The sequence below is a fragment of the Streptomyces sp. NPDC001137 genome, from assembly GCF_040298885.1.
In the GTDB taxonomy this organism is placed as follows: Bacteria; Actinomycetota; Actinomycetes; order Streptomycetales; family Streptomycetaceae; genus Streptomyces.
The window spans coordinates 115,002-230,344 of record NZ_JBEPBA010000006.1 but is presented as its reverse complement, the minus strand read 5'-3'; the positions used below and the strand labels follow the sequence as shown (position 1 = coordinate 230,344).

General features: G+C 70.9%; 101 protein-coding genes (2 of these 101 cut by a window edge). 57 read left to right on the top strand and 44 right to left on the bottom strand.

Annotated features, from left to right (window positions below; translation table 11 throughout):
• The 3 genes from ABT254_RS14455 to ABT254_RS14445 all read left to right on the top strand — a co-directional run.
• Positions 1-621 carry the 3' end of an ABC-F family ATP-binding cassette domain-containing protein gene (locus ABT254_RS14455; RefSeq protein WP_351468590.1) on the top strand. 993 nt of this gene lie to the left of the window's left edge, so only the last 621 of its 1,614 coding nucleotides appear in the window; its start codon lies beyond the left edge, outside the window; it ends in the stop codon at positions 619-621.
• A 137-nt stretch (positions 622-758) separates the two neighbouring features.
• The gene (ddaH, locus tag ABT254_RS14450) at positions 759-1,535 is read left to right on the top strand and encodes a dimethylargininase (protein WP_351468587.1); all 777 of its coding nucleotides are present in this window, start codon (positions 759-761) and stop codon (positions 1,533-1,535) included.
• A 217-nt stretch (positions 1,536-1,752) separates the two neighbouring features.
• Positions 1,753-2,727, top strand: a complete 975-nt coding sequence (locus tag ABT254_RS14445) for an acyl-ACP desaturase (protein WP_351468585.1) — start codon at positions 1,753-1,755, stop codon at positions 2,725-2,727.
• A 69-nt stretch (positions 2,728-2,796) separates the two neighbouring features.
• On the opposite strand, the gene ABT254_RS14440 is transcribed toward ABT254_RS14445, so the two are convergent.
• Positions 2,797-3,042: a WhiB family transcriptional regulator gene (locus ABT254_RS14440; protein WP_351468583.1), complete on the bottom strand. Its 246-nt coding sequence runs from the start codon at positions 3,040-3,042 to the stop codon at positions 2,797-2,799.
• 213 nt (positions 3,043-3,255) lie between these two features.
• Here ABT254_RS14440 and ABT254_RS14435 point away from each other — a divergent pair, with 213 nt between their 5' ends.
• A complete protein-coding gene (locus ABT254_RS14435; protein WP_351468581.1) occupies positions 3,256-4,041 on the top strand; it encodes a VOC family protein in 786 nt (261 codons plus the stop codon).
• A 21-nt stretch (positions 4,042-4,062) separates the two neighbouring features.
• On the opposite strand, the gene ABT254_RS14430 is transcribed toward ABT254_RS14435, so the two are convergent.
• Positions 4,063-4,740 carry an ANTAR domain-containing protein gene (locus ABT254_RS14430; RefSeq protein ID WP_351468579.1) on the bottom strand — a complete coding sequence of 226 codons (678 nt, stop codon included), beginning with the start codon at positions 4,738-4,740 and terminating at the stop codon, positions 4,063-4,065.
• Positions 4,741-4,871: 131 nt separating this feature from the next.
• Here ABT254_RS14430 and ABT254_RS14425 point away from each other — a divergent pair, with 131 nt between their 5' ends.
• Positions 4,872-5,222 (top strand): helix-turn-helix transcriptional regulator, encoded by a 351-nt coding sequence (locus tag ABT254_RS14425; RefSeq protein ID WP_351468576.1) that lies wholly within the window; start codon positions 4,872-4,874, stop codon positions 5,220-5,222.
• 63 nt (positions 5,223-5,285) lie between these two features.
• On the opposite strand, the gene ABT254_RS14420 is transcribed toward ABT254_RS14425, so the two are convergent.
• On the bottom strand, positions 5,286-6,323 hold the full coding sequence (locus ABT254_RS14420) for a LacI family DNA-binding transcriptional regulator (RefSeq protein ID WP_351468573.1): 1,038 nt from the start codon (positions 6,321-6,323) through the stop codon (positions 5,286-5,288).
• A gap of 127 nt (positions 6,324-6,450) precedes the next feature.
• Complete coding sequence (gene ligD / locus ABT254_RS14415) at positions 6,451-7,479, bottom strand: non-homologous end-joining DNA ligase (RefSeq protein WP_351468571.1); 1,029 nt, start codon at positions 7,477-7,479, stop codon at positions 6,451-6,453.
• A gap of 74 nt (positions 7,480-7,553) precedes the next feature.
• On the opposite strand from ligD, the gene ABT254_RS14410 reads away from it, so the two are divergent.
• Positions 7,554-8,624: an ATP-dependent DNA ligase gene (locus ABT254_RS14410; protein WP_351468569.1), complete on the top strand. Its 1,071-nt coding sequence runs from the start codon at positions 7,554-7,556 to the stop codon at positions 8,622-8,624.
• A 95-nt stretch (positions 8,625-8,719) separates the two neighbouring features.
• On the opposite strand, the gene ABT254_RS14405 is transcribed toward ABT254_RS14410, so the two are convergent.
• Entirely contained in the window at positions 8,720-9,910 is a 1,191-nt protein-coding gene (locus ABT254_RS14405; RefSeq protein WP_351468566.1) for a zinc-dependent alcohol dehydrogenase, read from the bottom strand.
• A 264-nt stretch (positions 9,911-10,174) separates the two neighbouring features.
• Between ABT254_RS14405 and ABT254_RS14400 the strand changes: the two genes are divergently transcribed.
• A complete protein-coding gene (locus ABT254_RS14400; protein WP_351469134.1) occupies positions 10,175-11,122 on the top strand; it encodes a DUF3048 domain-containing protein in 948 nt (315 codons plus the stop codon).
• Positions 11,123-11,133: 11 nt separating this feature from the next.
• On the opposite strand, the gene ABT254_RS14395 is transcribed toward ABT254_RS14400, so the two are convergent.
• Positions 11,134-11,598, bottom strand: a complete 465-nt coding sequence (locus tag ABT254_RS14395) for a MarR family winged helix-turn-helix transcriptional regulator (protein ID WP_351468563.1) — start codon at positions 11,596-11,598, stop codon at positions 11,134-11,136.
• 211 nt (positions 11,599-11,809) lie between these two features.
• Here ABT254_RS14395 and ABT254_RS14390 point away from each other — a divergent pair, with 211 nt between their 5' ends.
• The 8 genes from ABT254_RS14390 (at position 11,810) to ABT254_RS14355 (ending at position 19,160) form a co-directional block, all read left to right on the top strand.
• Positions 11,810-12,565, top strand: a complete 756-nt coding sequence (locus ABT254_RS14390) for a CoA transferase subunit A (RefSeq protein ID WP_351468560.1) — start codon at positions 11,810-11,812, stop codon at positions 12,563-12,565.
• Complete coding sequence (locus tag ABT254_RS14385; RefSeq protein ID WP_351468557.1) at positions 12,565-13,209, top strand: CoA transferase subunit B; 645 nt, start codon at positions 12,565-12,567, stop codon at positions 13,207-13,209. The genes ABT254_RS14390 and ABT254_RS14385 overlap by 1 nt, the downstream gene beginning before the upstream one ends.
• Positions 13,206-14,408, top strand: coding sequence for a thiolase family protein (locus ABT254_RS14380; protein WP_351468554.1), 1,203 nt, complete (start codon positions 13,206-13,208; stop codon positions 14,406-14,408). Before ABT254_RS14385 ends, ABT254_RS14380 begins: the two co-directional genes overlap by 4 nt.
• A 45-nt stretch (positions 14,409-14,453) precedes the next feature.
• Positions 14,454-15,227, top strand: coding sequence for a protocatechuate 3,4-dioxygenase subunit beta (gene pcaH, locus ABT254_RS14375; protein ID WP_351468551.1), 774 nt, complete (start codon positions 14,454-14,456; stop codon positions 15,225-15,227).
• Between the two features lie 6 nt (positions 15,228-15,233).
• Positions 15,234-15,839, top strand: coding sequence for a protocatechuate 3,4-dioxygenase subunit alpha (gene pcaG / locus ABT254_RS14370; protein ID WP_351468549.1), 606 nt, complete (start codon positions 15,234-15,236; stop codon positions 15,837-15,839).
• Entirely contained in the window at positions 15,836-17,170 is a 1,335-nt protein-coding gene (pcaB, locus tag ABT254_RS14365) for a 3-carboxy-cis,cis-muconate cycloisomerase (RefSeq protein WP_351468546.1), read from the top strand. Before pcaG ends, pcaB begins: the two co-directional genes overlap by 4 nt.
• On the top strand, positions 17,167-18,288 hold the full coding sequence (gene pcaDC / locus ABT254_RS14360; RefSeq protein ID WP_351468543.1) for a bifunctional 3-oxoadipate enol-lactonase/4-carboxymuconolactone decarboxylase PcaDC: 1,122 nt from the start codon (positions 17,167-17,169) through the stop codon (positions 18,286-18,288). The genes pcaB and pcaDC overlap by 4 nt, the downstream gene beginning before the upstream one ends.
• A gap of 80 nt (positions 18,289-18,368) precedes the next feature.
• Positions 18,369-19,160: an SDR family NAD(P)-dependent oxidoreductase gene (locus ABT254_RS14355; protein WP_351468540.1), complete on the top strand. Its 792-nt coding sequence runs from the start codon at positions 18,369-18,371 to the stop codon at positions 19,158-19,160.
• Between the two features lie 30 nt (positions 19,161-19,190).
• Here ABT254_RS14355 and ABT254_RS14350 read toward each other — a convergent pair whose 3' ends face one another.
• Positions 19,191-21,875 (bottom strand): ATP-binding protein, encoded by a 2,685-nt coding sequence (locus ABT254_RS14350; RefSeq protein WP_351468537.1) that lies wholly within the window; start codon positions 21,873-21,875, stop codon positions 19,191-19,193.
• A gap of 181 nt (positions 21,876-22,056) precedes the next feature.
• Between ABT254_RS14350 and ABT254_RS14345 the strand changes: the two genes are divergently transcribed.
• From ABT254_RS14345 to ABT254_RS14335, 3 genes are read left to right on the top strand one after another with little or no spacing between them, the layout of a single operon-like run.
• Positions 22,057-23,352 carry an MFS transporter gene (locus ABT254_RS14345; protein ID WP_351468534.1) on the top strand — a complete coding sequence of 432 codons (1,296 nt, stop codon included), beginning with the start codon at positions 22,057-22,059 and terminating at the stop codon, positions 23,350-23,352.
• Positions 23,343-24,497 (top strand): anhydro-N-acetylmuramic acid kinase, encoded by a 1,155-nt coding sequence (locus ABT254_RS14340; protein ID WP_351468531.1) that lies wholly within the window; start codon positions 23,343-23,345, stop codon positions 24,495-24,497. The genes ABT254_RS14345 and ABT254_RS14340 overlap by 10 nt, the downstream gene beginning before the upstream one ends.
• A 50-nt stretch (positions 24,498-24,547) precedes the next feature.
• Positions 24,548-25,558 (top strand): DUF2510 domain-containing protein, encoded by a 1,011-nt coding sequence (locus tag ABT254_RS14335; protein WP_351468528.1) that lies wholly within the window; start codon positions 24,548-24,550, stop codon positions 25,556-25,558.
• Positions 25,559-25,703: 145 nt separating this feature from the next.
• On the opposite strand, the gene ABT254_RS14330 is transcribed toward ABT254_RS14335, so the two are convergent.
• A complete protein-coding gene (locus ABT254_RS14330) occupies positions 25,704-26,318 on the bottom strand; it encodes a TetR/AcrR family transcriptional regulator (protein WP_351468525.1) in 615 nt (204 codons plus the stop codon).
• A gap of 229 nt (positions 26,319-26,547) precedes the next feature.
• On the opposite strand from ABT254_RS14330, the gene ABT254_RS14325 reads away from it, so the two are divergent.
• Together ABT254_RS14325 and ABT254_RS14320 are read left to right on the top strand one after the other, a co-directional pair.
• Positions 26,548-27,390, top strand: a complete 843-nt coding sequence (locus ABT254_RS14325; RefSeq protein WP_351468522.1) for a phosphatase PAP2 family protein — start codon at positions 26,548-26,550, stop codon at positions 27,388-27,390.
• Positions 27,387-28,352, top strand: a complete 966-nt coding sequence (locus tag ABT254_RS14320) for a DMT family protein (protein WP_351468519.1) — start codon at positions 27,387-27,389, stop codon at positions 28,350-28,352. Before ABT254_RS14325 ends, ABT254_RS14320 begins: the two co-directional genes overlap by 4 nt.
• A 16-nt stretch (positions 28,353-28,368) precedes the next feature.
• On the opposite strand, the gene ABT254_RS14315 is transcribed toward ABT254_RS14320, so the two are convergent.
• The 3 genes from ABT254_RS14315 to ABT254_RS14305 all read right to left on the bottom strand — a co-directional run bounded on the left by ABT254_RS14315 (position 28,369) and on the right by ABT254_RS14305 (position 32,023).
• Positions 28,369-29,205 carry an LURP-one-related family protein gene (locus ABT254_RS14315; RefSeq protein WP_351468516.1) on the bottom strand — a complete coding sequence of 279 codons (837 nt, stop codon included), beginning with the start codon at positions 29,203-29,205 and terminating at the stop codon, positions 28,369-28,371.
• A 76-nt stretch (positions 29,206-29,281) separates the two neighbouring features.
• A complete protein-coding gene (locus ABT254_RS14310) occupies positions 29,282-31,339 on the bottom strand; it encodes a phosphocholine-specific phospholipase C (RefSeq protein WP_351468512.1) in 2,058 nt (685 codons plus the stop codon).
• 252 nt (positions 31,340-31,591) lie between these two features.
• Complete coding sequence (locus ABT254_RS14305) at positions 31,592-32,023, bottom strand: polysaccharide deacetylase family protein (RefSeq protein WP_351468509.1); 432 nt, start codon at positions 32,021-32,023, stop codon at positions 31,592-31,594.
• Between the two features lie 214 nt (positions 32,024-32,237).
• On the opposite strand from ABT254_RS14305, the gene ABT254_RS14300 reads away from it, so the two are divergent.
• From ABT254_RS14300 to ABT254_RS14290, 3 genes are read left to right on the top strand one after another with little or no spacing between them, the layout of a single operon-like run.
• Positions 32,238-33,311, top strand: a complete 1,074-nt coding sequence (locus ABT254_RS14300) for a Rieske 2Fe-2S domain-containing protein (RefSeq protein WP_351468506.1) — start codon at positions 32,238-32,240, stop codon at positions 33,309-33,311.
• Positions 33,308-33,487: a hypothetical protein gene (locus ABT254_RS14295; RefSeq protein ID WP_351468503.1), complete on the top strand. Its 180-nt coding sequence runs from the start codon at positions 33,308-33,310 to the stop codon at positions 33,485-33,487. Before ABT254_RS14300 ends, ABT254_RS14295 begins: the two co-directional genes overlap by 4 nt.
• Positions 33,484-34,419 carry a PDR/VanB family oxidoreductase gene (locus tag ABT254_RS14290; protein WP_351468500.1) on the top strand — a complete coding sequence of 312 codons (936 nt, stop codon included), beginning with the start codon at positions 33,484-33,486 and terminating at the stop codon, positions 34,417-34,419. Before ABT254_RS14295 ends, ABT254_RS14290 begins: the two co-directional genes overlap by 4 nt.
• Before the next feature lie 101 nt (positions 34,420-34,520).
• Here the strand turns inward: ABT254_RS14290 and ABT254_RS14285 are convergent, their stop codons facing one another.
• The 16 genes from ABT254_RS14285 to ABT254_RS14210 all read right to left on the bottom strand — a co-directional run bounded on the left by ABT254_RS14285 (position 34,521) and on the right by ABT254_RS14210 (position 52,258).
• Complete coding sequence (locus tag ABT254_RS14285) at positions 34,521-36,662, bottom strand: discoidin domain-containing protein (protein ID WP_502971979.1); 2,142 nt, start codon at positions 36,660-36,662, stop codon at positions 34,521-34,523.
• Positions 36,663-36,736: 74 nt separating this feature from the next.
• A complete protein-coding gene (locus ABT254_RS14280; RefSeq protein ID WP_351468494.1) occupies positions 36,737-38,317 on the bottom strand; it encodes a glycoside hydrolase family 13 protein in 1,581 nt (526 codons plus the stop codon).
• 30 nt (positions 38,318-38,347) lie between these two features.
• The gene (locus ABT254_RS14275) at positions 38,348-39,226 is read right to left on the bottom strand and encodes a carbohydrate ABC transporter permease (RefSeq protein ID WP_351468491.1); all 879 of its coding nucleotides are present in this window, start codon (positions 39,224-39,226) and stop codon (positions 38,348-38,350) included.
• Positions 39,223-40,179, bottom strand: a complete 957-nt coding sequence (locus tag ABT254_RS14270; protein WP_351468489.1) for a carbohydrate ABC transporter permease — start codon at positions 40,177-40,179, stop codon at positions 39,223-39,225. Before ABT254_RS14270 ends, ABT254_RS14275 begins: the two co-directional genes overlap by 4 nt.
• Positions 40,180-40,183: 4 nt before the next feature.
• The gene (locus ABT254_RS14265) at positions 40,184-41,533 is read right to left on the bottom strand and encodes an ABC transporter substrate-binding protein (RefSeq protein WP_351468486.1); all 1,350 of its coding nucleotides are present in this window, start codon (positions 41,531-41,533) and stop codon (positions 40,184-40,186) included.
• A gap of 109 nt (positions 41,534-41,642) precedes the next feature.
• A complete protein-coding gene (locus ABT254_RS14260) occupies positions 41,643-42,638 on the bottom strand; it encodes a LacI family DNA-binding transcriptional regulator (protein WP_351468483.1) in 996 nt (331 codons plus the stop codon).
• Positions 42,639-42,696: 58 nt separating this feature from the next.
• Positions 42,697-43,368, bottom strand: a complete 672-nt coding sequence (locus ABT254_RS14255; RefSeq protein WP_351468480.1) for a GntR family transcriptional regulator — start codon at positions 43,366-43,368, stop codon at positions 42,697-42,699.
• 41 nt (positions 43,369-43,409) lie between these two features.
• Positions 43,410-44,411 (bottom strand): proline racemase family protein, encoded by a 1,002-nt coding sequence (locus ABT254_RS14250; protein ID WP_351468477.1) that lies wholly within the window; start codon positions 44,409-44,411, stop codon positions 43,410-43,412.
• An 18-nt stretch (positions 44,412-44,429) separates the two neighbouring features.
• Entirely contained in the window at positions 44,430-45,320 is an 891-nt protein-coding gene (locus ABT254_RS14245) for a dihydrodipicolinate synthase family protein (protein ID WP_351468474.1), read from the bottom strand.
• Positions 45,317-46,729, bottom strand: coding sequence for an FAD-dependent oxidoreductase (locus ABT254_RS14240; protein WP_351468471.1), 1,413 nt, complete (start codon positions 46,727-46,729; stop codon positions 45,317-45,319). Before ABT254_RS14240 ends, ABT254_RS14245 begins: the two co-directional genes overlap by 4 nt.
• A complete protein-coding gene (locus ABT254_RS14235) occupies positions 46,719-47,021 on the bottom strand; it encodes a (2Fe-2S)-binding protein (RefSeq protein ID WP_351468469.1) in 303 nt (100 codons plus the stop codon). Before ABT254_RS14235 ends, ABT254_RS14240 begins: the two co-directional genes overlap by 11 nt.
• Positions 47,018-48,169: an NAD(P)/FAD-dependent oxidoreductase gene (locus tag ABT254_RS14230; protein ID WP_351468466.1), complete on the bottom strand. Its 1,152-nt coding sequence runs from the start codon at positions 48,167-48,169 to the stop codon at positions 47,018-47,020. Before ABT254_RS14230 ends, ABT254_RS14235 begins: the two co-directional genes overlap by 4 nt.
• 93 nt (positions 48,170-48,262) lie before the next feature.
• Positions 48,263-49,078, bottom strand: coding sequence for an ABC transporter permease (locus ABT254_RS14225; RefSeq protein WP_351468463.1), 816 nt, complete (start codon positions 49,076-49,078; stop codon positions 48,263-48,265).
• A 47-nt stretch (positions 49,079-49,125) separates the two neighbouring features.
• Positions 49,126-49,989, bottom strand: coding sequence for an ABC transporter permease (locus ABT254_RS14220; protein WP_351468461.1), 864 nt, complete (start codon positions 49,987-49,989; stop codon positions 49,126-49,128).
• Positions 49,990-49,993: 4 nt separating this feature from the next.
• A complete protein-coding gene (locus ABT254_RS14215; RefSeq protein WP_351468458.1) occupies positions 49,994-51,193 on the bottom strand; it encodes an ABC transporter substrate-binding protein in 1,200 nt (399 codons plus the stop codon).
• Between the two features lie 27 nt (positions 51,194-51,220).
• The gene (locus tag ABT254_RS14210) at positions 51,221-52,258 is read right to left on the bottom strand and encodes an ABC transporter ATP-binding protein (RefSeq protein WP_351468455.1); all 1,038 of its coding nucleotides are present in this window, start codon (positions 52,256-52,258) and stop codon (positions 51,221-51,223) included.
• 103 nt (positions 52,259-52,361) lie between these two features.
• On the opposite strand from ABT254_RS14210, the gene ABT254_RS14205 reads away from it, so the two are divergent.
• Both ABT254_RS14205 and ABT254_RS14200 read left to right on the top strand, forming a co-directional pair.
• Positions 52,362-53,120, top strand: a complete 759-nt coding sequence (locus ABT254_RS14205; protein ID WP_351468452.1) for a FadR/GntR family transcriptional regulator — start codon at positions 52,362-52,364, stop codon at positions 53,118-53,120.
• A gap of 36 nt (positions 53,121-53,156) precedes the next feature.
• Entirely contained in the window at positions 53,157-53,912 is a 756-nt protein-coding gene (locus ABT254_RS14200) for a cache domain-containing protein (protein ID WP_351468449.1), read from the top strand.
• 12 nt (positions 53,913-53,924) lie between these two features.
• On the opposite strand, the gene ABT254_RS14195 is transcribed toward ABT254_RS14200, so the two are convergent.
• Complete coding sequence (locus ABT254_RS14195; protein ID WP_351468446.1) at positions 53,925-54,587, bottom strand: MmyB family transcriptional regulator; 663 nt, start codon at positions 54,585-54,587, stop codon at positions 53,925-53,927.
• A 223-nt stretch (positions 54,588-54,810) separates the two neighbouring features.
• Between ABT254_RS14195 and ABT254_RS14190 the strand changes: the two genes are divergently transcribed.
• Together ABT254_RS14190 and ABT254_RS14185 are read left to right on the top strand one after the other, a co-directional pair.
• Positions 54,811-55,464, top strand: coding sequence for a helix-turn-helix domain-containing protein (locus ABT254_RS14190; RefSeq protein WP_351468443.1), 654 nt, complete (start codon positions 54,811-54,813; stop codon positions 55,462-55,464).
• 32 nt (positions 55,465-55,496) lie between these two features.
• Positions 55,497-56,027 carry a toxin-antitoxin system, toxin component gene (locus tag ABT254_RS14185; protein ID WP_351469131.1) on the top strand — a complete coding sequence of 177 codons (531 nt, stop codon included), beginning with the start codon at positions 55,497-55,499 and terminating at the stop codon, positions 56,025-56,027.
• A gap of 192 nt (positions 56,028-56,219) precedes the next feature.
• On the opposite strand, the gene ABT254_RS14180 is transcribed toward ABT254_RS14185, so the two are convergent.
• Positions 56,220-57,263, bottom strand: a complete 1,044-nt coding sequence (locus ABT254_RS14180; RefSeq protein ID WP_351468441.1) for an alpha/beta fold hydrolase — start codon at positions 57,261-57,263, stop codon at positions 56,220-56,222.
• A gap of 222 nt (positions 57,264-57,485) precedes the next feature.
• On the opposite strand from ABT254_RS14180, the gene ABT254_RS14175 reads away from it, so the two are divergent.
• Positions 57,486-57,713, top strand: coding sequence for a hypothetical protein (locus tag ABT254_RS14175; protein ID WP_099932627.1), 228 nt, complete (start codon positions 57,486-57,488; stop codon positions 57,711-57,713).
• A gap of 13 nt (positions 57,714-57,726) precedes the next feature.
• Here ABT254_RS14175 and ABT254_RS14170 read toward each other — a convergent pair whose 3' ends face one another.
• Both ABT254_RS14170 and ABT254_RS14165 read right to left on the bottom strand, forming a co-directional pair.
• Complete coding sequence (locus ABT254_RS14170; protein ID WP_351468438.1) at positions 57,727-58,410, bottom strand: 4'-phosphopantetheinyl transferase family protein; 684 nt, start codon at positions 58,408-58,410, stop codon at positions 57,727-57,729.
• A complete protein-coding gene (locus ABT254_RS14165; protein WP_351468435.1) occupies positions 58,407-59,267 on the bottom strand; it encodes a metallophosphoesterase family protein in 861 nt (286 codons plus the stop codon). Before ABT254_RS14165 ends, ABT254_RS14170 begins: the two co-directional genes overlap by 4 nt.
• Positions 59,268-59,534: 267 nt before the next feature.
• On the opposite strand from ABT254_RS14165, the gene ABT254_RS14160 reads away from it, so the two are divergent.
• From ABT254_RS14160 to ABT254_RS14150, 3 genes are all read left to right on the top strand, one after another.
• Positions 59,535-60,656, top strand: a complete 1,122-nt coding sequence (locus ABT254_RS14160; RefSeq protein ID WP_351468432.1) for an ATP-grasp domain-containing protein — start codon at positions 59,535-59,537, stop codon at positions 60,654-60,656.
• A 214-nt stretch (positions 60,657-60,870) separates the two neighbouring features.
• A complete protein-coding gene (locus tag ABT254_RS14155; protein ID WP_351468430.1) occupies positions 60,871-62,559 on the top strand; it encodes a carbohydrate binding domain-containing protein in 1,689 nt (562 codons plus the stop codon).
• A 110-nt stretch (positions 62,560-62,669) separates the two neighbouring features.
• Positions 62,670-63,371: a hypothetical protein gene (locus tag ABT254_RS14150; RefSeq protein ID WP_351468427.1), complete on the top strand. Its 702-nt coding sequence runs from the start codon at positions 62,670-62,672 to the stop codon at positions 63,369-63,371.
• A 7-nt stretch (positions 63,372-63,378) separates the two neighbouring features.
• On the opposite strand, the gene ABT254_RS14145 is transcribed toward ABT254_RS14150, so the two are convergent.
• The 4 genes from ABT254_RS14145 to ABT254_RS14130 form a co-directional block, all read right to left on the bottom strand.
• Complete coding sequence (locus ABT254_RS14145; RefSeq protein WP_351468424.1) at positions 63,379-64,629, bottom strand: alpha-L-fucosidase; 1,251 nt, start codon at positions 64,627-64,629, stop codon at positions 63,379-63,381.
• 3 nt (positions 64,630-64,632) lie between these two features.
• Positions 64,633-67,677: an alpha-mannosidase gene (locus ABT254_RS14140; RefSeq protein ID WP_351468422.1), complete on the bottom strand. Its 3,045-nt coding sequence runs from the start codon at positions 67,675-67,677 to the stop codon at positions 64,633-64,635.
• A gap of 64 nt (positions 67,678-67,741) precedes the next feature.
• The gene (locus ABT254_RS14135; RefSeq protein WP_351468421.1) at positions 67,742-69,079 is read right to left on the bottom strand and encodes a 6-phospho-beta-glucosidase; all 1,338 of its coding nucleotides are present in this window, start codon (positions 69,077-69,079) and stop codon (positions 67,742-67,744) included.
• Entirely contained in the window at positions 69,076-69,840 is a 765-nt protein-coding gene (locus ABT254_RS14130; protein WP_351469129.1) for a DeoR/GlpR family DNA-binding transcription regulator, read from the bottom strand. The genes ABT254_RS14135 and ABT254_RS14130 overlap by 4 nt, the downstream gene beginning before the upstream one ends.
• A 129-nt stretch (positions 69,841-69,969) precedes the next feature.
• On the opposite strand from ABT254_RS14130, the gene ABT254_RS14125 reads away from it, so the two are divergent.
• The 9 genes from ABT254_RS14125 to ABT254_RS14085 all read left to right on the top strand — a co-directional run bounded on the left by ABT254_RS14125 (position 69,970) and on the right by ABT254_RS14085 (position 82,856).
• Positions 69,970-71,004, top strand: a complete 1,035-nt coding sequence (locus ABT254_RS14125) for a carbohydrate kinase family protein (protein WP_351468418.1) — start codon at positions 69,970-69,972, stop codon at positions 71,002-71,004.
• A gap of 64 nt (positions 71,005-71,068) precedes the next feature.
• Positions 71,069-72,346 (top strand): ABC transporter substrate-binding protein, encoded by a 1,278-nt coding sequence (locus ABT254_RS14120; protein WP_351468415.1) that lies wholly within the window; start codon positions 71,069-71,071, stop codon positions 72,344-72,346.
• 34 nt (positions 72,347-72,380) lie between these two features.
• The gene (locus ABT254_RS14115; RefSeq protein ID WP_351469126.1) at positions 72,381-73,355 is read left to right on the top strand and encodes a carbohydrate ABC transporter permease; all 975 of its coding nucleotides are present in this window, start codon (positions 72,381-72,383) and stop codon (positions 73,353-73,355) included.
• On the top strand, positions 73,352-74,221 hold the full coding sequence (locus ABT254_RS14110; RefSeq protein WP_351468413.1) for a carbohydrate ABC transporter permease: 870 nt from the start codon (positions 73,352-73,354) through the stop codon (positions 74,219-74,221). Before ABT254_RS14115 ends, ABT254_RS14110 begins: the two co-directional genes overlap by 4 nt.
• A 27-nt stretch (positions 74,222-74,248) precedes the next feature.
• On the top strand, positions 74,249-75,457 hold the full coding sequence (locus ABT254_RS14105; protein ID WP_351468410.1) for an alkaline phosphatase family protein: 1,209 nt from the start codon (positions 74,249-74,251) through the stop codon (positions 75,455-75,457).
• Entirely contained in the window at positions 75,454-78,393 is a 2,940-nt protein-coding gene (locus tag ABT254_RS14100) for a glycoside hydrolase family 2 TIM barrel-domain containing protein (protein WP_351468408.1), read from the top strand. Before ABT254_RS14105 ends, ABT254_RS14100 begins: the two co-directional genes overlap by 4 nt.
• A 45-nt stretch (positions 78,394-78,438) precedes the next feature.
• Positions 78,439-80,295, top strand: a complete 1,857-nt coding sequence (locus ABT254_RS14095; protein WP_351468406.1) for a LamG-like jellyroll fold domain-containing protein — start codon at positions 78,439-78,441, stop codon at positions 80,293-80,295.
• Positions 80,296-80,314: 19 nt separating this feature from the next.
• The gene (locus tag ABT254_RS14090) at positions 80,315-81,988 is read left to right on the top strand and encodes a PHP domain-containing protein (RefSeq protein ID WP_351468403.1); all 1,674 of its coding nucleotides are present in this window, start codon (positions 80,315-80,317) and stop codon (positions 81,986-81,988) included.
• Positions 81,989-82,025: 37 nt separating this feature from the next.
• Positions 82,026-82,856, top strand: a complete 831-nt coding sequence (locus ABT254_RS14085) for a PaaX family transcriptional regulator (RefSeq protein ID WP_351468401.1) — start codon at positions 82,026-82,028, stop codon at positions 82,854-82,856.
• On the opposite strand, the gene ABT254_RS14080 is transcribed toward ABT254_RS14085, so the two are convergent.
• The 4 genes from ABT254_RS14080 to ABT254_RS14065 are packed head-to-tail and all read right to left on the bottom strand — an operon-like array spanning position 82,847 to position 86,629.
• The gene (locus ABT254_RS14080; RefSeq protein WP_351468399.1) at positions 82,847-83,302 is read right to left on the bottom strand and encodes a MaoC family dehydratase; all 456 of its coding nucleotides are present in this window, start codon (positions 83,300-83,302) and stop codon (positions 82,847-82,849) included. The genes ABT254_RS14085 and ABT254_RS14080 overlap by 10 nt on opposite strands.
• A gap of 8 nt (positions 83,303-83,310) precedes the next feature.
• Positions 83,311-84,813, bottom strand: a complete 1,503-nt coding sequence (locus ABT254_RS14075) for an acyl-CoA synthetase (RefSeq protein ID WP_351468396.1) — start codon at positions 84,811-84,813, stop codon at positions 83,311-83,313.
• Positions 84,814-84,823: 10 nt separating this feature from the next.
• Positions 84,824-85,708: an amidohydrolase family protein gene (locus tag ABT254_RS14070; RefSeq protein ID WP_351468393.1), complete on the bottom strand. Its 885-nt coding sequence runs from the start codon at positions 85,706-85,708 to the stop codon at positions 84,824-84,826.
• 3 nt (positions 85,709-85,711) lie between these two features.
• Positions 85,712-86,629, bottom strand: coding sequence for an SDR family NAD(P)-dependent oxidoreductase (locus ABT254_RS14065; RefSeq protein WP_351468390.1), 918 nt, complete (start codon positions 86,627-86,629; stop codon positions 85,712-85,714).
• 218 nt (positions 86,630-86,847) lie between these two features.
• On the opposite strand from ABT254_RS14065, the gene ABT254_RS14060 reads away from it, so the two are divergent.
• Both ABT254_RS14060 and ABT254_RS14055 read left to right on the top strand, forming a co-directional pair.
• Positions 86,848-87,273: a MarR family winged helix-turn-helix transcriptional regulator gene (locus tag ABT254_RS14060; protein ID WP_351469123.1), complete on the top strand. Its 426-nt coding sequence runs from the start codon at positions 86,848-86,850 to the stop codon at positions 87,271-87,273.
• Positions 87,274-87,277: 4 nt separating this feature from the next.
• Positions 87,278-88,033, top strand: coding sequence for an IclR family transcriptional regulator (locus tag ABT254_RS14055; RefSeq protein WP_351468387.1), 756 nt, complete (start codon positions 87,278-87,280; stop codon positions 88,031-88,033).
• A gap of 7 nt (positions 88,034-88,040) precedes the next feature.
• Here ABT254_RS14055 and ABT254_RS14050 read toward each other — a convergent pair whose 3' ends face one another.
• A complete protein-coding gene (locus ABT254_RS14050) occupies positions 88,041-89,339 on the bottom strand; it encodes a lipase family protein (protein ID WP_351468384.1) in 1,299 nt (432 codons plus the stop codon).
• 241 nt (positions 89,340-89,580) lie between these two features.
• Here ABT254_RS14050 and ABT254_RS14045 point away from each other — a divergent pair, with 241 nt between their 5' ends.
• Both ABT254_RS14045 and ABT254_RS14040 read left to right on the top strand, forming a co-directional pair.
• Positions 89,581-90,765, top strand: a complete 1,185-nt coding sequence (locus tag ABT254_RS14045) for a sensor histidine kinase (protein ID WP_351468381.1) — start codon at positions 89,581-89,583, stop codon at positions 90,763-90,765.
• On the top strand, positions 90,762-91,430 hold the full coding sequence (locus ABT254_RS14040) for a response regulator (protein WP_351468378.1): 669 nt from the start codon (positions 90,762-90,764) through the stop codon (positions 91,428-91,430). The genes ABT254_RS14045 and ABT254_RS14040 overlap by 4 nt, the downstream gene beginning before the upstream one ends.
• Here the strand turns inward: ABT254_RS14040 and ABT254_RS14035 are convergent.
• Positions 91,427-91,831 (bottom strand): VOC family protein, encoded by a 405-nt coding sequence (locus tag ABT254_RS14035; RefSeq protein WP_351468375.1) that lies wholly within the window; start codon positions 91,829-91,831, stop codon positions 91,427-91,429. The two genes, ABT254_RS14040 and ABT254_RS14035, sit on opposite strands and share 4 nt — an antisense overlap.
• 208 nt (positions 91,832-92,039) lie before the next feature.
• On the opposite strand from ABT254_RS14035, the gene ABT254_RS14030 reads away from it, so the two are divergent.
• Positions 92,040-94,139 carry an MMPL family transporter gene (locus ABT254_RS14030; RefSeq protein ID WP_351468372.1) on the top strand — a complete coding sequence of 700 codons (2,100 nt, stop codon included), beginning with the start codon at positions 92,040-92,042 and terminating at the stop codon, positions 94,137-94,139.
• Positions 94,140-94,248: 109 nt separating this feature from the next.
• On the opposite strand, the gene ABT254_RS14025 is transcribed toward ABT254_RS14030, so the two are convergent.
• The gene (locus tag ABT254_RS14025) at positions 94,249-96,927 is read right to left on the bottom strand and encodes an FAD/NAD(P)-binding protein (RefSeq protein ID WP_351468370.1); all 2,679 of its coding nucleotides are present in this window, start codon (positions 96,925-96,927) and stop codon (positions 94,249-94,251) included.
• A 214-nt stretch (positions 96,928-97,141) separates the two neighbouring features.
• On the opposite strand from ABT254_RS14025, the gene ABT254_RS14020 reads away from it, so the two are divergent.
• From ABT254_RS14020 to ABT254_RS14005, 4 genes are all read left to right on the top strand, one after another.
• Positions 97,142-98,380, top strand: coding sequence for a L,D-transpeptidase (locus ABT254_RS14020; RefSeq protein ID WP_351469120.1), 1,239 nt, complete (start codon positions 97,142-97,144; stop codon positions 98,378-98,380).
• 158 nt (positions 98,381-98,538) lie between these two features.
• Positions 98,539-99,924 (top strand): glycoside hydrolase family 16 protein, encoded by a 1,386-nt coding sequence (locus ABT254_RS14015; protein ID WP_351468367.1) that lies wholly within the window; start codon positions 98,539-98,541, stop codon positions 99,922-99,924.
• A gap of 65 nt (positions 99,925-99,989) precedes the next feature.
• Complete coding sequence (locus tag ABT254_RS14010) at positions 99,990-101,012, top strand: NADP-dependent oxidoreductase (protein WP_351468364.1); 1,023 nt, start codon at positions 99,990-99,992, stop codon at positions 101,010-101,012.
• A gap of 43 nt (positions 101,013-101,055) precedes the next feature.
• Positions 101,056-101,430 (top strand): MerR family transcriptional regulator, encoded by a 375-nt coding sequence (locus ABT254_RS14005; RefSeq protein WP_351469117.1) that lies wholly within the window; start codon positions 101,056-101,058, stop codon positions 101,428-101,430.
• A 1-nt stretch (position 101,431) separates the two neighbouring features.
• Here the strand turns inward: ABT254_RS14005 and ABT254_RS14000 are convergent, their stop codons facing one another.
• Positions 101,432-102,337, bottom strand: coding sequence for a helix-turn-helix transcriptional regulator (locus ABT254_RS14000; RefSeq protein WP_351468361.1), 906 nt, complete (start codon positions 102,335-102,337; stop codon positions 101,432-101,434).
• Positions 102,338-102,483: 146 nt separating this feature from the next.
• Here ABT254_RS14000 and tkt point away from each other — a divergent pair, with 146 nt between their 5' ends.
• The 7 genes from tkt to ABT254_RS13965 are packed head-to-tail and all read left to right on the top strand — an operon-like array spanning position 102,484 to position 111,333.
• Positions 102,484-104,559, top strand: a complete 2,076-nt coding sequence (gene tkt, locus ABT254_RS13995; protein WP_351468359.1) for a transketolase — start codon at positions 102,484-102,486, stop codon at positions 104,557-104,559.
• Positions 104,560-104,578: 19 nt separating this feature from the next.
• The gene (gene tal / locus ABT254_RS13990) at positions 104,579-105,724 is read left to right on the top strand and encodes a transaldolase (protein WP_351468356.1); all 1,146 of its coding nucleotides are present in this window, start codon (positions 104,579-104,581) and stop codon (positions 105,722-105,724) included.
• Positions 105,721-107,274 carry a glucose-6-phosphate dehydrogenase gene (gene zwf / locus ABT254_RS13985; protein ID WP_351468353.1) on the top strand — a complete coding sequence of 518 codons (1,554 nt, stop codon included), beginning with the start codon at positions 105,721-105,723 and terminating at the stop codon, positions 107,272-107,274. Before tal ends, zwf begins: the two co-directional genes overlap by 4 nt.
• Entirely contained in the window at positions 107,271-108,206 is a 936-nt protein-coding gene (gene opcA, locus ABT254_RS13980; RefSeq protein WP_351468350.1) for a glucose-6-phosphate dehydrogenase assembly protein OpcA, read from the top strand. Before zwf ends, opcA begins: the two co-directional genes overlap by 4 nt.
• Positions 108,199-109,857, top strand: a complete 1,659-nt coding sequence (gene pgi / locus ABT254_RS13975) for a glucose-6-phosphate isomerase (protein WP_351468347.1) — start codon at positions 108,199-108,201, stop codon at positions 109,855-109,857. The genes opcA and pgi overlap by 8 nt, the downstream gene beginning before the upstream one ends.
• A 2-nt stretch (positions 109,858-109,859) precedes the next feature.
• Positions 109,860-110,738 (top strand): phosphogluconate dehydrogenase (NAD(+)-dependent, decarboxylating), encoded by an 879-nt coding sequence (gene gnd / locus ABT254_RS13970; RefSeq protein WP_351468344.1) that lies wholly within the window; start codon positions 109,860-109,862, stop codon positions 110,736-110,738.
• Between the two features lie 7 nt (positions 110,739-110,745).
• Complete coding sequence (locus ABT254_RS13965) at positions 110,746-111,333, top strand: histidine phosphatase family protein (protein ID WP_351468342.1); 588 nt, start codon at positions 110,746-110,748, stop codon at positions 111,331-111,333.
• Positions 111,334-111,429: 96 nt separating this feature from the next.
• Here ABT254_RS13965 and ABT254_RS13960 read toward each other — a convergent pair whose 3' ends face one another.
• Positions 111,430-112,605, bottom strand: coding sequence for a lipase family protein (locus tag ABT254_RS13960; protein ID WP_351468340.1), 1,176 nt, complete (start codon positions 112,603-112,605; stop codon positions 111,430-111,432).
• Positions 112,606-113,025: 420 nt separating this feature from the next.
• Here ABT254_RS13960 and ABT254_RS13955 point away from each other — a divergent pair, with 420 nt between their 5' ends.
• Positions 113,026-115,343, top strand: partial view of a peroxidase family protein gene (locus tag ABT254_RS13955; RefSeq protein ID WP_351468338.1) — the 5' portion only. It continues 562 nt past the right edge of the window; the window shows 2,318 of its 2,880 coding nt (coding positions 1-2,318); the start codon lies at positions 113,026-113,028; the stop codon falls past the right edge of the window.

Here is a 115,343-nt window from a genome sequence, read left to right as displayed (position 1 = left end):
GCGGTACCGCCGGGCCGCACCGTCCTGACCCTCATGGATCTGGAGTTGGCATACGGCGCACGTGTGGCCGGCGGTCTGGATCTGCGCGGCCCGGAGCGGGTGGCGCTGATCGGGCGCAACGGCGCGGGCAAGACGACGCTGCTGCGCACCATCGCCGGGGAGCTGGCGCCGGTGGCGGGCGAGGCGCACGCGCATGTGCCGCTGCGTTTCCTGCCGCAGCGCCTCGACGTGCTCGACGGCGAGCTGTCGGTCGCCGAGAACGTGGCACGGTTCGCGCCGACCGCCACCAACAACCGGATCCGGGCGCGCCTGGCCCGCTTCCTGTTCCGGGGCGCCCGCGCCGACCAGAAGGCGGCCACCCTGTCCGGCGGCGAACGCTTCCGGGCGACCCTGGCCGCCTTGATGCTGGCCGAACCGGCACCACAGCTGCTGATGCTCGACGAGCCGACGAACAACCTCGACATGGCGAGCGTGCGGCAGCTGACGTCGGCCCTGGAGTCGTACGAAGGGGCGCTGATCGTGGCCAGTCACGACCTGCCGTTCCTCGAGTCGATCGGGATCACCCGGTGGCTGCTGCTGGACGGCGAACTGCAGGAGACGACGCCGGAGGCGATCGGATAGGCCCCGATCGCGCGTCTCAGGAGGGGCACAGCCTGGCAACGAGGGTTTTGCCGTCGTGGATCGGCGCTGCATGATGGCGGACCGGGTGTCGCGTCATGGGCGCCCGGTCTGCCGTCCCGCCGATTCGGAGTCCCGTCGTGCCCAGCAAGAAGGCCCTCGTCCGCCGCCCGAGCCCCCGCCTCGCCGAAGGGCTGGTGACGCACATCGAGCGGGAGAAGGTCGACTTCGATCTCGCGGTCGAGCAGTGGGAGGCGTATGTCGAGGCCCTGCGCGAGCACGGCTGGGAGACGATCGAGGTGGACCCGGCGGACGACTGCCCGGACTCGGTGTTCGTCGAGGACACGGTCGTCATGTACAAGAACGTCGCGCTGATCACCCGGCCCGGCGCCGCCTCCCGGCGGGACGAGACGGCCGGCGTCGAGGAGGCCGTCGCCCGTCTCGGCTGCTCGGTGAACTGGATCTGGGAGCCGGGCACCCTGGACGGCGGCGATGTCCTGAAGATCGGCGACACGATCTACGTCGGCCGGGGCGGCCGCACCAACGCGGCCGGCGTCCAGCAGCTGCGGGCCGCCTTCGAGCCGCTGGGGGCGCGGGTCGTGGCCGTACCCGTGAGCAAGGTGCTGCACCTGAAGTCGGCGGTCACGGCGCTGCCCGACGGGACGGTCATCGGGAACATCCCCAAGGTGGACCGGCCGTCGCTGTTCCCGCGCTTCCTGTCGGTGCCCGAGGAGTCGGGCTCTCATGTGGTGCTGCTCGGCGGCAGCAAGCTGCTGATGGCGGCGAGCGCCCCGAAGTCGGCGGAGCTGCTCGCCGACCTCGGTCACGATCCGGTCGTGGTGGACATCAGCGAGTTCGAGAAGCTCGAGGGCTGTGTGACATGTCTCTCGGTGCGACTGCGGGAGCTGTACGCCTGACGAGTGTGCCGATCGCCCTTCCAGCCCCGGGACCTGCGGGTCCTGGGGCTTTTCGGCGTTCCTTGGAAGTCCTACGAAACATGGCCTGATCAGGGATCTTTTACACCGGGCTTAACCTACGGCTTCGTAACCTACGGTTTCGTAGCCTACGATCCCGTAGGTTCCGGCACCGCTCGCCGGTCTGTCCCCCTGTGTTGCGCGTCCCCCTGGAGTTCCCGTGACGATCACTTCCCCGCACCTCGGCAGCCCCGCCGTCTGGACCGACGCCAAGCTGCTGTACGCACTGGAGGAAGTGGTCGAGACGGAACTCAACCGGCATCTGAAGGTCGCCAAGGACTGGATGCCGCACGAGTACGTGCCCTGGTCGGACGCCCGTAACTTCCCCGGCCTGTTCGAGGACGGCGAGGCCTGGGACAAGGAGCAGTCCAAGGTCACCGAGATCGGCCGTATCGCGCTGGTGGTGAACCTGCTCACCGAGGACAACCTGCCCAGCTACCACCACGAGATCGCCTCGCTGTTCGGCCGTGACGGCGCCTGGGGCACCTGGGTGCACCGCTGGACCGCCGAGGAGGGCCGGCACGGCATCGTGATGCGCGACTACCTGCTCGCCTCGCGCGCGGTGGACCCGGACAAGCTGGAAGCCTTCCGCATGGCCCACATGAGCGAGGGCTTCGAGTCGGACAACCGCCACTCGATGCTGCACTCGGTCGCCTACGTCGCCTTCCAGGAGCTCGCGACCCGTATCTCGCACCGCAACACCGGCCACCAGTCCGGCGACCCGGTCTGCGACCGCATGCTGGCGCGGATCGCGACCGACGAGAACCTCCACATGGTCTTCTACCGCAACCTCCTGAAGGCCGCCTTCGAGCTTGCTCCCGACCTGACCATGCAGGCGGTCCGGGACGTCGTGGTGAACTTCCGGATGCCCGGCCACGGCATGCCCGGCTTCGAGCGGTTCGCCGCGCAGATGGCGATCGGCGAGGTCTACAACCTGCGCATCCACCACGACGACGTGCTCCAGCCGGTCCTGCGCTTCCTGAAGATCATGGAGATCGACGGTCTCGGCCCCGAGGGGCAGCAGGCCCAGGACGAGCTCGGCCTGTTCCTGGGCGGGCTGGACGCGGAGGCCCTGAAGTTCGACGAGAAGCTGGCGGCCCGCAAGGCGCGCATGGCGGCGCGCGCCGGAGCCTGACGGCACACCTGATCGCAGGCCTGACCACGGGCCATGACACGGCCGGTACGCACGCGCGTACCGGCCGTGTCAGTGTGCGGTCCGCCGGAGCGCGAGGCGCTCCTTCTCCGACAGGCCGCCCCAGACGCCGAAGCGTTCGTCGTTCTGCAGGGCGTACTCGAGGCAGGCCGGGCGCATCTCGCACATGCCGCAGATGCGCTTCGCCTCACGCACCGAGCTGCCCGGCTCGGGAAAGAAGAAGTCCGCCCCCGTCTGCGCGCACAGCGCCTGGGCCTGCCAGGCGGAGTCGGCCGGGGTGATGGTGTCGATGTGCATGGACGGGATCGTGCCGCGGACCGAAAAACGTTCGATCAACGCGTCATCAACGCCGCCGGCGGGGCCTTGCGACACCCCGATGGTGGCGCCCCGGCCCTCCGCGGCGCACGGCGGCGCGCGGAAGGCGGCGAAAGAGCACTCCGGCAGCGATTGTCAGTGGGCGGTGCAAGACTCGGCAGTGCAGAGAACGGGAACCTTGCGAGGAGGGCGAAGATGCTCACCACCCGTTTCGTCAACGGCGCTCCCAACTGGCTCGACGTCGGCACCTCCGACATCGACGGCGCCATCTCCTTCTACGGCGGCCTCTTCGGCTGGCGGTTCCGGTCGGCGGGGCCGGACGCCGGCGGATACGGCTTCTTCCAGCTGGACGGGAGGACCGCGGCGGGCGGTGTGCAGACCACGCCCGAGCAGGGCCCGCCGTCCTGGACCGTGTACTTCCAGAGCGGGAACGCCGAGGCCACCGCCAAGGCGGCCGAGCAGGCGCACGGCAGTGTGCTGATGCCGCCCATGGACGTGATGGGCGAGGGACACATGGCGATCCTCGCCGACAAGGCGGGCGTGCCCTTCGGCATCTGGCAGCCCGGCCGTACCAAGGGCGTGGACGTGGCGAACGAGGCGGGGGCGCTGGCCTGGGTCGAGCTGTACACCCCGGACATCGCCGCGGCCGCCTGGTTCTACCACGAGACGCTGGGTCTGGAGACGGCGGCGGTGGACTTCCCGGGTGGCACGTACACCACCGTCAACCCCTCCGGGGGTGGCGAGGACTCCATGTTCGGTGGCATCGTCCCGCTCGCCGAGGACCCGTCGGAGGACCGCGCCTACTGGCTGCCGTACTTCGAGGTCGACGACACGGACGCGACGGTCGCCAGGGCGCGGGAACTGGGCGGCGAGGTCCGCGTCCCCGCCACCGACATCGAGGGCGTGGGCCGCTTCGCCAAACTCGCCGACCCCTACGGCGCCCGCTTCGCGGTGATCAAGAGCGCACCGCCGCAGACATGAGGTGACGAGGACGCCGGAGGGTCATGCCAGCGGGACGGCCGCGCGCGCCTGGGCGACCGCGGCCGCCAGCTGCTGCTGCACCTCCTCGGGCAGCGGCGTGCCCTGAACGGTGCCGACCAGGTCCTGGGCCAGGACATGCAGCTTGGTGTTGGTGTTCTGGGAGGCCATCACGAGCACGGTCCAGGCCACCTCGGGACTCAGGCCGAAGGAGGCCATCAGGATGCCGCGGGCCAGATCTATGGCGGGCCGGGTCTGCATCGCCCTGCGCAGCTCGGCGACCTCCTTGCGCAGCTCCTGATCGACCGCCTCAGGCGCCTGCAGGCTGCCGACGGCGTCGTCCGGCTCGGTGCCATCGCCATCGGAGCCGGGGTGCACGAACAGCTCCCGGGCGCCGGTCAGCTCCAGCAGCCGGTCGACCGAAGGGCCGCTGGCCCGGATCGTGACCGTCTTGCCCTCGTCGAGTGCTTTGCGCCGCAGACCGAGCAGCAGGTTGAGACCGGAGCAGTCGCAGAAACCGATGGCGCTCAGGTCCAGGTCGATACCGCTCGCCGAGCCGTCCAGGGCCTCGGTCAGGCCATGTTCGAGCTGTCGGCCGCCGTGGTCGAGCTCGCCGCACACGCGGACGGTCTTGCGATCGCCGTCCGGCTGCACGTCGATCGTCACCAGGCATGTCTGCGCTGACTGCGCAGGCTCCGGCATGGCCTCTCTCCCTCGAGTGCTCGTCCGTATCTGCTCCCAAGGTTCCCCTCTTCCCCCGCACACGTCAAGAAATACATGAAATCAAGTGCGTGCATTTGAATGCGCGAATAGGGACTCGCTACAGTTGGGCCATGGATGGAGTGCCCGAGCCACACACCGGATGGACGTTCATCACGAATCACGCGCGCGTACTGGCAGTCATCGCCGACAACCACAGCGCCCGGATCCGCGACATCGCCGCACGCTGCCGCCTCACCGAACGCGCCGTCCAGAAGATCATTTCCGACCTCGAAGAAGCCGGCTACCTCTCCCACACCAAGGAGGGACGGACCAACGCCTACCGGATCGATCCCAGCAAGGTCCTGCGCCATCCCGCCGAGGCCGGACTGACCGTGGCAGCGCTGCTCTCCCTGCTCGTGCAGGACGAGGCGGACCGCTCCACCGGCTCACCCAGCAGCACGCGGTCCCACGCCACGGCCTGACCGCACGACGGGCGGCCACGGTGCCCTCCGCCTGACGCCGGCGATCCGGGCCGAGCCGCCCGGCTACGCCGAGGCGCGTCGCACGAGTGTCGTCGGCAGGACCACGCTGGACGGTGCGCCTGCGACGCCCTCGCCGGTGGAGCGGGGACCGAGGCGGCGCAGCAGCAGCCGGGCCATCAGCCTGCCCATCTCCTCGATGTCCTGACGGACGGTCGTCAGCGGCGGATCGGTCTGCTCGGCGACGGGCAGCATGTCGTCGAAGCCGATCAGGGCGACGTCGTCGGGCACCCGCCGCCCGCGCTCGCGCAGTACGCGCAGCGCACCCGCCGCGGTGAGGTCGTTTGCGGCGAACACGGCGTCCAGGTCGGGGCGGCGCTCCAGGAGTTCGCGCATCGCCCGCTCACCGCCGGCCGGGGTGAAGTCGCTCTCGGCGATGAGCCGGGGGTCGGCGTCGACCATGACGTCCCGGAAGCCGTCGAGACGGTCCGCCGCGGACGTCTGGTCGAGGGGCCCGGTGATGTGCGCGATCCGGGTACGGCCGAGACCGACGAGATGGCGCACCGCCTCCCGGGCGCCGCCGCGGTTGTCGCTGTCGACGTACACCACCCCGCTGCGGCCGTCGCTCCAGCCGGGCCGCCCGCCGAACACGGTCGGCACACCCGCGTGCTGGATGAGACCGGGCAGCGGGTCGTCGAGATGCAGGGAGAAGACGAGCGCGCCGTCGACATGGCCCCCGGCGAGATAGCGGCCGACGCGGGCGTGGTCGTCGCGGCCTTCGGTGAGCAGCAGCACGAGCTGGTTGTCGTGAGCCGTCAACTCCTTGCTGATGCCCCTGAGTTGCAGGGCGAAGAAGGGGTCGGCGAAGACGCGGGTCTCCGGCTCGGCGATGACCACGGCCACGGCGTCGTGCCGTCTGGTCACGAGGCTGCGGGCGGCCTGGTTGGGCACGTAGCCGAGCTCCTCCACCGCCCGCCGGACCCGTGCGACCAGGGGTTCCCTGACTCCGTCGCCGCCGTTCACCACGCGTGAGGCGGTCGCCCGGGACACGCCCGCCCGGGCGGCCACGGCCTCCAGTGTGGGGCGCGGCGCTGTGTCGGTCACTTCGGGCTCCTGCTCCTGCTCGGCGGTTGCCGATCAGGATAGCTCCGGGCGGACAGCGTCGTGAGAGCGCTCTCGGATGCCGTCGTTCCCTACCGGGGCATCCGGATCAGGGAGTTGCGGGATCCGACTAAGGCGCCTCAGCCGGGGGCACCTTCTTCGCCCTGCTCGGCTGCACCCGCTTCGGCTCCCCCGGCATCTTGGGGTACTCGGGCGGGTACGGCAGATCCCCCAGCCCGTGGTCGTGCTCGTCGCGGCGGGCGAGTTCGAGCAGGGCCTCCAGTGAGAAGCGCCGGTCGTCCATGTCCGCGTGCACATCGCCGAGTTCGGCGAAGCGCGCGGGCATGGTCGCGATGTCGAAGTCCCGCGGATGCGCGATGCCGACCTCGTCCCAGCGCAGGGGCGCCGACACCGGGGCGTGCGGGCGGGGCCGTACGGAGTAGGCGGAGGCGATGGTGCGGTCGCGGGCGGTCTGGTTGTAGTCGATGAAGATCTTCTCGCCCCGCTCCTCCTTCCACCACTTGATCGTCACGTGGTCCGGCATCCGGCGTTCCATCTCCCGGCCCACGGCGATGGCGGCGCGGCGCACCTGGGTGAAGGTCCAGCGCGGTTCGATCGGCACGAAGACGTGCAGTCCGCGGCCGCCGGAGGTCTTCGGGAAGCCCTTGAGCCCGCCGAACTCGTCGAGGACGGAGCGCAGTTCGTGGGCGGCGCGGACGGCGTCGTCGTAGTCGGTGCCGGGCTGCGGGTCGAGGTCGATGCGGAGTTCGTCGGGGCGGTCGACGTCGTCGCGGCGCACCGGCCAGGGGTGGAAGGTGAGCGTGCCGTACTGGGCGGCCCACAGGACGGCCGCCTCCTCGGTGGGGCACATCTCGTCGGCGCTGCGGCCGCTGGGGAAGGTGATGTGGGCGGTCGGGATCCAGTCGGGCATGTTCTTGGGCGCCCGTTTCTGGAAGAAGTTCTCGCCGGTCACCCCCTCCGGGTAGCGCTCCAGGGTGGTGGGCCGGTCGCGCAGGGCACGCAGGATGCCGGGGCCGACCGCGATGTAGTACCGGGCGAGGTCCAGCTTGGTGAAACCGCGCTCCGGGAAGAAGATCTTGTCCGGGCTGGACAGGCGCACGGTGCGGCCGCCCGCTTCCAGTTCCACCGCTTCGCCCATGCGGCCACGGTAGGCGCACCTCGCACACCTCGCATACTGGGCGGCAAGCGACGTATGCGAGCAGAATCGGACGCATGGATTTGCCCGTGATGCCGCCCGTGAAGCCGATGCTCGCCAAGTCGGTGGCGAGGATTCCGCCGGACATGCACTACGAGGCGAAGTGGGACGGCTTCCGGGCGATCGTGTTCCGCGACGGGACCGAGGTCGAGCTCGGCAGCCGTACGGGCAAGCCGCTGACCAGGTACTTTCCCGAGCTGGTGGCGGCGGTGAAGGAGCGGGTGCCCAAGCGGTGCGTGCTGGACGGGGAGATCGTCATCGCACGGGAGGGGCACCTCGACTTCGACGCCCTCACCGAGCGCATCCACCCGGCGGACTCCCGGGTGCGGATGCTCGCGGAGAAGACCCCGGCGTCGTTCGTGGCCTTCGACCTGCTGGCCCTGGCGGACGAGTCGCTGCTGGACGTGCCGCTGACCGACCGGCGGGCGCTGCTGGAGCGGGCGCTGGCCGAGGTCACCGCGCCGGTCCACCTCGCCCCCGCCACGACCGACATCGACGTGGCGCGGAGCTGGTTCGAGCAGTACGAGGGGGCGGGCCTGGACGGCGTCGTCGCCAAGCCGCTCACCGGCCGCTACCTCCAGGACGAGCGCGCCATGTACAAGATCAAGCACGAGCGCACGGCGGACGTCGTCGTCGCCGGCTACCGCTTCCACAAGAGCGGCCCGATCGTGGGCTCACTGCTGCTCGGCCTCTACGACGACCGGGGCGCCCTCCAGCACGTGGGCGTGTCGGCGGCGTTCCCGATGAAGCGGCGCGCGGAACTGATCGAGGAACTGGAGCCCCTGCGGATGGCGGACGCCGAGGGGCACCCCTGGGCGGCCTGGTCCGACGAGACGGCGCACGAGACGGCCCGGCTGCCCGGCGCCCCGAGCCGCTGGTCGGGCAAGAAGGACCTGTCCTGGGTGCCGCTGCGTCCGGAGCGGGTGGCCGAGGTGGCGTACGACCACATGGAGAACGGGGCGCGTTTCCGGCACACGGCCCGCTTCCGCCGCTGGCGGCCGGACCGCACCCCGGAGAGCTGCACCTACGCGCAGCTGGAGGAGCCGGTGCGGTATGACCTGGCGGAGGTCTTCGGGGGCGGGGCTTGACCGGCGTGCCCGGGCTGCCCGGGGGCTCCGCCCCCTGACCCCCGTATCGGCCTGAACGGCCTCGTCCTCAAACGCCGGACGGGCTGAATCGCTCCCTACGGCGTCATCAGCACCTTCACCGCGCCGTCCTGCTTGCGCTGGAACATCTCGTAGGCGTGCGGGGCGTCGGTCAGCGGCAGGCGGTGGGTGGCGAAGTCGTCCACGCCGAGAGGGTCCTCGTCCGTCAGATACGGGATGATCTCGTCGCTCCAGTGGCGCACATTGGCCTGGCCCATGCGGATCTGGATCTGCTTGTCGAACATGGTGAGCAGCGGCATCGGATCGGCCGTGCCGCCGTAGACGCCGACGAGGGAGAGCGTGCCGCCGCGGCGGACCAGTTCGATGGCGGTGTGCAGGGCGGCCAGGCGGTCGATGCTGAAGCGTTCGGCGAGCGGACCGGCCAGCTTGCGGGGCAGCAGGGCCGAGGCTTGCTGGGCCAGTCGTGCGGCCGCGCTGCCGTGGGCCTCGGTGCCGACCGCGTCGATCACGGCGTCCGGGCCGCGGCCGTCGGTCTCGTCACGGATCGCCTGGACGAGTTCCTTCTCGCTGTCGAAGCTCCGCAGGTCGAACGTCTCCACGCCCCGTGCCTTCGCGCGGCGCAGCCGCTCGCCGACCAGGTCCACCCCGAACACCCGCCCGGCGCCGCGCACTTGGGCGACTCGGCAGGCCATGTCTCCGATCGGCCCGAGACCGAGTACGGCGACGCTGCCGCCCTCCGGGATCCCCGCGTACTCGACCGCCTGCCAGGCGGTGGGCAGGACGTCGGAAAGATAGACGAAACGGTCGTCGGGCGGACCGTCCGGGACCTTGATCGGCCCGTACTGCGCCTGAGGCACCCGCAGATACTCGGCCTGGGCGCCCGGGACCGCGCCGTACAGACGGGTGTAGCCGAAGAGAGCGGCGCCCATGCCCTCGCCGGTCACCTGTGTGGTCTCGCACTGCGTCGGCAGCCCCGTCAGGCACATCCAGCAGTTGCCGCAGGCGATCTGGAACGGCACCACCACCCGGTCGCCCACCGCGAGGTCCGGCACCGCGGCCCCGACCTCCTCGACGATGCCCATCGGTTCGTGTCCGAGGATGTCGCCCGGTGTCATGAACGGTGTGAGCACCTCGTACAGATGCAGATCGGAGCCGCACAGCCCCGTCGAGGTGATGCGGATGACGGCGTCGGTCGGCTCCTCGATCCTCGGATCGGGCATCTCCTCCACCCGGACGTCCCGCTTCCCCTGCCAGGTCACAGCCTTCATCGCGTGGCGCTCCCTCCATCGCATAGGTGTGTCCGCTCCTGCGGTGCCGCCCGGGTACCCGCCCGGCCGCTCGCCGAAGCGAGATCGGGAGCAGGGCCCGAAACCGGGTCCGGTGCGGGGTCAGGGCCAATGGGCGTATCGAACGGGCGCAGTCAGAACCGAGCGGGTATGGGCATCAATGAACGTATAAGCGCACAATCATTGACACGGGATGTGGTGGCCACGGTGAGCACGGGACGGTTGGCGCGTCCGCGACGCGCCTCGATGACAGTGGCGCTGCTGGCCGCCACGGCGACGGCCGCGCTGGCGGCGGGCTGCACGGACCAGCACGGCCCGGCGCAGGACGGACGCGGCCGGACACAGGCCCCCCGGCAGCCCAAGGAGACCGGCAGCGGCGCCCCCGTACTCGCCGTCAAGATCGACAACGCGCCCGAGGCCCGGCCCCAGACGGGGCTCGACTCGGCGGACGTCGTGTACGCGGAACAAGTCGAGGGCGGGCTGAGCCGCCTGATGGCGGTGTACGCGAGCACCCTGCCGAAGGCCGTCGGGCCGGTGCGCAGCGCCCGTGAGTCGGATCTGGAGCTGCTGCGCCAGTTCCACGATCCGACGCTCGCCTTCTCCGGGGCACAGCACAAGCTGCTGCCGCTGATCAACAGCGCGCCCCTGCGGGCGGAGCCGCCCGACAAGGCACCCGGCGCCTACTACCGCGGAACCGGCAGCCCCGCACCGCACAACCTCTTCCTGCGCCCCGCCCGCCTGATGTCGTCCGCACCGGGCGCGAAGGCCCTGACCACCGGTTTCCACTACGGCGCCGCACCGGCCGGCGGCAGACCGGAGAACACCCGCACCATCCGCTTCCCGGCCGCCGGCTTCACCTTCACCTGGTCCGCGGACCTGCACCGCTACCTGGTCGCGATGGACGGCAGACCCACCACGACGGCCGACGGAAAGCGGGTGGCGCCGGCGACGGTCGTCGTGCAGTACGTGAAGGTGCGCCCCTCCGCCTTCCACGACCGCCTCGGCAGCAACACGCCGTACACCCGGACGGTCGGCTCGGGGAAGGCGCAGGTGCTGCGCGACGGACGGGTCTACGACGTCAACTGGCAGCGCGGAAAGGCCACCCACGGCACGCGGTTCACGACGAACGACGGAAAGCCGGTCGGCTTCGCGAAAGGTCAGGTATGGGTGGTACTGACGAAGGCACCCCGATAGGTCCGGTGCGCTCAGCCCTGCGCCACGAGGGGTTCCGCCGGGTTGCGGAGCCCCTCGGCCGCATCGGCGACCCGCCGGATGAGGTCGAAGAACACGGACTGCTCCTCGACGGACAGCGGGGCCAGGAAGACCTGGTTCATCCGGGCCGTGCGCACGGTCAGCTTGCGGTGGGTGCGCACACCGTCGTCGGTCAGGCGCAGCAGGAAACGCCGGCCGTCCTGCGGATCACGCACCTTGTCGAGCAGCCCACGGCGCCCGAGCCGGCTGATCACCTCGGCGATCGTCGACCGGTCCAGGCCCACCCGCTCCCCCACCGTGCGCTGGTCCAGGCCCGGCTCGGCCACGAGAGCGTTGAGGACCGCGAACTGCGGCGAGGTGATCTCCTCCGAGACCATCGTGTTCCACAGCAGGTAGTGGGCCTGCTGGAGCCGCCGGGCCAGGTGCCCGGGGTGGGTGGTGAGGTCCACCGCGGCCATGTGCGCTCCCGAGGTCGAATTCGTTGGTGCACTGAACGATACCTGTCGTGCAGTCGACTGTCTGTAGAGCCGCAGGCGGCTACTGACCTTGCTGTTCTTCGGGGTCTTGACGTCCGGCGGCTCCGGTGGCAGCGTGAAGGAAACTTCACCGAAATACTCAGTGCCCTGATTAATTCGTGACCGGGCGCTCGGACGGGATGGGGCTTCACGGATGGACAAGGTGGTCGCCACGGCCGCTGAGGCCGTGGCGGATGTGCCGGAGGGTGCATCGCTGGCGGTGGGCGGGTTCGGGCTGAGCGGTGTGCCGAACGTGCTGATCGGGGCGTTGTACGAGCGGGGCGTGGCCGGGCTGAGCGTGGTCTCCAACAACTGCGGGGCGATGGAGACGGGGCTCGCGGTGCTGCTCGCGGCGGGGCGGATCGCTCGGGTGACCGGCTCCTACATCGGGGCGAACAAGGAGTTCGCACGGCAGTACCTGGCCGGAGAGCTGGAGGTGGAGCTGATCCCGCAGGGCACGCTGGCGGAGCGGCTGCGGGCGGGCGGGGCCGGGATCCCGGCCTTCTACACGCCGGCCGGGGTGGGCACACAGGTCGCCGACGGCGGGCTGCCCTGGCGCTACGACGGCGAGGGCGGGGTCGCGCTCGCCTCGCCGCCGAAGGAGGTGCGGGAGTTCGACGGCACGGAGTACGTGCTGGAGCGGGGCATCCGCACCGACTTCGCGCTGGTGCGGGCGGCGAAGGGCGACCGGCACGGGAACCTGGTGTTCAACAAGTCCACCCGCAACTTCAACCCCCTCGCCGCGATGGCCGGGCGGGTCACGATCGCCGAGGTGGAAGAACTGGTGGAGCCCGGCGAGATCGATCCGGACGCGGTGCATCTGCCGGGGATCTTCGTGCAGCGGGTGGTGGCCCTGACCCCGGAGCAGGCCGGCGACAAGAAGATCGAGCAGCGGACGGTGAGCAGCTGATGGCCTGGACACGCGAGCAGATGGCCGCGCGGGCCGCGCGCGAGCTGGAGGACGGGCAGTACGTCAACCTCGGCATCGGGCTGCCGACGCTGATCCCGAACCACCTGCCGCCGGGAGTGGAGGTGGTGCTGGAGTCCGAGAACGGGATCCTGGGCACCGGCCCCTATCCCACCGAGGACGCGGTCGACCCGGACCTGATCAACGCGGGCAAGGAGACCGTCACCGTCCTGCCGGGGGCATCCTTCTTCGACTCGGCGCTGTCGTTCTCGATGATCCGGGGCGGGCACATCGATGTCGCGGTGCTGGGCGCGATGCAGGTCTCCGCCCGAGGCGACCTGGCGAACTGGGCCGTCCCCGGGAAGCTGATCACCGGGATCGGCGGGGCGATGGACCTGGTGCACGGTGCCCGTAGGGTCATCGTCGTCATGACACACACGGCCAAGGACGGCTCGGCGAAGATCCTTGAGGAGTGCGCGCTGCCGCTCACAGGCAAGGCGTGTGTGAACCGAGTCATCACGGACCTGGGCGTGATCGACGTGACACAGGACGGGCTGGTGTTGACCGAGGTCGCCCCCGGTGTGGCCGTTGACGAGATCGTCGCCAGGACCGGCGCCAAGCTGACCGTAGCGGAGGATCTGCTGTGAACTCGGTTTACATCGTCGACGCGGTGCGCACCCCGATCGGCCGCTACAACGGCGGCCTCGCCGCCGTCCGCCCGGACGACCTGGCCGCCCACGCGATCCGTGAACTCCTCGCCCGGACACCGCAGTTGGAACCCTCCCGGATCGAGGACGTGTACTTCGGCAACGCGAACGGGGCGGGCGAGGAGAACCGCAACGTCGCCCGCATGGCCGGCCTGCTGGCCGGGCTGCCGACCTCCGTGCCCGGGGTGACCGTCAACCGGCTGTGCGCCTCCGGCCTGGAGGCGGTCGTCCAGGCCGCCCGCGCCATCGCACTCGGCGACGCCCACATCGCCGTGGCCGGCGGCGTGGAGTCGATGACCCGCGCCCCGTACGTGCTGCCCAAGAACGACAAGCCCTTCCCGGCCGCCCACACCGAGCTGTACTCCACCACGCTGGGCTGGCGCATGGTCAACCCGCGGATGGACCCGCAGTGGACCATCCCGCTCGGCGAGTCCGCCGAACTGATCGCCGACAAGCACAAGATCAGCCGGGAGCAGCAGGACGAGTTCGCCCTCGCCTCCCACCGCAAGGCGGCCCAGGCTCAGCGACAGGGCCTGTTCGACGCCGAGTTGGCGCCCGTCTCCATCCCGCAGCGCAAGGGCGACCCGGTCGCCTTCGCCGCCGACGAGTGCGTCCGGCCTGACGCCTCCCTCGCCGCGATGGCCAAGCTGAAGCCGTCCTTCCGTAAGGACGGAGGCACGGTCACCGCGGGCAACGCCTCGCCCCTGAACGATGGCGCCGCCGCGCTGCTGCTGGTCGACGAGGTGGGCCTGGAGGCGGTCGGCCGCGAGCCGCTGGCCCGCGTCTCCGCGACCGGCGTCAACGCCCTCGACCCGCACTACTTCGGCCTCGCCCCGGTCGAGGCGGTCAACCGGGCCCTGGCCAAGGCGGGCAGGACCTTCGCCGATCTGTCCGTGCTGGAGCTGAACGAGGCCTTCGCCGCCCAGGTGCTGGGCTGCGTCGCCGAATGGCCCGAGTTCGACCCCGCGATCCTCAACCCGCAGGGCGGCGCCATCGCCCTCGGCCACCCGCTCGGTGCCTCCGGTGCCCGGCTCGCCGGGAGCGTAGCGCACCAGCTCGCCCGCCGCGGCTCCGGTACCGGCGTCGCCACCCTCTGCATCGGCGTCGGCCAGGGCCTCGCCCTCGTCCTCGAACGTTAAGAACACCCAGGCGTCAAGAACACCCAGGAAGCCCCAGGGACCCCCATGACTCTCACCCAGCAGGACATCGACCAGGAGATCGCGGCCGAGCACGCCGCGTACGAGAAGCGGATCGCCGACGGGGCGCCCGTCGAGCACCAGCCGCGACGCGACTACGCGCCGTACCGCTCGTCCGTCCTGCGGCACCCCAAGCAGCCGCCGATCACCATCGACGTGACGAAGGACCCGGAGCTGGTGGAGCTCTCCTCCCCCGCCTTCGGGGAGCGCGACATCACAGAGATCGACAACGACCTCACCCGCCAGCACACCGGCGAGCCGATCGGTGAGCGCATCACCGTCTCCGGGCGGCTGCTCGACCGCGACGGCCGTCCGATCCGCGGTCAGCTCGTCGAGATCTGGCAGGCCAACTCGGCCGGCCGCTACGCCCATCAGCGCGAGCAGCACGACGCCCCGCTGGACCCGAACTTCACCGGCGTCGGCCGCACACTGACGGACGACGACGGGCACTACCACTTCACCACCGTGCAGCCGGGGCCGTACCCGTGGCGTCAGCACCTCAACGCCTGGCGGCCGGCGCACATCCACTTCTCGCTCTTCGGCACGGCGTTCACCCAGCGGCTCGTGACGCAGATGTACTTCCCGAGCGACCCGCTCTTCCCCTACGACCCGATCATCCAGTCGGTGACGGACGACGCGGCCCGGCAGCGGCTGGTCGCCACCTACGACCACAACCTGTCGGTGCCGGAGTTCTCGATGGGCTACCACTGGGACATCGTGCTCGACGGGCCGCACGCCACCTGGATCGAAGAAGGGCGCTGAGCTGCCATGACGAAGATCGACACAAGCCGTCCGGAGACCGTGCTGCCGACCCCCTCGCACACGGTCGGCCCCTTCTACGGCCACGCCCTGCCCTTCCCCGGCGGCGGTGACATCGCCCCGGTCGGCCACCCGGACACCATCACCGTCCAGGGGTACATCCACGACGGGGAGGGCAACCCGCTGCCGGACGCCTTCGTGGAGCTGTGGGGCGCCGACCCCGACGGCAACATCCCGCAGGTGGACGGTTCGATCCGGCGGGACCCGGCGAGCGGCGGCTACCTGGGCCGCAACGGCGTGGAGTTCACCGGCTGGGGTCGCATCCAGACGGATGCCAACGGCCACTGGTACGCGCGGACGCTGCGGCCCGGCGCGCGCGGGCAAAGTGCGCCGTACCTCAGCGTGTGCGTGTTCGCGCGCGGGCTGCTGGTGCATCTGTTCACGCGGATCTATCTGCCCGGTGACGAGGCGGCGCTCGCCGCCGACCCGGTGCTGTCCCAGGTGCCGGAGGTGCGGCGCGGCACGCTGATCGCGACGGACGACGGCAAGGGCACATACCGTTTCGACATCCGCCTTCAGGGCGAAGGCGAGACGGTCTTCCTGGAGTTCCAGTGACTTCTGCCGGCTTTGACGACACCGGCCTGCTCGCCCCCGGGTGGGCCGGTTCCCCCGCCGCCTCCGCCACCGGGGACACTGCCTTTCTGCAGGCCCTGCTCGACGCCGAGGCCGCCCTGACCCGGGCCCAGTCCGCTCTCGGCCTCGCGCCCTCCGAGGCGGCAGCCGCGGTGACCGAGGCGGCCGTCGCCGCCCGTTTCGACGTGCGCTCCCTCGCCGAGCGGGCCCGCGCGGGGGGCAACCCGGTCATCCCCCTGGTCGCCGACCTGACGAAGGCCGTCGGCGAGGAGTACGGGCCCTATGTCCACCGCGGCGCGACCAGCCAGGACATCATGGACACGGCGACGATGCTGGTCGCCGCGCGCACCCTGGACCTGGTCCTCGCCGACCTCGGCCGCACCGAACGGGCGCTGGCGCTGCTGGCCGCGGACCACCGCGACACCGCGATGCCGGGACGGACGCTCACCCAGCACGCCGTACCGACGACCTTCGGGCTGAAGGCGGCCGGCTGGCGCTCCCTCGCCCTCGACGCACGCGACCGCATCAAGGCCGTACGGGACTCACTGCCCGCCCAACTCGGCGGCGCCGCAGGGACCTTGGCGGCCTTCACCGTGTACGGCGCCCGGGACACGCAGGCACTGACGGCGGCCTACGCCCACGAACTCGGGCTTCGCGAACCGCTCCTGCCCTGGCACACCCTGCGCGCGCCGATCGCCGACCTCGCCGGCTGCCTGGCCTTCGCGGCCGGAGCACTGGGCAAGGCGGCCGCGGACGTCCTGACGCTCGGCCGTACCGAGGTCGCCGAGGTCGCGGAGGGCAGCGGCGGCGGCTCGTCGGCCATGCCGCACAAGGCGAACCCCGTGCGGTCCACGCTGATCGCTGCCGCGGCAAGGCGGGCTCCGCAGCTCGCGGCCACCCTGTACGGATCGCTGGCCGCCGAGGACGAGCGCCCGGCCGGGGCCTGGCACGCCGAATGGGAGCCGCTGCGGGATCTGCTGCGGCTGGTCGGCGGTGCGGCCCGGGACGCCGCCGAACTGGCCGAAGGCCTGCGCGTGCACCCGGACGTCATGCGCGCACACCTGGACCTGACCCACGGCCTGATCGTCTCGGAGCGGCTGTCCGCGGAACTGGCCCCCGTGCTCGGCCGCGCCCGGGCCAAAGCCCTGCTCACGGACCTGGCCAAGCGCACCTACAGCGAGGGGCGACCGTTGGCCGAACTGCTCGCCGAAGAGCCGCTGTTGAAGGAACTCCACCTCGCCGAGCTGACCGACCCCGCCCGCTACACCGGCTCCGCCGGAGCCCTCACCGACCGTGCCCTGGAGCGACGTTGACCGAGAAACTCCTCAACCACCGTGCCGAGGGGCCCGCTTCCGCTCCCCCGCTGCTGCTCGGGCCCTCGCTCGGAACGTCGTACGCGCTGTGGGACAAGGTGGCACCCGAGCTGTCCATCACCCACCGGGTCGTCCGCTGGGACCTGCCCGGGCACGGCGGGTCGGCGGCCGATCTGATCGGTCCCGGCGCGACCGTCGGTGACCTCGCCGATCTGGCGCTCGCGCTCGCCGACTCGCTGGGCATCGAACGGTTCGGGTACGCCGGGGTGTCCCTCGGAGGTGCCGTCGGACTGCATCTTGCCGTCCACCACCCGGAGCGGCTGTCGTCCCTGGTCGTGATCTGTTCTTCCGCCCACTTCAACGGCGCGAAGCCGTGGCAGGAGCGGGCCGAGCTGGTGCGGCGCGAGGGGCTGGGCTCGCTCGTGGCCAGTGCCGACGCGCGCTGGTTCACGCCCGGCTTCACCGTGCCGGCACTGGTGCGCGACCAGGCGCAGGCAGACCCCGAGGCGTACGCCGCCTGCTGTGACGCGCTGGCCTCCTTCGACCTGCGCGAGAGGCTCCCGGAGATCTCCGTGCGCACCCTGCTGATCGCCGGGCGCGAGGACAAGGCGACTCCGCCGCCGCATCTGCGGGAGATCGCGGACGCGGTGCCCGGCTCCACGCTGGTCGAGCTTCCGCACGCCGCGCATCTGGCGCCCGCCCAGTGCCCGGAAGCCGTGCTGACCGCCCTCCGGGCCCACCTCGGCGCAGCCGCCAAGCGCGGTATGGAGGTACGGCGGGAGGTGCTCGGCGATGCGCACGTGGACCGGGCGCAGGCCCGGCAGACCCCCTTCACCGCCCGCTTCCAGGACTTCATCTCGCGCTACGCCTGGGGCGAGATCTGGACCGACCCGACGCTCAGCCGCCGCGAACGCAGCATGATCACACTGACGGCGCTGGTCGCACACGGGCACTACGACGAGCTGGCCATGCACGTACGGGCGGCCCGGCGCAACGGGCTCACCCCCGAGGAGATCGGCGCCGTACTGCTCCAGACGGCCGTGTACTGCGGGGTCCCGGCGGCGAACTCGGCGTTCGCGGCGGCACAGCGGGTGCTGGCGGAGGAGGACGACCTCTAGCGGGACCCGAGGGTGACCCTGCTGGACGTAGCTTCAGCAGCACCTCGCACATGCCTCCATCACGAGCCTACGGTGGGGGCATGTCCACCATCCTGATCACCGGCGCCACCTCCGGCCTCGGCCGCTACGTCGCCTTCGAGCTGGTCCGCTCCGGACACGTCGTCCTCGCGCACGGCCGCGATCCGGGCCGTACGGAACAGCTTGTCGAGGAGCTGTGCACCGAGGGCGACGCGGAAGGCTTCGTCGCCGACCTCGCCTCGCTGACGCAGGTGCGCGAACTGGGCGCGCACGTCGCCGACGCCCACCCCGACCTCGACGTCCTGATCAACAACGCGGGCGTGGGAGCGGGCGCGCCCGGCGCCGGGCGTGAGCTGAGCGCCGACGGCCACGAACTGCGCCTCGCCGTCAACTACTTGGCTCCGGTCGTACTGACCCGTGCCCTGCTCCCCGTACTGCGCGCGAACGCACCCGCCCGGATCGTCAACGTCGGCTCGGTCGGCCAGGACCCCCTCGACTTCGACGACATCGAATTCAAGCGGCAGTACGACGGCTTCGCCGCCTACCGCCGCGCCAAGTTCGCCCTTGCCGCCCACACCTTCACCCTGGCCGAGGAGCTGGCGGACACCGGCGTCGCGGTCAACGTCCTGCACCCGGCCACCTTCATGGACACGGCCATGGTCCGCGAGGGCGGAGTCACCCCCTGGAACACGGTCGCGGACGGCGCCCCGGGCGTACTGGCGCTGGCGACCGAGGACCTGGGCACCGGCGGCTACTTCGACGGAACCAGCCGGTCGCGGGCACACGAGTCGACGTACGACCGAGAGGTACAGAAGCGTCTGTCGACGGTCACGGACCAACTGCTGGCGCTGTAAGGGCGGTTGGGGCCACGCTACGGTCTCAGCTCAACGCAGTCCGCGCCCTGTTTCCAGAACCTCCCGAGCCTGCGCCACCAGCCCATCCGCCCCGCACGAACGAGCAAGCGCCAGGCCCCTGTTGAGCTCGGCGACGGACCGCGCAGCGATCCCGTACTCGACACGCGCAGCCGCATGCTCGTACTGGCACGGCGAAGCCTCCAGGTAGGCGACAGCCTGCGCGGCCAACCGGACAGCCCGCTGCCCGGTCTCCAACGCCGCCGCACACCTCAACGCCTCTCCGATGGCAGTATCCGTACCGAACCGCTCGGCCTGCCGCCGGGCGGCGGCGGCGAGTTGACTGGCGCGAGCCGGATCCTCCGACGCGAGGGCCCGCGCAAGGTCCAGCGCCCAGGGCACGACCACCGGATTGTGGTGGTCACGCGCCGCGGCCGCCTTCTCGGCCTCCTCCAGCTCGTTGATGCCTTCCTTGGTACGGCCGACGGCGAGCAGCAGCCGGCCGCGCACCGAGCGCGGGTCCGGCATCACGATGGGGGACGGATAGGCGGGCGCGAAGCCGTTCTGCTCGGCGATCGCCCAGGCCTCGTCGACGTGGCCGCGGGCGAGCAGGACGTCCACGAGGTTGCAGGTCGTGGTCCAGTACAGGGGCAGGCCTCGGCCGACGCGCTCGGCGATGCGCAGCGAATCGCGCAGAGCCGCCTCCGCTTCCCTGAGCCGTCCGCGCCTGCGGTGTGCGAGGCCGATATGGGCGTGTGCGAGGGAGAGGTGGCCGCCGCTCCAGCCGGCCGACTCGTAGGTGCGCAGGGCCTCGTTGTAGAGGCTCTCGGCGCGGTCGAGGCGGTCGGTGTAGGCGTAGGAGTTGGCGAGCATCAGCGGGAGTTCGATGCCCCACTCGGTGTCGGTCCAGCCGAGTCCGGGTGCGAGGCGGCCGTTGACGAGGGCGCGGTCGCACAGTTCGACGACCTCCTCGGCGTTCTCGCCCTGGAGCAGGGCGTCGAAGCCGCGCAGCATGAGCAGGGCGCGCTCGGAGTTGTTGCGGCCGATGCAGGTGCGGACGAGGTCGGCGAGGCGCTTGGAACGTCCCGGGGACGTCGACTCGCCGGCGTAGATGCCCTCCCACATGTACTGCACGGCCTGCAGCCGCATCTTGGCGGGCCCGTCCTCGTGCCGGGCGGCCTCCGCCTCGACCGTGCGGACGGCCGCCTCCAGCTGGTCGTTGTGGAGGAGGGCCTGGGAGAGGCGGACGACGGCGTCGACGCGCATGTCGCCGTCGAGGCCCGGCATGCCGAGCGCGGACTGCAGGTGGTCGATGGTGGTGGCAGGGGCGGTGAGGAGGGTGGCGCAGCCGAGTTCGTAGAGCACGCGCGCGTGGACCTCGGGGAGGGGCGGTTCCAGCAGGGCGCGCTCCAGACAGCGGCGGGCCGCGTCGGGGGCGCCGACGGCGAGGTGTTCGCGGGCCGCCTCACGCAGCTGCTCGACGAGTTCCTCGTCGTCGTCCGGGTGCACCTGGAGGAGGTGCCGGGAGGCCATGGCGGCGCCGCGTCCGGACTCGGTGACGACCTGGGCGGCGATGCCGTGCATGGCGGTGCGCAGGGCGTCCGGGATGGAGTTGTAGACGGCGGTGGCGATCAGCGGGTGCACGAACTCCAGGTCGCCGTCGTCGGCCTGGGCGCTCGCCGGGTCGGTTTCGGTGAGGATGCGGGCGTCCTGGAGCAGTTCGGCGCAGCGCAGCGCCTCGTCGTGGTCCAGCGTGGCGAGCTCGGCGACCAGGCCGACGGAGATGCCGGTGCCGAGGATGGCGGCCGCCCAGGCGAACCGGGTGGCGTCGATGCCGAGTTCCTCGAGGCGGGCGACGAGGCCGCCGCCGCGGGCCGAGCGGTTGAGGGCGCGCAGTTCGGCGGCCGCGCTCTCGGTCGGCTCCAGTTCGCTGTCCTGGACCTTGGCGAGGAGTTCCACGGTCTCGTACGGGTTGCCGCCGGTGACGGCCCAGACCTCGCGGCAGAAGGGGGCGTCGGCGTGCGCGCCGAGGGTGGCGCGGGTGAGGCCCGCGGTGGCGTCCGGGGTGAGGGCGCTCAGGGTGGCGTCGGGGCAGCCCGCCGTGGCGGCGATGGCTTCGAGGTGGCGGGCGCTCTCACCGCTGACCTCGCCGGGCCGGCGGGCCACGACGACGAGGACGGACAGGTCGTCGAGGCGTTCGGCGAACGCGGCGAGCCAGCGCAGCGTCTCCTGGTCGGCCCAGTGCGCGTCGTCGATCAGCAGGACCAGCGGCCAGTCGCGGCGGGCCAGCCGGCGCACCCCGGCGACCAGGCCGTCGCAGACGCCCTGCGGGTCGGCCTGGCGTTCGCCCGGTTCCGTGATGCCGAGGGCGGGGCCCGCGATGTCGTACCAGTCGCCGAGGTACTCGCGGGCTTCCTCCGGCATCAGGGACACCAGCGCGGGCTGCAGCAACTGCCGTACCACGTTGAAGGGAACGGACCTGAGGGTCTCGCCGCCGCGGGCCGACCACACCGTGCAGTTGCGCCGCTCCGCGATACGGCGGGTCTCGGCCAGCAGGGCGGTCTTGCCGAGTCCCGCCTCGCCCCGGACCACCAGCAGGCTGCCCGAGGACGAGCGGTCGGCGCACAGCGTGTCGATCGCCCGCTCGACGGCGGCGATCTCCTCGTCGCGCTCCCACAGGGAGGCCGAGGCGGCCTCCATGGGCCGTACCTCCGTCATCCCGCTACCTCCCGAAGTCGCCCGAATGACGTACAGACATCGAGCGTAGCCGTCGAATTGCAGAAGTGGAGGGGGGTCCGGGTAGCTGTTGCCGTGATGGGTGACAGCGGGTGCGGGCAGGCGACGCACGCGGCCTGTCATCTGCCTGTCTGAAGGTAACCGACAGTCAAAAGGCGCTGAAATGACGCTGTTTTCCGGACAACGCCGGGCCGTGCGGGATCCGTCTGCGGTACGGGCCCTGGCGGCCGGGTCGGTGGGCAACTTCATCGAGTGGTACGAGTTCGGCGTCTACGGCTGCTTCGCCACCGTGATCGCGGCGCGGTTCTTCACCCCGGAGGGCGGCAGCGAGGTCGAGGCGCTGGTCAGGACGTATGCCTCGTTTGCGCTGGCGTTCTTCTTCCGGCCGGTCGGGGCTGCCTTGTTCGGGCGGCTGGGCGACCGGATCGGGCGGCGTCCGGTGCTGGTCCTGGTGGTCGTGCTGATGACGGTCGCGACGACGCTGATCGGCACGCTGCCGACGTATGCGGCCGTCGGGGGGCTCGCTCCGTGGCTGCTGACGCTTCTGAGGGTGCTTCAGGGGCTGTCGGCGGGTGGGGAGTTCGGTGGGGCGGTGGCGGTGATGACGGAGTTCGCACCGCCGGGGCGGCGTGGGCTGTACGGGTCGTGGCAGTCGTTCACGGTGGCGCTGGGGCTGTTGGGCGGTGCGGGGGTGGCGGCCCTGTCGGCGACCCTGCTCACCGAGCGGCAGTTGGGCGACTGGGGCTGGCGGGTGCCGTTCCTGCTGACGCTGCCGCTCGGACTGGCGGCGCTGTGGCTGAGGCTGCGGCTGGCGGAGACGCCGGCGTTCCGCCGGGAGGCCGAGTCCGTGAGGCTGCCTCCGGGGGAGGTCGCCGGGGCCATCGCGCTGGGCGCGGCCAGGATCATGGGCTGGGCGGCGGCCGGGTACACCTTCCTGGTCGTGCTGCCGTCGTATCTGCAGAGCACGCTGGGTGCCGGCTTCCAGCAGGCGCTGGTCGCCACCGTGTTGGCCAACCTGGGCTTCGCGGTCACGATCGTCCCGGCGGGCCTGCTCAGCGACCGGGTGGGGCGGCGGGCGGTGATGCTGACGGGTGCGCTGCTCGTGGTGTTCCTGTCTCTGCCGCTGCTCAACCTCCTTCAGGACCCGGGACTTTCGAACACCGTGAAGGGTGCGGCGGTGTTCGGGGCGGGAGCGGTGGTGGGGCTGATGGCGGGCCCGGGACCGGCGATGCTCTCGGAACTCTTCCCCACGAACGTGCGCTGCACGGGCCTGGGACTCGCCTACGCCCTCTCGAATGCCGTGTTCTCCGGCTGCGCGGGGCTCATCATTACGGAAACCGTCAAGCGGACGGGGAGCGTCGACATCCCCGGGTACTACGCGGCGGCGACGTGCGCGGTGAGCGCCCTCGCCCTGGCCAGGGCACCGAAACGGAAGGCGGGGTGGATCGGATGCGGGTGATCGGTCTGATGTCGGGCACGTCCTACGACGCCATCGACGCGGCGGCGGCCGATCTGAGCCTCGACGGCGACAGCCTTGTACTGAAGCCGTTGGGGATGGTGAGCGACGCCTACGACGAGGAGCTGCGGGGGGCGCTCGCGGCCGCGCTGCCGCCGGCTGCGACCTCGCTCGCGGAGGTGTGCCGGCTCGACACGTGGATCGGGCAGGCCTTCGCGGCGGCGGCCCTGCGTGCGGACCGTGAACTGTGCGGTGGGCAGGCCGAGTTGGTGGGCTCGCACGGGCAGACCGTCTACCACTGGGCGGACGGCGGCAAGGTGCACGGCACGCTGCAGCTCGGGCAGCCCGCCTGGATCGCCGAGGCGACCGGGCTGCCGGTGGTGGCCGACTTCCGGCCGCGGGACATCGCCGCGGGCGGCCAGGGCGCGCCCCTGGTCGGCCTGGTCGACCTGCTGTGGCTGCGCGGCCGCCCGGGCACCCCCGTCGCCCTCAACCTCGGCGGCATCGCCAACCTCACCGGCCCCGACGGCACGGCCTTCGACACGGGACCGGCATGCGCGCTGATCGACGCGGCGGCGCGGGGGTTCAGCGGCGGGACCATGGCCTACGACGTCGACGGCGCGCTGGCCGCACGCGGCACCGTCCACGAGCCGCTGCTGCGGCGGCTGCTGGAGGAGCCGTACTACGCGCTGCCCGCGCCCAAGACGACGGGCAAGGAGGTGTTCCACCTCGGCTATCTGCACGACGCCCTGGCCGGCTTCGGGACGCTGAGGGCCGAGGACGTGGTCGCCACGCTGACCATGCTCACCGCGCGGACGGTCGCGGACGCCGTGCTCGCGCTGCGCGCCACCGAGGTCATCGCCTCGGGCGGCGGGGTCCGCAACCCGGTGCTCATGGGGATGCTGGGGCAGCGGCTGCCGGGGATTCCGGTGCGCGCCTCCGACGAACTGGGGCTGGCGTCGGACGCGAAGGAGGCGTACGCGTTCGCCGTGCTCGGGTTCCTGACCGCGCACGGACTGGCGGGCAGCGAGCCCGCGAGCACCGGGGCACGGCATGCGAGCGTGCTCGGTTCGATCACACCCGGGCGGGACGGGCTGCGGCTGCCGGCGCCGGGCGCGCGGGCGCCCGAACGGCTGGTGGTGGCCTGAAGCCGGAATCCTCTCATGCCACTTTCACCGAGGCCTCATACGGTGGGGGCATGACGCAGGTGACTCCTCCCGGGTGGTATCCCGACCCCGGGCAGACAAGTGAGGCTCCCGCCACCGAACGCTGGTGGGACGGCAAGGCATGGACGGACCGGACCCGCCCCGCGGGGTCGGCCGCCGTATGGGGTCCCCCGGCGCAGACGCCGACGGCCGGGGCGGATCCGGCGAGCCCCGTCCCTCCGGCGGTCCCGGCCTATGCGGCCTACCCCGGCCATCCGGCCCATCCCGCCCAGCCGCCGGCCGCTCCGCGGCGCGGTCTGCGCAATGGCATCATCGCCGCCGGGGCGGCCGTGGTCGTCCTCGCGTGCATCGGTGTGGGTGTGTACGCGCTGGCGGGCAACGACGGTTCGGGCGGCAACGTCAACTCGCAGCAGGGTCCGGGCGGCCCGGGCGGCGCCGACGGCGGGAACGGTGGCTCGGGCGGTTCGGGCGGGAACCAGTCGCCCGACCCCGGCCAGTCCGAGGCTCCGAAGATCAAGAGCGGTTCGGTCTCCGACCCGATCAGCGGGATCAGCCTGCCCATTCCGGCCGACTGGTACGGCCAGCAGCTCCCGGCGGGCGCTTCGATCACGTCGAACGACTCCTACAAGTGCCCCGGGGACACCTCGCAGACCTGCACCAAGGGCGGCGCGTTCTCGGCGCCGGCCGCGCTCCTGAAGACCGCCGGCAGCACGGCCGAGGAGGTCGCGAAGGCCGACATCGAGGCCAACGCCGAGCAGTCCTACGGCGGCAAGACCTACGGTTCGATCACCTCGCACAAGGTGCTCGACTCCAGGGCGGTCACCGTCGCCGGACAGAAGGGCTACCTGGTCCGCTGGCAGGCGATCACCAGCAAGGGCTCCGACGGCTATGTCGAGTCGCTCGCCTTCCCCTCCCCCGCGAACCCCGCGCAGATCGTCGTGGTCCGCTTCGGTGTGGACGTCGCCGAGAAGCAGTCGGTCATCGACGACATCACCAAGGGCATCAAGGTCTCGACCGGCGGCGGCGACGGCCAGACGGTGTGAAGCGCCCCGGACAGTGATCGGCCGGGTGGGGCGCCCCTCCGCTCAAGAGGAACCCCACCCGGCCGGTGGTGCGCGCCGCCCCCGTCCCCACGGTGCGGCGCGAGCAGGTCACCGTCCAGTCATCCCACGGACGGCGACCTGATTCTCAGGTGAGACCCAGTGCCGGCAGCACCGCGGCCTCCACGAAGCGGACCAGGTAGTCGGGGTCGGCGTACTCGCCGTCCACGACGGGGCGGGCGCGCACGACGCCGAACATCTGCGCCGGGATGTACTCCAGCGCCGGGTGGCCGGCGGTGATCTCGCCGCGCTCGACCCCGCGATTGAGCATCTCCTTCAGCGCGGCGATCTCCGGGTCGACGAGCGCCTCCCGCAGCGCCTTGGCGAGGTCGGCGTCCTGGGTGACGGCGTGCCCGAGGGCCTGCAGCAGCTTGGTGTCGTTCTGGGACCAGCGGCCCACGGCCCGCGCGGCCTCGCGCAGGTCGTCCGCGAGCGACCCGGTGTCGATGCCCTCGAAGCGGGCCTTGCGGCGGGAGCGCAGGGCGGCCACCACGAACTGGGGCTTGGTCTTCCACTGCCGGTACAGCGTGGACTTGCTGCAGCGCGTGCTGGCGGCGACCCCTTCCATGGTGACGGCTTCGTATCCGCATTCGCGGATCTGCTCGAGGACGGCGTCGAAGAACTCCTGCTCACGCTCGCGCGTGATCTTGGAGCGGCGCGAGGCGGCGACCGTCTGCGGTCCGTCCGCGGCCTGCGACGTCATCTGCACTTCTCCCTCACTCCGAGCGCCGGCTTTATACGCGCTTTATTCCCGGCTTCCAGTGTGTCGTACCTCAATCGATACGCCAGTGTACCGGAACGGCCGCGTATCGGTACACTGCCGTATCGGAACGCTTTCGTTTCGGCACGCGAGCGTACCGATGAGTTCGGGCTCCGGCCCGGGTCTCACCACGTACCAGCACACGCACCACCGTCAGCGAAGGGGCCGGGGGATGAATGCCCGCACCGAGCCTGCAGAAGGAGAGACCGACGCGATAGCGCGGCCTCCGGTCGTCCGCGAGTTCCTGCTCGTCGCAGGGCTCTTCCTCGTCTACAAGTTCGGCCGCCAACTCGCGACCGGCCACACCGGCGAGGCGCTGCGCAACGCGCACCGCGTGTGGGACCTGGAACGGACGCTCCATCTGCCCGGTGAGGGCTCGGTGCAGCACGTACTGCTGCACAGCGACACCCTGGTGCACCTCGCGAACACCTATTACGCGACCGTCCACTTCCCGGCCACCGCGGCCTTCCTGGTCTGGCTCTACCTGCGGCGGCCCGCGCACTACGTGTGGGCCCGCCGGGTGCTCGCCACGGTCACCTCGGCGGCCCTGGTGCTGCCCTTCGTCTTCCCCCTCGCACCGCCGCGGATGCTGGCCGCCACCGGCCTCGTCGACACGGCGCACGTGTACGGGCCTTCGGTCTACGGCCCGCCGTCCTCGGACCACCTCTCCAACCAGTTCGCGGCGATGCCTTCCCTGCACTTCGGCTGGGCCCTGATGGTCGCCATCGGCCTGATCGCCGCCACCCGGTCCCGCCGGCGCTGGCTGTGGCTGCTGCACCCGCTGGTGACGCTGCTGGTCATCGTCGGCACGGCGAACCACTACTGGCTCGACGCGATCGTCGCGACCGCCATGCTCGGCGCCGCCCTCGCGCTGGTCCGCCCCCAGACTTCGTCCGGGGGGACCCCCATCTCGCTTCGCTCGCCGCACCACACCGTCACCACGGCCGGGCGCGGCAGCGAGAAGCTCGCCGCCCCCGTCGCCGACGACCACGTCCTGGTAGGAGCGGGCCGATGACCGCCACCCTCGTCGCCGTCGCCCTGTCGCTGGTCTCCGCCGTCGCCTACGCGGCCGCCGCCGTGGCTCAGGAGCGGCTCGCCTCCCGCAGCTCCGGCACCGGCATGCTGCGGCTGCTGGGCACGGGCGCCTGGTGGGCGTCGGTCGGGCTCAACGCCGGCGCGGCGCTGCTGCACGTCGTGGCCCTCAAGTACGGTCCGCTCACCGTCGTCCAGCCGCTCGGCGCGCTCACGCTGGTCGCCGCGGTGCCGATGGGGGCGCGGGCCGCCGGGCGGAAGGTCAGCGCCACCGAGTGGCGGGGCACCGCGCTGACGCTGGCCGGACTGGCCGCACTGCTGGTCACCGCGTCCGGGTCGGCGCCCGAGCAGGTGCTGAGCCTGACCGAGGCACTGGCGGTCGCGGGCACCACGGCCGCGCTGATCGGGCTGCTGTCGCGGCCGGGAGCCCGTCCGGGCCTGCGGCACGCCACGGCCTCCGGGTTCGCCTCGGGCGTCGCCTCGGCCCTCACGCAGACCGTGACGGTGGCCGCGACCGACCGGTCCGGCTCCGCACTGAGCCTCCAGGTCGTCCTGGTGGCGGTCCTGGTGGCCGCCTTCGCGGTCGGCGGACTGCTGCTCTCCCAGACGGCCTACCGGGGCGGGCTCGGCGCGCCCCTCGCCATGGTGACGCTCTCCAACCCGGTGGCGGCCTCGGTGATCGGCCTCACCCTCCTCGGCCAGGGCCTCCGCGGCGGCCCGGAGGGCATCCTCCTCGCCCTCGCGGGCGCGGCCCTGGCGTCCTGGGGCGTCGTACTCCTGACCCGGGCGACACCTGCTCCGGCCGCTTCCGCCGCTCCGGTCGTCACGGTCGACGAGGAGCACCCGGTGGCCGCGGTGCTGGCGCTACGGCCCGAAACGGCGACACCCGAACCGGCGTTGATACCCCGGCAGCCTTCCGATCCGGGGCACCTCACACCCCTGTGAGCACCGCTGGGGGGCGTCAGCCGAGGCCGCGCGAATCCTGCTTGAGCGCCGTATCCACGGTTAGTGCCGTCGCCACGACAAGACTCAGCAGCGGCTCGGGCAGCTTGTAGTGAATCTGCAGGACATAGTTGTCCGCAGTCGTGAACATCGTCTTGGCAAGACCTTCCCAGGTCTTTGTGATCCGGGCGACCTCGTTGTCCGCGTGGTCGACGATCGCGAAGTTCCACGCCCGCCAGTTCTCCGCCTTGATCGCGCCGACCTGCCGGCCGTCCACGTTCATCGCGAAGTTGATCTTCCCGATCATGTTCTGCTGGACTATCTCGCCGACGGGCGAACCGTCCGGACGCGACACCAGGACCCGGGACTTGAACACCTTGGCGGGCCGCGTCAGCACCAGCTGCGGCCGGCCATGAGCGTCCCGGATCTCCAGCCGGTGGGTCATGAACTGGTCGAGACTGGAGACGAAGCGCGCCACCTTCTTCAGCGTGCTCTGCCCGACCTCCGTCACCGAACCGATCTCGTTGCCGTTCTGATCCATGACCTTGTACTCGTTGGTCAGCTCGATCAGCTTGGCCTTCTGGTTGACCACCAGGACCGGTTCGGTGAACAGGCTGCCGCCGCCGGGGCCGCCGACGGCGACCCCGGCCTGCTGCTGCACCTGACGCTGCACACGCGGGTCCGGCCCGGCGGCCTGCGGCGGTACCTGCTGCTGCGGCACCTGCTGTTGAGGTGCCTGCTGCTGGTCCGTGTTGGTGTGCTGGGTCCACTGGGCGCCGTCCCAGTAGCGGAGAGTCCGGGGCGCTCCGTGCGGATCCGGGTACCAGCCAGCAGGAGTGTTCGAATGCGTGGTCACCGGGGCACACTACCCCGGGCCCACCGACTCCTGGCCAGTCCCCGCGATCCGCAGTTCACCACCCTTTACCGACAGTTCAACCGGTGATGATGGCCGGATCGCTCACTCCCGGCCGCCCGTTCTCGACATGTCCGGCGAACCGCCGCAGGAACGTGGCGTCGGCCTCGGAGGTGACGGTGAGGTCGTACCAGCGCCGGCTCGCGGCGAGGTCGACGGTGTGCTTCACCGTGGCTCCGGGCCGCACCGTGAAGGTCCGGGGCTTGTGGCCGTATCCACCCGTCAGCCTCAGACGGACCGTGCCGGAGCCCTTGTTGGTGAAGGTCAGCTCGATGTCGTCGCCGCTGTGGCGGGCCGTGACCTCGGGTCCCGCCACCTTGTTCGGTCCCTTGAAGACGCGCAGGAAACCGTTCGGGCCGTGCACGGACAGGTCGTACGAGCCGTTGGAGTACGCCGAGTTCCAGGCGTCCGAGACGGTCTTGCCGGCCTCGGTGGTGTAGCTCCAGGGCCCGTCGGTGCGGTTGCCGGAGGTCACCAGGAAGGCGGCGCCCGCCTTCGCTCCGGAGGCGAAGGTCAGGGTGAACTTCCCGGAGGCCGTGTCCACCGAACCGTCCACGTGCGGGGCGTACTTGAGGGGACGCGCCGGACGCAGGCCGCGCTCCTGCCTGGGCAGGACCGGGTTGGCGGGCGGGGTCGGCACATAGTCCGGGTGGCGGTTGTGGTCCGGCGGCTGGTAGCCGTCGGTGCCGGGCAGGGCGACCGGCTTCGTGTCCGTACGGGAGAAGTCGAACGCGGAGGTCAGGTCGCCGCAGATCGCCCGCCGCCAGGGCGAGACGTTCGGCTCGTGCACGCCGAAGCGACGTTCCATGAACCGGATGATCGACGTGTGGTCCATCGTCTCGGAGCAGACGTAACCGCCCTTGCTCCAGGGCGAGACGACGATCATCGGCACCCGCTGGCCGAGGCCGTAGGGGCCGGCGGGGTGGCTGCTGCTGCCCTTGAACAGGTCCGGGCCGACGTCGACCGTCGACTTGCCCTGGGCCGCTGAGCCCGGTGCGAACGGCGGGACGAGGTGGTCGAAGAAGCCGTCGTTCTCGTCGTACGTGATGAACAGGGCCGTCTTCGCCCACACCTTCGGGTCGGAGGTGAGCGCGTCGAGGACCTGGGCGACGTACCAGGCGCCGTAGTTGGCGGGCCAGTTGGGGTGCTCGGTGAAGGCCTCGGGGGCGACGATCCAGGAGATCTGCGGCAGCTTGCCGCCCTTGACGTCGGCCTTGAGCTGGTCGAAGAAGCCCTCGCCCTTGCGGGCGTCGGTGCCGGTGCGGGCCTTGTCGTAGAGCGGGCTGCCGGGCTGGGCGTTCTGGTACTGCTTGAAGTAGAGCAGGGAGTTGTCGCCGTAGTTGCCGCGGTAGGCGTCCTGGATCCAGCCCCAGCCGCCGTTCGCGTCGAGGCCGTCGCCGACGTCCTGGTAGATCTTCCAGGAGACGCCCGCCTTCTCCAGGCGCTCGGGGTAGGTGGTCCAGCTGTAGCCGGCCTCGTCGTTGCCGAGGACCGGGCCGCCGCCCTGGCCGTCGTTGCCCGTGTAACCGGTCCACATGTAGTAGCGGTTCGGGTCGGTCGAGCCGATGAACGAGCAGTGGTACGCGTCGCAGATGGTGAAGGAGTCGGCGAGCGCGTAGTGGAACGGGATGTCCTCGCGGGTCAGGTAGGCCATCGTCGTGGAGCCCTTGGAGGGAACCCATTTGTCGTACTTGCCCCCGTTGAAGGCGGCATGTCCGTCGTTCCAGCCGTGCGGGAGGTCCTGGATGAAGGCGAGGCCCAGGTCGTCGGCGTCCGGGTGGAAGGGCAGGATGTCCTTGCCGCTCGCGTCCGCCTGGTACCAGACCGGCTTCCCGTCCTGCCGCGTCACCACGGGGCGCGGGTCGCCGTAGCCGCGAACGCCTCTGAGGGTGCCGAAGTAGTGGTCGAAGGAACGGTTCTCCTGCATCAGGACGACGATGTGCTCGACGTCCTCGATGGATCCCGTGCGGTGGTTCGCGGGCAGCGCGGCGGCGCGCTGGATGCTGTTCGACAGGGCGGTGAAGGCGGTGGTCGCGCCCGCGAGTTGCAGGAATCGGCGCCGATTGACTTCGGGCATGGGTTGATTGCCTCTCATCCTGGTGCGGATGGCCGGAACATGACGGATTGCGCGCGGTGCGAGTGTTCCAAGAGCACCAAACGTCAGGGAAGGGTCCGGTGGCGCCCATGTGAAAGTCGTCGGTACGCGAGGGGTGCCGCGGTCCGTGTGCTCAGGGCAGCGCATCCGACAGTCGTACGAATGTGTGACCGAGGGCCAGCAGTCGGGGCACTGCGGCGGTGATGCCCGCGGCCGTACCGCCCTCCGGGTGGTTCATGTGGCAGATGACGACGGAGCCCACGGGCGCGGACCCCACCGTCGTACGGACCTGCTCGGGGCTGAAGGTGGGTTCGCCCGGTTGCCGGCGATCTCCTCGTGGACCTCGGCGGCGTCGCGGGTGCCCGGGATGCCGTAGGCGGAGCGGCCGGTCACGGAGAGGGGGAGGTGGCGGGTGCCATGGTTGGCGATCTCGAAGAGCGGCTCGGCGGCCAGTCGGCGGAAGACGGACGGATTGGCGTCGATCCAGCGGGAGTTGATGAACAGAGTCGCCGGTATCTCCCGCCTGCGCAGGAAGTCGATCAGGGCACGGTCGTAGCCACTGCCACCCCGGCCGCCGCAGGCGTCGAAGGTCAGCGCCGTGCCCCGATGACCGGCGGGGAGCCGGTGCACCACACCAGGCCCGTCGAAGCCCCTGGCGTGCGGCACGGCGTGACCGTAGCGGGCGACGATCTCGAACCGGACAAGCCTTGTCCAGGAATCCTTTGCTGATGGTTTCCCGGAACACCTCCGACCAGCCCTTTCACGGAACCCCTTCCGCCTGGCAGAAGCCGCCTTGCGCACCCACCAAGGCCGTCACGAATCTGAGTCCAACCACGGCACGCGGGGCGACGGCGCCCCGCCGACAGGGACGGGAACCCCTATGCCTCACATGACCGCCTTTGCCAGGAACCAGTGGTACGTCGCCGCCTACAGCCACGAGGTCGGGCGCGAGGAGCTGCTCGGCCGGACGATCCTCGGTGAACCGCTCGTGTTCTACCGGACGGAGGAGGACGGGACGCCGGTCGCCCTCGCCGACCGCTGTGTGCACCGCCGGTTCCCGCTGCACGAGAAGCCCAGCCGGCTGGACGGCGACAAACTCGTGTGCGGCTACCACGGGTTCACCTACGACACGACGGGTACCTGCGTGTACGTGCCGGGCCAGAAGCGCATCCCGCGCACCGCCCGGGTCGCCTCCTACCCGGTGGCCGAGCTGGACTCCCTGGTGTGGGTGTGGATCGGCGACCCGGCCCTCGCCGATGCGCAGACCATCCCCCGGGCCCGGCACCTCGACGCGCCCGGCTGGGTGACCGTCCGCGGCATGGAGCCCATCGACGCCGACTACGGGCTGCTGGTCGACAACCTCCTCGACCTCTCCCACGAGACGTATCTGCACGGCGGTTACATCGGCACCCCCGAGGTCGCCGAGACTCCGATCACCACCGAGGTCGACGAGGGCGCGGGCATCGTGCGGGTGAGCCGGCACATGGACGACGCCGAGTGCCCGCCGTTCTACGCCAACTCCACCGGTATCCAGGGCCGGATCACCCGCTGGCAGGACATCGAGTACCACGCGCCCTGTCTGTATCTGCTGCACAGCCGCATCGCGCCGGTGGGCGTGCTGCCGGAGGCCGACGGCAGCGACCCGAACGGCTTCCACACCGAGATCACCTACGCCATCACCCCGTCCACGGACGGCAAGGTGTACGACTTCTGGGCCGTCTCGCGCGACTGGGCGACGGAGGACGCCGAGGTCACCGAGTTCATGCGGAGCAACAACCACACCGTGGTCATGCAGGACGTGGTCGCGCTCAACCTGCTGCACAAGACGCTCGGCACGGAGCGGACCGGGTACCAGGAACTCAGCATCAACATCGACACCGGCGGCCTCGCCGCCCGCCGTATCCTCGCCCGGCTGGTCGAGGAGGGCGACAAGCCCGTGGAGAAGGTCCTGTGAGCAGCTCCACGGGCGAGATCTACCGCATCGACTGGCTGCCGGGCACCGACATCCTGCACGGCACCTGTCACTGCGGCGCCGAGCACAGCGCCCAGGACCCGGTCGAGATGTGGGAGTGGATGCTCGGCCACCCCGAAGGACACGAGCCCGCCGCGCCACGAGGAAACAGCTCATGACCGTGTACGAAGCCGAACTCGTCGTCGACAGCCGGGAGTTCGCGGCCGACGGTGTGCTCGCCCTCACCCTGCGCCACCCGCTGGGCGAGGACCTGCCGGCCTGGGAGCCGGGCGCGCATGTCGACGTCGTGCTCGGCCCGGAGCTGGAGCGGCAGTACTCGCTGTGCGGAGATCCCGCGGACCGTTCGGTGTGGCGTATCGCCGTGCTGCGGGAGCCGGACGGGCGCGGTGGATCCGCCCATGTGCACGAGCAGGTCGGGCAGGGCGACAAGGTGCGGGTGCGCGGGCCGCGCAATCACTTCCGGCTGGAGAGCGCGCCGCGTTACCGGTTCGTGGCGGGCGGGATCGGCATCACCCCGATCCTTCCGATGCTGGCCGCGGCGGAGGCGGCGGGCGCCGAGTGGACGCTGCTGTACGGCGGCCGCACCCGCGACTCCATCGCTTTTACCGAGGAGTTGGAGCGGTACGGCGACCGGGTGAAGGTCTGTCCGCAGGACGAGAGCGGGCTCCTCGACCTCGGTTCGGTGCTGGACGACCTGCCCGAGGGCACACTCGTCTACTGCTGCGGTCCCGGACCGCTGCTGGACGCGGTCGAGGAGCGCTGCCCGCCCGAGCGGCTGCGCGTCGAGCGGTTCTCGCCGAAGGCCCAGGAGGACGGCGGGAACACCGCGTTCGAGGTCGAGCTGGCGCAGAGCGGCCGTACGGTGACGGTCGCGCCGGACGTGTCCGTACTGGATGCCGTCCGTGCGGCCGGCGTGGAGGTGCTGTTCTCCTGCACGGAGGGCACCTGCGGCACCTGCGAGACCGACGTCCTCGACGGCACCCCGGACCACCGGGACTCGGTGCTCAGCGCCGAGGAGCAGCAGAGCGGGGAGACGATGATGATCTGTGTGTCCCGCTGCCGTGGGAAGAAGCTCGTGCTGGACCTGTGATCCCGAGGTCGGCACGCTCCCGATCGACGATGGCGCCCCCTGACGCAGCAGCCGTCAGGGGGCGCGCCGGTTGCACACCCGGGTGGCACCGCAGGACACGGTCAGGGAGCCAGATAGGCCTCCACCTCGCTGAACTGCCCTGCGGGCCAGCCCGTGTTGGCGCTGACGGTCAGCCGTAGATGGCGCAGGCTGGTGCCGGCCGGCAGGGAGACGGTGGCGGTGTTGCCGGTCGCCGGGTCGAAGCGGTAGCCGGTGGATCCGACGACGGTGGAGTAGGTCGAGCCGTCGGTGCTGCCCAGTACGGTGATGGTCTGGGTGCGGGCGCCCCAGGCGGTCGACGGCGGCAGCTTCAGCACCAGTCGGCGCACGGCCTGCGTGGAGCCGAGGTCCACCGTCCAGGACTGCGGGAAGGCGTTGTTGGTCGACTCCCAGTAGCTGTTCGCGTCGCCGTCGACCGCCTTGCCCGGCGTGTAGACGTCCTGCGAGCCGGTGGCGGTGGCCGGGCGGCCCTTGGCGAGGTTGCGGTTCGGGTCGGGGTCGGGGTTGCCCTGGCCGGGCTGCGGCCAGGTCGAGCAGTCGGCCCAGGTGCTGCTCCAGCCGGAGTTGCCGCCGCCGTCGGTGAGGGTGAAGGTGCCGGAGCCGGACGGGTAGGGGCAGTTGTAGACGCCCGCCGCGCCGACCCCGGTGGCCTGGACGTTGCTGAACTTCGCCGAGCCCTGCGTCTCCGCCTGGACGACGACCGTGCCGGTGTTCTTCACGGTCGCACCGCTGACGATGACGTTGCCGGCCGGATAGCCGTGCCCGCCGCCGGAGACGAACTCGAAGGCGCTGTACGGGCTGTCGGTGACAGTCGTGTTGGTGATGTTCACGGTGGCGTTGACGGCGCTGTCGTAGGAGTCGACGCGCAGCGCGCCCATCGGATGGTTCCAGTTGGGGTTCATCGCTCCGGTGCGCACGAGGGTGTTGCCGTCGACGGTGATGGTGCCCGCCAGCGGGGAGAACGGGTCGAGGAACTTCTGGTTGGAGATCGCGATACCGCTGCCGAGGGCGTTGGTGTCGGAGACCAGGTTGTTCCTGACCGCGATGTCGGTGCCGCCGTAGATCGCGATGCCGTTGGCGAGGTTCGGCTGCGAGATGGTGTTGTTCTCGAAGCTGGAGTCGGTGTCGGCGGAGTACAGCGACCACATGGCGAGCGAGTCGTCACCCTGGTTGCGCAGGAAGTTGTTCCGGACGCGGACACCGCGCGCGTTGCCGTTGAGGTTGAGGCCGTCGGCGGTGGTGTCGAGGATGCGGTTGTTCTCGACGACCAGGTTGTCGTTGTTGCCCATCAGCCAGAGGCCGACCTTCATGTGCTGGATCCACATGCCGGAGACCGAACTTCCCGGCCCCAGCGAGCCGTTGACGAAGTTGTCCGGGTTGGAGTCGACACGCTCGGTGACCTCGCCGATCACCGCGAAGTCCTTGATGTGCACACCGCCCGACGAACTCGACTGGTCGATGAAGCGGGAGGTGTGCACGACGGAGTACCAGCTGCCGGCGCCTTGCAGGGTCACGTTCTGGACGCCGCTGAGCGAGGACGTCAGCCGGTAGTCGCCCGGCGGGATCCACACCACTCCCCCTTGCGCGGCGGAGATCGCGTCCCGGAAGGCCTGTGTGGAGTCGCCGTTGCCGCTGGGGTCGGCGCCCTTGGAGGTGACCGAGACCGAACCGGCGGGCTGGCCGGCGGCAGCGGCGACCTGCTCGAAGTCGGCGACGTCGACGGTGACCTGAGTGCCGGTCGACTGGAGGGCGATCTTGTCACCGGCCTGGACGTTCTGGCCGAGCAGCAGTCGGGCGTTGTCGAAGAAGTGGTGGGTCTTGGCGCCCGGGATCCAACCGGTGTCGATGTACGAGTACTTGGAGGTGACCGCGAGGGTCTTGGTGATCTTCTGGCCGTTGACGTACACGTCGAGCGTGCCGGACTGGCCGTCGGGGACGCTGTAGGAGACGTTCACGGCGTTGGCCGCGCGCGGCACGGTGAACTCGACGCGCTGGCCCGGGGCGAGACGTACCGCCTGGCGTCCGGAGGCCTCGGAGGCGAGGGTGCCCTGGGTGTAGTCGGGGCCGATCCGGGTGCCGGTGGTGCTCGCGGACTCGGCCTCGACCGAGGTGAAGGGCAGGGTGGCGCCGGAGGCCGCGTGCGCGGCGGGAGCCGTGGCGGTGAGCAGACCGGCGGAGAGGGCGACGACCACCGCTGATGGCATGCCCCTGACAGTCCTGTGCATGTGCTGATCCCTTCGGGGTGGGGGTGCGGGATGGGGGGAGGGTGCGGTGCGGCTCAGACGCGCAGCCAGACCGCGGTGTCCTTCGGCAGTCGTCCCTCGGCGTCCAAGGGACCGCTGGCGAGCAGGAATGGGGAGCCGGCGGGAAGGTCGAGAGGGGTGTCGGCGAGGTTCACCAGGCACCGGGCGCCTGCCCGGGTGAAGGCGAGGACGCCCTCGGGTGCGGGCTCCCAGGTGAGCGGCCCGTCCCCGAACACCCGACGCAGCCCGATGGCCGCGCGGTAGAGAGCCAGCATCGAGCCGGCGTCCGCGTCCTGCCGGTCGACGGCGTACGACGTCCAGTCGGCCGGCTGCGGCAGCCAGGGCTCCTCGCGGCTGCCGAAGCCCGCGTACGGCGCACCGGCCGTCCAGGGCAGCGGCACCCGGCAGCCGTCACGTCCCGGATCGGCGCCGTTCGACCGGAAGTGCATCGGATCCTGGATGCGGTCGAGGGGGATGTCGGCCTCGGGCAGGCCCAGCTCTTCGCCCTGGTAGACGTAGACCGCGCCGGGCAGGGCGAGTGACAGCAGGGCGGCCGCGCGGGCGCGCCGGGTGCCGAGGGCGAGGTCGGCCGGGGTGCCGAAGGTCTTGGTGGCGAAGTCGAAGCCGGTGTCCGTGCGGCCGTAGCGGGTGACCGTGCGGGTGACGTCGTGGTTGCACAGCACCCAGGTGGCGGGGGCGCCCACGGGTGCGTGCTCGGCGAGGGTCTCGTCGATCGACGTACGCAGCCTGCGCGCGTCCCAGGGGCAGGTCATGAAGGCGAAGTTGAAGGCCGTGTGGAGTTCGTCGGGGCGCAGATAGCGGGCGAAGCGTTCGGTGTCGGGGAGCCAGACCTCGCCGACGAAGATGCCGTCGTACTCGTCGGCGACGGCGCGCCAGGAGCGGTAGATGTCGTGGAGTTCGTCCCGGTCGACGTACGGGTGCGGGTCGCGGCCCTCGGTGAAGTCGGGCAGGGCCGGGTCCTTCGCGAGGAGGGCGGCCGAGTCGATGCGGACCCCGGCGACGCCCCGCTCGAACCAGAACCGCAGGATGTCCTCGTGCTCCTGGCGGACCGCCGGGTGGGCCCAGTTGAGGTCGGGCTGTTCGGGGGCGAAGAGGTGCAGGTACCAGTCGCCGTCGGGCAGTCGGGTCCAGGCGGGGCCGCCGAACTGGGACGTCCAGTCGTTGGGCGGGAGTTCGCCGTGGCTGCCGCGGCCGGGGCGGAAGTGGAACAGTTCGCGTTCGGGGCCGCCGAGGAGGGCGGCGCGGAACCAGGGGTGCTGGTCGGAGACGTGGTTCGGGACGATGTCGACGATCGTGCGGATGCCGAGCTCGCGGGCCTCGGCGATCAGCTTCTCCGCCTCCGCGAGAGTGCCGAAGGCCGGGTCGATCGCGCGGTAGTCGGCGACGTCGTAGCCGCCGTCCTTCATCGGAGACAGGTACCAGGGGCTGAACCACAGGGCGTCCACGCCGAGTTCCGCGAGGTAGGGCAGTCGGGTGCGGACGCCGGCGAGATCGCCGGTGCCGTCGCCGTCACCGTCGGCGAAGCTGCGGACGTAGACCTGGTAGATGACGGCGGAGCGCCACCACTCCGTGGGGGCATGGCGGGGCTGTCCCACTGTGCTTGCCTTTCTGTCGGAGGGAGGGCGTCAGCCCTTGGTGCTGCCCGCGCCGATCCCGGCGATGATGTGCCGCTGGAAGAGCAGGAACAGGGCGACCATCGGGATGCTGGCGATCACCATCGCGGCGATCAGCACGATCAGTTGGATGTTCTGCGACAGCTGGACGAGTGCCACGCTGATCGGCTGTTTCCCGGTGTCGGAGAAGACCATCAGCGGCCAGAGGAAGTCCTGCCAGACGGCGACCAGCGCGAAGATCGACACGACCCCCAGGACCGGCCGCGACATCGGCAGCACGATCGACCACAGGGTGCGCAGCTTCCCGGCGCCGTCGATCTCCGCCGCCTCCAGGACGTCTCGCGGGAGCTGGTCGAAGAACCGTTTGAGGAGATAGAGGTTGAAGGCGTTGGCGACGGCCGGAAGCCAGATGGCCAGGGGGTCGTTGAGCAGGCTGGTGTGGATCAGGGGAAGGTCGGCGACGGTCAGGTACTTCGGTACGACCAGCGCCTGCGCCGGGACCATGAGCGTGGCGAGGATCCCGCCGAGGATCAGCTTGCCGAAGGCGGGCCTGAGCCTGGACAGGGCGTAGGCGGCCGCCGTGCAGAGGACGAGCTGGAACAGCCAGGCACCGGCCGCCTGGACCACCGTGTTCCACAGGTGCTGCGGCAGCTGCATGAGGTCCCAGGCGTCGGTGTAGCCGCCCAGGCGCCAGTGCTCGGGGACGATGGTGGGCGGGGTCCGCGCCACCTCGTCCGGCGACTTCATCGCGCCGGTCACCATCCAGTAGACGGGGAACAGGAAGGCCAGCGCGAACAGGGCGAGGACGACGGTGAACACCGTCCAGTACAGGGCCTTCCCGCGCGGCCGGGCGAGCGTCGCAGGGGAGACGAGGGTGCGGGTGGCGCTCACGCGTCCTCCTCTCCGGAGCGGGTCAGGCGCAGGTATACGGCGGAGAAGGCGCCGAGCAGCACGAGGAGCATGACGCTGAGCGCGCAGGCGCCGCCGAAGTCGTTGTAGAGGAAGGCGTACTTGTAGATCAGGTAGAGGACGGTGACCGTGGCGTTCTCCGGGCCGCCGCCCGTGATCACGAACGGTTCGGTGAAGACCTGCATCGTCGCGATGATCTGCAGGAGCATCAGCATGAGGATGACGAAGCGGGTCTGGGGGATCGTCACGTGCCGGATGCGCTGGAGCAGGTTGGCGCCGTCCAGTTCGGCGGCCTCGTACAGCTCGCCCGGGATGGACTGGAGCGCGGCCAGATAGATCAGGACGGTGCCGCCCATGTTGGCCCAGGTGGCCACGACGACCAGGGAGATGAGCGCGGTGTCGGTGCCGTTGGACCAGTTCGAGGTGGGCAGGTGCAGAAAGCGCAGTGTCTCGTTGGCGAGGCCGGCTCCGGGGTCGTAGAACCACTTCCACAGCAGTGCGCTGACCACCGGCGGGATCATCACCGGCAGATAGACCACGACTCTGAAGAAGGCTTTCCAGTGGCGCAGTTCGTTGAGGACGAGGGCCAGTACGAAGGGGATCGCGAAGCCGAGCAGCAGGGCGAGCAGGGTGAAGGTGAGCGTGTTGCGCCAGGCGGCCGTGAACTCGGGGTCGTGCCAGACCCGGGTGAAGTTGGCGGTGCCGACCCACTCGGGCGGCGAGCCCGGCGTGTACTTCTGGAAGGCGATCACGACGGCGCGGATCGCCGGGTACCAGGAGAACAGGGCGAAGCAGACGAGGCCGCCGAGGAGGAAGGCGTAGGCGCGGGCCTGGTCGGCGAGGCGGCGCCGTCCCCGGCCCCCTACCGGGGACGGCGCCGGGACCGGGTGGACGGCGGCAGTCCGCACGGGTTGCCGCTCGGCCGTCTTCGTCATCTCGTCAGCCCCGCGCCAGGATGCCGTCGATCTTGCCGGAGGCGTCCTTCAGCAGCTGGTCGATGTCGGCGTCCTTCTTGGTGAGGACGGCGGAGACGGCGGAGTCGAGGACGGAGTAGATCTGCTGGGCGTCCGGCGGCTCGATCTTCAGCTGGAGGCTGTGGTTGCCGTCGAGGAAGGCCTGGTAGTTCTCCACCGGCACATTGGCGTTGGCCTTCTTGACCTGCTGGTCCTTGGTGTCGGCGGCGCCGGTGAACAGGCGCGGCTCGGGCAGTCCGACCGGGGCGTTCGCCTTCTTGGCGCGTGCGTAGTCGCCGAGGAAGCCCTTGCCGGGGGTGAGGAACATGTGGTCGAGCCACTTCAGTCCGGCGCGGATCTGGGCGGGCGTGTCGTGCTTGTTGAACATGTAGCCGTCGCCGCCGATGAGGGTGCCCTTGCCGCCGGGCATCGGGCCGAGGGCGAGGTCCTTGTAGTTGCCGCCCTTCTCCTTCACCAGGATCGGGATGTTGTCGGGGGCCGAGAGATACATGCCCAGCTTGCCCGAACCCATCATCTGCTGCACGTCGTTGATGACCAGGAGCTGCTTGCTGCCCATGGAGTTGTCGGCCCAGCGCATGTCGTGCAGGTTCTGCAGCACGGCATGGCCCTCGGGGGTGTCGATGGTGGCCTTCTTGCCGTCGGCGCTGACGACGTCGCCGCCCTGGGAGTACAGCTCGGCGGTGAAGTGCCAACCGCCCTGGTTCTGGGCGCTGTAGTCGGCGTATCCGACGGTCCCGTTGCCGAGTGCGGCGATCTTCCTGGCGTCGGCGCGGACCTCGTCCCAGGTGGCCGGGGGCTTGTCGGGGTCGAGGCCGGCCTTCTGGAAGAGCCTCCGGTTGTAGATCAGGCCCATCGAGTAGCCGGTGCGCGGGACGCCGTAGATCTTCCCGTCGACGGTGTAGATGTCGCGCAGCTGCTTCTGGATGGTGCCGTAGCTCTTCAACTCCTTGAGGTACGGCGTGAGATCGGCCGCCTGGCGGATGTCGACGACGTGCCTGGCGTCGGTGAAGTACGTGTAGAAGACGTCCTCCATCTGACCGCCGGCCAGCTTGGCGTCGAAGGTCTTCGGGTCCTGGCAGGGGAACGCGTCGTGCGCGACGACGTCGATGTCCGGGTGCTGCTTCTCGAAGGCGGCGACGTCCTGCTCGAAGAACCCGCGGTCGACCTTGGCGCTCTTGGGCGGTTCGCAGTTGACGGTGATACGGGTCTTTCCGCTCGCCGATCCGTCGCCGTCCGATCCGCAGGCGGAGGCGGCGAGGGCGAGAGTACAGACGCTGAGCGCGACGAACGTACGGCGGAACCCGGTGCTTCTCATCGGTGACCCCTCGTGGCAGGAGCGGTGGGCGCCGCACACTCAAGCACCGCCGACATCGGTCCGCAAGATGTCGCGCAGAATCTGTAATTATTCGACAGAGAATCGGATCTCAGGGACGAGGGGCTTGCGCGGTCGATCCGCGCACCACCAGCTCCGGCTCGAACAAGAGCTCCTCGAGGGGTACGGAACCACCGCCGACCTGCGCGTTCAGCAGCTCCACGGCCGCCCGGCCCATCGCCTCGATGGGCTGGCGGACGGTGGTCAGGGGCGGCTCGGTGCAGTTCATCAGCGCGGAGTCGTCATAGCCGACGACCGAGACCCGGCCCGGCACGTCCAGTCCCTTGCGGCGGGCGGCCCGGATGACGCCGAGGGCGAGCGGGTCGCTGGCGCAGATGAACCCGGTGACACCGCGGTCGATCAGACGGGAGGCGGCCGCGTGACCGCCCTCGATGGAGAACATCGCGCGCGCGACATGCTCGTCCGGGAGGTCGGCGAGGGTCCTGGCGGCGGCCAGTTTGCGGGCCGACGGAACGTGATCGTCCGGTCCCAGCACCAGTCCGATCCGCTCGTGCCCGAGCGAGGCAAGGTGGCGCCAGGCCTGCTCCACCGCCACCGCGTCGTCGCAGGACACGCCCGGGAAACCGAGGTCCTCGATGGACGCGTTGACCAGTACCACCGGGATCTTGCGCTCGGCGAGCCGCCGGTAGTGGTCGTGCGGGGCGTCGGCCTGGGCGTACAGACCGCCGGCGAAGACCACGCCGGAGACCTGCTGTTGCAGCAGCAGCTCCACGTAGTCCGCCTCGGAGACGCCGCCTTTGGTCTGCGTGCACAGCACCGGGGTGAGGCCGAGCTGGGCGAGGGCGCCGCCGATCACCTCGGCGAACGCGGGGAAGATGGGGTTCTGCAGCTCGGGCAGGACGAGTCCGACGAGCCGGGCGCGCTCGCCGCGCAGCTGCGTGGGCCGCTCGTAGCCGAGGACGTCCAGGGCGCTGAGCACCGCCTGCCGGGTGGCCTCCGAGACCCCGGGCTTGCCGTTCAGCACCCGGCTGACCGTGGCCTCGCTGACCCCGACCTTCTTCGCCACCTCAGCAAGTCGTCGCGTCATACGTGCAAGAATAACGCAAGAAATGCAAGTCGTTTGCGTAATGGGCGTTCCGGGGCTGTCAGTGGGCCGCCCATATCCCCCGGACGTGCCCGAGGTGCCGGGTCATCACCTCGCGCACGGCCTCGGCGTCGCGGGCGAGCAGCGCGTCGAGGAGTTCGAGGTGCTCCTCGGCGGAGGCCTTCAGGCGTCCGGTCTCGACCAGGGCCGTCAGTCCGTACAGCCGGGAACGCTGCCGCAGGTCCCTGACGACTTCCACGAGATGGTCGTTGCCGGCCAGGGCGAGCAGAGTGAGGTGGAAGTGCAGGTCGGCCTCGACATAGTCGGTGAGGTTGCCTTGCGCGGCCGAGGTGACGATCTCCGTGGCGAGCGGGCGCAGCGCCTGCAGGTCGTCGAGGTCGGCGGTGGTCGCGAGGCCGACGGTCGTCGGGATCTCGATCAGGGACCGGATGTGGGTGTACTCGTCGAGCTGTTTCTCGGAGACCTCGGTGACCCGGAACCCCTTGTTCGGGACGATCTCGACCATGCCCTCCTTCACCAGTTCGAGCATCGCCTCACGCACCGGAGTCGCGGAGACGCCGAGGCGGGGGGCGAGGGTCGGCGCCGAGTACACCTGACCGGGGCGCAGTTCGCCGGAGATCAGCGCGGCCCGCAGCACGTCCACGACCTTCTCCCGGAAGTTGGGCTTCCTGCCACCGAGCGAGGGAAGGGCGGGGCGGTGCTGCTGGGCCATCGTGATCGTCCTCCTTGGATTACCGGACATTATCGGGCCGCCTACAGGACGAACCCCGCGGGGAACGGGTCCTCCGGGTCGAGCAGGTACTGGGCGGTTCCGGTGATCCAGGCGCGCCCGGTGAAGCTGGGCAGGACGGCGGGGCGGCCCGCGACCTCGGTGGTGCCGAGGAGACGGCCGGTGAAGCGGGTGCCGATGAAGGACTCGTTGACGAACTCGGTGTGCAGGGGCAGTTCGCCGCGCGCGTGCAGCTGCGCCATGCGCGCACTGGTACCGGTACCGCAGGGTGAGCGGTCGAACCAGCCGGGGTGGATCGCCATCGCGTGCCGGGAGTGGCGGGCGTCGGAGCCGGGAGCCAGCAGGTGGACGTGGTGGCAGCCGCGGATGGACGGGTCCTCGGGGTGGACCGGCTCGTCCTCGGCGTTGATGGCGTCCATCAACGCCAGCCCCGCCGCGAGGATGTCGTCCTTGCGGGCACGGTCGAAGGGGAGGCCGAACTGGTCCAGAGGGAGGATGGCGTAGAAGTTTCCGCCGTATGCCAGGTCATAGGTCACCGACCGCCCGTCGGCCAGCGTCGCCTTGCGGTCGAGCCCCACCGCGAACGACGGCACGTTTTTCAGCGTCACCGACCTGGCCGCCCCGCCCTCCACCGCCACCTCGGCGACCACGACTCCGGCCGGGGTGTCGAGGCGGATGGTGGTGAGCGGTTCGACGACCTCGACCATGCCGGTCTCGACGAGCACGGTCGCGACTCCGATCGTGCCGTGCCCGCACATCGGCAGATAGCCGGACACCTCGATGTAGACGACACCCCAGTCGCAGTCGTCCCGGGTCGGCGGCTGGAGGATCGCACCGCTCATCGCGGAGTGTCCGCGCGGCTCGTTCATCAGCAACTGCTTGATGTCGTCGCGGTGTTCGCGGAAGTACAGCCGCCGCTCGTTCATCGTCGTGCCGGGGATGGTCCCGATCCCGCCGGTGATCACGCGGGTGGGCATGCCCTCGGTGTGCGAGTCGACGGCGTGCAGGACGAGTCTGCTGCGCATGGCCTGCCTCCTTGTGGGTCACGCGAGTCCGGCGGCGACGGCCTTCTCGGTGGCCGCCCGTACGACGGCCTCCTGCTCGGGCAGCAGCGGCATACGGGGCGGCCGCACCGGCCCGCCGTGCCGCCCGACGATGTCCATGGACAACTTGATCGCCTGCACGAACTCCACCTGGGAGTCCCATCGCAGCAGCGGATGCAGCTGCCGGTAGAGCTGGTTCGCGGTGGTCAGATCGCCGTCGACGGCCGCGTGGTAGAGCTCCACACTCGCGGCCGGCAGGGCGTTCGGATAGCCGGCCACCCAGCCCTTCGCACCCGCGATCGCCAGCTCGAGGAGGACGTCGTCGGCACCGATCAACAGGTCGAGTTCCGGGGCGAGTTCGGCGATCCGGTAGGCGCGCCGGACGTCCCCGGAGAACTCCTTGACGGCGCGGATGTACCCCTCGCCGTGCAGCTTGGCGAGGAGTTCCGGTACCAGGTCGACCTTGGTGTCGATCGGGTTGTTGTACGCCACGACCGGCACGCCCGCCTTCGCCACCTCCGCGTAGTGGGCGAGCACCGATCGCTCGTCGGCGCGGTAGGCGTTGGGCGGCAGCAGCATCACCGCGTGGCAGCCGGCGTCACGGGCCTGCTCGGCCCAGCGGCGGGACTCCGTGGACCCGTACGCGGCCACCCCGGGCATGACCCGCTGCCCGCCGATCGCGGCGACGGCCGTCTCGACGACCTTGGCTCGTTCCTCGGGGGTGAGCACCTGGTACTCCCCCAGCGAGCCGTTGGGGACGACGCCGTCGCAGCCGTTCTCGACGAGCCAGGCGCAGTGCTCGGCGTACCTGTCGTGGTTCACCGTGAGGTCGTCGTTCAGCGGCAGCGCGGTGGCGACGAGGACTCCGCGCCAGGGACGGTGGTCGGTCATGAGGATCCTCTCCCGGTGGGGTGCGTGTCCTCGCGGGCGAGGACACCGAGTGGTACGGGACGTGCGAACGGCCTTCTGGACGGGGCAAGTCGACATCCGGCGAGCCCGGCGACCGCGGGTGCGCACACCCGGCCCTGGCACCAGCCCATGCCGGCCCGGGTCAGCAGCTTCACCGTGCGGATGTCACCGGCGCCGAGCTCCGCGACGGCCTCGCGGATCGCGGAGCCGGTGACCTCCTCGCAGCGGCACACCACGGTGTCGTCGGTGATCAGCTCGCTCCAGTGGGCGGGCGGCGCGTACACGGCGTCGAGCGCGGCGGCGAACTCCCGTAGCCGGCTACGGGTCTTGGCGGCCCGCGCCCACTCGCGCGGGTCCGGTGCACGGCCCGCGAGCCGGGCTGCGGCCGAGCGTCCGGCGATGTGGCCCTCGGCCAGTGCGAGGGCCGAGCCGCCGATGCCGGTGGTCTCGCCCGCCGCCCAGACGCCGGGGACATCGGTGCGCTGCTCGCCGTCGACCTGCACGTTCATACCGTCGAGGCGGCAGCCGAGCGTCTCGGCGAGATCGGTGTGCGGGAGCATGCCGTGGCCGACGGCGAGGGTGTCGCAGGCGATGCGGCGGGCGGTGGCGGGCCGGACCCGCCCCTCAACGTCGAGCGCGGCGACGGTCACCGCCTCCAGCCGCTCGGTGCCGTGCGCCTCGACCACGGTGTGCCGGGTGAGGGTGCGCATGCGGTGCCGGAGCAACCGGGCCGCGTATCCGGCGCCTTCGGCGAGCTTGCCCGGTTGGGCCGCGAGCGTCCGGGACCGTCGTACGAACCCCCTGGGATCGGCGGATTCGACCAGCGCGGCAATCCGCACTCCGGCCGCGGCGAGGCCGGTCGCGACCGGCAGCAGCAGCGGCCCGGTGCCGGCGACCACGGCGGTACGTCCGGACACGGCGAGGGTTCCCTTGAGCATGGCCTGGGCGCCGCCGGCGGTGAGGACGCCGGGGAGGGTCCAGCCGGGGAAGGGCAGCACCTTCTCGTAGCCACCGGTGGCCAGGAGCACGGCGTCGGCGTGCACGGCGACCGGGTCCTCCTGCTCGGGGCCGAGCAGGGCGTGCACGGTGAACCGGTCCGCGTGCCGTTCGACGCACCGGACGTGATGGTCCGTCAAGTGCGTTACCGCGCCTGCCTTTACGTGTGTGTCGAGCCCGTCCCGCAGTCGCGTCCAGGTCCGCCAGTCGTGGTGCAGCGCCTGCGGGCGGTGCGCGCGCAGTTCGGCGGCGGGCTGCCGGTAGAACTGGCCACCCGGTTGTCCGGCCGAGTCGAGGAGCGTGACGCGCACCCCGTGCGCGGCGGCGGCCACGGTCGCGGCCAGGCCGGCCGGGCCCGCCCCGATGACGGCGAGACGGGGTCGGTCAGTCGTCATGGCCTCTCCCCTCCTGGGTGCGGATCGCGTCGCCCGGCTGCAGGGAAACGAGACAAGCCCGTTGATTGTGGCGGTCGTTGACAGTCACCAGACAGTCGAAGCAGACGCCGATCCCGCAGAAGACGCCGCGCGGGCGGCCTCCGTCCCGGGTGGTGCGCCAGGAGGTGACGCCCGCTGCCCAGAGCGCGGCGGCGACCGTCTGGCCGGGCAGCGCCTCGATCTCCCGGCCGTCCAGCGTGACCGTGAAAGCCGGGCGCGGGTGGGCCTGTGCCAGGTCCAGTGGGGAGCTCACGGGGTCTCCTCGGGGAAGCGGTCGGGGCGGAACGGTGCCAGGTCCAGGTCGGGTGTCTTCGCGGTCAGGGTCTGGGCGATCAGGTGCCCGGTGCCGGTCGCTAGCCCGATGCCCGCGCCCTCGTGGCCGCAGGCGTGGAAGAGGCCCAGAACGCGGGGATCGGGGCCGATGGCGGGCAGATGGTCGGGCATGTACGGGCGGAAGCCGGCGTACGAGCGGATGGCGCGGACGTCGGACAGGAAGGGGAACAGCCGGATCGCGCCGGCCGCGAGGGCGCGCAGGGCCGGCAGCGAGAACGACCGGTCGAAGCCCACCCGTTCACGGCTCGCGCCGATCAGGACCGGTCCCGCGGCCGTGCCCTCCACGACCGGCGAGGTCTGCAGCGCGGCCGAGTCGCTGGCCACGTCGGCCACGTAGTCGGCGGCGTACACCTTGTGGTGGACCCTGCGCGGCAGCGGTTCGGTGACGAGGACGAAGCCGCGCCGCGGGAGGACGGGCAGGCCGGTGCCCGCGAGGGCGGCGAGTTCGGCGCCCCAGGTGCCGGCCGCGTTGACCACGGCCGGAGTGTGGATGTCGCCCCTGTCGGTACGAACTCCCCGTACCGCCCCGTCAGTTGTCCGCAGGACCTCCGTCACCGTCCGGCCGGTGAACAGGCGCGCGCCGGAGGCCCGGACGAGGTGGGCCGCGGCCAGGGCGGGCATGACCTGGGAGTCCTGCGGATAGTGGACGGCGCCGGGCAGACCGGGGGCCAGATGGGGTTCGAGTTCGTACAGTTCGGTGCCCGCGACAGTCGTGGCGGTCACCCCGGCGGCTCGCTGCCCGGCGGCGAAGTCCTCCAGCGCGACGAGTCCGCCCGGGGAGGTCGCCACCACCACGCCGCCCTTCGCCTCGTACTCGATGGCCTCCCCGAACTCCTGCGCCAGTTCGACCCACAGGCGCCGGGAGAGCAGCGCGAGGTCGAGTTCCGGGCCGGGCTCCTTGTCGGAGACGAGGAGGTTGCCCTCCCCCGCCCCGGTGGTGCCGCCGGCCACGGGGCCGCGGTCCACGACGACGACGTCGAGGCCCGCGCGGGAGGCGTAGAGGGCGCAGGCGGCACCTGTCATACCGGCTCCGACGATCACGACATCGCAGGTCAGTGGCTGACTCACGGCAGTACTATGTCACATACCACTGATTCTGAACATGGTGCGCACACGGTCGGCCGCAATCACACGAACGCCATGGGCCCCGCCGGGGTGCGGTCAGACCCGGCTTCCGGTCGCCGTGTCCGCCGACAACCGCTGGGCGACGTAGATCGGAACCACCGAGAGCAGGACGAGCACCGCCGCCACCACGTTCACCACCGGTGCCTGCTGCGGGCGGGTCATGTTGTTGAAGATCCAGATGGGGAGCGTCTCGACGCCGGGCCCGGCGGTGAAGGTCGTCACCACGATCTCGTCGAAGGAGAGCGCGAAGGCGAGCAGCCCGCCCGCGAACAGCGCCGAGCGCACCAGCGGGAAGGTGACGTCGGCGAAGGCGCGGAAGGTGTTGGCACCGAGGTCCATGGCCGCCTCCTCGTAGGAGCCGGCGGTGCGCCGCAGCCTGGCCACGACGTTGTTGAAGACGACGACGATGCAGAAGGTGGCGTGTCCGACGACCACCGTGAACAGGCCGAGGCCCACGCCGAGCGGCGCAAGTACCGTGCCGAAGGCCGAGTTGAGGGCGATGCCCGTGACGATGCCGGGCAGGGCGATCGGCAGGACGACCACGAAGGAGACGGCGTCGCGGCCGAAGAACCGGTGCCGGGCCACGGCGAAGGCGATCAGGGTGCCGAGGACCAGGGCGATCGCGGTGGCGCCGAGGCCCGCTTTGACGGAGACCCAGAGGGCTTCCCGCGCACCGGAGTTCCGCCAGGCGACGGACCACCAGTGCAGGGTGAGGCCGGGCGGCGGCCAGCTCGCGCTGCGGTCGGGGTTGAGGGAGTTGACGAGGACGAGCAGCAGCGGGACGTAGACGACCGCGAAGCCGAGACCGGCGGCCGTGCGCAGGGCGATACGTGCGGAGCGGGTCAGCGGCATGCGACAGGGCACCCGCTTCCACTGGAACGTGACATGGCACAGACCTTTCAGAGGCTGCTCAGCGCACCCGTGCGCCGCATCGCCAGCAGGTACACCACGATGACCACGACCGGCACGGTGCCCAGCGCAGCAGCCATCGGCAGGTTGAGTTCGATGTTGGAGTAGACGACGTTGCCGATCAGCTGGGTCTTGCCGCCGACGATCTGCACGGTGATGTAGTCGCCGAGGCTGAGCGAGAAGGTGAAGATCGACCCGGCGGCGACGGACGGCAGCACCATCGGCAGCACCACCGACCGGAAGGTCCGCCAGCCCCGGGCGCCCAGGTCGGCCGACGCGTCGAGCAGGTTGGCGGGCAACTGCTCCAGCGCCGTGTGGATCGGCAGGATCATGTACGGCAGCCACAGGTACGTCAGTGTCAGCACCGTGGCCGGCAGGCCGAAGCCCGGCCCGCTCAGCCCGAACGGTTTCAGCATCCAGTCGGCGAGCCCGCCCTCGGACAGGATCAGCCGCCAGGCGTACACCTTCACCAGATAACTCGCCCACAGCGGCGTGAGGATGGCGACGACCAGCAGCGGCCGCCACCTGGGCCTGGCGACCCGGGCGGTGTAGAAGGCCACCGGGAAGGCGATCACCGCGCACAGGGCGGTGACCGCGAGGGCCACGCCGATGCTGCGGAGGATGACCTGGCGGTACACGGGTGTGGTGAGCAGCTCGTGGAAGTTGTCGGTCGACCAGACCTTCACCACCTCGGAGGTGAAGGAGTTCGTCGTCCAGAAGGCGGAGGCGAACAGCACGCCGAGCGAGCCGAGATAGAGCACGGCCAGCCACAGCAGCGGCGCCGTCAGCAGCAGCGTCAGCCGGAGGCGGGGGCGGCGGTGCAGCGCCCCCGCGGTCCGGGTCGATGCGGCCATGGACTCAGCCCTTGATCTCGGTCCAGGCCTGGACCCACTTCGCGTAGGGCACGCACTTGACGTCCGTCCGGCCGTCGAGGCACTGCTCGATGGGCGTGTTCCAGAAGGCGATGTTCTTCCAGTAGCTCTCGTCGGCGGCGTGATAGGTGGTGCAGAAGTTCTTGTCGCTGGTCAGGTCGCACGCCTTGGAGTTGGCTGGTGCCTCGCCGAAGTACTCGGCGACCTGGGCGTTGACCTTCGGGGAGACGATCCAGTCCAGCCATTTGTAGGCACAGTTGGGGTGCTTGGCCTTCGCCGAGACCATCCAGGTGTCGGACCAGCCGGTCGAACCCTCCTTGGGCACGAAGGCCTTGACCTTGGCGCCCTCGCCGGCGGCGAGGTTGGCGATGACCTGCCAGGTGGTGCCGACGACGGAGTCGCCGCTCTTGAAGGCGGAGATCTCCTTCAGATAGTCGCTCCAGTACTCGCCGATGTCGGCGTTCTGCTTCTTCAGCAGGGCCACGGCGGCGTCGAACTGCTTCTGGTCGAGCGCGTACGGGTCCTTGATCTTCAACTCGGGCTTGGTGGCCTTGAGATACAGGGCGGCGTCGGCGATGTAGATCGGCGAGTCGTACGCGGTGACGTGGCCCTTGTACTTGGCGGCGTCGTCGAAGACGGCGGACCAGGAGGTCGGGGCCGGGGTGACCTTCTGGGTGTTGTACATCAGCAGGTTGGCGCCGCGGCCGTGCGGGATGCCGTACATCTGGCCCTTGACGGAGTTCCAGCTGCCGTTCTTCAGGCCGCTGAAGATGTCCTTGTAGTTCGGTACCAGCTTGGTGTTGACGGGGGCCGCGTCACCGGAGGCTATGAGGCGCAGGGAGGCGTCGCCCGAGGCGGAGACGGCGTCGTACTCGCCGGTCTTCATCAGTTTGACCATCTCGTCGGAGCTGGCCGCGACCTTGGAGTTGACCTGGCAGCCCGTCTGTTTCTCGAAGGGGGTGACCCAGTCGACCTTGGGGTCGTTGGAGCCGTCCTCGACGTAGCCGGCCCAGGCGATCAGGTTGACCTTGCCCTCCGACTTGCCGAGTTTGGTGGGCGCCTTGAGGTCCGGGGGGTTGAGGCCGGTGGCCGAGGAGCTGCCGTTGCCGGAGGACGAGCAGGCGGTGGCGGCCAGGAGCAGTGCGGCGGTGCAGGCCGCGACCTGGAGCGTTTGGGTGGGGCGCACGACGTTCTCCCTACGGGACAAAGGGCTTCAGCGGGCGTCGGGGACCTGGACGGTGTGGCGGTGGTGCCATTGCAGGCGCACCCGGGTGCCGCGGTAGGCGGCGACGTCCTCGGCGGAGGTCTCCAGGTTCTGCTGGAGCGCGGTGAGGCGGCCGCCGGCGTCGAGGTCGACGAGGAAGCGGGTGGAGTCGCCGAGGTAGACGACCTCGGCGACGGTGCCGGTGGCGGTGGCGTGGTCCGGCTGGTCGGCCTCCGCGGACTCCTTCAGGACGCGGATCTTCTCGGGTCGGATGCTGTAGACGCCGGGGGTGCCGACGACGCGCTGCGCGGATTCGCCCTCCAGCAGGTTGGAGGTGCCGACGAAGGAGGCGACGAAGGGAGTCGCGGGCCGTTCGTAGATCTCGGCGGGGGTGCCGACCTGCTGGACGCGGCCCTGGTCGAAGACGGCGATGCGGTCGCTCATCGTCAGGGCTTCCTGCTGGTCGTGGGTGACGAAGACGAAGGTGATGCCGACCTCGCGCTGGAGCTCCTTGAGCTCGACCTGCATCTGTTCGCGCAGCTTGAGGTCGAGGGCGCCGAGCGGCTCGTCGAGCAGCAGCACCCGGGGGCGGCCGACCAGGGCACGGGCGAGGGCGACGCGCTGCCGCTGGCCGCCGGAGAGCTGGGCGGGGCGCCGCTTGCCGAAGCCTTCGAGGCGGACCTCCGCGAGGGCCTTTCGGGCGCGGACCAGGCGCTCGGGCTTGGGCACCTTGCGGATCTTGAGGGCGTAGGCGACGTTCTGCTCGACGGTCATGTGCGGGAACAGGGCGTAGTCCTGGAAGACGGTGTGCACGTCCCGCTCGAAGGGGGCGAGGCCGGTGACCTCCTGGCCGGCGAGTTCGATGCGGCCGGCGGTGGGGATCTCGAACCCGGCGATCATGCGCAGGACGGTGGTCTTGCCGGAGCCGGAGGGGCCGAGCATGGAGAAGAACTCGCCGTCCCGGATCTCCAGGTCGATCCCGGCCACGGCGGTCGTCTCCCCGAAGGACTTCCGCAGATCCTGCAGCCGGATCGCAATTCCCTCCATGGACGGGAACCTTTCTGGCGTTCTCGTACGTTGCTACGTTGCACGGAAAGATATGAAGTCATAGTTCAAAGCTCAAGGCCCCCTTAGGGTAAAGCTTGAGTCAATGCACGAGGTGGTGGCCGTGAAGCAGCAGCAGATGACCGGCGGCGCCCGCAGAGCCGTCTTCACCCCGGTCGACAGCCGGGCTCGGGTCGACGCGGTCGTCCGGCGGATCGGCGACGCCATCGAGCTCGGGCTGCTCGCCGACGGTGAGCAGCTGCCCGGCGAGAGCGAGCTGGCCGGGCAGCTCGGCGTGTCCACGGTGACCCTGCGCGAGGCGCTGATGGCCCTTCGCCAGCAGGGCCTTGTCACCACCCGCCGGGGCCGCGGCGGCGGCTCCTTCGTGTCCCTGCCCGAGGTCCCCGGAGAGGAGCGGCTCAAGGTGCGGCTGCGCGGCTGGAGCACCGAGGAGCTGCGCGACCTCGGCGACCACTGGGCGGCCCTGTCGGGCACGGCGGCCCGGCTCGCCGCCGAGCGCACGGAACCGGACGATCTCGTACAACTGAGGCGTACGGCCGAGGAGTTGACGCAGGCGGCGGATGCGGCCGCCCGCAGCCGCGTCTACGGCCGCTTCCATGTGGAGCTGGCCGCCGCCGGGCAGTCCGCCCGCCTCACCCGGGAACAGGTCGCGCTGCAGACCGAGATCGGGGCGCTGCTGTGTCTTGTGCTCGGGGACGACGAATATCGTGAAGAGGTGGCGGACCGTCACCGCTCCGTAATCTCGGCCGTGCAGGATGGGGCCCACGAAACGGCCAGGGAACTGGCCGAGCGGTGCGTCCAGGACTCCACGGCGCGGCTTGTCGCCCTGCGCCTGACCCTGTAGGCGCCGCGACCGGTCCCCGTCCGCTGGAGGGCACCCATGAGCCTCGCGACGGCAGCAGTCGGTACGGCACCCGAGGTCGCGGCAGCGGTCCGCTCCGCACTGGAGAGCGTTTTCGAGGCCGTGGCAGCCACCCGCACCGACACCGCCGAGCTGCTGGCCCGGGTGGCCGCCGAGGGCCGCCGCCCCGCGACCGTCGACCTCGCGGCACTGCGCCCGGGCCTTCATCTGCGCCTGGCCCGCCACGAGTTGGTCTCCGGCGTCGGCTTCGTCGCCGCGCCGGGGCTGCTCACCGACGTACCGGCCTGGCTGGAGTGGTGGCAGAGCGGCTCCGAGGGCGATGTACGGCCGCTGCTGCTGGACCTCGATCCCGAGCAGTCGGCGTACGCGGACTACACGCACTGGGACTGGTTCGCCCTGCCCCGCGACACCGGGGAGCGTGCGGTGGCCGGGCCGTACGTCGACTATCTCTGCTCCGACGAGTACAGCCTCACGCTGTCCGCGCCGGTGCGGATGGAGGGGCGGTTCGCCGGAGTGGCCGCGGCGGACGTGTATCTGCGGCACTTCGAGGCGGCCGTGCTGCCGATGCTGCGCCGGCTGCCCGGGCCGGCCCATCTGGTGAACGCCCGCGGGCGGGTCGCCGCCTCCGCCGACCCCGCCCATCTCGCGGGATCCCTCACGAAGGGGCCGGATTTCGCCGCCGTGCTGCAGCGGGCGCGGCCCGCACGGTTTCGCGGACTGCGGCTGGTCCCCTGCCGGGACATCCCCCTCGTCCTGGTGATCTCCCCGGCCTGACGGTGGTGGCGGTCAGCCCTCGGGAGCCGGCACCACCCTCAGGTGCGCCGCCGCATGCCGGGGGCTGCGCGCCCTGGGGCGGGCGGGGCGGGTTTCGCGCAGCACCAGCGTCATCCGCGTGTACCCCATGTCCTGCAGCGTCCTCGGGGTCTCGTCCACCACACGGCAGTCGGTGGTGCCCCAGCGCGGGTCGGGGTGCGTCAGGGGGCGTACGGCGCCGTCGTGTGCCACGGCCTGTTCGCCGACCGCGCGGATCCAGTGCGGCAGGCCCTGCCGGTAGGCGGCCTCCATGATCGGGTCCTGGGCGATGTCGCGGCGGATGGACTGGAGTCCGTGGTCGTGGCCGTAACGCTCGACGGCGGCCGCGAAGTGCGCCAGCATCGGCAGGCACCAGCTGGACTCGTGCTCGCCGAGGACCGTGCCCGCGTCCGGGTGGAACAGCACGAATCTGAGGAAGTTGTCGCCGGGCATCGCCGTCGGATGCGGGCTCACCGCGCGGAAAAGTGACGCGAAAGCATTGTTGGAGAGAACGACGTCCCAGCGGTGGTCGAGGACGACGGACGGAAACGGAACGGCCTCCAGGAGGGTGGCGTAGTCCTGCAGATACGCCTGGGCCTCGAGACTCTCGGGGACGGGCCGCGGTGCCGGACGCTGCCCTCCTGCCTGATACGCCATCGGGAGGTCACCCCTCTTGCCTCTGCGGCCTTCACGCGGCGCCTTGATCCTGCGGCCCCGGATCGAGTCGTGTCAACTATCGTGGCATTTCATGCTTGTTGACGGCTGAAATTGGCCACAGTTGTGGCGACACCTGGATGTGAGTTCGAACTACCCGGTAATCTCCGTCGAGTTCACGGCAACCGCTTGTGAGAAGCCTGTGCGAAACGTAGGAGATCTGTCGGTGACGGATGGCTTCGAGGGTCCGGGCACCACGGCTACGACCGCTGCGCTGCCGGCCGTCGTCGCTCGCGTCACCGCGCTCGCCGACCGGCTCGGCGTACCGCACACGGAGGTCTTCGACACCGGCCGTCTGTCTGCCGCCTCAGGCGTCCCCGAGCCCGTGGTCAGAGCCCTGCTGAGCGGCCGTCCCGCGGGCGAGCCCGATGTGCAGGAGCGGTTTCTGCAACGGCTCGACCTGCTGCGGCGCACCCGGCTCAAGCCCAACGGGCGCAAGTACACCCAGCAGGAGATCGCCGACGGCGCGGGCATGTCGCGCCAGCAGGCGGGTGCGCTGATCAACGGCGACCGCCGCCCCACCATGGAGCACTGCGACGCCATCCAGCGCTTCTTCCGGGTGCACGCCGGATTCCTCACCGCCGAGGACCCCGAGGCACTCACGGGCGCCCTGCAGAGCACCGAGCAGGAACTCCTGCACAAGCTGGCCGAGCGGGAGGCGGCCGCGGCCGCCGACGACCCGCTGGAGCGGCTGCTGCAGGACCACGGCGTGCGCGGAATCGCCTGGCGGGCCGCACAACTGCCCACCGACCAGCACCGCGACAAGGTCGCGGAGTGGCTGGACATGCTCCTGGAGAGCGTCAAGCGGCCCGAGTCGTGAGCCTGGGGAGAGCTGTGGGCATCGGAAGGGACATGCGCCGCTTGTGCGGCGAGCTGGTCGCGGAGCTCACCCTTGCCGCACCCGCACCGCCCGAGGACCTGTACGGCGCGCTGTGCGAGGCGATGAGCAGACGCCGCGGCCGGCCGGTGCACTTCCGCACGGCCGCCTTCCCGACCGGCACGGCGAGCGGGCTGTGGCTCGACATGACGGACCAGGACCTCGTCGTGATCGAGGAACGGACCGCCCCGGACCACCAGTTGGTGATCCTCGGCCACGAGCTGTGGCACATGAAGGCCGGCCACTGCGGCCATCACGTCGAGGGCGCCCGGGTCGCGGCCCGCCTGCTCAGCGACGACGCTGACCTGCGGGACACCGTCCGCAAGGTGGCCGCCCGCAGCCGTTTCGACCTCGCCGAGGAGCAGGAGGCCGAGTCCTTCGGCCTGCTGCTGGCCAGCAGGTGCCGTGGCTGGCTGGCGGGTCCGGGGGTACGGGGGCCGGTGCAACGCGATCATCTGGCGGGGCGGATCGAGGCGTCGTTGGGGTATCTGGGGCCGCAGGGGTAGTGGCGGACGAGCGGCCCGTGCGCGTGTCAGCGGCGCCGCCCGCTGTTCCTCACCGGCCTGCGGAGCACGTCCCTGATGCGCCACCGCAGCTTGCGGGCCCGCGGGGTCCCGGTGGAGTAGCCGGTACTGAACCCGACTTCGTCGGCGGTGCGCCCCAGGGGCGTTCCCTCGGGCGAGTACCGCGGTGGCATGTCACGTTGCACTGCGTTCGCTCGCCTCCCTCAGATCCCGCTCCACCTTGCGGTTGCGGGCCGTGTCCGGTCGGCCCGCGGTGGTGCCCGGCCGCCCCTCGACGAGAAGTTCGCGCCAGTGCTCCCGGCTCCAGTCCGCCGGGCGCGTGGTCGCCGTGAACTCCTCGACCAGGGAAACGAATCGTGCGGGGTCGCTGTGGAACGGGAAATGGCCCGCCTGTTCGAAGATTTCCAGGCGGCTGCCCGGCATCGCCTCGTGCGCCCCGTACGCGTGCCGCACCGGCACCACACTGTCCCGGTCGCCCCACAGCAGCATGGTCGGCATGCCCTCGGTGAGATAGCACCGGTCGAGCATGGTGACGACCTGGCCGCGCCAGTCGACGACCGCGCGCAGGGTGCGGATGAACGCGTTGCGGGAGGTCTCGTCCGGCAGGGCGTCGACAAGGGTGAGCAGTTCGGGTGCGTCCTGGCCGAGATCGGTGTCCAGCAGCTTCATCAGACGCACCGCCAGCCCCACCTGCAGCCGCATCCCCGGCAACCGCAGCGTCGACAGCATCAGATGGGCACCGGGCAGGGAGACCAGCCGCAGCACGGGGTTGACCTCGCGTCCCACCCCGCCCGCGCTCACCAGGATGAGCCGCTCGGTGCGCTCGGGGAACTGGTAGGCGAACTGCATGGCCACGCCCCCGCCCAGCGAGTGCCCGACCAGCGTCGCCGACTCGATGCCGAGCGTGGTGAGCAGGTCTCGCACACCGTTCGCGTACGCGGCCACCGAGTAGTCGGCGCGCGGTTTGTCCGAAGCGCCGTGCCCGAGCAGGTCGGGGGCGATCACGGTGTGCGTGCGGGCCAGGTCGGGGATCAACTCGGCCCAGGTCGCGGAGGAGTCGCCGATGCCGTGGATGAGCACCAGCGCCGGTCCCTCGCCGGCCATGCGGAAGGCGCGCCGGTATCCGTGCACCACGCGGTACTGCAACTCGAGTTCTCCGTCGCCCACCGAGCGCAGCCGTACGCCGCGCACCGGGTGCCGTCGTGGGACGTCGGCCACGCACTCGCCTCCCCTTTCCAGGGCCGCGCACAGGCGGCCGAAAGCCCTTGCCCTCCAGCGTAGAACTCCTTTCCCACAAGGGATTTCGAGGACGTTTCGCCTCCGCTAAGCGGGCGAACGGACCGGTGCCCGGACCCCATTGTCAGTGGCGGGCGGCAAGCTGGAGTTGCGCCCCCTTGTGCGGGGTGCGACCGACGACGCCGACGCGGGGAGAGCCGACCGATGCCCACAGCCGTACTGACCGACCGCGAGCGCACCGCCGTACAGGCCTATCTGCGGCTCTTGCACACCGTACGAGCCGCGTTCGACGGTCCTCCCGGCTCCCCGCGACCACCCGTCGTACCCCCCGCCGTGCTCGCCGAGGCGGAGCAGGCACTGGCGGCGGCGGGACTGGCGGGCAACGAGGAGGAGTTCTTCCGCCTGCTGCAGAGCTGGTGCCCGGAGCCGTGACGGCGGGCGGGGGTCAGGACGTGTGCGAGACGGTGATCGCCGTCGCCACCAGCCCCCGCTGGACGGTCCACCGGCCCTCGAAGTGGCCGACCCGGCGGCCGCCGACCAGTGGGCCGGGGACGAGGAGTTCGGCGCGGAAACCGCCGTGCAGCCGCTCGTCGGGGTCGACGAAGACCTCGATGTCGGCCTCGGTGAACTCCAGCCACAGTCCGGTGAGGGGGAACCACGCCTTGTAGACCGATTCCTTGGCGCTGAACAGCAGCCGGTCCCAGTGGACCTCGGGGTGCCGCACGGCCATGCGGCGCAGCCTTTCCGCCTCGGCGGGCAGGGCCACGGCGTCCAGCACGCCTCCCGGGAGCGGCCGGTGGGGTTCGGCGTCGATGCCGACGGAGGCCAGGTCGGTGGTGCGGACCAGTGCGGCGGCGCAGTAGCCGTCGCAGTGGGTCATGCTGCCGGCCAGGCCGGGCGGCCAGCCCGGTGCGCCGCGTTCGCCGGGCAGCAGGGGCTGGGCGGGCACGCCGAGCTTCTCCATGGCGCGCCGCGCGCAGGCACGCACGAGGGCGAACTCACGGCGGCGCTTGTCGACGGCCTGCGCCACGGCCGCCGCCTCCTCGGGGTACAGCGGCGCGGGCTCGCTCCCGTCGTCGCCGTGCACCTCCACGGCCACCACCTCGTCCGGCAGCAGCTCCTCGATCACCGGACCCCGACCTCCTTCGGCAGCACACGGCGCAGTCTCCCCGGCGGCTGCGGCCGCTTGCGCCATTCGCGGGGGTAGCCGACGGACACCTCCTCGAAGCGGACGCCCTCGTGCCAGGTGGTCCGAGGGATGTGGAGATGCCCGTACACCATGGTCTCGACGCGGAAGCGGCGGTGCCAGTCGGCGGTCAGTCGGGTGCCGCACCACATGGCGAACTCCGGGTGCCACAGGACCTCGCAGGGGTGCCGGTCCAACGGGTAGTGGTTGACCAGGACGGTCGGCAGGTCGGCGGGGAGCGCGGCGAGCCTGCCCTCGGTCTCGGCGACCCGGGCCCGGCACCAGGCCTCGCGGCTCGGGTAGGGGTCGGGGTGCAGCAGGTACTCGTCGTTGCACACGATGCCGGTGCCGTGCGCGTACTGGAGGCCCTGCTCCTTGGTGGTGCAGCCGGCCGGCAGGAACGAGTAGTCGTAGAGGAGGAAGAGCGGTGCGACGGCCACCGGGCCGCCGGAGCCCTCCCACACCGGGTAGGGGTCCTCGGGTGTGGTCACGCCGAGCTCGCGGCACATGGCGACCAGGTGCTCGTAGCGGGCGACGCCGCGCAGGGTGACGGGGTCCTTCGGATGGGTCCACAGCTCGTGGTTGCCCGGCGCCCAGATCACCTTGTGGAAGCGGTTCGCCAGCGTCTTCAGGGCCCAGCGGATGTCCGCCGCGTTCTCCGAGACGTCGCCGGCCACGAGCAGCCAGTCCTCGTCCGACTCGGGGCGCATCGCCTCGACCAGGGCGCGGTTCTCGGCGTATCCGATGTGCAGGTCGCTGATGGCCAGCAGCTGTCCGGCACCACCGGCCCTCGACGTCACCTTCCGCCCCCTCCGCACACGCAGCGCATCCGCGCTGTCACGAATGGGACCACGAGAACACATTTCCCGGTTCATCGACAAGGCGGCAAGATCGGTAAATCCGTAACACGTACGTTGCACGCGCGGCCTCCGGGAGGCCGTATGATCGCCCCAACACCACCGCCATGAACTTCCCTTCATTCAAGGGCGGTTTGGTGACCCTCCAACTCCCCTGCCCGGGCACGGGCTGCTCAGCCCTGCCCGCGAACCGTGAAAGGACGGCCCTGCATGGTCTCTCGCGTACGCGTCTGGCTCAACCGCACGTACGCGGAGAACGTGTTCTTCATGGATCAGCTGCGGCGAAATCCCAGCGATCGCGCCGTGGAGATCCATGCGACGCACGGGGACGCGGACTCCCCCGTGCTGGCCGCCGCCGACACCGCCGATCTGGAGCCGGAGGGCTTGTCCCCGGCCGCGTACGTCGAGTACGCCCTCGACCAGTGCCAGCGGCGCGGCATCGACGTGTTCGTGCCCCGGCTGCAGCAGTCGGCGATCGTGGCGCACCGCGCCGAGTTCGAGGCGGTCGGTACGGCGCTGCTGGCGCCGCCTCCGGAGGCGGTGGCCGTCTTCCACGACAAGGTGATCGCGTACGAGGCGGTCCAGGCGATCGGGGTGCCCGTGCCGCCGTGGTGGCGGGTGCGGACCGCGGGTGAACTCGTCGCCGCGGTGGAGGAGTTGGAGGCGGGCGGGCACAAGGCGTGCTTCAAGCCGGCGTCCGGCGCGGGCGGCGTGGGCTTCCGCGTGATCACGCGCGCCCCCTTCTCGCTGGCTCACCTCAACGGCTTCCCGAGCCCGTATGTGCCGCTGGATCTGGTGGTGGAGGCGCTGGAACAGGCCGACGAGCCCGTCGACTGGCTGGTGATGCCGCGTCTGGAGCAGCCGGAGGTCTCGGTGGACTGCCTCACCGGTCCTGACAACCGGGTGCGACTGGCGATCGGGCGCACCAAGAACGGGCGGCGGCGCGGGTTCACGCTGCACGAGCAGTGGCTGGAGCCGGCGCGGCGTCTCGCCGAGGGGTTCGGGCTGCACTATCTGTCGAACATCCAGTTCCGGATGTTCGGCGACGAGCCGGTGCTGATGGATGTCAACACGCGGCCCGCCGGCGGGTTGCACCAGCTGTCGCTGTGCGGGGTCAACGCGCCTTGGGCCGCTGTGCAGCTGGCTCTCGGGGAGGACCCCGGGGAGATGGTGCCGCCGTTCCTGGGGCAGGACTACACGGTGGTGGCGGGGCCGCGGCCGCTGCGGGCGGTTTCGCTGCCGCAGCAGAGGGTTGAGGCGGGGCCTCTGTTGCCGGCGGTGCCCGCGCCTGTCGACTCCGTCGAGGTGGCGGCCCAGGTACTGCCGCTTTAGGTACGTCTACCGGGTGCGGGTTACCTGTGGCTTGTCGCGCCCACGCGGCGGAGCCGCCGATCGACACAGCCCGCGCCCCTGAAAAGTACGCCCACCGGTATGGACCAATTCGGCGTCAGGTCTTGACACCGAGATTGGTCCATACCAACTTGTGTTGCGCACCTCTCTGCACCTTCGTGCACTCCCGAACACCCCCATTCCCCAGGGAGATCGCGTGCGCAACACACTCGGACGTCACAGACGTCGGCTTCTTGCCCTGCTCGGCTCCGCTGCTCTCGCGCTCGCCGGAGCCATCGCCCTTCCCGGTACGGCCCAAGCGGCCAACATCCTGACCAATCCCGGCTTCGAGTCGGGCAGCCTCTCCCCCTGGACCTGCACCGGCAACCTCGGTTCGGTCGTCTCCTCCCCCGTGCACGGCGGCTCCAAGGCCCTTGCCGGGGCGGTGAGTTCGAGCGACAACGCGCAGTGCAGCCAGACCGTCTCCGTCCAGCCGAACACCACGTACTCGCTTCAAGGGTGGGTGCGCGGGTCGTACGTCTACCTCGGCGTCAACGGCGGTGCGTCGACATGGACGACGTCCCCTTCGGCGTACAGCCGGCTGACCGTCTCCTTCACGACCGGTGCCTCGCAGACCAGCGCCACGATCTACGTCCACGGCTGGTACGCCCAGGGGACGTACTACGCCGACGACATCAGCCTCGACGGCCCCGGCGGCGGGGGCGGCGGCTCGGACACCCAGGCGCCGACCGCGCCGACCGGGCTGACCTCCACCGGCAAGACCTCGTCGAGCGTGTCGCTGAAGTGGAACGCCTCGACGGACAACGTCGGTGTCACCGCGTACGACATCTACAGCGGCTCGAACAACGTCCTCAGCGTCTCCGGTACGACCGCCACGGTCAGCGGGCTCTCGCCGAGCACGGCGTACACCTTCACCGTCAAGGCGCGGGACGCGGCCGGGAACACCTCCGGGTCCTCCAACTCCGTGTCCGTCACCACGGATGCGGGCGGCGGTGGCGGCACCGGCTTCAAGCAGGCCGCGCCCTATCTGTACGAGGGCTGGGGCGACCCGCCGAGCCCGTCGACGGTGATGAGCGCGACCGGCATCAAGTGGTTCACGATGGCCTTCGTGCTCGACTCCGGCGGCTGCACCCCGGCCTGGGACGGCAGCCGGCCGCTGACCGGCGGTGCCGACCAGTCCGCGATCAACGCCGTCCGCTCGGCCGGCGGTGACATCGTGCCGTCGTTCGGCGGCTGGCAGGGCAGCAAGCTGGGCGCCAACTGCTCCTCCGCGAGCGCGCTCGCCGGGGCCCTGCAGAAGGTGATCGACGCCTACTCGCTGAAGGCGATCGACATGGACATCGAGAACTCCGACGAGTTCGAGAACGAGGCCGTCCAGGCGAAGATCCTCACCGCCCTGAAGACGGTCAAGGCCAACAACCCCGGCCTGAAGACCATCGTCACCTTCGGCACGTCGACGACCGGGCCGACGTACTACGGCAACCGGCTCATCGAGCAGGCGCAGTCGCTCGGTGCCAACATCGACGTCTTCACGATCATGCCGTTCGACTTCGGCGGCGGCTCCGACATGTACGGCAACACCGTGAACGCGGCGGAGGGCCTGAAGGCCAAGCTGAAGTCGACCTTCGGCTGGGACGACGCCACCGCGTACTCCCACATCGGGATCTCCGGCATGAACGGCCTGTCCGACCAGCAGGAGACCACCACTCCGGCGATCTGGACCCAGATCAAGGACTGGGCCAACTCGCACCACATCGCCCGCCTCGCCTTCTGGTCGGTCAACCGCGACCGGCCGTGCCCGGGCGGCGGCGTGGTGAGCAACTGCTCCGGCATCAGCCAGAACAACTGGCAGTTCACCTCCATCACGGCCGGTTTCACCGGCTGACACGGCCGGAAGAAGGGCTGGCGCCCGGGCCCCCGCGGCGGGAAGAATCTTGTTCCGCCGCGGGGGCCTTCTCGTGGTTCGACGTGACGGGATTCGGGGGCGGCGCAGGCGTGAGGACGAGGATCGCGGCCGCCTGGTGTCTGTCACTGCTCCTCACACTCGGCCTCGCCGCGTGCGGGGTGCCCACCGAGTCGGGCTCGGGGGCGGGATTGGGCCAGGCAGCCCTGGAGGCCTCGATCCGCAACGACCGCAAACACCTCTTCGACGGATCCCTCACCTACACCCCGGACATCTCGATGTCCGTCGGTGGCCGTCTGAGCTACGCCGTCGTCCTCACCGCCCGCGGCGAGAAGTCGTCGCGCCGCGCCGCGCAGGCCGCCCTGGAGACCCGGGTCTTCCGGGTGGGCGGTTGGCAGGGCGCCGGGCTGTCGGCGGACGGCCCGGAGGTGAAGACGGTGTTGCACGGCCCGCAGCGGCAGGCCATCGGCGCGCCGGGCGAGAACGCCCAGTGGCAGTGGAGCGTGTCGGCCGACGAGCCCGGCGACTACGACCTCGCTCTCACCGTCATCACCTACCAGGGCAATACGGACCGTGCCCTGGAGACCCTCAAGCCACCGATCAAGGTCCGTCTGAAGGTGTACGACACCTGGTCGCACCGCTTCACCGCGATGCGGAACTGGCTGTACACGGCGGCGGGCATCGCGGGGGCCCTCGTCGGTGTCCTCGCGCTCCGGGCTGCCCTGGCCGACCTGGTACAAGGACGGCGGGAAGCCCGGAAGCAGCGCGACGAGAACCGGGACGGCTATATGTGAGCGGGCCTCAGAAGCGGCCCGAGCCCCGGTACAACTCCAACTCCCCCTCCAACTCGACGGCCAGCACGGTCGCGTACGGATCGAGGTCGGCCTCGGCCGGCGGGTCGATCCACAGCACGCCGACCGCGTCGTGCAGCCCGCCGACCACCCGGTGGGCGAGTTCGGTGCCACTCCCCAGCACGGTGACCTTCCGGACCTCTGTCGCCAGGCCCCGGACGCCGATCTCGGCGCGGGGGATGTCGAACAGGGTGAGGTAGAGCGTGCGGCGGTCGGCGGAGAGGGTGCTGGGGCCGTAGTGGTGCCCGGCGGGCAGGCCGCGCACCGTGCCGTACACCGCCTCCGCGTGCCTGCGGATCCACTCCCCCAGGCCCTCCAGCCGTTCGACCTGGGGCTGCGGGATGGTGCCGTCCTCCATGGGGCCGACGTCCAGCAGGAGGTTCCCGCCGCCGCCGATCGTCTCCGTGAAGTAGCGGATCAGCTGGGCGAGCGACTTGTGGTTGTGGTCGTGGTGCTGGTAGCCCCACGAGTCGTTGATCGTCAGGCACAGCTCCCAGGGGCCGTCCGGCGGCACGATGGGGGCGCCCTGTTCCGGCGTCGCGTAGTCGCCCTCGCTGAGCATGCGGGCGTTGAAGACGACATCCGGCACGTACGAGCGGATGAGCGCGGCGAGTTCGGGGATGCGCCACTGCTCCTCGCTGCGGTCCCACTCGCCGTCGAACCACATCAGGTCCGGCCGGTAGCGGGAGGCCAGCTCGCGGATCTGGCCGTCGCGGTAGGCGATGAACCGCTCCCAGGCCTCCAGGTCCTCGTCCTCGGCGGCGACCTCCGAGTAGCGGTTGTCCTCCTGTTCCGGCGGGCGTCCCGGCTTGCGGGTGGAGGCGTAGTCGGGGTGGTTCCAGTCGGAGTGGGAGTAGTAGAAGCCGACCTTGAGGTCCTTCTCGCGCAGGGCCTCGGCGTAGGGGCCGAGGTAGTCCTTGCCGAGGTTGAGGTCGCCGTACCGCGTGTCCCAGAGGGCCACACCGTCGTGGTGACGGCTCGTCAGTACGGCGTACTTCGCCCCGGCGCGGGCGAACAGGTCCGCCCACGCCTTCGGGTCGTACTTGGCGCCCGTGAAGCGCTCCAGCTGGGACATGTACCGGTCGTGCGGCACGATGTCGTCGTAGAACGACCAGGACTCCTGGACGCCGTCGACGGCGTAGATGCCCCAGTGGATGAAGATCCCCAACTTGGCGTCGGTGAACCAGGGTTGCATGGCCATGCCTCAGCCCCTCCGCAGCCGGAGGGTCAGGATCTGGAAGGGGCGCAGCGTGACCGGGACTGCCCCCTCGACGAGCTCCGCGTCCTGAAGCGGGCGCTCCAGCAGGTCGGTGACCTGGGCGCCGGCCAGTGGGAAGCCGGTGCGCAGGGTGCCCTGGGCGCGGCCGCCGCGGGACTCGTAGAGCCGGACGACCACGTCGCCGGACTCGTCGTCGGCCAGCTTCACCGCCTCGACCGTCACGCCCTCGCCGTCCACCGAGACGACCGGCTCGGGCACGCCCGCGGAATGCGCCACCCGGAGGGGGAGGTTGAGGGCGTAGCCCTCCGCGACCGCGTCCTCGATGCCCGCTCCGGGCAGGAGGGAGTAGACGAAGCGGTGGCGGCCCTGGTCGGCCTCCGGGTCCGGGATGCGCGGGGCGCGCACCAGGCTGAGGCTGACGCGGGTCGTCGTACCGCCGTCCTCGCGGACCGTGCGGGAGACGTCGTGGCCGTAGGTCGAGTCGTTGATGACCGCGACGCCGTAGCCGGGCTCGGCGATGTGCACCCAGCGGTGGCCGGAGACCTCGAAGCGGGCCGCCTCCCAGCTGGTGTTGGTGTGGGTGGGCCGCTGGATGTGGCCGAACTGGATCTCCGCGGAGGAGTGCGGGGCGCGGATGTCGACCGGGAAGCCCGCCTTGAGGATCTTCTCGGCCTCGTGCCAGTCGAGGTCGGTCTCGAAGTCGATACGGGGGCTGCCGGCGCGCAGGGTGATCGTCTGGGTGAGCCTGGAGCCCTCGCCGAAGCTGCGTTCCACGCGGATGGCGCCGAGCAGCGGGTCCTGTTCGACGACCGTGACCGAGTCGGCGTCCAGCAGGTCGGTGTAGCGGTTCTTGTAGTGCTTGTCGATGTCCCAGGCGTCCCAGTAGTTCGGGAGGTCGGTGTGCAGACGGAGCAGGTTGCCCTGGTCGGCGAGGACCTCGCGACCGCCGGCCCGCAGGTCCCGTACGGACGCCAGCGTGCCGTCCTCGGCCACCTCGACGCGGACCAGGCCGTTGTCGAGGACCCGTCCTGCCACCGTCACCGGCTGGGGCGGCTCGGCGGCCGTGAGCGGGGCGCTGCCGCTCGCCGGCACCTCGACGTACGCCGGGCCGCCCTCGGCGGTGCGCACGACCTCGGCCCGGTCGAAGGGGCTGGTGTTGAAGACCCGGGCCGTGCCACCGCCCAGCGCGGCGACCGCCTCGGCCGTCAGCTCCTCCAACTCCTTTGCCACGCGGGCGTATTCGGCCTCCGCCTCGCGGTGCACCCACGCGATCGACGAACCGGGCAGGATGTCGTGGAACTGGTGGAGGAGGACCGTCTTCCACAGGCGGTCCAGCTTCTCGTACGGGTAGGAGTAGCCGGGCGCGTGCAGGGCGGCCGTGGTCGCCCACAGCTCGGCCTCGCGCAGGCGGTGTTCGGAGCGGCGGTTGCCCTGCTTGGTGCGGGCCTGGGAGGTGTAGGTGGCGCGGTGCAGCTCCAGGTAGAGCTCGCCGTTCCAGACCGGGGCGTCCGGGTACTCCTCGCGGGCCTTCGCGAAGAACTCGTCCGGGTGCTCGACCACGACCTTGGGCGAGCCCTCCAGGTCGGCGAGCCTGCGGGCGCGTTCCATGATCTCGCGGGTGGGGCCGCCGCCGCCGTCGCCCCAGCCGAAGGGGGCCAGCGAGCGCGTACCGGCGCCCTTCTCGGCGTAGTTGCGGACCGCGCGGTCCATCTCCTCGCCGCTGAAGCGGGCGTTGTAGGTGTCGACGGGCGGGAAGTGGGTGAAGATGCGGGTGCCGTCGATGCCCTCCCACCAGAAGGTGTGGTGGGGGAAGGTGTTGGTCTGGTTCCAGGAGATCTTCTGGGTGAGGAACCACTCGTTGCCGGCCAGCTTGGCGAGCTGCGGATAGGCCGCGTTGTAGCCGAAGGAGTCCGGCAGCCAGACGCCCTTGGTCTCGATGCCGAAGTGCTCGATGAAGAACCGCTTGCCGTGCATAAGCTGGCGGGCGATGGCCTCGCCGCCGGGCAGGTTGCCGTCGGACTCCACCCACATGCCGCCGACCGGCGCCCACTGGCCCTTCTTCACGGACTCCTGGATGCGCGCCCAGACCTTCGGGTAGTTGTCGCGCACCCACTCGTACTGCTGGGCCTGGGAGCAGGCGAAGATGAAGTCGTCGTACTCGTCGGCGAGCGCGGTGACGTTGGAGAAGGTGCGGGACGTCTTGCGCTTGGTCTCGCGGATGGGCCACAGCCAGGCGGAGTCGATGTGCGCGTGACCGACGCCGGAGACGGTGTGGGCGCTGGCGTGGGCGGGCTTGGCGAGGACGGGCGCGAGCACCGCGCGGACGGCGGCGGCGCTGCCGGAGACGTCGTCCAGGTCGAGGGCGTCCATGGCCCGGTCGAGGGTGTGCAGGATCTCGTGGCGGCGCGGCTCGTGCTCGCCGAGGTGGACCATGAGTTCGCGCAGGACCTGGAGGTCCAGGTCGAGGTGGAAGACCTCCTCGTCGAGGACGGCGAGGTCGGCGCGCCGGAAGGTGTACAGCGGCTTGTCGCCCGCCGTCAGGACGTCGCCGAGCGGGGTGGGCTCGGAGAAGTTGTTCGCCAGGATGTCCGGGTTCGAGGCCGCCTCGACCAGGTAGTCGATCTCCTCGCCGCCCGTGGCCGGGTTGGCGATCGGCACGTACTGGTTGAGCGGGTTGACCGCCTTCAGGGGTGTCCCGTCGGTGAGGTGGACCAGCGCCTCGGCCTGGTTGCCCGGCCAGTCGCCCGTGAAGCCGAGGTCGATGACCGTCTCGACGCGTCGGCCGGCCCACTCGGCGGGCACCTGGCCGCGCATCCGGAACCAGGTCGTGCCCCAGGGCGGGCCCCAGGGGGTGTCCATCGCGAAGGGCTCGTAGGACGCGGCCGCGGCCTCCTCGAAGGGGACCGGCTCGCCCGGCGCCTGCCAGGCCTCGACCGTCAGGGGGACGGTGGCCGCGTAGATCGCGGTCTTGATGCGCTGGTTGTGGAGGCGCTCGGCGCGCTCCTCGATCCGGCGGCGTTCGTCGTGCATGAGAGGTCTCCAGAGAGAGGGCGGCGAGAGCGCAACGGGCGAGAAAGCGCTTTCGGCCGGGAGCTTACTTCAGGTAGGAGAGGCCGGGGTGAACGTCCGTGTAGCCCTCGACCAGCCGTCGGGCCACGTTCACGGAGTCGACCAGCGGGTGCAGCGCGAAGGCCTTGACGGCCGTCGTGCGGGAGCCGGACTCGGCGGCGGCGAGGACCTCGCGCTCGACGGCCTTCACGGCGCAGACCAGGCCGGTGGCGTGCTCGGGCAGCGGGGCGACGGCGACCGGGTGCGCGCCGTTGGCGTCGACCAGGCACGGGACCTCGATGACGGCCTCGGAGTCGAGCACCGAGAGGGTGCTGCGGTTGCGGACGTTGAGGATCAGGGTGGTGCGTTCGTCGCGGGCGATGGCGCGCATCAGGGCGAGGGCGACCTTCTCGTAGCCGCCGGAGAGGTCGTCGGCGTCGCGTTCGCCCGCGCCCGCGGTCTCCCGGTTCTCGGCCATGTACGTCGCCTCGCGCTCGGCGCGGGTGCGGTCCCAGGCGGCCAGGGCCTGGGCGCCCGGGTCGCGCATCTCCTCGTAGAAGTGGGCCTGCTGCTCGCGCAGGAAGGCGCCGCGGGTCTTCTCGGCCTGCTGGTAGGCGCGGACGGCCTCGCGGTTGAAGTAGTAGTAGTGCAGGTATTCGTTGGGGATCGCGCCGAGGGACTGGAGCCAGTCGACGCCGAAGAGCTTGCCCTCCTCGAAGGAGCCGAGCAGGTCGGGGTCGGCGAGCAGCCGCGGCAGCTCGTCGCGGCCCGCGATGTGCAGGCCGCGGACCCAGCCGAGGTGGTTGAGGCCGACGTAGTCGATCCAGGCTTCCTTCGGGTTCGCGCCGAGCACGCGGGCGATCCGGCGGCCGAGGCCCACCGGCGAGTCGCAGATACCGATGACGCGGTCGCCGAGGTGGCGGGACATCGCCTCGGTGACCAGGCCGGCCGGGTTGGTGAAGTTGATGACCCAGGCGTCCGGGGCGAGCCGGGCCACCCGCTGGGCGATGTCCACGGCGACCGGGACGGTCCTCAGGCCGTAGGCGATGCCGCCCGCGCCGACGGTCTCCTGGCCGAGGACGCCCTCCGCGAGGGCCACGCGCTCGTCGTTCGCCCTGCCCTCCAGGCCGCCGACGCGGATGGCGGAGAAGACGAAGTCGGCGCCGCGCAGGGCCTCGTCCAGGTCGGTCGTGGCGGTCACCTCGGGGGCGTCCGCGACCTGCGCTGCCTGCTCCGCGAGGACGCGGGTCACCGCGGACAGCCGGCCCGCGTCCAGGTCGTGCAGGACGACCTCGGTGACCCTGCCCTCGCCGCGGTCGCCCAGCAGGGCCCCGTATACGAGCGGCACGCGGAACCCGCCGCCGCCCAGAATCGTCAGCTTCACCCTTGCACCTTTCCTGCCACGACCACCTCGACGCCCGCCTCCTCCAGGGAGGAGCGGGTCGCCGGGTCGACCGGGGCGTTCGTCACCACCACGTCCAGGTCCTGGGGACCGCAGACCTTCGCCATGCCCGTACCCGGGAACTTCGCCTGGTCGGCGAGGAGGACGACCTTGTCGCTCGCCTTGATCATGGCGCGCTTGACCGGCACCTCGACGACCGTCGTGTCCATCACCTGCCCGCCCGGGCGCACTCCACTGGTGCCGAGGAAGAGCCAGTCCGCGTGCAGCTGGCGCAGGTTGTCCTCGGTGAGGAAACCGACCAGGGAGCGGTACTCGCGGCGGACCATGCCGCCGAGCAGCACCAGCTCGATGCCCTCGTCGTCGGCGAGCTCCTCGTAGACCACCAGATTGCTGGTGATCACGGTGAGGCGGCGGCCGTGCAGTTGGCGGGCGAGCCGGAAGGCGGTGGTGCCGATGTCGAGCAGCACCGACTGGCCGTCGGCGACCATCGCGGCGGCCCGCTCGGCTATGGCGTCCTTCTCGGACACCCGCACCTCGGCGACCTCGGCGAAGGGCTGGTCGCCCTCCTCCACGACGGCGCCGCCGTGCACACGGGTGAGCAGGCCGTCCTCCTCCAGCTTGACCAGGTCGCGCCTGATCGTGGCGGGGCTCACACCCAGCTGCTCGGAGAGGTCGGTCACAGCCGCGGGCCCGCCGGAGCGCAGGGCCCGCAGGATGAGTTGGTGTCGTCGTTCTGCCAGCACGGCGTGAACACTACTCGTCATCTTCAATCAAATCCATGCTCAGTTCTGCTCGGGTATTGACCAATCTCGTGGATCAGCGCACGATTCCGGTCATCGAAAATGACGAGTTTTGACGAGAGGCTGTTTCGCGTGGACGACGACAGGCCCGACGTGCTCCTGACCGGGCTGCTCTTCTACGACCTCGTCCTCACCGGGCTCGGGAAGCCGCCGACGCCGGGCGAGGAGATCTGGACGGGCGGGATGGGCTGCGGCCCCGGCGGCATCGCGAACCTCGCGGTGGCCGCGTCCCGGTTCGGTCTTCGCACCTCGCTGGCCACGGTCTTCGGCGACGACTTCTACGGCGAGTACTGCCGTGACGTCCTGTGCGACCAGGAGGACATCGACCTCTCGCTCTCCCGCACCGCGGACGGCTGGCCCACCCCCGTCACCGTCTCGCTCGCCACCGGCCACGACCGGGCCCTCGTCACCCACGGCCAGGAGCCCCCGTACTCGCAGGACACGCTGATGGGCGACCCGCCCGAGGCGCGCACCGCCCTCGTGCACCTCGAGGCCGAGCCGCGCGAGTGGCTCGCGAAGGCCGCCGCGAACGGCACGCAGATCTACGCCGACGTCGGCTGGGACCCCACCCAGGAGTGGTCCACCGACCTCCTCGACCAGCTGAAGCTGTGCCACGCTTTCCTCCCCAACGAGACCGAGGCGATGGCCTACACCCGCACCGACAGCGCGGTCGCAGCCCTCGGCACGCTCTCCGAGCTGGTGCCGGTGGCCGTGGTCACCCGCGGCGGGGACGGCGCGGTGGCCGTCGACCAGACGACGGGCGAGTACGCCGAGGTCCCGGCCCTCGACGTCGACGTCCTGGACGCCACCGGCGCCGGCGACGTCTTCGGCGCCGGCTTCGTCGCGGCCTCGCTCGGCGGCTGGCCCCTGGAGGAACGGCTGCGGTTCGCCGTCCTCGCGGCCGGGCTGTCCGTCGGGCACCACGGCGGGGCGCTCGCCGCCCCCGGCTGGTACGGCGTCGACCGCTGGTGGCGGTCGCTGAAGGATCCCGAACTGCGGCGCGCGTACGGCTTCCTGGCCGACCGGATCCCGGCCGACCCCGGACCGCCCGTACGCCACGCCCCCGTCACCCCACCCGCCCATACGCCCGTCGGCCCCCACGCCTGAGAACGGCGGCACCGACCCCCCTCGAACCCCTCTCCACGTCGAACAGGAACAACAGGAGTGACCCGTGGACCTTTCTCGTAGAGGCTTCCTCCAGGCCGCCGCGCTCACCGCGGCCGCCTCCGGCCTGACCGTCGCATGCGGCGGCAGCTCGGGCTCGGGCGGCACCAAGAACGGCAAGGACCTCACCTTGTGGTACTGGGGCGGCGCGCTCAGCGACAAGGTGGTCGCGGAGGCGAAGACCCACTTCAGCAGCTCGGTCAAGCTGACCTCCGCCTCCATCGGCGGCGACTTCAAGCAGAAGCTCACCACCACCATCGCGGCGGGCACCTCCGTGCCCGACATCACCGGCATCAAGGGCGAGGACATCGCGTCCTTCCTGCCCAACGCCAACCGCTTCCTCGACCTGAACGACCTCGGCTTCAAGAAGATCTCGTCCCAGTACCTGGACTGGAAGACCAAACTCGCCCAGACCGAGGACGGCAAGCAGATCGGCTTCCCGATCGACATAGGCCCCACCGCGCTGTTCTACCGGGAGGACTTCTTCGCCAAGGCCGGGGTGCCCACCGACCCCCACAAGGTCGCCGCCCTGGTCAAGACCTGGGAGGACTACTTCACGCTCGGCACCGAGCTGCAGAAGAAGAACCCCGGCACCTACCTGGTCAACAACATCGGCTCCATGTTCGACATGACCATCGGTCAGGGCACCGAGCGGTTCATCGACAAGAACAACCACTTCATCGGCGACCAGGACCACATCCGCGCGGCGTGGACCACGTCGGTGCGCCCCTACACCCTGGGCCTCGACGCCAAGATCAACGACAACACCTGGAACGCCGCCGTCGGCAAGACCCTCCTCACCGAGCTCGGCGCGGCCTGGCACGCGCTGGACATCGAGCAGGCCGCGCCGCACACCAAGGGCAAGTGGCGGGTGTGCGCGATGCCCGTCGGACCGGCCAACCAGGGCGGCTCCTATCTGGCGCTGCCCAAGCAGTGCCGCAACCCCGAAGAGGCGTTCAAGATCATCAGCTGGATCCTCAGCCCCGCCAACGACGCCCGCGGCTTCACCGACGCCGCCATCTTCCCCGCCGCCCCGGCCGCCTACACCATGCCAGCCATGACGGGCCCCGATGCCTTCTTCGGCGGACAGAAGATCATCGACATCTTCGGGCCGGCCGCCAAGGCCGTGCCGATCGCGTACGAGGCCCCGGCCGACGCGGCTGTCATGGCCCCCTACAAGATAGAACTGACCAACATCGAGGCCAAGGGCAAGAAGCCCGACGACGCCTGGAAGGACGCGGTCAGCCAGGCCAAGCAGATCGCCCGCCGGCAGGGGGTGAACTGAGGTGACGTCCCCACCGGTCACCGGTTCCGCCGAGGTGCCGCAGCGCCTCGGCGGGCCGGGCCCGGCCCGGTTCCGCCCGCGGCGCACACCGCCCGCGGGCTCCGCTCGGCCCAGGCGGCGCGGGCCGCTGTCGTACTGGCGGCAGTACCTGGCGATCTCGCCGTTCTACCTGATCTTCGCCGCGTTCTCGTTCTTCCCCGTCTTCTACTCGCTGTATCTGGCCTTCCAGCGCTGGGACGGCATGGGCACCATGCAGTTCGTGGGCCTGCAGCAGTTCAGGTTCCTGTGGGACGACCCGGTCTTCTGGCTGTCGATCCGCAACACCCTGGTGATCTGGGTGCTGTCCACCGCGCCCACTCTGTTCGGTGCCCTGATGCTGGCGACGCTGCTGCACTCGGTACGCCGCTTCAAGGGCTTCTACCGGATCGCGCTGTACGTCCCGAACGTCACCTCGATCGTCGCCGTGGCGATCTTCTTCGGCGCGGTGTTCAGCAACAACTTCGGTCTGGTCAACGCGATCCTGGGGATGGTCGGCATCTCGCCGGTCCCGTGGCTGAGCAACCCTTGGCTGATCAAGCTGGTCATCGCGCTGCTGATGACCTGGCAGTGGACCGGCTACAACATGATCATCTATCTGGCCGGTCTGCAGGCGATACCGAACTCGATCTACGAGGCGGCGAAGATGGACGGGGCGGGCCCCATCCGCACGTTCTTCCAGATCACGATCCCGATCATGCGGCCGATCATCCTGTTCACCGTCATCATCTCGACCATCAACGGTCTGCAGAGCTTCAGCGAACCCCAGGTCCTGTTCGGCAGCAATGCCGCCAACGCCAACCTCGGCGGTCCCGGCCAGGCAGGTCTGACCACGTTGCTGTACTTCTACCAGTCGGCCTTCCTCAACAACGACTACGGCTACGGCGCGGCCATCGTGTGGGCCTTCTTCGTACTGATCATCATCCTCGTCGCCGTCAACTGGCGCATCACCACACGGGGGAGGAAGGCATGACGGCAGTGGACACCGCGCGGCCCGCCAGGGGCGCAAGGCGGCTGCGCCGCCCCAGGGGCCTGACGGCGCACATCATCCTCGTCGTGGCCGTCCTGGTCTCGGTCTTCCCCTTCGCGTGGACGATCGTCATGGCGACCAACACCACCCAGGACATCTACAAGAGCCCGCCGAAGTTCACCTTCGGCTCCCATCTGCTGGAGAACATCCGGCATGTGCTGAACACGATCGATTTCTTCGGGTCGATGCTCAACACGGTGATGGTCGCGACCGTCACCACCGTCCTGGTGCTGTTCGTCGACTCCCTGGCGGCCTTCACCTTCGCCAAGTTCGACTTCCCCGGGCGCAAGCTGCTCTTCGGCACGCTGCTGCTGTTCATGATGCTGCCGTTGCAGCTGGCGATCCTGCCGCAGTTCATCCTCATGTCGAAGATCGGCTGGGTGGGCATGCTCAAGGCGCTGGCGCTGCCCTCCCTGGCCAACGCCTTCGGCATCTTCTGGCTGCACCAGTACATCCAGAACGGCGTTCCCGACGAACTCCTCGACGCCGCGCGCATCGACGGCGCCGGTTTCTTCCGCCAATACTGGAACATCGCCCTGCCGATGATCAGGCCCGCGCTGTCGTTCCTCGCCATCTACGTCTTCGTCAACTGCTGGAACGACTACGTCTGGCCGTTGGTCGTGCTGACCAACCCGGGCCATGTGACCCTCCAGGTGGAGCTCGCCCAGCTCAACGTCGGCCACACCACCGACTACAGCATGGTCATGGCGGGTGTGCTGATGGCGGCGCTTCCGCTGGTGATCGTGTTCAGCATCTTCGCCCGCGGGTTCATCGCGGGGGCCACCGAAGGAGCGGTGCAGGGCAGCTGAGGCGGAGTCGCGAGAGAGGGGTGGGCGGTGACGTACGACGTCGACGGTGAGCGGCCGGGACGCGGCAAGGTGCTCGTGGTGGGCATGGACGGGTTGCGGTTCGACCGGCTGACCCGGTCGCCCTCCACCGCCCCCGTCCTGCACGGCCTGATGGCGGCCGGCGCCGTCGGCACCAGCCTGCTGCCCTACGGCGAGGCCGACGGCCAGGCGGAGAACGGGCCGTCGACCGGCATGGCCTACACCGACTCCGGGCCCGGCTGGTCGAGCATCCTCACCGGGGTGTGGCCCGACCGGCACGGCGTGCGGGGCAACGACTTCGTCGGCGCCGACTACGCCCGCTACCCCGACTTCCTGACCCGCGCCGCCGCGGCCCGCCCCGGTCTGCGCACCGCGGCCGCGGTGTCCTGGCCGCAGCTGGTCCGCCGCGGCACCCTCGGCCCCGCCATCGGCCGGCGCCGGCGCTACAACGGGGAGTTCCGCGGCTACCGGACCGCGGACCGCCGCGTCGCCCGCACCGCCCTGCGCTGGCTCACCAAGCACGACCCGGACGTCGTGTTCGTGTACTTCGGTGCCACCGACGAGGCCGGCCACGACACCGGCCCCCTCTCCCCCGCCTACGACCGTGCCCTCCTCGCCCAGGACGCCCACCTGGGGCGGCTGCTGGAGGCGATCGACGCCCGGCGCGCCGATCCGCGCCGCGCCGACGAACGCTGGACCGTGCTGGTCACCACGGACCACGGCCACCTCGACAGCGGCGGCCACGGCGGCGACACGCACGCGGAACGGGAGGTCTTCGTCATCCTCGCCGAGCCCGGCGTGCCGGACGGGACACGGCCCGCCGACGACCGACCCGACAGCACGCGGCCCGACGACAGCCGACCCGACGGCACCCGGCTCGACGGCACCCAGCCCTTCGGCACCGAACCCGCCCACCGCCGACCCGCCGCCACGCGACCCGCCGACAGCCGACCCGACCGCCGCCGGCTCGACAGCACCCAGCCCTTCGGCACCGAACCCGCCCACCGCCGACCCGCCAGCACGCGGCCCCACGACACCCAGCCCGCCGACAGCCCACCCCACAGCCCCCGGCTCCCCGGCCCCCGGCTCGACTCACCCCGTCTCATCGACATCGCCCCCACCGTCCTGGACCGGCTCGGCATCCCCGTCGACCCCGCCTGGGGCCTGCAGGGCCGCGTCCTCCCCCGGCCCACCGCACCGACTTCGGACAGGTCATGACCGACGCACTCCCCGCCGATCCACTGATCGCCCTCCGCCCCTGGCAGGCACCCGAGGTGACCTCCTGGGGGCGCCTCCCCATGAACGCCACAGGCCGGCGCTCCGGAGCCCTCTCCCTGGACGGCGACTGGCGTTTCCAGTTGCTTCCCGCTCCGGACGCGCCGGTCGGCGGTGACTGGTCCTCGTCGTACGTCCCCGGCGTATGGACCATGCAGTCCGCCGGTGCCGACGACCTGCCGCAGTACACCAACGTCCGCATGCCGTTCCCCCAGTTCCCGCCCGGCTCCCCCGCCGCCAACCCGACGGGCGTGTACGAGCGCGAGGTCGACGTCCCCGCCGACTGGGCCGGGCGCCGGATCGTGCTCCAGGTCGGGGCCGCCGAGAGCGTGCTGCTGGTGCATGTCGACGGGCGGCCCGTCGGCATCTCCAAGGACTCCCATCTGGCCGCCGAGTTCGACCTCACCGACGTGGTGCGGGCCGGCGGGCGGTCGACCGTACGGCTCACTGTCGTGAAGTGGTCGGACGCCTCGCACATCGAGGACCAGGACCAGTGGTGGCACGGCGGCATCACGCGCTCGGTGCTGCTGTACGCGACCGACCCCCTGCACCTGGCCGACGTGACCGTACGGGCGTCGTACGACGGCGAGCTGCGCGTCGACTGCCGGGTGCGGGACGCACGCGGTGCGCTGCCCGAGGGGTGGTATGTCAGCGGCGAGCTGGAGGGTCAACTGATCGGCCAGGACCGGGAGTTCGACCGCGTCAACGCCGAGGACGACCGCGTCTCCGACTTCCTCGGCGAGGCCCGCATCCACACCTCCGTCCCCGAGGTGCGCACCTGGAACGCCGAGACCCCCGAGCTGTACGACCTCACCGTCCGTCTGCACCGCGCCGACGGCACGGTCGCCGACACCTCGCAGCACCGGATCGGCTTCCGCGATGTCGAGATCGCCGGCCGGGACCTGCTCGTCAACGGCGAGCGGGTCTTCATCCGGGGCGTCAACCGGCACGACTTCCATCCGCTGACCGGCCGAACGGTCTCGTACGACGACATGCGCGCGGACCTCGTCCTGCTCAAGCGGTTCGGTTTCAACGCGATCCGCACCTCCCACTACCCGAACGACCCGGCGCTCTACGACCTCGCCGACGAGCTCGGCTTCTACGTCGTCGACGAGGCGGACATCGAGTCCCACGACCACGCGCACGAGATCGCCGACGACCCGCGCTACCTGGGCGCCTTCGTGGACCGGGTCTCGCGGATGGTGCTGCGCGACAAGAACCACCCGTCGATCATCATCTGGTCGCTGGGCAACGAGTCCGACTACGGCGCCAACCACGACGCGGCGGCGGGGTGGGTGCGGCGGCACGATCCGACGCGGCCCATCCAGTACGAGGGCGCCGCGAAGCTGGACTGGGCGGCGACGGACGACGCCTCCGACATCGCCTGCCCGATGTACGCGCCGCTGGAGGACTGCGTCGCCCATGCCCTGTCGGGCCGGCAGACCCGGCCCCTCATCCAGTGCGAGTACTCGCATGCGATGGGCAACAGCAACGGCACGCTGGCGGACCATTGGGCGGCCATCGAGTCCACGCCAGGTCTTCAGGGCGGGTTCATCTGGGAGTTCTGGGACCACGGGATTCTGCAACGCGTGAACGACGGAAGACCGGCCGGGCGCGCGGGCGCCGGGCTGTATGACAACGGTGTCGCCGCGCCCGGCCACCGCTGGGCGTACGGCGGCGACTTCGGCGAGACGATCCATGACGGAGCGTTCATCGCCGACGGAGTCGTCTTCCCGGACCGCACCCCGAAGCCGGTCCTGTACGAGCACCGGGAGATCGCGGCGCCGGTGCGCATCGAGTGCTTCAAGCACGAGGGCATCGTGCTCGGCAACCACCAGCACTTCCGGGGCCTGGACTGGCTGTCCGGCCGGTGGGAACTGTCCCTCGCCGACGGCCGCACGCTGACCGCGCCCGCCGAACTGCCCGCCCTGCGGCCCGGCGAGACGGCCGCCGTGCCGCTCCCCTTCGACCTCCCGCGCGACGGCGGCGAGGCCTGGCTGACACTGCGGGTGACGACCGCCGAGGACCAGCCGTGGGCACCGCGCGGCACGGACGTGTGCGCGCCGCAGGTGCGGCTGCGCGGGCCGTCCGTGTCCTGGGAGGTTCCCGTGGACGGTGCCGTCGAGGTCGACGACGAGGGCCTGCTGGTCCATCCGCTGCTGACGGCGGCCCCCACCCTCTCCCTGTGGCGGGCGCCCACCGACAACGACGAGCTCGGCGGCATGGCGCCGCGCTGGCGGACCTGGGGGCTCGACTCGCTCGTCCGCAAGGTCGTGTCGGTACGGCAGGACGGCGGCCGGGTCACCGTGGACGCCGAGTACGCGGGCACGGTCGGCGTCGTGCGGCACCGGCAGGTGTTCACACCGGTCGAGGGCGGCATCCGCATCGACGAGGAGGCCGAGCTGCCCGACGAGTTCCACGATGTGGCGCGGGTCGGCTCGGTCTTCGAGACAGTACCGGGCCTTGACCTGCTGGAGTGGTTCGGGCAGGGGCCGTGGGAGTCGTATCCCGACCGGAGCGTCGGCGCACCCGTCGGCCATCACTCCGTGCCCGTCGACGCGCTGTTCACCCCCTATCTGCGCCCGCAGGAGAGCGGCGGGCGGCACGGGGTACGGCACTTCACGCTGTCCGCGGCGGACGCGACCGGCCTCGCGGTCGTGCTGGACGAACCGCGCCAGGTCTCCGTCACCCGCCATCGCGCCGAGGACCTGACCGCCGCCTCGCACCACGACGAGCTGGTGCCGCGCCCCGGGTGCGTGGTGCACCTGGACGCGGCGCACCGGGGGCTCGGCACGGCGTCGTGCGGTCCCGACACCTCCGCCTCGTATCTGATCCCGCCGGGTGTTCACCGCTGGAGCTGGACCCTGCGCGTTCTGTAACCCCCAGCCCTTCCCCGTTCTCACGTCACCTTTCACGGAGCACACGTGTGCACTTCGCATGACCACAACCAGGGCGAGGCCGCACAGGCCGGTGCCGCCCGACGCAGTTTCCTCAGAGCCACCGCGCTGCTCGGCGCCGCCGCCGGCGCCGGGGTCGCGCTGCCGGCCGTCGCCGAGGCGGCACCGGCGAGCGCGAGCAGGTGGCGGCCCGACGCCCACAGCCGTCGCTTCACCCTCGCCGTCATGCCCGACACGCAGTACCTCTTCGACGGACCCAGCATCGACAAGGCGCCGGTCGAGGCCTCCCTGCGCCATCTGCTGGAACACGGCAAGGACGAGAACCTCGTCTTCCTGTCCCACCTGGGCGACCTCACCCAGAACGGCGCCAAGGACGAATTCGCCGCGATCAGCGAGGCGTTCGGACTGCTGGACCGCAGGGGTGTCGGTTACAGCGTCCTGGCCGGCAACCACGACGTGAGGTCCTCGACGGACGACCAGCGCGGCTCGACGCCGTACCTGGACACGTTCGGGCCGCAGCGCTTCAAGGGAAAGAGGACGTTCGGCGGCGCGTCCGACGACGGCTACAACACCTACCACCTGTTCCGGGCGGCCGGGCGCGAGTGGCTGGTGCTCGCGCTGGACTGGCGGCTGTCGGCGAAGGGGTACGCCTGGGCGAAGGACGTGCTCGCCCGGCACCCGAAGGCGCCGGTCATCCTCACCACGCATGAACTCGTCGTCGAGGACGACCAGTTGTCGACGTACGGGCAGCAGCTGTGGGACCAGCTGGTCGAGGAGCACGACCAGGTCTTCCTCACCCTGAACGGCCACTACTGGCCCGCGGGTCGCGCGACCCGCAAGAACGCCGCCGGCAACGACGTGCACCTGCACCTCACGAACTACCAGAACCGCTACTTCGGCGGGGCGGCGATGATCCGCCTCTACCGCTTCGACCTGGACCGGAACGTCATCGACGTGGAGACCGTCTCCCCGTGGATCCTGGGTCGGGCGGGCAAGGGACTCAACGAGCTGGAGCGGCAGGAGATCGAGCTGAGCGGTGACGCGGACCGCTTCTCGGTGGAGATCGATTTCGAGAAACGTTTCGCCGGATTCGCTCCGGTTCCGGCCCGTCCGGCTCGCCCCGCGTCCAAGGTCGTCATCCCCGGCACGGTCGCCTACTGGCGATTCGACAACCACGGCAACAAGGGCGACGGTACGGCGGTCGGCGGCACCGTCCGCGACCTGTCCGGGCGCGGCAACGACCTCACCCTCGTCACGGTGGGCGGCGGCGCCCTGAACTGGTCCTCCGACCACCACCCCGACCAGCCCGGCCACGGCAGCCTGGAGTTCCAGGGCTTCAAGTCGCCGCTGAAGGGCGCGTACCTGAAGACGGTCGACGGGGCCCCGCTCAACTCGGCGACGTTCAAGGACGGTTACACCATCGAGGCGTTCTACCGGCTGCCCGCCGACTGGGACCCGGACCACAACGCCTGGTCCGGCATCGTCAGCCGCACCGGCACGGGCGGCGCGGCGGGCAAGACCGCCGACGACCCCGACGAGCCGCTCGCCACCCTCTCGCTGTCCAACGACCGCGAGCCGCAGTGGGCGATGCGCCCGCTCAACCAGCAGGGCATCGCCACCAACTGGGGCCAGGAGACCCCGCTGGAGACCTGGTGGCACCTCGCGGTGGTCAACGACGGCAAGCACACGACCCTCTACGTCGAGGGCTGCCCGGTCGTCCGCAACCCGAAGGCCCCCGCGGTCGGCATCACCTCCGTCGGACTGCCGTGGCTGCTCGGCGGCTACGAGTACGCGGGCAGGATCGACCAGATCCTGCACGGCCGCCTCGGCGATGTGCGGATCGTCGCGCGTGCGCTGCCCGTCACCTCCTTCATGAACCACTGACCCGCGACAGGGACTCACGATGACCGAGCAGCAGCTGCCCGCCTGGGCCGACCCGTCCGTCTCTCCCGCCCACCTCGACGCCCAGGGCATCTCGCGCCGCGGGCTCCTGCGCCGTGCAGGGATGTTCGGGGCGGCCTTCACTCTCGGGTCGGTGGCCACCCCCGCCTTCGCCGCCTCCGCCCGGCCCGCCTTCGGTGGCGACGACCCGCGCCTCGCCTACCTCGTCGGCGACCACCACGTCCACTCCGTCTACAGCCACGACGCCAAGTACACGTTCTCCCAGCAGGCGCAGGCGGCCGCCAAGTACGGCCTGGACTGGATGGTGTTCAACGAGCACTCCAACTTCGGGCACGCCCACTACGGCGCCGCGCTGGAGCACCAGGAGATCCTCAAGGCCCGCGCCGAGAACCCGCGTCAGCTGATCTTCCAGGGCCTGGAGTGGTACATCCCGGCCGCCGAGCACTGCACCGTGTTCGCCGCGCCCGGCCCGAACGAGGTCGACCTGCTCACCCGGTTCGAGCTCGCCTATGACGGCAAGCTCCTGGGCTACACCGACGGTTCCGCGACCGGCACCGACACCGCCCGCAACGAGGCCCACGCCGTGAAGGCCATCAAGTGGCTGGCCGAGCAGCGCGATGCGGGCTACGTCGACGACGTCCTCGTCCTCGCCAACCACCCCCTGCGCCTCGGCATCGACTCCCCGCACGAGATGCGGGGCTGGCGTGACGCGGCCCCCGAGATCATGATCGGCATGGAGGGCGCACCCGGCGCCCAGGGCGCGGCCATCCCCGGTTGGCGGAGTTCCACGTCCATCCGCGGCGAGTACGAGAACAAGCCGTCGGCCCAGTCCTGGGCGGGCTATCCGGCGGACGCGTATCTGACGTACGGCGGCTTCGACTGGGCGACGGCGACGGTCGGCGGCCTGTGGGACTCGATGCTCGCGGAGGGCCGCCTCTTCACGATCACCACCAACTCCGACAACCACCGCACGGTCTTCGACACCTGGAAGAACGGTGACTGGCCGGCCGGGCAGAACTTCGACAACACCGGAAAGCTGCCCGACCCGGTCAACACCGACACCCCGCAGCCGGGTAGCGACTTCTGGCCCGGCGAGTTCAGCCGCACCCACGTCGGCGTGACCCGCTACGGCTACCGCGCGGTGATGGCGGGTCTGCGCGCGGGCCGTGTCTGGCTCGACCACGGGCATCTGCTCGACGGCCTCGACGTCCGCCTGAAGCGGGACTGCGACGCGGGCCGGGGTGTCACGCTCGGTGGGCGGTTGCGCGTCCGCAAGGGCGAGAAGATCACCCTGTACGTCACCGTCACGACCGCCTCCCGGGCCAACCCGCAGGGCATCCTGCCCCAGTTGGCGCACGTGGACGTGATCCGGGGCGCGGTGCGCGGCCCGGTGACCGACCGGGACAGCTGGCAGGCGCCGGACACCAGGGTCGTCCAGACGAAGGACGTGTCGGGGCGGAAGGGGACGTACACCCTGCGCATCCCGCTGACCGCCGGGGACGAGTCCTTCTACGTCCGGCTGCGCGGCAGCGACGGCAACCGCCACGGGGTGGGGTACCTCGGTGCCTCGGTCGACCCGCACGGGCCGATTCCGCATGAGCCCGGCAACGGTGATCCGTGGGCGGACACGTGGTTCTACTCGAACCCCGTGTTCGTCGACGTGGTGGGTGGCTGACGCGTCGAAGTGATCCTTCGCGTCGTACCGTGGCCGCATGACCGGTGAAGAGTCGTTGCGGCCGCAGTCCCTCCTGCTGACGTTTCTGGGGGACCAGGTGCTGGGGCGGGACGTCTGTGTGTACTCGGGCAGCGTGATCGACGTCTTCGCGCGTGCCGGGGTCGGTGAGCAGGCGACCCGCTCGACGCTGACCCGGATGGTCAAGCGGGGGCTGCTGCGCCGCCAGCGCGAGGGCCGCAAGATGTACTTCGGGCTGACCGAGCACTCGGCGGCGGTGCTGCGGGACGGTGAGCACCGGATCTGGCAGACCGGTGCGGTCAACCGGCACTGGGACGGCACCTGGACCCTGCTCGGCTTCTCGCTGCCGGAGTCCTGGCAGCGTCAGCGGCACGATCTGCGCTCCAAGCTCACCTGGAGCGGTTTCGGGCCGCTGTTCAGCGGTCTGTGGATCGCGCCGGGCGAGGTCGACGTGGCGGAGCTGGTGTCCGAGCTCGGGCTCGCGGCGCATGTGAAGGTCTTCCGTGCGCACGCCGACGCCGGCATGGACATCGGCGCCATGATCGAGGAGACCTGGGAGCTGTCCGAACTGGCCGCGCGCTACGAGGAGTTCGTGCGCCGCTGGGAGGCCTGGGAGAGCCGGCTGCCGGAGCCGGACGACGCCCTCGCGCTGCGGCTGAGGCTGCAGGCCGAGTGGCTGCAGGTGATCCGCCGCGACCCGCGCCTCCCGGTCAAGCACCTGCCGGACGACTGGCCGGCGGAACGGGCCGAGAAGACGTTCCGGGCGGTGCACGAGCGGCTCACACCGCTCGCACGGGAGGCCTCGGAGCGCCTTCTCGACCTGATGCCGGTACGCCCCGATCAGGCGTAGAACCGCGACAGGCTCTGCAGTACGGCCGCGGGCTTCGTGCCGCCCTCGACCTCGATCGTGCCGTCCACGGTGATCTGCACCCCGCCCGGCACCTCCTCGACCTCCGCCAGCTTTCCGACCAGGCGGATGCGGGAGCCGACCTTCACCGGGGAGGGGAAACGGACCTTGTTCAGACCGTAGTTGACCTTCGTGGTGACGCCCTGGACGTCCAGGAGTTCCGTGAACAGGGGGATGAAGAGGGAGAGGGTGAGGTAGCCGTGGGCGATCGGGGCGCCGAAGGGGCCCTCGGCGGCGCGCTCGGGGTCCACGTGGATCCACTGGTGGTCGCCGGTGGCGTCGGCGAAGGTGTTGATGCGCTCCTGGGTGACCTCGATCCATTCACTGGCGCCCAGGTCGCTGCCCGCGAGCTTCTTCAGTTCGTCGATGCCGTTCACCGTGATGCTCATGGGGTTCCTTAACTGTTGCCGTACCGGGTGCGGACCCGGGACTTGAGGAGCTTTCCGGAGGCGGTGCGCGGGAGTTCGTCCGCGAGGACCACCGATTTGGGGATCTTGTACTTGGCGAGGCGGCCGGAGAGGGAGGCCAGCACCTCGTCGGGGTCGAGTGACGCGCCCGCACGCGGGACGACGACCGCACGCGGCACCTCGCCCCACTTGTCGTCCGGCACCCCGATGACCGCGCACTCGACGATGTCCGGGTGGGCGAGGAGCAGGTCCTCGATCTCCGCGGGGTAGATGTTCTCCCCACCCGAGATGATCATGTCCTTGATGCGGTCGACGATGAAGACGTACCCGTCCTCGTCGACGCGGGCCGCGTCCCCGCTGCGGAACCAGCCCTCGGCGAAGGACGCGGCCGTCTCCTCGGGCAGGCCCCAGTAGCCGGGCATGACGTGTGGGCCGTGGACCACGACTTCGCCGGTCTCGCCGACGTCGACGGGCGTGAGGTCCGGCCGTACGACGCGTACGTCGCTGAAGAAGTGCGGTACGCCCGCCGAGCCCGCCTTGCTCACGGCGTGCTCGGCGTCCAGGAACAGCGTCCCGGGGGACGCCTCCGTCATGCCGTAGCCCTGGAGGAAGGTGAGCCCGCGCTCCTGGTACGCGGCGATCAGCGGGGTCGAGACCGGGGAGCCGCCGCAGGTGAGGATGCGGAGGGAGGACAGGTCCGCCTCCGGCCAGCGTGGGTGGCGGGCCACCTGCTCGAACATCGTCGGCACACCGAACATGAAGGTGATGCGGTGGCGTTCGATCAGGTCGAAGGTGGCGTTCGGGTCGAAGGCCTCGACCAGGACGCAGGTGCCGCCCTTCAGCAGCACCGGCAGCGTCAGCATGTTCAGGCCCGCCGTGTGGAACAACGGGGCGGAGACCAGGGCGCGTTCGTCGGCGATCAGGTCGGTGTCGACGAGGACGTTCAGCGCGTTCCAGGTGATGTTGCCGTGGGTGAGCATCGCGCCCTTGGGACGGCCGGTCGTCCCCGAGGTGTACATGATGATGCAGGTGTCGTCGGCGGTGACCGGCGTGTCGATCGGTTCCGTGGCCGCCGACGCCAGTGCTCCCTCGTAATCGGGGCCGACTTCGACGTAGGTACGGACATCGGTGTGGCCGGGCAGTCCGGCGACCAGTCCCGCGTGCGGGGGGCCGTAGACCAGGGCCTTGGCCCCCGAGTCGGCAAGCTGGTAGGCGATTTCGGGACCCGCGAGGCGGGTGTTGAGCGGGACGAAGACCGCGCCGAGCGTGCCGGCGGCGAACAGGGTCTCCAGGTAGGAGGGGTGGTTCGGGCCGAGGTAGGCGATGCGGTCGCCGCGCCGTACGCCCCGCTCGCGCAGGGCGTGCGCGAGACGGGTGGTGCGGTCGTACAGCGTGGCGTAGTCGGCGGAGGTGTCGCCGTGGACCAGGGCGGTGCGGTGCGGGGTCTTGCGGGCCCGGCGTGCGGGCCATGACCCGAGTCCCTCGTTGCGCATCTGGGGCCCCTTACGGCTTCGTCAGCCCGAGCAGGCGGGCGGCGTTCTCCTTGAGGATCTTCGGCTTGACCTCGTCCTTGATCGACAGCTTCTCGAAGTCGGCGAGCCAGCGGTCGGGGGTGAGCACGGGGAAGTCGGAGCCGAAGAGGACCTTGTCCTTGAGCAGCGTGTTGGCGTACTGCACGAGCTGCGGCGGGAAGTACTTCGGCGACCAGCCGGACAGGTCGATGTGTACGCCCGGCTTGTGCGTGGCGACGGCGAGGGCCTCGTCCTGCCAGGGGAAGGACGGGTGCGCCAGGATGATCTTGAGGTGCGGGAAGTCGGCGGCCACGTCGTCCACGTGGAGGGGGTTGGAGTACTTGAGCCTGATCCCGCCGCCACCGGGGACTCCGGCGCCGATGCCCGTCTGGCCGGTGTGGAAGAGGGCGATGGTGCCCGTCTCCTCGATCACCTCGTAGAGGTCGTACGCCACCGAGCGGTCGTTGGGGAAGAAGCCCTGGATGCTGGGGTGGAACTTGAAGCCCTTGACCCCGTACTCCTCGACGAGGCGGCGGGCCTGCCTCACGCCCGCCTTGCCGCGGAAGGGGTCGATGGAGGCGAAGGGGATGAGGACGTCCGAGTTGGCGGCCGCGGCCTGCGCGACCTCCTCGTTGGGGACGGGCGCGGTGCCGGTCGCGGACTCGGCGTCGACCGTGAAGATCACGGCTGCCATCTTCCGCTCGCGGTAGTAGGCGGCCGTCTCCTCCAGGGTCGGCTTCCGCTTGCCCTCGACCTTGAAGTAGGCGGAGGACGCGTCGTGCAGGTCTTCGTCCAGGGAGGAGTGGCCCTTGGAGGAGACCTCCGCATGGGTGTGGACGTCGATCGCGACGAGTTCCTCGACGTTGAGGGTCGCCATTTCTCAAGCCTCCGGGAACTTCGGGGCGGGGACGCCGACGCTCTGCAGTTCCGCGCCGACCGAGGTGGGGAAGGCGTCGGCCAGGGTGTCCGGGGTCCAGCCGCCGTCGGCGTAGGCCGCCTTGATCTCCTGCGGATGCGACCAGAGTGCCACCTTGTCGCCGCCGATGCCGATGGCCTGGCCGGTGATACCCCGCGCGGCCTCGGAGGCGAGGAACGGGACGAGCGCCGCACAGTCCTCGGGGGTGCCGAAGCCCTCGCCCTTGCGCAGGAAGTCGGGGAGCGGCTCGCCGTGCTTCATGGCCTCGATGTACGGGGCGAAGGCGGGGATGGTCTCGGTCATAGCGGTCGCGGCGACCGGCACGATCGCGTTGACGGTGATGTTCGCGCGGCCCAGCTCCATCGACCAGGTGCGGGCGAAGGCGGCGATACCGGCCTTGGCGGCGGAGTAGTTGGTCTGCCCGAAGTTGCCGCGCTGCCCGGCCGGCGAGCCGACCAGGATCAGGGTGCCGCCCTCGCCCTGCTCGCGCATCCGGACCGCGGCGGCGCGGGCGCAGGTGAAGGTGCCCTTGAGGTGGGTGGTGATCACCGCGTCGAAGTCCTCGTCGGACATCTTCCACAGCACCTTGTCGCGCAGGATGCCGGCATTGGTGACCAGGATGTCCAGCCGCCCGAACTCCTCGACCGCACGATTCACCAGCCGCTCGGCGGCCTCGCTCGTGCCGACCGGGACCACCTCGGCGACGGCGGTGCCGCCCGCCTCGGAGATGGACTTCACGGCCGCCTCGGCCACGGCCTCGTCGACGTCGTTGACGACCACGGACGCGCCGTGGGCGGCCAGGGCGTGCGCGTAGGCGAGGCCGAGGCCCCGGCCGCTGCCGGTGACGACGGCGACCTTGCCGGTGAGATCGATGCTGGGCACGGGTGGGTCCCTTCACGAGCTGATGCGGGGGACGCGCCCTCGGGGCGCGTCGCTGCGGCTTCGAGATCGAAGCTAAGAGCAATAATTGTTGACGTCAATAGTTGTTGGCGACCTACGGGTACGTCATGCTGGAATCACCAGGACGCATCGAGCACAGGGAGCCCGCCATCACACGCCAGCACGCCACCCCGAAGCCCATCGACGTGGACGAGCCGTGGATGCGTGGACTGCACGCGGACACGGGCTACCTGCTCTACCGCCTGGGCCTGCGCTCCGGACAGCTGTTCAACGCGTTCCTGCAGGAGTCGGGGCTGCGTCTGCGCCACTACGCGGTCCTGCGCTTCCTCGCCACCTCCGACGGCGCCCTGCAGCGCGAACTCAGCACCCGCCTCGGATACGACCCGAGCGCGATCGTCGGCCTCGTCGACGACCTGGAGAAGCTGGGCTTCGCCGAGCGTCGCCCCTCCCCCGACGACCGCCGCAGCCGCATCGTCGTCCTCACCGAGAACGGCCGCGCCTTCCTGCGCGACACCGACGAGGCGGGGCTGCGCGCGACGAACGAGCTCTTCGAGCCGCTCGAACCGGGCGAACGCGAGACGCTGCACGCGCTGTTGCTGCGGATCGCGGGGGACGGGCTCGGCTGACGCCATGACCGCCCGTTCCGCCCCCGACCGGCTGCTCGCCGTGCTCGCCGCCTTCGACCACGAGCACCCGGCGCTGTCCCTCACGGACATCAGCCGGCGGGCCGGGCTGACCCTGACGACCGCGCACCGCCTGGTGGGCGCGCTCACCGATTGGGGCGCTCTGGAGCGGGACGCATCCGGCGTCTACCACGTCGGGCTCAGGCTGTGGGAGGTCGCGGCGCTCGCCCCGCGCGGGCTCGCACTGCGGCAGATCGCGCTGCCGTACCTGGAGGACCTGTACGAGGCGACGCACGAGAACGTGCAGTTGGCGGTGCGGGACGGCGGGGAGGTCGTCTACATCGAGTGGATCTCCGGTCGCAGCGCCGTCGGCGTGCACATACGGGTCGGAGCGCGCTGGCCGCTGCACGCCACCGGGGTCGGCCTCGCGCTGCTGGCGCACTGCGATCCGGAGGTGCAGGAGGAGTACTGCGCGGGCCCGCTCGCGTCGTTCACGCCGTACACCCTCACCGACCCGGTGCAGTTGCGCCGGGTGCTGGCCGAGGTGCGGCGCACGGGGGTCGCGGTGAGCAGCCGTCAGGTGACCGCCGACGCCCTGTCGGTGGCCGCACCCGTGCGCGGGCCGGGCGGGGCGGTGGTCGCCGCCGTGTCGGTGGTGGTGCCGCAAGCCGACGCGCAGGTACCGGTGCTGGCGCCTGCGGTGCGGCTTGCGGCACGTGGCATTTCGCGGGCCCTGGGGTGGCGGCCGGCGAAGGAGCCGTAGAGATCGCTCAGCAGTTGCCGGGCATCGGTTTGCCGGCGAACCGGTCGGTGAGCCAGTTGACCGAGTCGCCGATGGCCTGCGGGTCGCCGAGGAGATGGTCACCGGCGTACGAGGTCCACTGCGTGGCTATCCCCGCGTCGCAGTAGGCGCGGCGAGTGCCCTGGCCGGTGTCGGCGGGGATCACCTCGTCGAGGAGACCGCGGTACTGCAGCACCGGGAAGCCGATCTCGTAGCGGGCCCCGGAGCCGGACGGGCCCACGCCGACGCCGAGTTTGTTGGTGTCGGCGATCTCGCCCCAGGTCGTGCCGTCGGGGCCGCGCAGGGCGTAGAGCTGGGCGAGGGTGAGCTTGTCCTTGGTGTAGTTCTCGATGTGGACGCCGGTGAAGCGTGCGACGGTGCCGACCGCGCAGAGCGATTCGGCGTCCTTGACCGCCTGGCGGCCCGTGTCGTTGAGGAGTCCGTCGAACGGCATGTCCGGGTGGGTGACCGACAGGCCGATCACCGCGTCCACCAGGAACCCGGCGAACACCCCGCCGTTGAGCGAGTTGCCGACCTGCTTGAGGTCGCCCGGGATCCCGCCGGACGCCACGCCGGCCACCTTCACCTCGGGGGCGTACGACTTGGCGAGCTGCGCGGCCCACAGACTTCCCGAGCCGCCCTCCGAGTAGCCCCAGATCCCGACCCGGGCGTCGGGGTTCACCCCGCTGCCGGGCAGCCGGGAGGCGGCGCGTACGACGTCGAGGACCGCGTGTCCGGCGTCGGCGCCGGAGACGTACGGATGGACCTGGCCGTCCAGGTATCCGGCGCCGTCGGTCGCCGCGACGGCGAACCCGGCCTTGAGCAGTGCCGCGATGTTCGGCCCCTCGTAGGCGTCCTGGTACTCGCCGGCGAGCTGCTTGGAGAAGGCGCACTGCGGACCGATGCCGAGGGTGCCGGGCACGAACGCGACCAACGGCCGCTCGCCCGGGCCCTGCCACGCCTCGCGCGGCACGATCACCGTTCCGGCGACGGTGTCCTTCCTGCCGTGGCCGTCGGTGGAGCCGTACTGCACCTTCCAGGCATGGAACGGAGTGCCGCTCCCCACCATGGGCAGGGAGTCGACCGTACGGCAGGCGATGACCTCGCCGGGCGCGGCACCCGCCCTCACCGGTGGCCGGTAGATCGCGGCGTCGGGATCGGAACACGCCCCGCCCGTGCCGGCCGTCGCGGTCACGGCCGGCACGGCCAACAGCCCGCCGAGCAGGGCTCCGGCCCCGAGGAGTGCGGCTCTCCGGTTGCGCGACTTCTTCGAATGGTTCTTCGTCACCTCAGAACGTCCCTTCTGCGTGGTGACCAGGAGCCGCGAGGTTACGGACGAGTAGGTAAGCGCTGATAGTTAAAGGGCGACAAAACGGCGGCGGTCCGCTGCGCTCGGCTGACAAACCATGCGCGGCCGGCACCACGGCGCCGCGGACGACCAACGACCCCCGGGATATCCCTCTCACCGGCGAGGCCCCGCCCAGGAACCCTCGCGATACTGGAACGGCCCTTGCCCCGAGGAGCCGCCCATGTCCCCGCAGTCCTGGTTCACTCAGGCCGCCGCGCGCCTGCGGACGGCGAATCCCTACGCCGTCGACGCCGCCCTCGCCGCGCTCGTCCTGTTCGCCGTCTCGTTGCAGTGGCTCTTCCCCGACGAGGGGGACGACCGGCTCACCTGGCAGGGCTGGCTGCTGGGGGCCGCGACGGCGGTGCCGCTGGTCTGGCGGCGGCGGGCGCCGTTCGCCACCGCGTGGGCCGTGTCGGCGGCCACGCCCGCGATGGCCGTCTACCACGCGCCCCCGCCGGATGTGATGTACGGCGGACTGGTCGTCCTGTACACCATGGCCGCCCGGGCCCTGCCCTGGCAGCGACGCGTGATGCTGGTGGGCTGGGCGATCGGGGTCACCGTGACGATGCAGCACAAGGAGCACGCCCGGCCCTTCGAGTACGCCTTCCATCTGCTCGGCATCGCCTGTGCCTACGCGCTCGGATGGCTGGCCCGCGTCCAGCGCGCCTACACCGCGGAGCTGGAGGACCGGGCCCGGCGGCTGGAGCGGGAGCGCGCCGCGGACACCGCGCGGGCCATCGCGCGGGAACGCGCCCGGATCGCCCGGGACATGCACGACATCCTCGCCCACGCGGTGAGCCTGATGGTGGTGCAGGCGGAGGCGGGGCCGGTCGTGGTGCGCAGTGATCCGGAGCGTGCGGAGGCCTCCTTCGACGCGATCGCGGCGGCCGGCCGGGACGCGATGGGACAGCTGCGACGCATCCTCGGGGTACTCAAGGAGGAGCAGGGCAACGGCACTTCACCACAGCCGGGTGTGGCGGCGCTCCCCCGGCTGCTGCGCCAGGTCGGCGAATCGGCGGGCCTGCGGGTCGAGTTGCACACCACCGGCCGACCGCACCCGCTGCCCGCGGACGCCGAGGTCGCCGCCTACCGCGTGGTGCAGGAGGCCCTGACCAACACGGTGAAGCATGCGTACGCTGCCTGCGCGACCGTCGAACTCGACTGGACGGAGGACCTGTTGACCCTCACGGTGACCGACGACGGGCGGGGTCCCGCGGCGCCCGGCGGCGGGCACGGGCTGATCGGCATCCGGGAGCGGGCCGCCGCGTGCGGGGGCAGCGCCGAGGCCGGGCCCGGACCGGACGGCGGCTTCCGGGTCGTCGTACGCCTGCCTGCCGCCGCCGACCGTCAGGCGGCCCTCGGGTGAGCATCCGGGTGGTCGTCGCCGACGACCAGGAACTGGTCCGCAGCGGTTTCAGCATGATCCTTCAGGCGCAGCAGGACATCGAGGTGGTCGCCGAGGCCGGCGACGGCGCGGAGGCGGTCGCGGCGGTCCGGCGGCACACGCCGGACGTGCTGCTCCTGGACATCCGGATGCCGGTGATGGACGGCCTGGAGGCGGCCCGGCAGGTGTGTGCGCAGTCCTGCTGCAAGGTCGTCATGCTCACCACGTTCGACCTGGACGAGTACGTGTACGAGGCGCTGTACGCGGGCGCCAGCGGCTTCCTCCTCAAGGACGTGCGCCGCGACGACCTGGTGCACGCCGTACGGGTGGTCGCGGCCGGCGACTCGCTTCTCGCGCCGGCGGTGACCCGGCGGCTGGTCGCCGACATCGTGCGGCGCCGCCGCGAACAGGCCGCCGACACGGGCACCCCGCAACGGCTGGACGCGTTGACCGCCCGCGAGGTGGAGACGCTGCGACTGCTGGCCCGCGGCCTGTCCAACGCCGAGATCGCCACGGCCTTCTTCGTGAGCGAGCACACCGTCAAGACCCATGTCAGCAACGTCCTGAGCAAACTGGGGCTCAGGGACCGGGTGCAGGCGGTGATCTGCGCGTACGAGACGGGGCTGGTGACGCCGGGGGTCTCCTAGCCTTCCAGTTCCTCGAAGAGGGTCAGCTGGAGGGCGCCCGGAGCTTCGAGCCGGGAGTTCAGTGAGTTCCACGGGGTGCGCGTCGGCTCGGCGAGAACCTCGGCCCCCGCGGCGGCCAGTCGTGCCGTGGCGCCACCGGCGTCGTCGACCTGGAAGGCGACCCGGATGTGCCCGGCCACCCGGTGGCCCACCTCGACCTCGTCGATGAAGGCGGCGTGGTTCGGGTCGGTCAACTCCAGCGTGGCGCGGCCCGCTTCGAGGATGGTGACCCTTCCGTCGGGGGACGAGAAGGCGGCGCGCTCGGGCAGGCCGAGGACGTCGCGGTAGAAGCGCAGGGCCTCGTCGTAGTCGGGGGCCGTGACGACGAGGCGGAGTTCGCGGACTGCGGGTTCCTCGGGCATACGGGATCCTCCAAGATCGCGGCTGTTCTGCTCCGTCAACCCCGGCGCCCGTGCGCGGGATTCCCACCGTCTCCCTCTCAGGAGTGAGTCGAACGTCTGCCTCCCTCGTACGGCCGAGGCCCCGAAACCACTCCCACCGGCGATCCGCCACACCCTGCGCCGCCACGAATCTGAGGGCGTTGAGAACCGACGACCGCCAGGAGGGACCATGCTCTCCACACTCGCCCGGGCGGCGACCCGCCGCCCGCTTACCGTCATCCTGCTGTGGGTGCTCTTCCTGCTGCTCGGCTTCGGGCTGGGGACGGGCGTCTTCGGGCGGCTCTCCGACAACGTGCCCGAGGTGCCGGGCACCGAGTCCGAGCGGGCCGCCCAGTACCTGGACCGCGCCGATCCGACGGGCGAGTCGATCACCGCCGTCGTCGAGGGGACCACCGTCTCCGCCCCCGGGCTGCGCGAGCAGGTCGAGCGGGCCGTGGCCGACGTACGCGGCATCGCCGGTGTCGCCGCGGTCCCGGATCCGTACCGGACCCGCGGTCTCACCGCCGCCGACGGACGGGCCCTGATCGTCCCCGTCACCTTCAAGGGCGGTCTCGGCGACGGCGCCGAGGAGAGGGCGGTGGACGCGGCGGCCGACCGCATCAAGCAGATCGACGCGCCCGAAGTGCACGTCAGCGGCGGCCCGTTGCTGGGCCAGCAGCTCGGTGAACGGGCGCAACAGGACGTGAAGAACGCCGAGTTGATCTCACTGCCCGTGGTACTCGCCCTGCTGCTCGTCGTGTTCGGCGGGCTGCGCGCGGCCGGACTGCCGCTGGTGATCGCGGTGAGCGGGATCGCGGGCGCCTTCCTGGCACTGTTCGGGTTCAGCCAGGTCACCGACATCTCGGTGTACGCGATCCAGGTGACCACCATGCTGGGCCTCGGACTCGCCGTGGACTACGCCCTGTTGATGCTGGTCCGCTTCCGCGAGGAGCGCCGGCACACCGAGGACGTCGTGGAGGCGGTGCACCGGACGGTCGCCGCGGCCGGGCGGACGGTGCTGTTCTCCGGGCTCACGGTGGCCGTCAGCCTGACCGGTCTGCTCGTCTTCCCCAGCGTCTTCCTGCGCAGCATGGGCCTTGCGGTGGCCGCGGTCGTGGTCATCGACATGCTGGCCGCGCTGACACTGCTGCCGGCGCTGCTGGCCAGGTTCGGCGCGAAGATCGCCCCGGCGAAGGCGGTGCCGGAGGGGGCGGAGGGCCGCTTCTTCGCCCGCGTGGCCCGCTTCTCGGCCCGCCGCCGCGTCGCCGTCCTGGCCACGGTCGTCCCGGCCCTGCTCGTCCTGGCACTGCCCGTCACCGGCATGAGGATCGAGATCGGCGACGCGACCCAATTGCCCTCGAGCACCGAGGCACGGCAGTTGTACGACACCGTCGACGCGCACTTCCCGGCGGGCACAGGGGTCTCGCCGGTCACCGTCGTCCTCAAGCCGGGGACCGACTCCGCGACCGCGGACCGGATCAGCGCCCTCTCACCGACCGCACAGGCTCGTGAACTCCCCGGCGGCGGGGCGGTCGTACAACTCCAGCCGTCGGGCCGGGTGGACGGCAAGGAGGCCATCGACCTGGTCAGGCGGGTACGGGAGCTGCGCGGCACCGAACCGGTCCAGGTCACCGGGCCCGCCGCCCGTCTGGTCGACTTCCGCGCGATGCTCTCCGAGCGGGCGCCCTGGGCCGCCCTGACCGTGCTGGCCGGCATCTTCGTCCTGCTGTTCGCGTTCACGGGTTCGGTGCTGATCCCGCTGCGCACGATCCTGACCACGCTGCTCAGTCTGGGCGCGGCGCTCGGCGTGGTGGTGTGGGTCTTCCAGGACGGCCACCTCGCCGGCGCGCTGGGCGCCGAGAGTCTGGGCGCGCTGAGCCTGACCGCGCCGCCCCTGATCGTCGCGATCGCCTTCGGACTGGCCATGGACTACGAGCTGTTCATCCTGGCCCGGATGCGGGAGGCCCGGCGCCTGACCGGCGACGACCAGGAGGCCGTGGTCACCGGTCTGCGCCGCTCCGGCCGCGTGGTCACCTGCGCCGCCCTGCTCCTCGCCGTGGTCTTCGGCGCCTTCATGACGGGCGGCTTCTCCCCCATCCTCCAGATCGGCCTCGGCCTCACCCTCGCGGTCCTGATCGACGCGACGGTCGTACGCATGCTGCTGGTTCCGGCGACGATGACGCTGCTGGGGCGATGGGCGTGGTGGGCCCCGGGACCGCTGCGGCGGGTGCACGACCGGTTCGGCTTGCGCGAAGAGCCGACGGAGCAGCCGGAGTTGGTAAGCCACTGACCTGGGTCGGCTACCCCGCGCCCCTTTTTAGGGGCGCGGGGAACTGCGCGACCAGCCACGACTTGGCCGCAGACGCTCAACGCCCCCTCGCGGCACACCCGTCGGCGTCTCACGCAGGCAGACCCGCCCGCATCCGCCGATCCCGCGGCGCCTCCTTCCGCTCCAACCGCGCATCCAACAGCCGACGCGCAGCGTCACACCGCCCCGCCGCGACCAGGGCGTACAACAGCGTCTCCTCGACGACCTCCCGCTGGGCCGCGCTGCCCCCGACCCGCCGCAACACGGGCAGCAGCGCGTCAAGGCCCCGGGCGGCTTCCTGGAAGCGTTCCTCGACCACGGCGGCGAACGCCTCGCACAGCGGTGCAATGACCTCCCGCTGCACCGAGTCCGCCCCGGCGGCATGATCCCGCAGCCGATGCAGCGCCGCCAGATCCCCCGCCGCGGCCAGCGCCACAGCGGCATGCAGCGCGGTGAAGGCGGTCGCCGGACGCTCCAGGACGTCCAGGGCGACCGTGCCCAGGACGTCCCCGGCGGGCAACTCACCCCGCCAGCTGCCGCTCAGCCGGGCCCGCCACAGCAGCGACCCCGAGTCGACCAGCGCCCGCACGCCGGTCACCACCCGGCCGGGTGCGAGCTGCGCGAACCAGCGCCTGCGCAGCGCCGCCGGGTCGTCGAGGGCGAGTTCGTGCAGGGCGATGTGCCAGGAGAAGTGGGCGCGGTGGACGGCGCCCCGGCCCTGCCCGGACACCCAGCCGTCCAGCCAGTCGCGGCCCGCCTCGTGCACGCCCGACTCGTAGTGGACGTGGGCGAGGGCGTGCACGGCATGTCCCGAGGCCGGCTCCACCGCCAACGCCCGGTGGGCGAGCTCGCCGGCCTCGTGCAGCCGCCCCTGCTCCTGCCGGAGGAAGGCGAGCAGCGAGGTGTGGAACCAGTGGCCGTCGTAGGCGGGAGACGTTTGCTCGACCAGCCGCAGCGCCTGGTCCTCGTCGAGGTCGGTGACGCCGGAGAAGGCGATGGTGGGTACGGCGGCGGCCAGCGCGAGCGCGTCGGCGGGGTACGCGTCGAGGTGGCGTACGAGAGCCGTGTCGCCGTCGTCGCCGTGCACCCGGCGCGTGACCACCTCCACGAAGGAACGCTCCCGCTCGTCGGCGTGTTCGCGCGCGGAGCGCTGCGCCTCGGCCAGTGCCCGCGGTACGTCCACGGCGGCGCCGCACTCGTGGCCGAGCAGGGCGAGGGCCGCGTGGCCGAGGGCGAACCCCGGGTCGAGGGCGACGGCTCGGGCGAAGGCGTCCTCGGCGCCGGCGCGGACCTTGAGGACCCGGTCGAGGCCGCTGCGGTAGGCGGCGGCCACCTCGGCATGGGTGGACAGGGCGAGTCCGTGTCCGTCGACGGGACGGCGGGAGGTGCGGGGCCTGCCCGTCCTCCCCGTCAGCGGGGCGAGCAGCTGTGCTGCCAGGGCTGCCGCCTGGACCCGGATCTCGGGGATCGCGGTCGTCTCCCACAGTTCGCCGCGGCGCGGGGCGCCCAGTGTGAACAGCGGGCGGTCCGCGCGGCCCTCCGAGTCCAGCAGCCGCCCCTCGCGGGTGGCCACGCCCATGCCGAGCGGGCCCGGGACCGCGGCCCCGGACGTGAACAGGGAGCGCCACAGGGCGTCGTCGAACCGTCGGCCCGGTCCGGTGCAGTCGATCACCCAACCGACGTGCAGGGTACGGCCGTTGGAGAGGGTGACCAGAAGTGAGTCGTCGTGGTCGGCCGCGTCCGTCACCGCGCCGGTGTGGACGGTGAGCCGTCGGGCGGTACGGGCCCGGGCGACGGATTCGGCGGTGGCGGGGGCCATGCGGTGGCGGTGGGTGTTCCACAGGGCGCCCTCGCGGGCGAGGAACTCGGCCCGGTCCTCGGGGGTGAGGCTCTCCCAGAGGCGGGCGGTGTGCGGGCGCAGGCTGTCGAGGGCGGGGCGCCAGTCCCCGTGGGTGCGCACGGACCGGCTGATGTGGCCGTAGACGGCCCTGCGGAGGCGGCCCAGCGAGGCGTCGTCGAGGCCCGCCGGCGCATCCATCGAGCCGGCCGGGGTGAGGGCGTGCGGCTGCGGCAGCAGGCCGCTGCGGGAGAGGGCGTGGACCGTGCGGCCGGGGCGGTCGAGGGTGAGGGCGAGGTCGACGGCCGTCAGACCGGTGCCGACGAGCAGGACGTCGGCGGTGTCGGAGAGCGGGCCGTCCAGGGCGCCCGTCGCCCAGGGGGCGGCGACGAAGCGGGCCGAGGTGCGCAGGGCGGGCGGGGCCCAGGTCGCGGAGGGGGCGGCGGGGCCGGTGGCCAGGACCGCGCTGTCCACGGCGAGATGTCCCCCGTCGGCGAGGTGGAGCGCCAGCCCGCCCCCGGGGGTGTCGGTACAGCTCTCGGCGCGGGTGCGCAGCCGTCGTACCGTCACCGTGCCCTGAGCCCGGACGATGGCCTGCGCGAGGGTGTCGGCGAGATAGGCGCCGTAGCGGTAGCGGGTGGCGAAGTCGGCCGCGGTGACGGACGGTTCGCCGTGGCGGCACAGCCAGCGGGTGAAGTGGCCGGGGTCGTCGGGGTAGCAACTCATGCCGCCCGCGGGCACGTTGAGGCGATGGCGCGGGTCGCGGGTCGCGTACGCGGTGCCGCGGCCCGCCTCCGGGGCGGGGTCGAGCAGGACGAGGCCGAGCGGTGTCCGGCGGCGCGTCGCCGTCTCGCAGAGCTGGACGGCGGTCAGCGTGCCCGCCGCGCCCGCTCCGACGACGGCCACGGTGTGCGGCTCGCGGACTTCGGTCACGTATACCTCCGGCGGTGGTCGGTCGCTCAGAGCCCCGGTCGGGCCGCTCATACTCTGTTCACAATCCCAAGGGCTGAGACAACCGTGGTTTCAGGCCTTCTCAGGGCGACTCCTCACCCGAATCTCAGGAATCGGCCCGGAAATTCAAAGGATCAACAAATCTGCGCGGCCCAGGATGCACCCGGTAAAGGTGGACATCCCAGAAAGGCCTGCCGTGGGCGCCTCGCACATATCGATCCCGTCGGAGCAGCAGTCGCGGAGGTGGCCGCGGCGCGGGCTGCTCACCGTGCTCGGCGTGACACCGGCCGCCGCGCTGACCGGATGCAGCGGCTCCTCGGCGGGCGCCTCGGGCGGGACGCCGAAGGCCGCCGCGACCGCGCAGGCCGCCGCGAAGAAGCCCACTGTCTCGGTCACACCCGCCGACGGCACCAAGAAGGCCGGATTCACTCGCCCCGTCGAGGTCACCGTGACCGACGGCACCCTTGCCTCGGTGAAGGTCACCGGCAACGACGGCTCCCCCCTGACCGGTTCGCTCAACGAGGCGAAGACCCGGTGGACTTCGACGAGGAACCCGTACTCCGGGACGAAGTACACGGTGACGGCCACCCCCGAGGGCGCCGCGGCACAGACCACGACCTTCACCACCCGCTCACCCGGCGAGACCTTCGTCGGCTACTTCACGCCCGAGGCGGGCTCCACCTCCGGCGTCGGCATGCCCGTGTCGATCAACTTCACCCACGCGGTGAAGAACCGGGCCGCCGTCCAGAAGGCGGTCACCGTCACCGCGGAGCCCGCCGTCGAGGTGGTCGGCCACTGGTTCGGCGACACCCGGCTCGACTTCCGTCCGGAGACCTACTGGGCGCCCGGCACGAAGATCACCCTCAGTCTGCGGCTGAAGGACATCGAGGGCTCGGACGGCATCTACGGCGTGCAGAACAAGGACGTCACCTTCCACATCGGCCGCGCCCAGATCAGCACGGTCGACCTCGCCACCAAGGAGATGGTGGTGAAGAGGGACGGCGAGACGATCGCCACCTATCCGGTCAGCGGAGGCGACGCCCGGCACACCACCTGGTCCGGGATCATGGTGATCAGCGAGCGGTTCAAGCAGACCCGCATGGAGTCCTCCACGGTCGGGCTCGGCGACGAGTACGACATCCCCGACGTGCCGCACGCCCAGCGCCTGACCACGTCCGGCACGTTCGTGCACGGCAACTACTGGGCGTCCACCTCGGTGTTCGGCCACCAGAACACCAGCCACGGCTGCGTGGGCCTGCACGACGCGAAGGGTGCGAACGACAGCGCAGTGGCCGGCTACAAGCTCTACGCGTCCTCGATGCTGGGCGACGTGGTGATCGTCAAGAACTCCGGCGAGAAGACCGTCGACCCGGCCAACGGGCTCAACGGCTGGAATCTGTCGTGGGCGGATTGGAAGGCGGGCAGCGCGCTTTAGCACCTTTGCACCGTTCAGGGGGTGAACTTCCCCGCCAGGAAAGGACTTCCCTTGCTTTAAGTCTTGACGGCCCTGGTGGCGGAGAGCACATTGGGCCCACTTTGAGAGCGCTCTCAAGGCACCCGCAGCCCACCACTCCGCAACCGGGAGGCACCCCCGTGAGTGCAACCTCCGGCATACCCAGACGGCGACGCGCGCTCCTCGCCGTACTCAGCACGCTCGGCCTGGCGGCCGCCCTCGCCACGGCCGCCACCCAGTCCGCCGACGCCTCGGCGCCGACGCCCCCGTCGGGCTGGACACAGGTCTTCCTCGACGACTTCAACGGCTCGGCCGGAACCGGCGTCAACACCTCCAACTGGCAGTACGACACCGGGACTTCGTACCCCGGCGGCGCCGCCAACTGGGGCACCGGCGAGGTCGAGACGATGACGAACAGCACCAGCAACGTCTCGCTCGACGGCAGCGGCAATCTGAAGATCACCCCGATCCGCGACTCGTCCGGCAACTGGACCTCGGGCCGTATCGAGACCAACCGCACCGACTTCCAGCCCCCGGCCGGCGGCAAACTGCGCGTCGAGGCCCGCCTCCAGATGCCCAACGTCACCGGCGACGCGGGTGCGGGCTACTGGCCGGCGTTCTGGATGCTGGGCGCCCCCTATCGCGGCAACTACCAGAACTGGCCGAGCGTCGGCGAGCTGGACATCATGGAGAACGTCCAGGGCATCAACAAGGTCTGGGCGACGATGCACTGCGGCACAAACCCGGGCGGCCCGTGCAACGAGACGACGGGCCTCGGCAATTCGATCGCGTGCCCGAACACCACCTGCCAGTCGGGCTTCCACACCTACACCATGGAGTGGGACCGCTCGGTCAGCCCCGAGGCGATCCGCTTCTACGTCGACGGCGTCAACTACCAGACCGTCACGGCCAGTCAGATGGACGCCACGACCTGGGCCAACGCCACCAACCACGGTTTCTTCGTCATCCTGAACGTGGCGATGGGCGGCGCCTTCCCGGCCGCGTTCGGCGGCGGCCCGACCAGCGCCACCCAGTCCGGCCATCCGATGCTCGTGGACTACGTCCAGGTCCTGTCGAGCGGCACAGGCACCACCACACCCCCGCCCTCCGGCAACCGGGACGCCTACAGCCCCATCCAGGCGGAGTCGTACGACAGCCAGTCCGGCACCGTCGCGGAGAGCACCTCCGACACCGGCGGCGGCCAGGACATCGGCTCCCTGGCCAACGGCGACTGGGCCCTCTACAAGGGCGTCAACTTCGGTTCCACGGCGGCCACGCAGTTCTACGCACGCGTGGCGAGCGGCGCCGCGTCCGGGGTGAGCGGCCTGGTCGAGGTGCGCCTGGACAGTCGTACGGCCACACCGATCGGCAGCTTCGCCCTCGCCAACACGGGCGGCTGGCAGTCCTGGAAGACGGTCCCGGCCAACATCAGCGCGGTGACCGGCACCCACGACGTCTATCTGACCTTCACCAGCGGTCAGCCGGCGGACTTCGTGAACGTGAACTGGTTCGACTTCGGTCACTGACCGGGCGGGCGGCGGCGCGAAGCGGCTTGACCTTCACGTACGGGTCAACCCCTAGCGTCGCCGCCATGACCACTTCCGCTGTGAACTCCCGTACCGGCCTTGAGGTGCGGCTCGCCTCCCGGCCCGCCGGCCTGCCCACGCCCGACGACTTCGAGATCGCCGAGGTCCCGGTGCCCGATCCGGCCCCCGGTCAGGTGCTGGTCCGCAATCTCCACCTGTCCCTCGACCCCGGCATGCTGACGCTGATGTCGGCCGAACCCGCCGTGCCCCGGCCCCGCTACGAGATCGGCCAGGTGCTCTACGGGGACGCCGTCGGCGAGGTGATCGCCTCGGCCGACCCCTCCCTGGCGGAGGGCGACCTGGTGGTGCACCGGCTGGGCTGGCGGGAGTACGCCGTGGCCGGGGCGGAGGCCTTCCGCCGCGTCGACCGGACCGCCTATCCCACCCCCTCCCTCCATCTCGGTTTCGGCCTGGTCGCCTGGGTCGGACTCGTCCATGTCGCCCGGCTGCGGCCCGGCGACACGGTGTTCGTCTCCAGCGCGGCGGGCGCGATCGGCTCTCTCGCCGGTCAGATCGCCCGGCTGAGGGGCGCGGCGCGGGTGATCGGCAGCGCGGGGTCACCGCAGAAGGTCCGGCGCCTCACCGGCAGGCTCGGCTTCGACGCGGCCTTCGACCGCCGCGACGGCCCCGCCCTCGACCGGCTGCGCGAGGCCGCCCCCGAGGGCATCGACGTCTACTTCGACAACGTGGGCGGCGAGCAGCTGTGGGCCGCCCTCGAGGTGATGAACCCGCACGGCCGCATCGCCGTCTGCGGGGCGCTCGCCCGGCAGAGCTCCGGCCGCCCCGACCACGGCCCCGGCGACCTGCTGACCGTGGCCGCCAAGCGGCTGACCATCCGCGGCTTCACCGTCGTCGACCACCTGGACAAGGCGGCCGAGTTCGGGCATCAGTTCCGCGACTGGCTGAAGGAGGGGAAGATCGTCTACGAGGAGACGGTGATCGACGGGCTGCCGAACGCACCCCGCGCCCTGACCGACCTCGTCCGCGGCGCATACACGGGGAAGACCGTGGTACGGCTGGGGAGTTGACCCCCGTAGACCACCAGGAGAGGTGAACCCGGACGTGAGCGAGATGCTGATCGGTGACCTGGCCGCGCGGACCGGCACGACGACCCGCGCCCTGCGCTACTACGAGGAGCAGGGCCTGCTGGAGTCTGGGCGCAGCGCGGGCGGTTACCGCGTCTACGCGCCCGGAGCGGAGATGCGGGTCCGCAACATCCGCGACCTGCTCGCCTCCGGGTTCACGGTGGACAACGTCAAGTCCTTCGTGCGCTTCCTGGACAGCGATCTGCCGGAGGTGTTCGCCTACTCCGACTCCTGCGCCGGGAACTACGAGGTCGGGGCCCGGCGGGTGGCCGAACTGACGGAGCGGATCGAGGCGCTGACCAGGATGCGGGACACCCTGGTGCGGCGCATGCCGTGGCTGGGCGCCCCGGCCGCGTCCTGAGTCACCGCAGCTCCGCCCGGAACGCCGCCGGTGTCAGCTCCGTGTGCTGCTGGAAGAACTTGGAGAAGTTCGCCGCGTCGGGGAAGCCGACCGCCGCGCCCACCCGGCCGATCGGCAGGTCCGTGTGGGCCAGCAGGCGTTTCGCCTCCAGGACGACCCGCTTGTCGATGAAGCCCTTGGGCGTCTGACCGGTCGCGGCGCGGACCGCGCGGACGAGGGTGCGGCGGGAGTAGCCGAGGGCGTCGGCGTAGGCGCTGACGCTGTGGTTGGTGGCGAAGTCCCTCTCGACGGCGTCGCGGAACAGGGTGAACGTCGTGTCCGACTGGCGGCGGACCGCCTCGGCGGAGCTGGCCGCCAGATGGGCGAGGCGGAGCAGGAACGCCGTCAGCGAGTGACGCAGCACCGCGGTGTGCAGGCTCAGCGGCAGGGTCGTGGTGTCCTCGTACTCGCGTTGCAGTTGCGCGAGGGCGGCCCTGAGGGCCGTGAGCTGGGCCTCGTCGGGGTGGAGCAGGGGCGGCAGGTCGTAGCGGTAGAGGCCGGTGGCCTCCACCGTGGCGCGCGGCAGAAACCCGGGTTGCATGGTGAGCACGGTTCCGCGGTACCCGCTCGTGGGCGAGAAGCGGTGGACCTGGCCGGGACGGATCCACAGCAGTTCGCCGGCCGCCGCCTCGTACTCGGCGAAGTCGATCATGTGGCGGACCGGGGCGCCGTCGAAGAGCATCACGACATGGAAGTCGATGCGATGGACGCGCTCCAGCGGGGCCTCGGCGTGCCAGGTGTGGCCGGCCCCCATCGGGCCGACCTGCATACCGACTCCGCCCACACTCAGCTCGACCGGGAAAGGGAACGTTCTGATGCCGTCCACCCCAGCGTCACCGTCTCCACCTTGGATGGTTCTGCCCGCCATGTCCTACTCGCGCCGCCTCGGTCGTGCCGCCGGTGTCCCACTTTCACCACAGGCTGACACACAGCGACCTTCCCCCGTAAAAGTCAGACTTTTAAGTTTGAAGGCATCAGAGCAGTTCAGCCGCTTCGATCGAGGACTTCTTGAAGATGAGTGCGCAGACACCGGACAGCTTCGAATGGACCGAACTCGACCGGCGTGCCGTCGACACCGCCCGGCTGCTCGCGGCCGACGCCGTGCAGAAGGTCGGCAACGGCCACCCGGGCACGGCGATGAGCCTGGCCCCGGCCGCGTACACGATCTTTCAGAAGGTGATGCGTCACGACCCCGCGGACCCCGAGTGGACCGGCCGGGACCGTTTCGTTCTCTCTCCCGGCCACACCTCGCTGACCCTCTACACGCAGCTGTTCCTGGCCGGGTACGAGGTCGAGCTCGATGACCTGAAGGCGTTCCGTACGCACGGTTCCAAGACGCCCGGTCACCCCGAGTACGGGCACACCGCCGGTGTCGAGACCACCACCGGGCCGCTCGGCCAGGGCGTCGCCAACGCCGTCGGCATGGCGATGGCCGCCCGCTACGAGCGCGGCCTGTTCGACCCCGAGGCCCCCGAGGGCACCTCCCCCTTCGACCACACCATCTGGGCGATCGTCTCCGACGGCGACCTGGAGGAGGGCGTCTCCGCCGAGGCCTCCTCCCTCGCCGGCCACCAGAAGCTGGGCAACCTGGTCTTCCTCTACGACGACAACCACATCTCCATCGAGGGCGACACCGCGACCGCCTTCTCCGAGGACGTCCTGAAGCGCTACGAGGCCTACGGCTGGCACGTGCAGCGCGTCGAGCCCTCGCTCGGCGGCGACATCGACGTACCGGCCCTGTACGCGGCGCTGAAGGCCGCGCAGGCCGAGACCGAGCGGCCGTCCATCATCGCGATGCGCACGATCATCGCCTGGCCCGCCCCGAACGCGCAGAACACCGAGGCCTCCCACGGCTCCGCGCTCGGCGCCGAGGAGATCGCCGCCACCAAGCGCATCCTCGGCTTCGACCCCGAGCAGTCCTTCCAGGTCGACGCCGACGTGCTCGCCCACGCCCGCGGGGCCCTCGACCGCGGCGCCGAGGCGCACGCGGCCTGGGACAAGCAGATCGACAAGTGGCGCGGCGCCAACCCCGAGCGCGCCGAGCTGTTCGACCGGATCGTCGCCGGCCAGCTGCCCGAGGGCTGGGAGGACGCGCTGCCGGTCTTCGAGGAGGGCAAGGCGGTCTCCACCCGCGCCGCCTCCGGCAAGGTGCTGCAGGCGCTCGGCGCGATCGTCCCCGAGCTGTGGGGCGGCTCCGCCGACCTCGCCGGCTCGAACAACACCACCATCGACAAGACGTCGTCCTTCCTGCCGAAGGGCAACCCGCTGCCCGAGGCCGACCCGTACGGCCGTACCGTCCACTTCGGCATCCGCGAGTTCTCGATGGCCGCCGAGATGAACGGCATCGCGCTGCACGGCAACACCCGTATCTACGGCGGCACCTTCCTGGTGTTCTCCGACTACATGCGCAACGCGGTGCGGATGTCGGCGCTCATGCAGCTGCCGGTGACCTACGTCTGGACCCACGACTCCATCGGCCTCGGCGAGGACGGGCCGACCCACCAGCCGGTCGAGCACCTGGCCTCCCTGCGCGCCATCCCGGGCCTCAACGTCGTCCGCCCGGCCGACGCCAACGAGACGGCGATCGCCTGGGGCGAGATCCTCAAGCGGCACGCCACCGACCCGGCCCCGCACGGCCTCGCGCTGACCCGCCAGGGCGTGCCGACCTACGCGCCCAACCCCGATGCGGCGAAGGGCGGTTATGTCCTGAAGGAGTCCTCGAAGGAGACCCCGGACGTCGTCCTGATCGCCACCGGCTCCGAGGTCCAGCTCGCCGTCGCCGCACGCGAGCAGCTGGAGGCCGAGGGGATCGGCACGCGGGTCGTGTCGATGCCGTCCGTCGAGTGGTTCGAGGAGCAGCCGCGGGAGTACCGCGAGCGTGTCCTTCCGCCGTCCGTGCGGGCTCGTGTCGCCGTGGAGGCCGGGATCGGTCTGACGTGGTACCGCTACACAGGTGACGCAGGACGCATCGTCTCCCTGGAGCACTTCGGCGCCTCCGCCGACGCAAAGACCCTGTTCGCCGAGTTCGGCTTCACCCCCGAGAACGTCGCCGCCGCTGCCAGGGAATCCCTGGCCGCCGCCCGCGGTTGATCCGATCGCCAGAAAGAAGATGATCAAAGTGACCGAAGCAACCGCGACCGCGGGAGCACTCAAGCGCCTGTCCGACGAGGGCGTCTCCATCTGGCTCGACGACCTCTCCCGCAAGCGGATCGAGTCCGGCAACCTCGCCGAACTCGTCGAGAACAGCAACGTGGTGGGCGTGACCACCAACCCGTCCATCTTCCAGGCCGCGATCGGCTCCGGCGAGGGCTACGAGGAGCAGCTCGCCGACCTCGCCGTCCGCGGCGTCACGGTCGAAGAGGCCGTACGGATGATGACCACCGCCGACGTCCGCGCCGCTGCCGACATCCTGCGGCCCGTGTACGACGCCACCGGCGGCCGCGACGGCCGGGTCTCCATCGAGGTCGACCCGCGCCTCGCCCACGACACCAAGGCGACGATCGCCGAGGCCAAGCAGCTCGCCTGGCTGGTCGACCGGCCCAACGTCATGATCAAGATCCCGGCGACCAAGGCGGGCCTGCCGGCCATCACCGAGGTCATCGGCCTGGGCATCAGCGTCAACGTCACGCTGATCTTCTCCCTGGAGCGCTACCGCGAGGTCATGGACGCCTACCTCGCCGGCCTGGAGAAGGCACAGGCGAAGGGCCTCGACCTCGCCGCCATCCACTCCGTCGCCTCCTTCTTCGTCTCCCGCGTCGACTCCGAGATCGACAAGCGGCTGGACGGCCTCAGCTCCCCCGAGGCCTCCGTCCTCAAGGGCAAGGCGGCGCTCGCGAACGCCCGTCTGGCCTACGAGGCCTACGAGGAGGTCTTCGCCGGGGGGCGCTGGACCGCCCTCGGCGGCGCCAGGGCCAACAAGCAGCGCCCCCTGTGGGCCTCGACCGGCGTGAAGGACCCCGCGTACAAGGACACCCTGTACGTGGACGAACTGGTCGCGCCCGGCACCGTCAACACCATGCCGGAGGCCACCCTCAACGCCACCGCCGACCACGGCGAGATCACCGGCGACACGGTGACCGGCGGCTACGCGCAGGCCCGCGCCGACCTGGCCGCCGTGGAGGCCCTCGGGATCTCCTACGACGAGGTCGTGCAGAAGCTGGAGGACGAGGGCGTCGCCAAGTTCGAGACGGCCTGGCAGGACCTGCTGGACGCCGTGACGAAGTCCCTGGACAGCAAGGGAGTTGAGACGGAATGACCGAGCACGCCACGGTCGGGTCGGCGCTCGACTGGACCAACCCCCTGCGCGACGAGCGCGACCGCCGGCTCCCGCGCATCGCGGGCCCGTCCGGGCTCGTCATCTTCGGTGTCACCGGCGACCTGTCCCGCAAGAAGCTGATGCCGGCCGTCTACGACCTCGCCAACCGCGGCCTGCTCCCGCCGGGCTTCTCCCTCGTCGGGTTCGCCCGCCGGGACTGGGAGGACCAGGACTTCGCGCAGGTCGTGCACGACGCGGTCCGCGAGCACGCGCGCACCGAGTTCCGTGAGGAGGTCTGGCAGCAGCTCGCCGAGGGCATGCGGTTCATCCCCGGCGACTTCGACGACGACACCGCGTTCAAGCAGCTGAAGTCGGCCGTCGACGAACTGGACGCCTCCCGCGGCACCGGAGGCAACTTCGCCTTCTACCTCTCCGTACCGCCGAAGTTCTTCCCCAAGGTCGTCCAGCAGCTCAAGAAGCACGGCCTGGCGAAGGCGCGCAAGGGCTCCTGGCGGCGCGCGGTGATCGAGAAGCCGTTCGGGCGCGACCTGGCGAGCGCCCGCGAGCTGAACGCGATCGTGCACGACGTGTTCGAGCCGGACCAGGTCTTCCGCATCGACCACTACCTGGGCAAGGAGACCGTCCAGAACATCCTGGCGCTGCGCTTCGCCAACCAGATGTACGAGCCGATCTGGAACCGGTCGTACGTCGACCACATCCAGATCACCATGGCCGAGGACATCGGCATCGGCGGCCGCGCCGGCTACTACGACGGCATCGGCGCCGCCCGTGACGTCATCCAGAACCATCTGCTGCAGCTGATGGCGCTCACCGCCATGGAGGAGCCGATCGCGTTCGACGCGGAGTCGCTGCTCACCGAGAAGCTGAAGGTCCTGAAGTCCGTGCGGCTGCCGGAGAACCTGGGCGAGCACACGGTCCTCGCCCAGTACGCGGAGGGCTGGCAGGGCGGCGAGAAGGTGGCCGGCTATCTGCAGGAGGACGGCATCGACCCGAACTCCAAGACCGACACCTACGCGGCCATCAAGCTGGAGGTGGACAACCGCCGCTGGGCGGGCATCCCCTTCTACCTGCGCACCGGCAAGCGCCTGGGCCGCCGGGTCACCGAGATCGCGGTGGTCTTCAAGCGGGCGCCGCACTCGCCCTTCGACTCCACCGCCACCGAGGAACTCGGTCAGAACGCGATCGTCATCCGCGTCCAACCCGACGAGGGCATGACGGTCCGCTTCGGCTCCAAGGTGCCGGGCACCTCGATGGAGATCCGGGACGTGTCGATGGACTTCGCCTACGGCGAGTCCTTCACGGAGTCCAGCCCGGAGGCGTACGAGCGCCTCATCCTGGACGTACTGCTGGGCGATGCCAACCTGTTCCCCCGTCACCAGGAAGTGGAAGAGTCCTGGAAGATCCTCGACCCGATCGAGGAGTACTGGGCGCGGCACGGCAAGCCCGCGCAGTACCCCTCGGGCAGCTGGGGACCCGAGGAAGCCGACGAGATGCTCGCACGAGACGGACGGAGCTGGCGCAGGCCATGAAGATCGACCTGACCGACACCACGGCAAGCAAGATCAACAAGGCGCTGGTGCAGGGCCGCCGCGCCATCGGCACACCGGCCGTGGGCATGGTCCTGACGATGGTCATCGTCACGGACGAGGAGAACGCCTACGACGCGATCAAGGCGGCCGAGGAGGCCTCGCACGAGCACCCCTCGCGCACCCTGGTCGTCATCAAGCGGCACGCCCGCACCCCGCGCGACCGCATGGCCTCCAAGCTGGACGCCGAGGTCCGGGTGGGCGCCGACGCCGGCACCGGCGAGACGGTCATCCTGCGCACCTACGGCGAGGTCTCCGACCACGCCGACTCGGTCGTCCTGCCGCTGCTGCTGCCGGACGCGCCGGTCGTCGTGTGGTGGCCGGTGGACGCGCCCGAGGTGCCCGCCAAGGACCCCCTCGGCGCCCTCGCCCAGCGCAGGATCACCGACCTGTACGCCGTCGAGAACCCGTCCGAGACCCTGGAGCAGCGGGCCCGCTCCTACGCGCCCGGCGACACCGACCTCGCCTGGACCCGGCTGACACCGTGGCGCTCGATGCTGGCGGCGGCCCTGGACCAGGCCCGCACCCGGATCGTGTCGGGAGCCGTGGAGGCCGAGGCCGACAACCCGGCCGCCGAGCTGCTGGCGCGCTGGCTTGAGGCACGGCTGAACGTGAAGATCGACCGCGTGGTCACCGCGGGCCCGGTCGTCACGGCCGTGCGCCTGGGGACCGCGGACGGCGAGATCGTCATCGACCGCCCCGAGGGTCCGCTGGCCACGCTCACCCTGCCCGGCCAGCCCTCGCGCACCCTCGCGCTGAAGGTCCGCACCACCTCCGAACTCATCGCCGAGGAGCTCCGCCGCCTCGACGCCGACGAGATGTACGCCGTCGCCCTGCGGGGCGAGGCCGCCAAGGAGAACGTCTCCCATGTCTGACTCCCCGAAGCTCACCCGGCGTCCCGAGTGGACCGCTCTGGAGGACCACCGCGCCCAGGGTCAGCCGGTGCTGCGTGAGCTGTTCGCAGCCGACCCCGGCCGCGCCGAGCGGTATGTCGTGCGCGTCGGCGACCTGCGCATCGACTACTCCAAGCACCTGGTCAACGACGAGACCCTCGCGCTGCTCCAGGAACTGGCCGCCGCCACCGACGTGTTCGGGCTGCGCGACGCCATGTTCCGCGGCGAGAAGATCAATGTCACCGAGGACCGGGCCGTGCTGCACACCGCGCTGCGCGCCCCGCGGGACGCGGTGATCGAGGTCGACGGCGAGAACGTGGTGCCCCAGGTGCACGCCGTCCTGGACAGGATGAGCGACTTCGCCGAGCGGGTCCGCTCCGGCGCCTGGACCGGCCACACCGGCAGGCGGATCAGGAACGTCGTCAACATCGGCATCGGCGGCTCCGACCTGGGCCCGGCGATGGCGTACGAGGCGCTGCGCACCTTCACGGCCCGCGAGCTGACGTTCCGCTTCGTCTCCAACGTGGACGGCGCCGACCTGCACGAGGCGGTACGGGACCTGGACCCGGCGGAGACCCTGTTCATCGTCGCCTCCAAGACCTTCACCACGATCGAGACCATCACCAACGCCACCTCGGCCCGCTCCTGGCTGCTTGCCGGGCTCGGCGGCGAGGAGAAGGCGGTCGCCAAGCACTTCGTGGCGCTGTCGACGAACGCCGGCAAGGTCACCGAGTTCGGTATCGACCCGGACAACATGTTCGAGTTCTGGGACTGGGTCGGCGGCCGCTACTCCTTCGACTCGGCCATCGGCCTGTCGCTGATGATCGCGATCGGCCCGGACCGCTTCCGGGAGCTGCTCGACGGGTTCCACACCGTCGACGAGCACTTCCGGACCGCGCCCGCGGAGGCCAACGCCCCGCTGATCCTGGGCCTGTTGGGCATCTGGTACGGCAATTTCTTCGGCGCCGAGTCCCATGCGGTGCTGCCGTACAGCCACTACCTGTCGAAGTTCACGGCGTATCTGCAGCAGCTGGACATGGAGTCCAACGGCAAGTCGGTCGACCGGGACGGCCATCCGGTGGGCTGGGAGACCGGTCCGGTGGTGTGGGGCACGCCCGGCACCAACGGGCAGCACGCCTATTACCAGCTGATCCACCAGGGCACCCGGCTGATCCCCGCGGACCTGATCGGCTTCGCACGTCCGGCGGCCGAGCTCGGTGACGAACTGGCCGCCCAGCACGACCTGTTGATGGCCAACCTGTTCGCGCAGGGCCAGGCGCTGGCCTTCGGCAAGACCGCCGACGAGGTGCGCGCGGAGGGGGTCCCCGAGGAGCAGGTGCCGCACCGCACCTTCCAGGGCAACCACCCCACCACGACGATCCTGGCCCCGGAGTTGACGCCGTCGGTCCTCGGCCAGCTGATCGCCCTCTACGAGCACAAGGTGTTCGTCCAGGGCGCCGTCTGGAACATCGACTCCTTCGACCAGTGGGGCGTCGAGCTCGGCAAGGTCCTCGCCAAGCGCGTGGAACCCGCACTCACCGAGGGCGCGGACGTCCCCGGCCTCGACCCCTCCACCACCGCTCTCGTGGCCGCGTACCGCGAGCTCAAGAACGCTCAGGAAGAAGTGAACTGACCATGCAGATCGGACTCATCGGGCTCGGCAAGATGGGCGGCAACATGCGCGAGCGGATCCGCCGCGCCGGCCACACCGTCATCGGCTACGACCGCAACCCCGACCTCTCCGACGCGGCCAGCCTCGCCGAACTGGTCGACAAGCTCGAAGCGCCGCGCGTGGTGTGGGTGATGGTCCCGGCGGGCGCCCCCACCCAGTCCGTCGTCGACGAGCTCGGCGGCCTCCTCTCCCCCGGCGACACGGTCGTCGACGGCGGCAACTCCCGCTGGACGGACGACGAGAAGCACGCCGAGGAGCTGGGCGCCAAGGGCATCGGCTTCGTCGACGCGGGCGTCTCCGGTGGCGTGTGGGGCCTGCAGAACGGCTACGCGCTGATGGTCGGCGGCGACAAGGAGCACGTGGAGCGGCTCCAGCCGATCTTCGAGGCGCTCAAGCCGGAGGGCCCGTACGGCTATGTCCACGCGGGCAGGGTCGGCGCCGGGCACTTCTCCAAGATGGTCCACAACGGCATCGAGTACGCCATGATGCAGGCCTACGCCGAGGGCTGGGAGCTGCTGGAGAAGATCGAGTCGGTGGACAGCGTCCGTGAGGTGTTCCGCTCCTGGCAGGAGGGCACCGTCATCCGCTCCTGGCTGCTCGACCTCGCGGTCAACGCCCTGGACGAGGACGAGCACCTGGACAAGCTGAAGGGCTTCGCGCAGGACTCCGGCGAGGGCCGCTGGACGGTCGAGGCGGCCATCGACAACGCGGTGCCGCTGCCCGCGATCACGGCCTCCCTCTTCGCACGGTTCGCCTCCCGCCAGGACGACTCCCCGCAGATGAAGATGATCGCGGCCCTGCGCAACCAGTTCGGCGGGCACGCCGTCGAGTCGAAGGAGTAGCGCCGTCGTGGGGGACCTTCTCCTGGTCCGCCACGGCGAGACGGAGTGGAGCGTGTCGGGACAGCACACCAGCTGGACCGACCTGCCCCTCACCCAGCACGGCGAGGAGCAGGCCAAGTCGCTCGCTCCACTCCTCTCGCAGCGGACCTACGCACTCGCACTGACCAGCCCGCTCGGCCGCGCGATACGCACCGCCGAACTCGCGGGCATCACCGGCACGTTCGTCGAACCCGACCTCCACGAGTGGGACTACGGCGCCTACGAGGGCGTCACCACCGTCGAGATCCACCGCACCCGCCCCGACTGGGACCTGTGGACCGACGGCGTGCCGCCCGGCCCGGACGGGCACCCCGGCGAATCGCCCGAGCAGATCGGCCGGCGTGCCGACCGCATCCTGTCCCGCGTGGACTCGGCGCTCCCCGACGGTGACGTGATCCTCGTGGCCCACGCCCATTTCCTACGGGTACTGACGGCCCGCCGGCTGGGTCTGCCGCCCGCGGAGGGCCGCCTCTTCCAACTGGCGACGGGCACCGTCAGCCGCCTGTCGACCGAACACGACCGCCCGGTGATCGCCGAGTGGAACACCCGGCCGTAGAAACGGGCCGGCCCGCACAACAGCCCGCCCCGAACCGGCTCGAGGCCGCTGACGGGGCGGGCGAGCTGCTGTAGGGGGCGGCCCTCTGCGCCCGGGCTACAGAACGTCTCCGAACTCGCTCAACACCCCTGGTGGGGCAAGTGCGTTCACGTAGTGCCCCGGGCCGTGGTCGTCGAAGGAGTACTTGAACGGGATGGTGCGCGTCAGCGCCAGGCGGGTCGCGAAGAACGCCAGCGGTGCCACCACGGCGAGCCCCGCCACGCTGTCCATCTGGGGGTAGTGCAGGCCCGGTTCGGTGACCTCCGTCCAGCCCTGCCCGCCGGCCCGCAGCAGGGGCCGTACCGACCGCCGTACCCCTTCGGTGACGCGGAGCAGCAGCCCGCCCCAGTCCCGGTCGGCGGCCGTGCGCAGGACGTCGCTCGGCAGGGTCAGGCCCTCGATCGCCGAGTCGGCGACGAAGGTGAGCGCGGCGTCGACGGGGCCGTGCCGCCCGCGGTAGTGGAACTCGCGGCCGAACGGGGCGTAAGGGCCGACCGGCCGTGGCGGCAGGGCGGGCACGACGTCCCGGTCGAAGATGTAGCGGATCAGACGGTCGCGCAGGACGTGGTTGTGCAGCGGGCCGGGTGTCTCCTCACAGGCGCGGGCCAGGTCGGGACCGCCGACCATGGGCTGGCCGAAGGTGTAGACGCCCTTCAGCTTCTCGGCGATGTGCCGGTAGCGCGGCTCGTGCACGAGGGTGACCGCCATGATCGCGGCCATCGCGGCGCCGAGGCTGTGCCCGGTGATGTAGAGGGCTTCCAGGCCGCCGCGGGTGCCCTGCTCCTCGGGGTTCAGGGACTCGCCGCGCACGGCGCGCTCCAGGGCCTCGATCACCAGATGGCGGGTGGCACGGACGTTGCGGTAGAAGCCGGCGTGGACCTCGTGCTTGCGACCCTCCAGTTCGACGCAGAGCATCTCCGGCCGTACGTCGGCGTCGGTGAGGATGCTGATGATGTCCTCGGGCTGGGTGCCGCGGTAGCAGAGGACCGCGACCCTGCGGTCCTTGTCCTGGACCAGATAGGCGGCGGACGCGATGTACATGGCGTCCACACGCTGCTCGAAGGCCCGGCAGCCGTTCTCCTCCAGGCCGAGCCGCGCCATGATCATGGAGACGGTCTCCACGTCGCTGTGCTGCTCGAACCCGGCGTACGAGTAGGCCGCACAGGTCGCCAGCACATGCGGGATCACTCCGTCCGGGTCCGGCTGGTGCTTGTCCTCGACGAGCCGTTCCACCAGGTCGGGGTAGACCGGGAAGCTGCTCGGATCGGTCTCGGGCTTGCCACGGGCGCAGCGCGGCGTAGCTGGGCCCTTTGACGTAGGTGTCCCGCATCTGGGACCTCCCCCGGGACGTCTGCGGGTGGTGGGCCCCCACCATGGCCCCGAACCGGCACCGGGAAGGAGTCGTTCCCCGGCCACGGCGAGGGCGGCGGGTGGGGTTGCTGGGGAAGGGCGGCGTCCGCGGGGCGGACACGGCAGGTCACGGCTCCCTCACCCGCCCGTCTGACGTGCGCAGGCGCGACGCTCCGCGCAATTGTTCGCATGGCGCGCAAGCTGGCGCACATCGGCGCGAACCATCGCTGTGAGTGCGCCATGGGCGCCAGTAGCGTGCAGGGCCCTGTCCCGTACGCAACCGTGCGCGTGAGGAAACGAACGATGGCCGAGACCGGGCAGCAAGGACCGCAGTACGAGCGGTACGACGGCGGTGGCGCCGAAGCAGAACGGCTGGTGTTCGAGCAGCTGGCCGCCGAACTGATGAAGGTGCAGGTCAAGAACCGGCGGGCGGGAGGCGGCGGGATCGCCCGGACCTTCCATGCCAAGGCGCCGGTGGCCGTGGACAACGCGCGGCTGCGCTTCCACGACGATCTCCCCGCCGCGCTGCGGGTGGGGTTCGCCCAGCCGGGCGCCGAGTATCCGGCGACGGTGCGGCTCTCGAACGCGAGCGGCATCCGGCAGGGCGACGGTTCGCCCGACCTGCGCGGGGCGGCGGTGCGGGTGCGGGTGTCGGACGAGGAGAGCCACGACCTGCTGGCGACCAGCTATCCGGTCTCGCACGCCCGCAACGCACGGGAGTTCGTGGCCTTCGCGAAGGCCATGGCGGGCGCGAAGAGCCCGGTGCAGAAGGCGTTCGGGCTGTTCGTGAAGCTGCCGCTGGCCGTGGGCCTCGGCACCGCGAACCGGATGCGCCGCAATGTGCGGGCCGCCACCCGGCACACCGTCGACTCCCTGGCCAACGAGACGTTCTGGAGCCGCGGAGCGGTGCTGTGGGGCGAGGCGGGACCCGTGCGGTTCCTGTTCCGTCCGGCGCCGGGTACCCCGCCGGCGCCCGCTGCGGACCGCCGGGACGCGGACGCCCTGCACCGGGAGTTCGCACACCGCCTGGCGCAGGGGGAGGTCAGCTACGACCTGTGCGTACAGCGGTTCGTCGACGAGCGGCGCACCCCGGTCGAGGACGCCTCGGTGGAGTGGAAGGACGGGGTGTCGCCCGCGATCGCGGTGGCCCGGCTGACCCTTCCCAGCCAGGACCTGAACACCGCCGAGGCCCGCGCGGTCGCCCGCCGGATCGAGGACCTCACCTTCAACCCCTGGTACACCACGGACGAGTTCCGTCCGCTCGGCAACATCAACCGGGCCCGGAAGGCCGCCTACCAGGCGGCGAGCGCGCACCGGCTCGGGTTGAAGTTCGTCACCGAGGAGCCCCTGCGCAACCGCGTCCTGGGCCGACCGATGGAAACGGCCTTCGCGCTGCTGAACCGGTATGTCCCCTGGCACCGGCTGCCCTTGCAGCTGAGCCTGCTCAACCTGGTGTTCCTGCGCAAGGTGCTGCGCCGCCGCAACCTGATCGACACCGAGGTGCGCGAGGCACCGCCGACGGCCCAGCGGGTGCCGGCGCCGATCCCGGAGCAGCTGCGCGGCGAGCGGTCGTACGACGGGACGTACAACGATCTGTCGGCCCCGAGGATGGGCGCGGTGGGTGCCGCATTCGGCCGCAACCTGAAGCCCGACTACCGACCCGACCTCTTCGACACCCCGAACCCGGTCACGGTCAGCCGGCAGCTGCTGTACCGCGAGAGCTTCGTGCCCGCGACCTCCCTCAACATCCTGGCCGCCGCCTGGATCCAGTTCCAGGTGCACGACTGGGTCAACCACCGCCGCCACAAGCCGGGTGAGCGCAGCGTCGAGGTGCCGCTGCCGCCCGGCAGCGGGCCCTGGCACAACACGCCCGGCGGGCCCGGCGAGAACGTGATGCGGTTCGCGGAGAACGAGGGCATCGAGGTGCCCGGCCGCCCGCCGATCCTGTTCGGCAACAACGCCTCCCACTGGTGGGACGGCTCGGAGGTGTACGGCGAGGACGAGCACACCGCCCGCTTCCTGCGCGAGGCCGACGGACGCGCCGAACTCCGCCTGGAGGACGGCCACCTGCCCGGCGGCGGCAACGGTCAGGTCCCGCTCACCGGCTTCAACGAGAGCTGGTGGATGGGCCTGAGCGCCATGCACACCCTCTTCGCCCGCGAGCACAACGCGGTGTGCGCCGCACTGCGCGCCGAGTACCCCGCGATGAGCGAGGAGCGCGTCTACCAGACCGCCCGGCTGGTGGTCTCCGCACTGATCGCGAAGATCCACACAGTGGAGTGGACGCCGGCGATCCTCGCCACCGAGGCGATCGACATCGCGCTGAAGACCAACTGGCAGGGCCCGCCGAAGAACTGGCTCAACCAACTGGGCCTGTGGCTGTTCGAGGCGCACTCGCTGACGGGCATCCCGAAGACCCTGCCGGACCACCACACGGCGCCGTACTCGCTGACGGAGGACTTCGTCACCGTCTACCGCATGCACCCGCTGGTCCCGGACGACTTCGAGCTGCGCGAGCACCACTTCGGGCAGCGCCTGGAGACGGTGGGCTTCCTGGACATCCAGGGCGGTGCGGCCGAGTCGCAGATCCGCAAGACGGGCCTCGCGAACACGCTCTACTC

Coding starts and splice junctions, on each gene's coding strand:
- ABT254_RS14145 (WP_351468424.1), bottom strand. CDS start 64,629: ATGGCCATGCAACCCTGGTTCACCGACGCCAAGTTGGGGATCTTCATC.
- pcaG (WP_351468549.1), top strand. CDS start 15,234: ATGACGAAGATCGACACAAGCCGTCCGGAGACCGTGCTGCCGACCCCC.
- ABT254_RS14390 (WP_351468560.1), top strand. CDS start 11,810: ATGGACAAGGTGGTCGCCACGGCCGCTGAGGCCGTGGCGGATGTGCCG.
- ABT254_RS14270 (WP_351468489.1), bottom strand. CDS start 40,179: ATGACGAAGACGGCCGAGCGGCAACCCGTGCGGACTGCCGCCGTCCAC.
- opcA (WP_351468350.1), top strand. CDS start 107,271: ATGAAGATCGACCTGACCGACACCACGGCAAGCAAGATCAACAAGGCG.
- ABT254_RS14240 (WP_351468471.1), bottom strand. CDS start 46,729: ATGACGACTGACCGACCCCGTCTCGCCGTCATCGGGGCGGGCCCGGCC.
- ABT254_RS14090 (WP_351468403.1), top strand. CDS start 80,315: ATGACCGAGCAGCAGCTGCCCGCCTGGGCCGACCCGTCCGTCTCTCCC.
- ABT254_RS14385 (WP_351468557.1), top strand. CDS start 12,565: ATGGCCTGGACACGCGAGCAGATGGCCGCGCGGGCCGCGCGCGAGCTG.
- ABT254_RS14290 (WP_351468500.1), top strand. CDS start 33,484: ATGACCGTGTACGAAGCCGAACTCGTCGTCGACAGCCGGGAGTTCGCG.
- ABT254_RS14185 (WP_351469131.1), top strand. CDS start 55,497: ATGCGCCGCTTGTGCGGCGAGCTGGTCGCGGAGCTCACCCTTGCCGCA.
- ABT254_RS14000 (WP_351468361.1), bottom strand. CDS start 102,337: ATGGCGGGCAGAACCATCCAAGGTGGAGACGGTGACGCTGGGGTGGAC.
- ABT254_RS14195 (WP_351468446.1), bottom strand. CDS start 54,587: ATGGCGTATCAGGCAGGAGGGCAGCGTCCGGCACCGCGGCCCGTCCCC.
- gnd (WP_351468344.1), top strand. CDS start 109,860: ATGCAGATCGGACTCATCGGGCTCGGCAAGATGGGCGGCAACATGCGC.
- ligD (WP_351468571.1), bottom strand. CDS start 7,479: ATGGGCGAAGCGGTGGAACTGGAAGCGGGCGGCCGCACCGTGCGCCTG.
- ABT254_RS14045 (WP_351468381.1), top strand. CDS start 89,581: ATGTCCCCGCAGTCCTGGTTCACTCAGGCCGCCGCGCGCCTGCGGACG.
- ABT254_RS14395 (WP_351468563.1), bottom strand. CDS start 11,598: ATGGCCGCGGTGGACCTCACCACCCACCCCGGGCACCTGGCCCGGCGG.
- ABT254_RS14335 (WP_351468528.1), top strand. CDS start 24,548: ATGACGCAGGTGACTCCTCCCGGGTGGTATCCCGACCCCGGGCAGACA.
- ABT254_RS14075 (WP_351468396.1), bottom strand. CDS start 84,813: ATGCGCAACGAGGGACTCGGGTCATGGCCCGCACGCCGGGCCCGCAAG.
- ABT254_RS14100 (WP_351468408.1), top strand. CDS start 75,454: ATGACCGACGCACTCCCCGCCGATCCACTGATCGCCCTCCGCCCCTGG.
- ABT254_RS14085 (WP_351468401.1), top strand. CDS start 82,026: ATGACCGGTGAAGAGTCGTTGCGGCCGCAGTCCCTCCTGCTGACGTTT.
- ABT254_RS14110 (WP_351468413.1), top strand. CDS start 73,352: ATGACGGCAGTGGACACCGCGCGGCCCGCCAGGGGCGCAAGGCGGCTG.
- ABT254_RS14200 (WP_351468449.1), top strand. CDS start 53,157: ATGAGCCTCGCGACGGCAGCAGTCGGTACGGCACCCGAGGTCGCGGCA.
- ABT254_RS14140 (WP_351468422.1), bottom strand. CDS start 67,677: ATGCACGACGAACGCCGCCGGATCGAGGAGCGCGCCGAGCGCCTCCAC.
- ABT254_RS14300 (WP_351468506.1), top strand. CDS start 32,238: ATGCCTCACATGACCGCCTTTGCCAGGAACCAGTGGTACGTCGCCGCC.
- ABT254_RS14030 (WP_351468372.1), top strand. CDS start 92,040: ATGCTCTCCACACTCGCCCGGGCGGCGACCCGCCGCCCGCTTACCGTC.
- ABT254_RS14070 (WP_351468393.1), bottom strand. CDS start 85,708: ATGGCGACCCTCAACGTCGAGGAACTCGTCGCGATCGACGTCCACACC.
- zwf (WP_351468353.1), top strand. CDS start 105,721: ATGACCGAGCACGCCACGGTCGGGTCGGCGCTCGACTGGACCAACCCC.
- ABT254_RS14060 (WP_351469123.1), top strand. CDS start 86,848: ATGCGTGGACTGCACGCGGACACGGGCTACCTGCTCTACCGCCTGGGC.
- ABT254_RS14005 (WP_351469117.1), top strand. CDS start 101,056: ATGCTGATCGGTGACCTGGCCGCGCGGACCGGCACGACGACCCGCGCC.
- ABT254_RS14210 (WP_351468455.1), bottom strand. CDS start 52,258: ATGGAGGGAATTGCGATCCGGCTGCAGGATCTGCGGAAGTCCTTCGGG.
- tkt (WP_351468359.1), top strand. CDS start 102,484: ATGAGTGCGCAGACACCGGACAGCTTCGAATGGACCGAACTCGACCGG.
- ABT254_RS14330 (WP_351468525.1), bottom strand. CDS start 26,318: ATGACGTCGCAGGCCGCGGACGGACCGCAGACGGTCGCCGCCTCGCGC.
- ABT254_RS14435 (WP_351468581.1), top strand. CDS start 3,256: ATGCTCACCACCCGTTTCGTCAACGGCGCTCCCAACTGGCTCGACGTC.
- ABT254_RS14345 (WP_351468534.1), top strand. CDS start 22,057: ATGACGCTGTTTTCCGGACAACGCCGGGCCGTGCGGGATCCGTCTGCG.
- ABT254_RS14055 (WP_351468387.1), top strand. CDS start 87,278: ATGACCGCCCGTTCCGCCCCCGACCGGCTGCTCGCCGTGCTCGCCGCC.
- ABT254_RS14350 (WP_351468537.1), bottom strand. CDS start 21,875: ATGACGGAGGTACGGCCCATGGAGGCCGCCTCGGCCTCCCTGTGGGAG.
- ABT254_RS14260 (WP_351468483.1), bottom strand. CDS start 42,638: ATGACGCGACGACTTGCTGAGGTGGCGAAGAAGGTCGGGGTCAGCGAG.
- ABT254_RS14285 (WP_502971979.1), bottom strand. CDS start 36,662: ATGCCATCAGCGGTGGTCGTCGCCCTCTCCGCCGGTCTGCTCACCGCC.
- ABT254_RS14320 (WP_351468519.1), top strand. CDS start 27,387: ATGACCGCCACCCTCGTCGCCGTCGCCCTGTCGCTGGTCTCCGCCGTC.
- ABT254_RS14430 (WP_351468579.1), bottom strand. CDS start 4,740: ATGCCGGAGCCTGCGCAGTCAGCGCAGACATGCCTGGTGACGATCGAC.
- ABT254_RS14160 (WP_351468432.1), top strand. CDS start 59,535: ATGGTCTCTCGCGTACGCGTCTGGCTCAACCGCACGTACGCGGAGAAC.
- ABT254_RS14400 (WP_351469134.1), top strand. CDS start 10,175: ATGACAGTGGCGCTGCTGGCCGCCACGGCGACGGCCGCGCTGGCGGCG.
- ABT254_RS14205 (WP_351468452.1), top strand. CDS start 52,362: ATGCACGAGGTGGTGGCCGTGAAGCAGCAGCAGATGACCGGCGGCGCC.
- ABT254_RS14245 (WP_351468474.1), bottom strand. CDS start 45,320: ATGACCGACCACCGTCCCTGGCGCGGAGTCCTCGTCGCCACCGCGCTG.
- ABT254_RS14410 (WP_351468569.1), top strand. CDS start 7,554: ATGGATTTGCCCGTGATGCCGCCCGTGAAGCCGATGCTCGCCAAGTCG.
- pgi (WP_351468347.1), top strand. CDS start 108,199: ATGTCTGACTCCCCGAAGCTCACCCGGCGTCCCGAGTGGACCGCTCTG.
- ABT254_RS14325 (WP_351468522.1), top strand. CDS start 26,548: ATGAATGCCCGCACCGAGCCTGCAGAAGGAGAGACCGACGCGATAGCG.
- ABT254_RS14225 (WP_351468463.1), bottom strand. CDS start 49,078: ATGCCGCTGACCCGCTCCGCACGTATCGCCCTGCGCACGGCCGCCGGT.
- ABT254_RS14405 (WP_351468566.1), bottom strand. CDS start 9,910: ATGAAGGCTGTGACCTGGCAGGGGAAGCGGGACGTCCGGGTGGAGGAG.
- ABT254_RS14425 (WP_351468576.1), top strand. CDS start 4,872: ATGGATGGAGTGCCCGAGCCACACACCGGATGGACGTTCATCACGAAT.
- ABT254_RS14310 (WP_351468512.1), bottom strand. CDS start 31,339: ATGCCCGAAGTCAATCGGCGCCGATTCCTGCAACTCGCGGGCGCGACC.
- ABT254_RS14035 (WP_351468375.1), bottom strand. CDS start 91,831: ATGCCCGAGGAACCCGCAGTCCGCGAACTCCGCCTCGTCGTCACGGCC.
- ABT254_RS14255 (WP_351468480.1), bottom strand. CDS start 43,368: ATGGCCCAGCAGCACCGCCCCGCCCTTCCCTCGCTCGGTGGCAGGAAG.
- tal (WP_351468356.1), top strand. CDS start 104,579: ATGATCAAAGTGACCGAAGCAACCGCGACCGCGGGAGCACTCAAGCGC.
- ABT254_RS14355 (WP_351468540.1), top strand. CDS start 18,369: ATGTCCACCATCCTGATCACCGGCGCCACCTCCGGCCTCGGCCGCTAC.
- ABT254_RS14340 (WP_351468531.1), top strand. CDS start 23,343: ATGCGGGTGATCGGTCTGATGTCGGGCACGTCCTACGACGCCATCGAC.
- ABT254_RS14265 (WP_351468486.1), bottom strand. CDS start 41,533: ATGAGAAGCACCGGGTTCCGCCGTACGTTCGTCGCGCTCAGCGTCTGT.
- ABT254_RS14010 (WP_351468364.1), top strand. CDS start 99,990: ATGACCACTTCCGCTGTGAACTCCCGTACCGGCCTTGAGGTGCGGCTC.
- pcaH (WP_351468551.1), top strand. CDS start 14,454: ATGACTCTCACCCAGCAGGACATCGACCAGGAGATCGCGGCCGAGCAC.
- ABT254_RS14440 (WP_351468583.1), bottom strand. CDS start 3,042: ATGCACATCGACACCATCACCCCGGCCGACTCCGCCTGGCAGGCCCAG.
- ABT254_RS14220 (WP_351468461.1), bottom strand. CDS start 49,989: ATGGCCGCATCGACCCGGACCGCGGGGGCGCTGCACCGCCGCCCCCGC.
- ABT254_RS14175 (WP_099932627.1), top strand. CDS start 57,486: ATGCCCACAGCCGTACTGACCGACCGCGAGCGCACCGCCGTACAGGCC.
- ABT254_RS14080 (WP_351468399.1), bottom strand. CDS start 83,302: ATGAGCATCACGGTGAACGGCATCGACGAACTGAAGAAGCTCGCGGGC.
- ABT254_RS14250 (WP_351468477.1), bottom strand. CDS start 44,411: ATGCGCAGCAGACTCGTCCTGCACGCCGTCGACTCGCACACCGAGGGC.